Source organism: Paradesulfitobacterium aromaticivorans (assembly GCF_054657415.1).
On record NZ_BAAHYT010000010.1, the window covers coordinates 856,550 to 971,892 of the forward strand.

At 47.6% G+C, this 115,343-nt stretch carries 118 protein-coding genes and 2 pseudogenes; 32 read left to right on the plus strand and 88 right to left on the minus strand.

All coding sequences use genetic code 11. The features are described from left to right. Nucleotides 1-239: 239 nt before the first annotated feature. Nucleotides 240-455, minus strand: coding sequence for a DUF350 domain-containing protein (locus ACYQ2N_RS09810; protein ID WP_460000506.1), 216 nt, complete (start codon nucleotides 453-455; stop codon nucleotides 240-242). A gap of 142 nt (nucleotides 456-597) precedes the next feature. On the opposite strand from ACYQ2N_RS09810, the gene ACYQ2N_RS09815 reads away from it, so the two are divergent. Further along, the gene (locus tag ACYQ2N_RS09815) at nucleotides 598-1,872 is read left to right on the plus strand and encodes a glycoside hydrolase family 18 protein (protein WP_459999064.1); all 1,275 of its coding nucleotides are present in this window, start codon (nucleotides 598-600) and stop codon (nucleotides 1,870-1,872) included. Here ACYQ2N_RS09815 and ACYQ2N_RS09820 read toward each other — a convergent pair. The 4 genes from ACYQ2N_RS09820 to ACYQ2N_RS09835 all read right to left on the minus strand — a co-directional run bounded on the left by ACYQ2N_RS09820 (nucleotide 1,869) and on the right by ACYQ2N_RS09835 (nucleotide 7,028). Then, nucleotides 1,869-3,632 (minus strand): aldehyde ferredoxin oxidoreductase family protein, encoded by a 1,764-nt coding sequence (locus tag ACYQ2N_RS09820; RefSeq protein WP_459999065.1) that lies wholly within the window; start codon nucleotides 3,630-3,632, stop codon nucleotides 1,869-1,871. The genes ACYQ2N_RS09815 and ACYQ2N_RS09820 overlap by 4 nt on opposite strands. A 1-nt stretch (nucleotide 3,633) precedes the next feature. Next, nucleotides 3,634-4,029 (minus strand): 4Fe-4S binding protein, encoded by a 396-nt coding sequence (locus ACYQ2N_RS09825; RefSeq protein ID WP_459999066.1) that lies wholly within the window; start codon nucleotides 4,027-4,029, stop codon nucleotides 3,634-3,636. 153 nt (nucleotides 4,030-4,182) lie between these two features. Further along, on the minus strand, nucleotides 4,183-5,604 hold the full coding sequence (locus ACYQ2N_RS09830) for an APC family permease (protein ID WP_459999067.1): 1,422 nt from the start codon (nucleotides 5,602-5,604) through the stop codon (nucleotides 4,183-4,185). Between the two features lie 68 nt (nucleotides 5,605-5,672). Continuing rightward, the gene (locus ACYQ2N_RS09835; protein WP_459999068.1) at nucleotides 5,673-7,028 is read right to left on the minus strand and encodes a putrescine aminotransferase; all 1,356 of its coding nucleotides are present in this window, start codon (nucleotides 7,026-7,028) and stop codon (nucleotides 5,673-5,675) included. 176 nt (nucleotides 7,029-7,204) lie between these two features. On the opposite strand from ACYQ2N_RS09835, the gene ACYQ2N_RS09840 reads away from it, so the two are divergent. The 6 genes from ACYQ2N_RS09840 to ACYQ2N_RS09865 all read left to right on the plus strand — a co-directional run bounded on the left by ACYQ2N_RS09840 (nucleotide 7,205) and on the right by ACYQ2N_RS09865 (nucleotide 13,970). Continuing rightward, nucleotides 7,205-9,301 (plus strand): sigma-54 interaction domain-containing protein, encoded by a 2,097-nt coding sequence (locus ACYQ2N_RS09840; RefSeq protein WP_459999069.1) that lies wholly within the window; start codon nucleotides 7,205-7,207, stop codon nucleotides 9,299-9,301. A gap of 173 nt (nucleotides 9,302-9,474) precedes the next feature. Beyond that, nucleotides 9,475-9,846: a GntR family transcriptional regulator gene (locus ACYQ2N_RS09845; protein ID WP_459999070.1), complete on the plus strand. Its 372-nt coding sequence runs from the start codon at nucleotides 9,475-9,477 to the stop codon at nucleotides 9,844-9,846. 101 nt (nucleotides 9,847-9,947) lie between these two features. Next, nucleotides 9,948-10,847, plus strand: a complete 900-nt coding sequence (locus tag ACYQ2N_RS09850; protein ID WP_459999071.1) for an ABC transporter ATP-binding protein — start codon at nucleotides 9,948-9,950, stop codon at nucleotides 10,845-10,847. After that, on the plus strand, nucleotides 10,828-11,496 hold the full coding sequence (locus tag ACYQ2N_RS09855) for an ABC-2 transporter permease (RefSeq protein WP_459999072.1): 669 nt from the start codon (nucleotides 10,828-10,830) through the stop codon (nucleotides 11,494-11,496). The genes ACYQ2N_RS09850 and ACYQ2N_RS09855 overlap by 20 nt, the downstream gene beginning before the upstream one ends. A gap of 45 nt (nucleotides 11,497-11,541) precedes the next feature. Beyond that, nucleotides 11,542-12,282 (plus strand): ABC transporter ATP-binding protein, encoded by a 741-nt coding sequence (locus tag ACYQ2N_RS09860; RefSeq protein WP_459999073.1) that lies wholly within the window; start codon nucleotides 11,542-11,544, stop codon nucleotides 12,280-12,282. After that, a complete protein-coding gene (locus tag ACYQ2N_RS09865) occupies nucleotides 12,279-13,970 on the plus strand; it encodes a hypothetical protein (RefSeq protein ID WP_459999074.1) in 1,692 nt (563 codons plus the stop codon). The genes ACYQ2N_RS09860 and ACYQ2N_RS09865 overlap by 4 nt, the downstream gene beginning before the upstream one ends. Nucleotides 13,971-14,639: 669 nt before the next feature. Here ACYQ2N_RS09865 and ACYQ2N_RS09870 read toward each other — a convergent pair. Then, a complete protein-coding gene (locus ACYQ2N_RS09870) occupies nucleotides 14,640-15,935 on the minus strand; it encodes an IS110 family RNA-guided transposase (RefSeq protein WP_459999075.1) in 1,296 nt (431 codons plus the stop codon). A gap of 478 nt (nucleotides 15,936-16,413) precedes the next feature. Between ACYQ2N_RS09870 and ACYQ2N_RS09875 the strand changes: the two genes are divergently transcribed. The 4 genes from ACYQ2N_RS09875 (at nucleotide 16,414) to ACYQ2N_RS09890 (ending at nucleotide 19,209) form a co-directional block, all read left to right on the plus strand. Continuing rightward, on the plus strand, nucleotides 16,414-16,929 hold the full coding sequence (locus ACYQ2N_RS09875) for a hypothetical protein (RefSeq protein WP_459999076.1): 516 nt from the start codon (nucleotides 16,414-16,416) through the stop codon (nucleotides 16,927-16,929). A gap of 261 nt (nucleotides 16,930-17,190) precedes the next feature. Then, nucleotides 17,191-17,676 (plus strand): phage integrase N-terminal SAM-like domain-containing protein, encoded by a 486-nt coding sequence (locus ACYQ2N_RS09880; protein ID WP_459999077.1) that lies wholly within the window; start codon nucleotides 17,191-17,193, stop codon nucleotides 17,674-17,676. Continuing rightward, nucleotides 17,573-18,826 (plus strand): M56 family metallopeptidase, encoded by a 1,254-nt coding sequence (locus ACYQ2N_RS09885; RefSeq protein ID WP_460000507.1) that lies wholly within the window; start codon nucleotides 17,573-17,575, stop codon nucleotides 18,824-18,826. The genes ACYQ2N_RS09880 and ACYQ2N_RS09885 overlap by 104 nt, the downstream gene beginning before the upstream one ends. Before the next feature lie 125 nt (nucleotides 18,827-18,951). Next, complete coding sequence (locus ACYQ2N_RS09890; RefSeq protein WP_459999078.1) at nucleotides 18,952-19,209, plus strand: hypothetical protein; 258 nt, start codon at nucleotides 18,952-18,954, stop codon at nucleotides 19,207-19,209. A gap of 12 nt (nucleotides 19,210-19,221) precedes the next feature. Here ACYQ2N_RS09890 and ACYQ2N_RS09895 read toward each other — a convergent pair whose 3' ends face one another. After that, nucleotides 19,222-19,473 carry a DUF2442 domain-containing protein gene (locus ACYQ2N_RS09895; protein WP_459999079.1) on the minus strand — a complete coding sequence of 84 codons (252 nt, stop codon included), beginning with the start codon at nucleotides 19,471-19,473 and terminating at the stop codon, nucleotides 19,222-19,224. Between the two features lie 410 nt (nucleotides 19,474-19,883). Between ACYQ2N_RS09895 and ACYQ2N_RS09900 the strand changes: the two genes are divergently transcribed. After that, the gene (locus ACYQ2N_RS09900) at nucleotides 19,884-20,363 is read left to right on the plus strand and encodes an Ig-like domain-containing domain (RefSeq protein ID WP_459999080.1); all 480 of its coding nucleotides are present in this window, start codon (nucleotides 19,884-19,886) and stop codon (nucleotides 20,361-20,363) included. Here ACYQ2N_RS09900 and ACYQ2N_RS09905 read toward each other — a convergent pair. Next, nucleotides 20,360-21,121 (minus strand): tRNA threonylcarbamoyladenosine dehydratase, encoded by a 762-nt coding sequence (locus ACYQ2N_RS09905; RefSeq protein ID WP_459999081.1) that lies wholly within the window; start codon nucleotides 21,119-21,121, stop codon nucleotides 20,360-20,362. The two genes, ACYQ2N_RS09900 and ACYQ2N_RS09905, sit on opposite strands and share 4 nt — an antisense overlap. A 343-nt stretch (nucleotides 21,122-21,464) precedes the next feature. Between ACYQ2N_RS09905 and ACYQ2N_RS09910 the strand changes: the two genes are divergently transcribed. Beyond that, entirely contained in the window at nucleotides 21,465-21,770 is a 306-nt protein-coding gene (locus tag ACYQ2N_RS09910; RefSeq protein WP_459999082.1) for a nucleotidyltransferase domain-containing protein, read from the plus strand. Continuing rightward, entirely contained in the window at nucleotides 21,760-22,152 is a 393-nt protein-coding gene (locus ACYQ2N_RS09915; protein WP_459999083.1) for a HEPN domain-containing protein, read from the plus strand. The genes ACYQ2N_RS09910 and ACYQ2N_RS09915 overlap by 11 nt, the downstream gene beginning before the upstream one ends. Nucleotides 22,153-22,309: 157 nt before the next feature. Here the strand turns inward: ACYQ2N_RS09915 and ACYQ2N_RS09920 are convergent, their stop codons facing one another. The 5 genes and pseudogenes from ACYQ2N_RS09920 to ACYQ2N_RS09940 all read right to left on the minus strand — a co-directional run bounded on the left by ACYQ2N_RS09920 (nucleotide 22,310) and on the right by ACYQ2N_RS09940 (nucleotide 25,304). Then, a complete protein-coding gene (locus ACYQ2N_RS09920; protein ID WP_459999084.1) occupies nucleotides 22,310-22,957 on the minus strand; it encodes an ATP-binding cassette domain-containing protein in 648 nt (215 codons plus the stop codon). A 13-nt stretch (nucleotides 22,958-22,970) separates the two neighbouring features. Further along, a complete protein-coding gene (locus ACYQ2N_RS09925) occupies nucleotides 22,971-23,825 on the minus strand; it encodes a hypothetical protein (RefSeq protein WP_459999085.1) in 855 nt (284 codons plus the stop codon). Continuing rightward, nucleotides 23,818-24,273 (minus strand): hypothetical protein, encoded by a 456-nt coding sequence (locus ACYQ2N_RS09930; RefSeq protein WP_459999086.1) that lies wholly within the window; start codon nucleotides 24,271-24,273, stop codon nucleotides 23,818-23,820. The genes ACYQ2N_RS09925 and ACYQ2N_RS09930 overlap by 8 nt, the downstream gene beginning before the upstream one ends. Nucleotides 24,274-24,925: 652 nt before the next feature. After that, nucleotides 24,926-25,142: pseudogene (locus ACYQ2N_RS09935) on the minus strand (Tn3 family transposase); the annotation flags it as partial. A gap of 12 nt (nucleotides 25,143-25,154) precedes the next feature. After that, the gene (locus ACYQ2N_RS09940; RefSeq protein WP_459999087.1) at nucleotides 25,155-25,304 is read right to left on the minus strand and encodes a hypothetical protein; all 150 of its coding nucleotides are present in this window, start codon (nucleotides 25,302-25,304) and stop codon (nucleotides 25,155-25,157) included. 216 nt (nucleotides 25,305-25,520) lie between these two features. Between ACYQ2N_RS09940 and ACYQ2N_RS09945 the strand changes: the two genes are divergently transcribed. From ACYQ2N_RS09945 to ACYQ2N_RS09965, 5 genes are all read left to right on the plus strand, one after another. Next, entirely contained in the window at nucleotides 25,521-25,829 is a 309-nt protein-coding gene (locus ACYQ2N_RS09945; RefSeq protein ID WP_459999088.1) for a hypothetical protein, read from the plus strand. A 926-nt stretch (nucleotides 25,830-26,755) separates the two neighbouring features. Next, nucleotides 26,756-27,661, plus strand: coding sequence for a tyrosine-type recombinase/integrase (locus ACYQ2N_RS09950; protein ID WP_459999089.1), 906 nt, complete (start codon nucleotides 26,756-26,758; stop codon nucleotides 27,659-27,661). A 15-nt stretch (nucleotides 27,662-27,676) separates the two neighbouring features. Next, nucleotides 27,677-28,345, plus strand: coding sequence for a DUF4158 domain-containing protein (locus ACYQ2N_RS09955; protein WP_459999090.1), 669 nt, complete (start codon nucleotides 27,677-27,679; stop codon nucleotides 28,343-28,345). Nucleotides 28,346-28,528: 183 nt separating this feature from the next. Continuing rightward, nucleotides 28,529-29,224 carry a hypothetical protein gene (locus tag ACYQ2N_RS09960; RefSeq protein WP_459999091.1) on the plus strand — a complete coding sequence of 232 codons (696 nt, stop codon included), beginning with the start codon at nucleotides 28,529-28,531 and terminating at the stop codon, nucleotides 29,222-29,224. A gap of 4 nt (nucleotides 29,225-29,228) precedes the next feature. Next, nucleotides 29,229-30,626, plus strand: coding sequence for a Tn3 family transposase (locus tag ACYQ2N_RS09965; protein ID WP_459999092.1), 1,398 nt, complete (start codon nucleotides 29,229-29,231; stop codon nucleotides 30,624-30,626). Between the two features lie 53 nt (nucleotides 30,627-30,679). Here the strand turns inward: ACYQ2N_RS09965 and ACYQ2N_RS09970 are convergent, their stop codons facing one another. The 15 genes and pseudogenes from ACYQ2N_RS09970 to ACYQ2N_RS10040 all read right to left on the minus strand — a co-directional run bounded on the left by ACYQ2N_RS09970 (nucleotide 30,680) and on the right by ACYQ2N_RS10040 (nucleotide 40,650). Then, entirely contained in the window at nucleotides 30,680-30,976 is a 297-nt protein-coding gene (locus tag ACYQ2N_RS09970; protein WP_459999093.1) for a hypothetical protein, read from the minus strand. A gap of 139 nt (nucleotides 30,977-31,115) precedes the next feature. Further along, complete coding sequence (locus tag ACYQ2N_RS09975; protein WP_460000508.1) at nucleotides 31,116-32,006, minus strand: phosphodiester glycosidase family protein; 891 nt, start codon at nucleotides 32,004-32,006, stop codon at nucleotides 31,116-31,118. Further along, entirely contained in the window at nucleotides 32,006-32,215 is a 210-nt protein-coding gene (locus ACYQ2N_RS09980) for a M56 family metallopeptidase (protein WP_459999094.1), read from the minus strand. Before ACYQ2N_RS09980 ends, ACYQ2N_RS09975 begins: the two co-directional genes overlap by 1 nt. Then, a complete protein-coding gene (locus ACYQ2N_RS09985) occupies nucleotides 32,212-32,595 on the minus strand; it encodes a BlaI/MecI/CopY family transcriptional regulator (protein WP_459999095.1) in 384 nt (127 codons plus the stop codon). Before ACYQ2N_RS09985 ends, ACYQ2N_RS09980 begins: the two co-directional genes overlap by 4 nt. Before the next feature lie 189 nt (nucleotides 32,596-32,784). Beyond that, nucleotides 32,785-32,958, minus strand: a complete 174-nt coding sequence (locus ACYQ2N_RS09990) for a hypothetical protein (RefSeq protein WP_459999096.1) — start codon at nucleotides 32,956-32,958, stop codon at nucleotides 32,785-32,787. 115 nt (nucleotides 32,959-33,073) lie between these two features. Beyond that, the gene (locus ACYQ2N_RS09995; protein WP_459999097.1) at nucleotides 33,074-33,436 is read right to left on the minus strand and encodes a type II toxin-antitoxin system PemK/MazF family toxin; all 363 of its coding nucleotides are present in this window, start codon (nucleotides 33,434-33,436) and stop codon (nucleotides 33,074-33,076) included. Continuing rightward, nucleotides 33,433-33,678, minus strand: coding sequence for a hypothetical protein (locus tag ACYQ2N_RS10000; RefSeq protein WP_459999098.1), 246 nt, complete (start codon nucleotides 33,676-33,678; stop codon nucleotides 33,433-33,435). The genes ACYQ2N_RS09995 and ACYQ2N_RS10000 overlap by 4 nt, the downstream gene beginning before the upstream one ends. A 290-nt stretch (nucleotides 33,679-33,968) precedes the next feature. Further along, nucleotides 33,969-34,232: pseudogene (locus tag ACYQ2N_RS10005) on the minus strand (hypothetical protein); the annotation flags it as partial. 160 nt (nucleotides 34,233-34,392) lie between these two features. Then, a complete protein-coding gene (locus ACYQ2N_RS10010; protein WP_459999099.1) occupies nucleotides 34,393-35,274 on the minus strand; it encodes a metallophosphoesterase in 882 nt (293 codons plus the stop codon). 93 nt (nucleotides 35,275-35,367) lie between these two features. Next, nucleotides 35,368-36,066: a response regulator transcription factor gene (locus tag ACYQ2N_RS10015; RefSeq protein ID WP_459999100.1), complete on the minus strand. Its 699-nt coding sequence runs from the start codon at nucleotides 36,064-36,066 to the stop codon at nucleotides 35,368-35,370. 18 nt (nucleotides 36,067-36,084) lie between these two features. After that, the gene (locus tag ACYQ2N_RS10020) at nucleotides 36,085-37,518 is read right to left on the minus strand and encodes a sensor histidine kinase (RefSeq protein WP_459999101.1); all 1,434 of its coding nucleotides are present in this window, start codon (nucleotides 37,516-37,518) and stop codon (nucleotides 36,085-36,087) included. Nucleotides 37,519-37,527: 9 nt separating this feature from the next. Beyond that, nucleotides 37,528-38,280 (minus strand): DUF2705 family protein, encoded by a 753-nt coding sequence (locus ACYQ2N_RS10025; RefSeq protein ID WP_459999102.1) that lies wholly within the window; start codon nucleotides 38,278-38,280, stop codon nucleotides 37,528-37,530. After that, on the minus strand, nucleotides 38,252-38,992 hold the full coding sequence (locus ACYQ2N_RS10030) for an ABC transporter ATP-binding protein (RefSeq protein WP_459999103.1): 741 nt from the start codon (nucleotides 38,990-38,992) through the stop codon (nucleotides 38,252-38,254). The genes ACYQ2N_RS10025 and ACYQ2N_RS10030 overlap by 29 nt, the downstream gene beginning before the upstream one ends. 126 nt (nucleotides 38,993-39,118) lie before the next feature. Further along, a complete protein-coding gene (locus ACYQ2N_RS10035) occupies nucleotides 39,119-40,369 on the minus strand; it encodes a hypothetical protein (RefSeq protein WP_459999104.1) in 1,251 nt (416 codons plus the stop codon). Nucleotides 40,370-40,464: 95 nt separating this feature from the next. Beyond that, the gene (locus ACYQ2N_RS10040) at nucleotides 40,465-40,650 is read right to left on the minus strand and encodes a hypothetical protein (protein WP_459999105.1); all 186 of its coding nucleotides are present in this window, start codon (nucleotides 40,648-40,650) and stop codon (nucleotides 40,465-40,467) included. A 154-nt stretch (nucleotides 40,651-40,804) separates the two neighbouring features. On the opposite strand from ACYQ2N_RS10040, the gene trhA reads away from it, so the two are divergent. After that, nucleotides 40,805-41,455, plus strand: coding sequence for a PAQR family membrane homeostasis protein TrhA (gene trhA, locus ACYQ2N_RS10045; RefSeq protein WP_459999106.1), 651 nt, complete (start codon nucleotides 40,805-40,807; stop codon nucleotides 41,453-41,455). Between the two features lie 121 nt (nucleotides 41,456-41,576). On the opposite strand, the gene rbr is transcribed toward trhA, so the two are convergent. From rbr to pth, 37 genes are all read right to left on the minus strand, one after another. After that, on the minus strand, nucleotides 41,577-42,113 hold the full coding sequence (gene rbr, locus ACYQ2N_RS10050; protein WP_459999107.1) for a rubrerythrin: 537 nt from the start codon (nucleotides 42,111-42,113) through the stop codon (nucleotides 41,577-41,579). 26 nt (nucleotides 42,114-42,139) lie between these two features. Beyond that, a complete protein-coding gene (gene rd / locus ACYQ2N_RS10055; RefSeq protein WP_459999108.1) occupies nucleotides 42,140-42,301 on the minus strand; it encodes a rubredoxin in 162 nt (53 codons plus the stop codon). Between the two features lie 63 nt (nucleotides 42,302-42,364). Further along, nucleotides 42,365-43,840 carry a lysine--tRNA ligase gene (gene lysS, locus ACYQ2N_RS10060; RefSeq protein ID WP_459999109.1) on the minus strand — a complete coding sequence of 492 codons (1,476 nt, stop codon included), beginning with the start codon at nucleotides 43,838-43,840 and terminating at the stop codon, nucleotides 42,365-42,367. Between the two features lie 160 nt (nucleotides 43,841-44,000). Continuing rightward, nucleotides 44,001-44,471: a transcription elongation factor GreA gene (gene greA, locus ACYQ2N_RS10065; protein ID WP_459999110.1), complete on the minus strand. Its 471-nt coding sequence runs from the start codon at nucleotides 44,469-44,471 to the stop codon at nucleotides 44,001-44,003. Nucleotides 44,472-44,689: 218 nt separating this feature from the next. Then, a complete protein-coding gene (gene dusB, locus ACYQ2N_RS10070) occupies nucleotides 44,690-45,679 on the minus strand; it encodes a tRNA dihydrouridine synthase DusB (RefSeq protein ID WP_459999111.1) in 990 nt (329 codons plus the stop codon). 14 nt (nucleotides 45,680-45,693) lie between these two features. Continuing rightward, nucleotides 45,694-46,467: a type III pantothenate kinase gene (locus ACYQ2N_RS10075; protein ID WP_459999112.1), complete on the minus strand. Its 774-nt coding sequence runs from the start codon at nucleotides 46,465-46,467 to the stop codon at nucleotides 45,694-45,696. 113 nt (nucleotides 46,468-46,580) lie between these two features. Continuing rightward, nucleotides 46,581-47,558, minus strand: a complete 978-nt coding sequence (locus tag ACYQ2N_RS10080; protein ID WP_460000509.1) for a biotin--[acetyl-CoA-carboxylase] ligase — start codon at nucleotides 47,556-47,558, stop codon at nucleotides 46,581-46,583. 41 nt (nucleotides 47,559-47,599) lie between these two features. Next, the gene (gene panD / locus ACYQ2N_RS10085) at nucleotides 47,600-47,980 is read right to left on the minus strand and encodes an aspartate 1-decarboxylase (protein WP_459999113.1); all 381 of its coding nucleotides are present in this window, start codon (nucleotides 47,978-47,980) and stop codon (nucleotides 47,600-47,602) included. Beyond that, complete coding sequence (panC, locus tag ACYQ2N_RS10090) at nucleotides 47,973-48,830, minus strand: pantoate--beta-alanine ligase (RefSeq protein ID WP_459999114.1); 858 nt, start codon at nucleotides 48,828-48,830, stop codon at nucleotides 47,973-47,975. Before panC ends, panD begins: the two co-directional genes overlap by 8 nt. Before the next feature lie 22 nt (nucleotides 48,831-48,852). Further along, on the minus strand, nucleotides 48,853-49,722 hold the full coding sequence (locus ACYQ2N_RS10095; RefSeq protein WP_459999115.1) for a Rossmann-like and DUF2520 domain-containing protein: 870 nt from the start codon (nucleotides 49,720-49,722) through the stop codon (nucleotides 48,853-48,855). A 251-nt stretch (nucleotides 49,723-49,973) separates the two neighbouring features. Continuing rightward, nucleotides 49,974-50,504, minus strand: a complete 531-nt coding sequence (gene folK / locus ACYQ2N_RS10100; protein WP_459999116.1) for a 2-amino-4-hydroxy-6-hydroxymethyldihydropteridine diphosphokinase — start codon at nucleotides 50,502-50,504, stop codon at nucleotides 49,974-49,976. A gap of 43 nt (nucleotides 50,505-50,547) precedes the next feature. Then, nucleotides 50,548-50,925, minus strand: a complete 378-nt coding sequence (folB, locus tag ACYQ2N_RS10105; protein WP_459999117.1) for a dihydroneopterin aldolase — start codon at nucleotides 50,923-50,925, stop codon at nucleotides 50,548-50,550. Continuing rightward, nucleotides 50,912-52,126 carry a dihydropteroate synthase gene (gene folP / locus ACYQ2N_RS10110; RefSeq protein ID WP_459999118.1) on the minus strand — a complete coding sequence of 405 codons (1,215 nt, stop codon included), beginning with the start codon at nucleotides 52,124-52,126 and terminating at the stop codon, nucleotides 50,912-50,914. Before folP ends, folB begins: the two co-directional genes overlap by 14 nt. 11 nt (nucleotides 52,127-52,137) lie before the next feature. Further along, entirely contained in the window at nucleotides 52,138-52,620 is a 483-nt protein-coding gene (locus tag ACYQ2N_RS10115; protein ID WP_460000510.1) for an HD domain-containing protein, read from the minus strand. Between the two features lie 157 nt (nucleotides 52,621-52,777). After that, nucleotides 52,778-54,448 carry a formate--tetrahydrofolate ligase gene (locus ACYQ2N_RS10120; protein ID WP_459999119.1) on the minus strand — a complete coding sequence of 557 codons (1,671 nt, stop codon included), beginning with the start codon at nucleotides 54,446-54,448 and terminating at the stop codon, nucleotides 52,778-52,780. A 108-nt stretch (nucleotides 54,449-54,556) separates the two neighbouring features. Next, nucleotides 54,557-55,249, minus strand: coding sequence for a DUF881 domain-containing protein (locus ACYQ2N_RS10125; protein ID WP_459999120.1), 693 nt, complete (start codon nucleotides 55,247-55,249; stop codon nucleotides 54,557-54,559). Between the two features lies 1 nt (nucleotide 55,250). Continuing rightward, on the minus strand, nucleotides 55,251-55,961 hold the full coding sequence (locus ACYQ2N_RS10130; protein ID WP_459999121.1) for a DUF881 domain-containing protein: 711 nt from the start codon (nucleotides 55,959-55,961) through the stop codon (nucleotides 55,251-55,253). Nucleotides 55,962-56,027: 66 nt separating this feature from the next. After that, on the minus strand, nucleotides 56,028-56,477 hold the full coding sequence (ndk, locus tag ACYQ2N_RS10135; RefSeq protein ID WP_459999122.1) for a nucleoside-diphosphate kinase: 450 nt from the start codon (nucleotides 56,475-56,477) through the stop codon (nucleotides 56,028-56,030). A gap of 15 nt (nucleotides 56,478-56,492) precedes the next feature. Beyond that, on the minus strand, nucleotides 56,493-58,421 hold the full coding sequence (gene ftsH, locus ACYQ2N_RS10140; RefSeq protein ID WP_459999123.1) for an ATP-dependent zinc metalloprotease FtsH: 1,929 nt from the start codon (nucleotides 58,419-58,421) through the stop codon (nucleotides 56,493-56,495). Between the two features lie 294 nt (nucleotides 58,422-58,715). Continuing rightward, a complete protein-coding gene (gene tilS / locus ACYQ2N_RS10145) occupies nucleotides 58,716-60,269 on the minus strand; it encodes a tRNA lysidine(34) synthetase TilS (RefSeq protein WP_459999124.1) in 1,554 nt (517 codons plus the stop codon). A 171-nt stretch (nucleotides 60,270-60,440) separates the two neighbouring features. After that, nucleotides 60,441-60,740: an aldehyde ferredoxin oxidoreductase N-terminal domain-containing protein gene (locus ACYQ2N_RS10150; protein WP_459999125.1), complete on the minus strand. Its 300-nt coding sequence runs from the start codon at nucleotides 60,738-60,740 to the stop codon at nucleotides 60,441-60,443. After that, complete coding sequence (locus tag ACYQ2N_RS10155; protein ID WP_459999126.1) at nucleotides 60,741-61,136, minus strand: 4Fe-4S binding protein; 396 nt, start codon at nucleotides 61,134-61,136, stop codon at nucleotides 60,741-60,743. Nucleotides 61,137-61,213: 77 nt separating this feature from the next. After that, nucleotides 61,214-62,659, minus strand: a complete 1,446-nt coding sequence (locus ACYQ2N_RS10160) for an APC family permease (RefSeq protein ID WP_460000511.1) — start codon at nucleotides 62,657-62,659, stop codon at nucleotides 61,214-61,216. Between the two features lie 94 nt (nucleotides 62,660-62,753). Then, on the minus strand, nucleotides 62,754-64,841 hold the full coding sequence (locus ACYQ2N_RS10165; protein ID WP_459999127.1) for a SpoIIE family protein phosphatase: 2,088 nt from the start codon (nucleotides 64,839-64,841) through the stop codon (nucleotides 62,754-62,756). 223 nt (nucleotides 64,842-65,064) lie between these two features. Beyond that, a complete protein-coding gene (locus ACYQ2N_RS10170) occupies nucleotides 65,065-65,448 on the minus strand; it encodes a S1 RNA-binding domain-containing protein (RefSeq protein WP_459999128.1) in 384 nt (127 codons plus the stop codon). Nucleotides 65,449-65,551: 103 nt separating this feature from the next. Beyond that, nucleotides 65,552-65,860, minus strand: a complete 309-nt coding sequence (locus tag ACYQ2N_RS10175; protein WP_459999129.1) for an FtsB family cell division protein — start codon at nucleotides 65,858-65,860, stop codon at nucleotides 65,552-65,554. Then, a complete protein-coding gene (locus ACYQ2N_RS10180) occupies nucleotides 65,841-66,077 on the minus strand; it encodes a sigma factor-like helix-turn-helix DNA-binding protein (RefSeq protein ID WP_459999130.1) in 237 nt (78 codons plus the stop codon). The genes ACYQ2N_RS10175 and ACYQ2N_RS10180 overlap by 20 nt, the downstream gene beginning before the upstream one ends. 142 nt (nucleotides 66,078-66,219) lie before the next feature. Then, on the minus strand, nucleotides 66,220-66,726 hold the full coding sequence (gene yabQ, locus ACYQ2N_RS10185) for a spore cortex biosynthesis protein YabQ (RefSeq protein WP_460000512.1): 507 nt from the start codon (nucleotides 66,724-66,726) through the stop codon (nucleotides 66,220-66,222). A 21-nt stretch (nucleotides 66,727-66,747) separates the two neighbouring features. Continuing rightward, nucleotides 66,748-67,035 carry a sporulation protein YabP gene (gene yabP, locus ACYQ2N_RS10190; protein ID WP_459999131.1) on the minus strand — a complete coding sequence of 96 codons (288 nt, stop codon included), beginning with the start codon at nucleotides 67,033-67,035 and terminating at the stop codon, nucleotides 66,748-66,750. A gap of 481 nt (nucleotides 67,036-67,516) precedes the next feature. Beyond that, nucleotides 67,517-67,777 carry an RNA-binding S4 domain-containing protein gene (locus ACYQ2N_RS10195; RefSeq protein ID WP_459999132.1) on the minus strand — a complete coding sequence of 87 codons (261 nt, stop codon included), beginning with the start codon at nucleotides 67,775-67,777 and terminating at the stop codon, nucleotides 67,517-67,519. Nucleotides 67,778-67,880: 103 nt separating this feature from the next. After that, nucleotides 67,881-68,156 (minus strand): HU family DNA-binding protein, encoded by a 276-nt coding sequence (locus tag ACYQ2N_RS10200; RefSeq protein ID WP_459999133.1) that lies wholly within the window; start codon nucleotides 68,154-68,156, stop codon nucleotides 67,881-67,883. Between the two features lie 76 nt (nucleotides 68,157-68,232). Beyond that, nucleotides 68,233-69,699, minus strand: a complete 1,467-nt coding sequence (gene yabN, locus ACYQ2N_RS10205) for a bifunctional methyltransferase/pyrophosphohydrolase YabN (protein WP_459999134.1) — start codon at nucleotides 69,697-69,699, stop codon at nucleotides 68,233-68,235. 86 nt (nucleotides 69,700-69,785) lie between these two features. Continuing rightward, the gene (gene spoVT / locus ACYQ2N_RS10210) at nucleotides 69,786-70,346 is read right to left on the minus strand and encodes a stage V sporulation protein T (protein WP_459999135.1); all 561 of its coding nucleotides are present in this window, start codon (nucleotides 70,344-70,346) and stop codon (nucleotides 69,786-69,788) included. Between the two features lie 160 nt (nucleotides 70,347-70,506). Beyond that, the gene (locus ACYQ2N_RS10215; protein WP_459999136.1) at nucleotides 70,507-71,475 is read right to left on the minus strand and encodes a peptidylprolyl isomerase; all 969 of its coding nucleotides are present in this window, start codon (nucleotides 71,473-71,475) and stop codon (nucleotides 70,507-70,509) included. Between the two features lie 38 nt (nucleotides 71,476-71,513). Beyond that, the gene (gene mfd / locus ACYQ2N_RS10220; RefSeq protein ID WP_459999137.1) at nucleotides 71,514-75,050 is read right to left on the minus strand and encodes a transcription-repair coupling factor; all 3,537 of its coding nucleotides are present in this window, start codon (nucleotides 75,048-75,050) and stop codon (nucleotides 71,514-71,516) included. Nucleotides 75,051-75,179: 129 nt separating this feature from the next. Beyond that, complete coding sequence (locus tag ACYQ2N_RS10225) at nucleotides 75,180-75,356, minus strand: hypothetical protein (protein ID WP_459999138.1); 177 nt, start codon at nucleotides 75,354-75,356, stop codon at nucleotides 75,180-75,182. 60 nt (nucleotides 75,357-75,416) lie between these two features. Next, on the minus strand, nucleotides 75,417-75,971 hold the full coding sequence (pth, locus tag ACYQ2N_RS10230) for an aminoacyl-tRNA hydrolase (RefSeq protein ID WP_459999139.1): 555 nt from the start codon (nucleotides 75,969-75,971) through the stop codon (nucleotides 75,417-75,419). Between the two features lie 98 nt (nucleotides 75,972-76,069). Here pth and ACYQ2N_RS10235 point away from each other — a divergent pair, with 98 nt between their 5' ends. Beyond that, a complete protein-coding gene (locus tag ACYQ2N_RS10235) occupies nucleotides 76,070-76,843 on the plus strand; it encodes a PRC-barrel domain-containing protein (protein ID WP_459999140.1) in 774 nt (257 codons plus the stop codon). Here ACYQ2N_RS10235 and ACYQ2N_RS10240 read toward each other — a convergent pair whose 3' ends face one another. From ACYQ2N_RS10240 to ACYQ2N_RS10275, 8 genes are all read right to left on the minus strand, one after another. After that, a complete protein-coding gene (locus ACYQ2N_RS10240; protein WP_459999141.1) occupies nucleotides 76,844-77,785 on the minus strand; it encodes a ribose-phosphate diphosphokinase in 942 nt (313 codons plus the stop codon). A gap of 15 nt (nucleotides 77,786-77,800) precedes the next feature. After that, on the minus strand, nucleotides 77,801-79,162 hold the full coding sequence (gene glmU / locus ACYQ2N_RS10245; RefSeq protein WP_459999142.1) for a bifunctional UDP-N-acetylglucosamine diphosphorylase/glucosamine-1-phosphate N-acetyltransferase GlmU: 1,362 nt from the start codon (nucleotides 79,160-79,162) through the stop codon (nucleotides 77,801-77,803). 217 nt (nucleotides 79,163-79,379) lie between these two features. After that, the gene (gene spoVG / locus ACYQ2N_RS10250) at nucleotides 79,380-79,634 is read right to left on the minus strand and encodes a septation regulator SpoVG (RefSeq protein ID WP_206811425.1); all 255 of its coding nucleotides are present in this window, start codon (nucleotides 79,632-79,634) and stop codon (nucleotides 79,380-79,382) included. 175 nt (nucleotides 79,635-79,809) lie between these two features. Further along, on the minus strand, nucleotides 79,810-80,646 hold the full coding sequence (purR, locus tag ACYQ2N_RS10255; protein WP_459999143.1) for a pur operon repressor: 837 nt from the start codon (nucleotides 80,644-80,646) through the stop codon (nucleotides 79,810-79,812). Between the two features lie 22 nt (nucleotides 80,647-80,668). Further along, nucleotides 80,669-81,355, minus strand: coding sequence for a GntR family transcriptional regulator (locus tag ACYQ2N_RS10260; RefSeq protein ID WP_459999144.1), 687 nt, complete (start codon nucleotides 81,353-81,355; stop codon nucleotides 80,669-80,671). 15 nt (nucleotides 81,356-81,370) lie between these two features. Beyond that, nucleotides 81,371-82,231, minus strand: a complete 861-nt coding sequence (gene ispE / locus ACYQ2N_RS10265; protein ID WP_459999145.1) for a 4-(cytidine 5'-diphospho)-2-C-methyl-D-erythritol kinase — start codon at nucleotides 82,229-82,231, stop codon at nucleotides 81,371-81,373. A 140-nt stretch (nucleotides 82,232-82,371) separates the two neighbouring features. Beyond that, a complete protein-coding gene (gene cphA, locus ACYQ2N_RS10270; RefSeq protein WP_459999146.1) occupies nucleotides 82,372-85,035 on the minus strand; it encodes a cyanophycin synthetase in 2,664 nt (887 codons plus the stop codon). Nucleotides 85,036-85,130: 95 nt separating this feature from the next. Next, nucleotides 85,131-85,937, minus strand: a complete 807-nt coding sequence (locus ACYQ2N_RS10275; RefSeq protein WP_459999147.1) for a cyanophycinase — start codon at nucleotides 85,935-85,937, stop codon at nucleotides 85,131-85,133. 127 nt (nucleotides 85,938-86,064) lie between these two features. Between ACYQ2N_RS10275 and ACYQ2N_RS10280 the strand changes: the two genes are divergently transcribed. Further along, nucleotides 86,065-86,403, plus strand: coding sequence for a L,D-transpeptidase (locus ACYQ2N_RS10280; RefSeq protein ID WP_459999148.1), 339 nt, complete (start codon nucleotides 86,065-86,067; stop codon nucleotides 86,401-86,403). Between the two features lie 145 nt (nucleotides 86,404-86,548). Here ACYQ2N_RS10280 and yabG read toward each other — a convergent pair whose 3' ends face one another. Beyond that, on the minus strand, nucleotides 86,549-87,385 hold the full coding sequence (yabG, locus tag ACYQ2N_RS10285) for a sporulation peptidase YabG (RefSeq protein WP_459999149.1): 837 nt from the start codon (nucleotides 87,383-87,385) through the stop codon (nucleotides 86,549-86,551). Nucleotides 87,386-87,495: 110 nt separating this feature from the next. On the opposite strand from yabG, the gene ACYQ2N_RS10290 reads away from it, so the two are divergent. Together ACYQ2N_RS10290 and ACYQ2N_RS10295 are read left to right on the plus strand one after the other, a co-directional pair. Then, entirely contained in the window at nucleotides 87,496-88,359 is an 864-nt protein-coding gene (locus ACYQ2N_RS10290) for a glycosyltransferase family 2 protein (protein ID WP_459999150.1), read from the plus strand. Between the two features lie 233 nt (nucleotides 88,360-88,592). Then, nucleotides 88,593-90,140, plus strand: a complete 1,548-nt coding sequence (locus tag ACYQ2N_RS10295) for a methylenetetrahydrofolate reductase C-terminal domain-containing protein (RefSeq protein WP_459999151.1) — start codon at nucleotides 88,593-88,595, stop codon at nucleotides 90,138-90,140. Between the two features lie 109 nt (nucleotides 90,141-90,249). On the opposite strand, the gene ACYQ2N_RS10300 is transcribed toward ACYQ2N_RS10295, so the two are convergent. The 10 genes from ACYQ2N_RS10300 to ACYQ2N_RS10345 form a co-directional block, all read right to left on the minus strand. Beyond that, nucleotides 90,250-91,545 carry a phenylacetate--CoA ligase family protein gene (locus ACYQ2N_RS10300; RefSeq protein WP_459999152.1) on the minus strand — a complete coding sequence of 432 codons (1,296 nt, stop codon included), beginning with the start codon at nucleotides 91,543-91,545 and terminating at the stop codon, nucleotides 90,250-90,252. Beyond that, nucleotides 91,532-93,067 carry a sodium:solute symporter family protein gene (locus ACYQ2N_RS10305; protein ID WP_459999153.1) on the minus strand — a complete coding sequence of 512 codons (1,536 nt, stop codon included), beginning with the start codon at nucleotides 93,065-93,067 and terminating at the stop codon, nucleotides 91,532-91,534. The genes ACYQ2N_RS10300 and ACYQ2N_RS10305 overlap by 14 nt, the downstream gene beginning before the upstream one ends. Nucleotides 93,068-93,190: 123 nt before the next feature. Then, nucleotides 93,191-93,910, minus strand: coding sequence for an ABC transporter ATP-binding protein (locus tag ACYQ2N_RS10310; RefSeq protein ID WP_459999154.1), 720 nt, complete (start codon nucleotides 93,908-93,910; stop codon nucleotides 93,191-93,193). Nucleotide 93,911: 1 nt separating this feature from the next. Continuing rightward, nucleotides 93,912-94,610, minus strand: coding sequence for an ABC transporter permease (locus ACYQ2N_RS10315; protein ID WP_459999155.1), 699 nt, complete (start codon nucleotides 94,608-94,610; stop codon nucleotides 93,912-93,914). A 29-nt stretch (nucleotides 94,611-94,639) separates the two neighbouring features. Further along, a complete protein-coding gene (locus ACYQ2N_RS10320; protein WP_459999156.1) occupies nucleotides 94,640-95,566 on the minus strand; it encodes an ABC transporter substrate-binding protein in 927 nt (308 codons plus the stop codon). A gap of 28 nt (nucleotides 95,567-95,594) precedes the next feature. Further along, nucleotides 95,595-96,545 (minus strand): substrate-binding domain-containing protein, encoded by a 951-nt coding sequence (locus ACYQ2N_RS10325; protein WP_459999157.1) that lies wholly within the window; start codon nucleotides 96,543-96,545, stop codon nucleotides 95,595-95,597. Between the two features lie 123 nt (nucleotides 96,546-96,668). Continuing rightward, nucleotides 96,669-97,526 carry a 16S rRNA (adenine(1518)-N(6)/adenine(1519)-N(6))-dimethyltransferase RsmA gene (gene rsmA / locus ACYQ2N_RS10330; protein ID WP_460000513.1) on the minus strand — a complete coding sequence of 286 codons (858 nt, stop codon included), beginning with the start codon at nucleotides 97,524-97,526 and terminating at the stop codon, nucleotides 96,669-96,671. A 94-nt stretch (nucleotides 97,527-97,620) separates the two neighbouring features. Next, entirely contained in the window at nucleotides 97,621-98,190 is a 570-nt protein-coding gene (gene rnmV / locus ACYQ2N_RS10335) for a ribonuclease M5 (protein WP_459999158.1), read from the minus strand. 114 nt (nucleotides 98,191-98,304) lie between these two features. Further along, a complete protein-coding gene (locus ACYQ2N_RS10340) occupies nucleotides 98,305-99,459 on the minus strand; it encodes a glycosyl hydrolase family 18 protein (protein ID WP_459999159.1) in 1,155 nt (384 codons plus the stop codon). 189 nt (nucleotides 99,460-99,648) lie between these two features. Next, nucleotides 99,649-100,365: an N-acetylmuramoyl-L-alanine amidase family protein gene (locus ACYQ2N_RS10345; protein ID WP_459999160.1), complete on the minus strand. Its 717-nt coding sequence runs from the start codon at nucleotides 100,363-100,365 to the stop codon at nucleotides 99,649-99,651. Nucleotides 100,366-100,598: 233 nt separating this feature from the next. Between ACYQ2N_RS10345 and ACYQ2N_RS10350 the strand changes: the two genes are divergently transcribed. The 8 genes from ACYQ2N_RS10350 to ftcD all read left to right on the plus strand — a co-directional run bounded on the left by ACYQ2N_RS10350 (nucleotide 100,599) and on the right by ftcD (nucleotide 110,072). Then, nucleotides 100,599-102,659: a transporter substrate-binding domain-containing protein gene (locus ACYQ2N_RS10350; RefSeq protein ID WP_459999161.1), complete on the plus strand. Its 2,061-nt coding sequence runs from the start codon at nucleotides 100,599-100,601 to the stop codon at nucleotides 102,657-102,659. A gap of 45 nt (nucleotides 102,660-102,704) precedes the next feature. Continuing rightward, nucleotides 102,705-104,069, plus strand: coding sequence for a sigma-54-dependent transcriptional regulator (locus tag ACYQ2N_RS10355; protein ID WP_459999162.1), 1,365 nt, complete (start codon nucleotides 102,705-102,707; stop codon nucleotides 104,067-104,069). Between the two features lie 228 nt (nucleotides 104,070-104,297). After that, nucleotides 104,298-105,446 (plus strand): ABC transporter substrate-binding protein, encoded by a 1,149-nt coding sequence (locus ACYQ2N_RS10360; RefSeq protein ID WP_459999163.1) that lies wholly within the window; start codon nucleotides 104,298-104,300, stop codon nucleotides 105,444-105,446. 169 nt (nucleotides 105,447-105,615) lie between these two features. Beyond that, on the plus strand, nucleotides 105,616-106,488 hold the full coding sequence (locus ACYQ2N_RS10365) for a branched-chain amino acid ABC transporter permease (protein WP_459999164.1): 873 nt from the start codon (nucleotides 105,616-105,618) through the stop codon (nucleotides 106,486-106,488). 15 nt (nucleotides 106,489-106,503) lie between these two features. Beyond that, complete coding sequence (locus ACYQ2N_RS10370; RefSeq protein ID WP_459999165.1) at nucleotides 106,504-107,610, plus strand: branched-chain amino acid ABC transporter permease; 1,107 nt, start codon at nucleotides 106,504-106,506, stop codon at nucleotides 107,608-107,610. Continuing rightward, on the plus strand, nucleotides 107,597-108,376 hold the full coding sequence (locus tag ACYQ2N_RS10375; protein ID WP_459999166.1) for an ABC transporter ATP-binding protein: 780 nt from the start codon (nucleotides 107,597-107,599) through the stop codon (nucleotides 108,374-108,376). The genes ACYQ2N_RS10370 and ACYQ2N_RS10375 overlap by 14 nt, the downstream gene beginning before the upstream one ends. Next, nucleotides 108,363-109,067 carry an ABC transporter ATP-binding protein gene (locus ACYQ2N_RS10380; RefSeq protein WP_459999167.1) on the plus strand — a complete coding sequence of 235 codons (705 nt, stop codon included), beginning with the start codon at nucleotides 108,363-108,365 and terminating at the stop codon, nucleotides 109,065-109,067. The genes ACYQ2N_RS10375 and ACYQ2N_RS10380 overlap by 14 nt, the downstream gene beginning before the upstream one ends. Before the next feature lie 90 nt (nucleotides 109,068-109,157). Continuing rightward, nucleotides 109,158-110,072, plus strand: a complete 915-nt coding sequence (gene ftcD / locus ACYQ2N_RS10385; protein ID WP_459999168.1) for a glutamate formimidoyltransferase — start codon at nucleotides 109,158-109,160, stop codon at nucleotides 110,070-110,072. A gap of 214 nt (nucleotides 110,073-110,286) precedes the next feature. Here ftcD and ACYQ2N_RS10390 read toward each other — a convergent pair whose 3' ends face one another. The 4 genes from ACYQ2N_RS10390 to metG all read right to left on the minus strand — a co-directional run bounded on the left by ACYQ2N_RS10390 (nucleotide 110,287) and on the right by metG (nucleotide 115,230). After that, nucleotides 110,287-111,459, minus strand: coding sequence for a ubiquitin-like domain-containing protein (locus tag ACYQ2N_RS10390; protein ID WP_459999169.1), 1,173 nt, complete (start codon nucleotides 111,457-111,459; stop codon nucleotides 110,287-110,289). Nucleotides 111,460-111,647: 188 nt separating this feature from the next. Beyond that, on the minus strand, nucleotides 111,648-112,439 hold the full coding sequence (locus ACYQ2N_RS10395) for a G5 and 3D domain-containing protein (protein WP_459999170.1): 792 nt from the start codon (nucleotides 112,437-112,439) through the stop codon (nucleotides 111,648-111,650). A gap of 71 nt (nucleotides 112,440-112,510) precedes the next feature. Further along, a complete protein-coding gene (locus tag ACYQ2N_RS10400; RefSeq protein WP_459999171.1) occupies nucleotides 112,511-113,275 on the minus strand; it encodes a TatD family hydrolase in 765 nt (254 codons plus the stop codon). Further along, complete coding sequence (gene metG, locus ACYQ2N_RS10405; protein ID WP_459999172.1) at nucleotides 113,272-115,230, minus strand: methionine--tRNA ligase; 1,959 nt, start codon at nucleotides 115,228-115,230, stop codon at nucleotides 113,272-113,274. The genes ACYQ2N_RS10400 and metG overlap by 4 nt, the downstream gene beginning before the upstream one ends. Between the last annotated feature and the right edge of the window lie 113 nt (nucleotides 115,231-115,343).

The following is a 115,343-nucleotide window of genomic DNA, read 5'->3' on the forward strand; positions in this document are numbered from 1 at the left end:
GTTCGTGCATTGTGCGTTTTGTAACCAGAAATTCCGTTTTCAGTATGACGCGCTCCGACACGAAAAAGAAAAACATGCAGATCAACTTTAAGCCTGCATGTTACTAACTGCTAAACCCTATTAAAACATTACTGTTTACCACCAAACTCCACAACGTACACTCATTCATAGAACTTATACTTTTGCCTCATTCCTTACGGCTTAGCCTATTTAGCTTAAGCCGTTTCTTTTTATCCGCCTTAGGCAGCCACTACGCGCGACACGATAATTGCAATTCCAATTAAGAGCCCTGCGATCACGATGGCAACGGCGCTATTGTTCTTCTCCAATTCCTTGTTAAAATCCAAAGGAATTAGTTTGTCAAAAAGTACATAGCCGACAGCCAAAATGATAATCCCCACAATTCCGAATAAAATGCTCAGGCCTAGGTTTCCTAAGACAGCAACAAAAGACATATCCAATACAACTCCCTCCACCTGCCATTGATTTCCTTCACCATTTAATTATTCCATAAACGGACACTTTATTCAAGCACTGTAACACTTCTTTCGCTGCCGAATAGCAATAATAGAGAAAGCTGCAAAGGGGTCGTTTAAAGTGCAAATACATGTGGTGCAAAAAGGGGATACCCTCTGGGCCGTGGCCGAGCGTTACGGTATCTCCGTCTCCCAAATAACGGAGGTTAACCAACTTCCCAACCCGGATGTGCTTGTAATAGGTCAGGCTCTGGTCATTCCCTCCCCCTATAGGCAACACACAGTGGCCCAGGGAGAAAGCCTGTGGGTAATCGCCCGTAATTACGGTACGAGCGTACAGGCGATTGTGCAAGCAAACAGAATTTCTAACCCTGACCGTATTTATCCCGGGCAAAAACTAATCATCCCGTCCGCTAAAAAAATGCGCAAAGAAGTAAATGCCTATACCACCCGGTTTGACGCCGCCGGGAACCGGGCTGTGCAAGCAGTTGGGGAACACCTTACTTACTTAAGCCCTTTTAACTATGGCATACGTAACAATGGCACGCTCTCAGACCTCGATGATGCTCTCATCCTAAATACCGCCCGGACGGAGAGAATCACACCCCTGATGGTGGTCACCAACTTTGACGGTCGTAAATTCAACTCCGAATTGGCGCATGCAATCTTCGAAAACCCCTCAATTCAAGAGACTCTGATTGACAACATCGTGAGCACTGCGGGCACCAAAGGGTACCAGGGTGTTAACATCGACTTCGAATATCTTTACCCCTCAGACCGTGAAGCCTATAACCGCTTTTTACACCTGCTTGCAAGCCGCGCACGCCAGGGCGGTTTATTCGTGTCTTCCGCCTTGGCTCCCAAAGAAAAGGCCGACCAGGTAGGATTTCTCTATGAAGCGCATGATTACCCTGTTCATGGAGAAGTGCTCGATTTCACCGTACTTATGACCTATGAATGGGGCTGGGCCGGTGGCCCCCCTATGGCTATTGCACCGATTGACGCTGTTAAGCGGGTTCTTAACTATGCAATAACCGTTATTCCTCGCTCTAAAATCATGATGGGAATGCCGACATATGGCAGAGATTGGGTTCTACCATATATTAAGGGTGGCCCCTATGCCAAAACAGTAAGTCCCCCAGAGGCCTTACGCTTAGCCACAAAATATAACGCAGCGATTGAGTATGATCAAAAAGCCCAGGCCCCGTTCTTTCATTATCGCGACGAACAGGGCCATGAGCACGAGGTCTGGTTTGAGGACGCCCGCAGTGTTCAGGCGAAGTTTAACCTGATCAAAGAATATAACTTGCGCGGGGTGAGCTACTGGGTTCTAACCACCCCGTTCCCGCAGCTGTGGCCGGTGCAGGACGGAAATATCGAGGTCGTCAAATTCTAGTCAGCTACCCCGAGCCTGACCAGGGTTTGCGCAGACGGACGACCGTTTTTATCCCACCCGCGCAAAGCATAATACTCCTTAAGCATATGCTCAAATTCCTCCCGGGGCAGCAGTTTACCGGCTGTGGCTCCGGTTTTAAGTGTTTCTTTGAAGATCCGCTCCGGCAGGATATCCTCGCCCTTGCTAAATCCTTCCCTCACATTAAACTGCCTGGCCAGGTTCACAACCCTTTCCCCTGCCTGGCGCAAATCCTCTTCATTAATACTGCGCCCGAGCGCTGCCGATAGCATTTGTGCCATAGTCTCAAGTGACAGGGCCCAGAAATCACACAGAATCAGAGAAAACTTGACCGCATTATAGTGCTGCATATCCATGACTAGTTGCGCTTTCCCTTCAATTGTAAAGGGATCTCTCTCCCCATAAGCTTCCTCAGCCACCGGCCACGCCCGTAAATGACAGGCACCCCTGTCAGAGGTGGCATATGCAAGCCCCATACCCCAAGAGCCGCGGGGTTCATACCCGGGGAATTCCAACCCTTTGACATGCATAGCAAACTCACCGCCGCCATACTTCTGCGCAAGCTTCTTAACTCCGAGCGCTAAATCCGCGCCGATTCCTGCCCTGCGGGCGATCAACTCCGGCACCTGTAAATACCCTGCTGTATCCCCAAATCTAAGGCCGAAATCCTTAACTCCTTTTTCAGTTAATTCCATGGCAAAAGCGGTGACATTCCCGGCGGAAATCGTATCAATCCCTAAGTTATCACACAGGTCATTAAACTTAATGATCCCCTCCAAATCCTCAATGCCGCAGTTGGAGCCGCCAATTGCTAGGGTCTCGTATTCAGGTCCTTCGACCGAAGCCCTGCCTGTTTTGGAATAATTGCCACAGCCCAGGGCGCAGCTTAAACACCCTTTCTTCCCGGCCCGTACTTTCTTTAACGAATCAGAGTTAAGGTTTTCAAATGCAGTGAACGTCCCTTCCTGGAAATTGCGCGTGGGTAAAATGCCTGTGTTCTGTGAGAGATCCACCAGCATGGGAGTTCCGTCTGTGAACGCCCAAAGGTTGGTGTCGGTCAGGGTGTCTGTGCGCATGATCTCTTTCACGGTTGCCATAAAATTGCCCATGTCCGGCACGGATACACTGCCGCTCCCGCGTACAGCCACGGCTTTGAGGTTTTTGCTGCCCATGACAGCTCCGACTCCGCCGCGCGCGGCCTGCCTGTATAACTCCGAAGTGATACAGGACATGGTAACCAGGTTTTCCCCGGCGGGACCGATCGCCAAGACTTTGATCTCCGGACTGAGTTTTGCCCGCAAAGCCACTTCCGTGTCCTGGGCCCCACGCCCCCACAGGTCAGCAGCAGATCGCACTTCAACCAACCCGTCTTCAATATACAAGTAAGACGGGGAGGTTGCTTTTCCTTCCAATATAACAGCATCATAGCCCGCAAATTTCAGTTCCCCGGCAAAATGCCCCCCGATCGAGCAGTCAAGCACGGTGCCGGTCGCCGGGGACTTGGTGATGATTCCCAGTTTCCCGGAAACGGGAACCGTTGTCCCCGTGAACGGCCCGGTCATGAGTATCATCTTATTGTCCGGAGACAGCGGGTCAACCCCAGGTGCAAGTTCTTCATACAGATACTTAATCCCCAAGCCCTTGCCCCCGAAATAATCGTGGGCCCACTTCTCATTCAGCTTCTCAACCCGGTTGTCGCCGGTCGTAAGATTAACCCTGAGAACCTTGCCCGCATAGCTCATCTCAGCCCACCTCCCCGTTCGTTAAAGCATTGTGCGGACACCACTCAACACACTCGGGAGTACCCCCGCACAGATCGCAGAGCGCCACCCCGTGGGTCCGCGCTTTGATAATCCCCTCCGGGCAGGCCCCAAGACAGAGCCCGCAATCCGTACAGGCTGATTCTCTAAACAAAAGTCTTTCGTTCTCATACGCAATGGCCCCGGCCGGACAGGCAGATACACACGCCAAGCAGAGAGTACAGATAGAGCTGTTGATATTTAGTCCGGACTCATCATACACTGATACTATTTTTAAGCGCGCCAACTCCGGATTAAACACCCCTTCTTTAGTTGCTGAACAGGCCAGCTGGCATAAGCGACAGCCTATACAGTTGGCAGGGTCAAGCTTCAAAGCCATAAACGGGCCTCCCTCCATTAGTGAGAGACGGAGAAGGATCTAACATTCTTCTCCGCCCTCAAAACTCTTATGAGCATTTAACTAATTTCTTCAATTCATCCTGAAAATAGCCATATTTTCATTCATTGATGGTGCCGTTAGCGGCATGTGGGTCTATTTAGCTGAAACAGTCCCGGCAGCAGTGCCTTGACACCCATGGCATTCAGAATCACCTTTATAAAACTCGCTTTTGTACTTAGCTTTATAATAAAGCATGGGAATTAAGCCAATAAGCAATGCGCCTATTCCGATTAAGTCCGTGGTCAACCCTAGCTGCGGGATATCGTAAATCGCTACGGCCCACAAAAAGACTGCGGCCAAACCGGGCCAGATCCCACGCATAAAAAGAGCCTTCTTGTCCGTGCTGAACATCTTGCGATGATACCAGACGCTGGCAAACCCGGTCAATCCGTAATAAAAAGCAATTTGCAAGCCAATCGCGGTGATAGCTCCCGTCATCAGGGTATTTACGCTCGAACTGAAACTTGAGACTACAAAGCTGAATAAAGCCACAATACCGATGATAACGCTGGCTAGCCAAGGGGTCTGAAATTTCGGGTGAATTTCCGCAAACTTGGTACTGATTACCCTATCCCGGCCCATCGAAAAGAGAGTGCGGCTCGCCTGCAGCAACGAGGTCTCCAAAGTGGCAACCGTACTGATAATCACCGCTAAAATAGCAATGGTGCCCCAGGGGCGGGGGAAAATCATATCCCCTACGACCGGCAAAAGATTAGCACTCGCTTCTTCGATCTGTCCTGTTGTTAACCCCATTTGGAAAGCAATCTGCAGCAGCTCAAAGAGGAAAAAGATACCGATCATCCCGAAAACCCCACCATAACCCGGAGCACGATGACGGTCAACCGTCTCTTCCGTCAGATTGGCAGTGACGTCCCAGCCCCAATAATAGAAGATCGCGACCAGCGACCCCGCCATGAACGTATCGAGTCCCCCAGGGGCAAACCAAGACCAGGAAAAATGATTCACAGGGTTGGCCCCGAACTTAACATAGGCACCAATAGCAACAATTATGAGAGCCACAACTTCAATCGTTGTCATAATCTTCTGGAAACTCCTGGTAATTTCGATCCCCATAATGATTAATATGTCCATAGCCAAAAACCAAATTGCCCCTACGACCGTGACCGCGACTACATTGTTAGTAAGTTCGGGAGCAATCAAATCTAAAGTTGCCGCACCCACGGGCAGAGAACCCGCAACCATGAACAATGTCGCTGACACAATTAAGGCCCACCCGCTCATAAACCCAACCATAGGATTAATAGACCGCCCAACCCAGGCATAGCTGGCACCTGAATCCGGACGCCAGCGGTTCAAATACATAAATGCAAAGGAAATTCCGAACATCACGATGGCCGCATAAAAGATAGAACCCGGGCCGCTCATACCGACAGCGCCGATTAAGGCCGCCGTACTCGCGGACAGCGAGTACGCGGGAGCAGTCCCTGCAATTCCCATGATTACGGAATCAGCTTTGGTGAGTACATCATGCTGAAGTTCTTTTACTTTGGACATACCATATATCACCTTCCTTTTTTTACCTTGGGATCGTATCCCATATTCTTAACTTCTTTAGTGCCTCTTCACTTTCCCGCTTGGACCCGCTCAAGTGCTAGGGCTAAAGTTCCAAATACCTTATTCGCTTCTTCTTTCGTAATGGTAAGCGGTGGCTCGACCCTGATCACTTGCGCATTGATCAAAGTCCCGGACACCAAAACTCCATTATCAAACATATGCTTCGATACTTGAAAACCAATATTATCATCCACAAATTCAAGAGCCATGAGCAGACCTTTACCGCGCACGTCCACGATCTTGTCTTCATGTCCCTTAGCCGCTGCCCTTAAGCCTTTGAGCATGTACTCTCCCATTTCGGCGGCACGATCCGGAAGTTTTTCTTCAATGAGAACATTGATGTTGGCAATCGCGGCCGCACAAGCCAGGGGATTTCCGCCAAAGGTGGTGGTGTGCAGGAATGGGTTTTCAAATAAGACAGAAAATACCTTTTCCGTTGCCACTGTGGCCCCGGCGGGCATAATGCCACCCCCGAAGGATTTAGCCAGGCAGAGAATGTCCGGAGCAACATCATAATGTTCAGCACAGAACATTTTCCCGGTACGGCCCATCCCGGTCTGTACCTCATCAAATATCAGCAAAGCGCCGAATTCATCGCACAACTGACGGACGCCAGGCAAATAGTTGTCATCCGGGATATTTACCCCTCCTTCTCCCTGGATCGGCTCAAGCAAAACCGCGCCCACGTCCTCGCCGACCATTTTACAGGCTTCCATGGTTTTGCGCAGCATATCCAAATCATTGAAAGCTACATGGCGAACCCCGGGAAGCATCGGCATAAATGGCCGCCGGAATACTCCCTTGGCAGTTCCAGCCAGGGAACCGTAGCTCTTGCCGTGAAAAGCCTTGGTCGCGGCGAGAATAGAGGGTTTCTTGGGATTATACGCCCGGGCAAGTTTCAGGGCCGCTTCAACTGATTCCGTACCGCTGTTGACTAAAAAGGAATATTTCAGTTCTCCCGGAGTTATGTCGGCTAAGATCTTCATCAGCATTGCTCGCAGCGGGTCAAGCAGGTCCTGGCTGTGCAAGGCCTGGCGGTTAAGCTGATCGGTTACTGCCTTCATTACCTTGGGGTGACGGTGTCCGACATTATAAATCCCGAACCCGCCCAGACAGTCAATATACTCTTTGCCGTTGATGTCGCGGAAACCGTTAGGCCCGGAGTCAGACCATTCTACTGCTGCATCAAGTGCCCCCAGAGTCACTGATTTGCGGTATTCCAGAAAGCCTGGGTTAACATACTCGCGAAAACCTGTTAAAGTTTCTTGCTTGACCCAATCAACCTCCTCCTGGTTGATCTCCGGTTTTTCAATCAGATCCAATACTTTTTGCGAATACCGGTAGATCTCATCATACTTTTTCATGGTACCCCTCCCTAAACTTATGCTAAACTTATGCTTAACTAAACTTACGCAATTTTTATGCCAATGCTAGAAAGCTCTTAATTGTTGAAACTATCCGAATCTTATGCTATATTAACTGCATCAGGTTATACGCTCATGCATTACTTATTCACCCGTGCATAAAAGGGGAGTTCCACATGGATTTAAGAACTTTTTTACGCGATCCTATATTTGTCGAGGCAAGCTCGTCCTGGACAGTGATTTCTGAGCAGATCAAAGCTGAAGAACATCCCTATGTGTTTACACGCCGCGAGGATAAAGTCTACGCTCTCAAGAACTTCGACTTTCTGCTAAGCCAAGAACAGAGCTTACCGCAGCTCATCACGGGCGCTGCCGGCGAGCCTCCGCTTACCCTAATTAAGTTTGAGGAATTGACTTCGCGCGTTCTTGACGTGCTGGCAGAGCTGGTAACTCTTGTCCAGTACGAGGATCAATTAAAGTACATCGTTAGGGAAGATTTCCTCCTTACCATGGTTTCTACGGGCACGAGCAGCGAGTTGGCCTGGCTGCGCAGCCTGTTTGCTTCCATTCCCCGGGGTCTAATGATAGTGGATCTAGGTTATGCAGTGGTGAATAGCAACGCCGAAGCATTACGGATGTTGCGCATCAGCGGCTCCGATCTGCCTCAGCTTAGAATGCATGAAATCCTTGGCTTAAACAACTTCCAGTATGTCTATCGCACGCAGAACTCACTCTTAAATCAGGTTATTACTACCCCTTTAAGCCAGGCGGCCATCCTGATTGATTTCGTGCCGCTGGTTATGTACCAAGTTGTAACAGGCTTTGCCCTCGTGCTCCAGGATCTGCCCTCTATCGAAGCGATGGCAATGGAGCTCGACTCCGTGAAACAGCTTAATCAAGACCTGGAAGCGATCTTCTCCACCATTTACGATGAGATTATTGTCGTGGATGCCAGGGGAAAACTCCTGCGCGCCAGCGATCATTATATCTCATCCCAGTGGAAACGCCCCCCTCATTCCCTGATCGGGCAGCAAATTTTACGATTAAAGAAAGTCAATGACCTAATTCCTAAAGTAATCCGCGAAGTCCAAAAGAAAAAACAAAAAGTCTCCTTCATGCAAAACGAAGGGGACTCCCCACTGCTTGCCGTAGGCAACCCGATCTTTGATGCAGGCGGGGACTTGGAACGCATTGTCATCGCTTCCCGCGACCTTACTGAAATGGCGCGCCTTAAACGGGAATTGGAGCAAACCCGCAAGCAAAGTGAAAGCTATAAACAAGAATTAGAACAACTGCGCGAACGCGTCAGTCAGGCTCATGGGACACTCCCGTTATATGCCAGCCCCCTGATGCACGAAGTGATGCGCGAAGTGGAACGGGTGGCTCAGTTCTCAGCCACCGTGCTCCTGCACGGGGAATCAGGGGTTGGCAAAGAAATAATCGCCAACGCCATCCATTCTTTAAGCGATCGCCGCGAGCAACCCTTTATCAAAATTAACTGTGCAGCGATTCCGGAGTCCCTGATGGAAAGCGAGCTTTTCGGCTACGAACGCGGCGCTTTCTCCGGAGCGAATCAGCAAGGCAAGACCGGCTTAATTGTCAAAGCCCACCGGGGCTGCCTCTTCCTGGATGAAATCTCTGAACTCCCCCTCGTTATTCAGGGCAAGCTCCTACGCGCTATTCAAGAGCGCGAGGTATATCCGGTCGGCTCCACGGCACCGGTTAAGTTTGACATTCAAATTATTGCGGCCACGAACCGGAACCTGACTAAATTGGTATCTTATGGAAAATTCCGGGAGGATCTGTACTACCGTATCAATGTCTTTCCGATTGAGGTTCCGCCCCTACGTGACCGCAAAGAGGATATTGCGCTTTTGGCCAACCTCTTTTTAACCCAATTTAATCAAACGTATCAACGCAATTTGCGTTTATCAAACTCAGCCCTTGACCTGCTTGAAGCCTATCCCTTCCCAGGCAATGTACGGGAACTGCAGAATCTGATTCAACGCGTCGCCATCAAAAACGATGGTGAGGTCATTGATGCCAGCGCCATCGAAAAAATTCTGATGCGCGGGGACGTTGCCCTCAACAAGCCGGGAGGGAAACACGCCCAAGTCATCCCGCTGCACCAGGCTTTTGCACAAGTCGAGGAAGAATTAGTCTCCTTAGCGATGAAACAATACCAGTCAACGACTAAAGCTGCCAAGGCCTTGGGGGTAAGCCAGGCTACAGTCAGCCGCAAATACCGCCAGATCCTAGGTAATCAAAAGTGAAAAAGAGTTAGATTTTAGTTACAAAATAATTTTGCCGAACTACACCGATTGAACAAGGTACGTAAACATGCGACATATAAAAACTTTGAAGGGCTGTTGACATCTAAGTCCATACTGTATATATTGTATATATACAGTATGGACTTTATATTAGGGAGGATTGACATGCACAGATGAACATTGTCATCTCCAATGCTTCGCAGGAGCCAATTTATCAACAGATTATCACCCAGCTCAAAAACTCGATTATCCGGGGGGAAATCGCCCAAGGCGAAGCCTTGCCCTCGATCCGAACCTTGGCCAAAAATTTGCAAATCAGCGTGATCACCACCAAACGGGCCTATGAAGAGCTTGAACGAAACGGTTATATTCACACCGTCCCCGGCAAGGGTTCGTTTGTGGCAGCGCAAAACCAGGAACTATTAAAAGAAACCCGCCTGCGGATTGTGGAAGAAAAGCTGGCCGAGGCTGTGGCGTCTGCCAGAACAATTGGAATTAGCCGCACGGAACTCCGGGAAATGTTAGACCTCATGTATGAGGGTTAAACTCTGGTGCTTAGTTCTGATGTTATTTCTGGGTTTATTTCTGGCGTTTAATCTCGAGTTACTGACTTTTATTTCTAATGCTTTATGAAGGAGGACTAGACATGCGCAACACGCACACCCCAACCCGCAATGTCCTGGAAATTACTAGCCTATCGAAAAACTTTAAAGCTTTTTCCCTAAAACAAATAACCTTCAATGTTCCTCAAGGCTATATTATGGGCTTTATCGGACCTAACGGGGCAGGCAAGAGCACCACAATCAAGCTGGTCATGAATCTGCTTAGAAAGGATGCCGGACAAATCAAGGTCTTTGGCCTTGACCATATTGAATCAGAAAAGGAAATTAAAGATCGAATCGGATTTGTTTTTGACGAAAACTATTATTATGACGAACTGTCCATCGCGCAAGTGGTAAAAATTATCGCACCCTTTTACAGCCGCTGGGATCAGACCGCCTTTGACAAACACCTCAAGAATTTTGGCATGTTCCCCAAGATTAAAATTAAAGAACTGTCCAAGGGCATGAAGATGAAGTTCTCCCTGGCTGTCGCCCTTTCCCACCACGCCGATCTCCTGATCATGGATGAACCCACAGGCGGCCTCGACCCGATAGTGCGCAGCGAACTGCTTGAGATCCTGACTGACCTTATTCAGGATGAAGGGAAATCCGTTTTTTTCTCCACCCATATCACAACCGATTTAGACAAAATCGCGGATTATATTACCTTTATTCATGACGGAGAGCTTGTGTTTAGCGCAACCAAAGATGACATCCTGGATCAATACGGGATTGTGAAAGGAGACAAACAACTGTTGGACAGGGAGGTTGAGAAATTGTTCGTGGGCTTAAGAACGAATCAGTTTGGCTTTGAGGGGCTGGTCAGAGACAAGGCTCTGGCCCGCAGAACTTTCAAAGACCGAGCGCTGCTAGAAAAGCCAACCCTGGAAGACATCATGCTCTATACTGTGAGGGGGGAAAAAAATGTCTACGCTCATTCTTAAAGATTTTTTGAACTTAAGGAAGATTCTCCCTTTCGTCCTGGTATATGGTTTAATTATGATTGTTGGCTTTCAAAGTATCCCGGATGCAGCCTTAACCGCTTCAACCGTAGCTATTACTTATTTGCTCATGCTTCAGGCCTGTGCGCGTGATGATAAAAACAAATCGGAAATTATGCTGAACAGCCTCCCTCTAAAAAGAAAAACCATCGTTGCGGCGAAATACCTCACCGTATTTCTCTATGCAGCCCTCGGGCTTGTATCCTATCTTATCGCTTATGTTATAGTAGTAAACACCGGTATTCCGGTTCACGTTTTCCCTCTTTCCCTGAGCGCTACTGTGGGAGTCGTTATCGCTGCCATTCTGATGAGCTCCCTATATTATCCGGTGTATTTTAAGTTTGGTCTTTTAAAGTCAAATATTTACGGAATGGTAATTTTTTTCGCATTTTTCTTCAGCCGAGGGCTGGTCCTCGGCATCGTCAAACGCCTCGCCAATTCCCCTTTGCCGCCAAGCATCGAGCTTGTGCTTCAGTGGCTATCCCGGCAATCAGAATATGGCCTAGCTTTCATCATACTAATCATCGGCCTGGCTCTCATGGGACTGTCCTACCTTTTATCTGTGCGTTTTTACTCCGGTAGAGAGTTTTAGGGCATTCGGTTAGCCATCGGATAAAATTATGAGGTGTTGTGAGAAATGTCTTTATTAACGGTGGAAAAATTAACTAAAAAGTATGACCAACACTTCGGAGTGCAGAACTTAACCTTCACCTTAAATCCAGGAGAGATTTTAGGGCTCGTTGGCCCCAACGGCGCAGGGAAAAGCACTTCCATTAAGGCACTTCTGGGTTTAATTCAACCCGAACAAGGCCAGGTGCGCGTTGGGCCTGAGCAGTTGTCCATCTCCGGTGTCGCTGCCAAGCAGATGATCGGGTATATCCCGGAATTCCCGGTGCTTTATTCGGATCTGACTGTAAGCGAGCACGCGCATTTCCTCGGGATGGCTTACGGAATACCTGAAGCAGAGTTACAGGCTTACTACGGCGAATTAGTGGAGCGGTTTCATCTTGAGGGGAAAGAAGACAAGGCCGCGGTTCATCTGTCAAAAGGCATGGAGCAAAAGCTGTCCATGTTATGCGCGCTGATTCACCGTCCCCAGATTCTCATTGCCGATGAACCGTTTAATGGGCTCGACCCTCACGGGCAGCGGGAGTTTAAGGATCTTTTGCGGGAACTCGTCAACAATGGCGGTGGGGTGCTGCTGTGCACCCATCAGTTGGACACGGCGGAAAAAATCTGCGACCGTTTCCTCATTCTTAATGATGGGCAGCAAGCCGCCGTGGGGTCGTTGGCAGAATTACAAGCAGCGGCAGGCTTGCCCGGTTCTTCTCTGGAAGACGTATTTCTGGCTCTTACCGGAGGAGGGAAGCGCGTATGAAAGCCCTTCTCTTGTTACACTGGCGTGTGACACGCAATCATCTTAAACGCCGCCTGCATTATTTAAGTGTCTATTTTGATTGGGCCGGGACGGTGACCTATATTTACCTTCTGGCCTTCGTTCTCATTGTACTGGGCTATTACTTATATGATCCGTTTACCCGTATTCCCTTCCCCGTCCTAATCAGTATCGAGCGCTTGGCCCAGGGGATTCTGTGGGCAGTACCTCTGTTGTGGCTGCTAGCAGCGTTTGTTTTTTCCGGGAGAACGGCAATCCTTTTAAGTCCGGCAGACGTCCATCATCTGCCGCAATTCCCGTTCCCCAAGCCAACCGTTTTTCTGGAACAATGGCTTTGGCCCGCCGCCAAAAGAATTGTCCTCGCTCTCCTTGGGCCGCTCTTTATCTGGCCTTTCTTAACTCTCCTTCAGGTAAAGTTCCCTTTCGGCAACGTATTACTTACCCAGGCTGTGTGGGGCTTATCAGGCCTTTTCGGGCTGACCCTGCAGTGGCTCTTGGCTTTTGTTCGAAGTTATGTACGCGGATTGATCCTGTGGCTCAAGCGGGGAATCACCATCGGCACCTTAGCCCTTTTGGGCATCAGGCTGCTTGACATCAGACTACGGGACAGCAGCCTACTTGGCAGCAGTCAGCTTATCCCCACTCCGAATTCCGGGGCAGGCATAGCCAATTACGGGCAAGCCGGCTCGGCATCATTTCCGAACCTAGATACCCTCGATGCCCACCTTCTCACTACAGTCTCCCTGCCTTGGTCTAGCTGGCCCTTCTGGGCCTGGATCATCCTGGCTGCCGCCCTAATCGTCCTAGTCAGGTTAACCATTGCCCTCTATGCCCGCAGAGCGTGGGAACCGACATTAAGCCAGAGCCAGGAGGTTCATACCCTGCGCACCCTCATCCGTGCTCGCGACCAACGGGAACTCAAGCGCTACCAGCAGGCAAGGAGAGGGCCTGGGTTCATCGGTCGCTTGTTAGGGCGTAGATATGTCTCCCAGGCTTGGGCTTTATCCTGGAAAGGACTGCTCACCTGGCGCAGCGCCAACTGGACCCAGGTCTTCATCTCATTTCTGCTACCGCTCTTCGTCATCCGCCTGTTCTTTCCCGGCTTTTTAACGCTTCTGCACAGCGGAACCATGGACAGGATGGTTGACGTTCTGATCCGATTCGAGCTGCCTCTAACCCTCTTAATCCTTCAGGGCTATACCCAATTCCTCTTCTCCTGGCAGGATGACCTCCAGCACATGGAACTGTTCCGCCTGCTCCCGATCACCCCCAAGCAGGCGATCCTAAGCACGCTTGCTCCTCCCGTCTTAACCATCGGGCTGATGATGGTACTCATCAGCTTGATCTTTGCCTCGCCGTTTTTAGCCGGACGTGAACTCATTCTCTTGGCCGCCTTAGCCTTGGCGGAGGGGATTCTGGGAGCCCTCTTGGTTGCCCGGGAAATGCTTAAAGACCCCAGTACCGCAACCTCGGCCCTCGGCCCGGAACGCTGGATCTCTGCTTTTTCCCTGCTGGCTGGACCGGCTGTTGTGCAGTTGAGCAGATTCTGGGGATGGTCCACGGTCGACGGCCTCAGCGGCGGTCTCATGGTGGCCGGGGGACTAACGGTCGTGTTCTTTATCCTGATGGTCAATGAATTCGTACTCTTGCGGTCGAGGTATGGGGTTTAGAACCCAAACCCCACGAATAAGTTTTCGTGGGGTTTCGTGTTGTTTCTAGAAATTTTGCGGAACCCCTGAAAGTGTTTAGGCTAGTCAGTATTGTAGTTTAAGGCAACATACTTACTTGGGTAAACTTAAGATTGTAGTAATTTGTCGTAAAATTCTTGTTAAATTTTTGTCACGTTTTAGGGGAGTAAATGTCTCTATATTATAGAATCAGTAAATCAGGCCTTGACTGAAAGGAGTGATTACAGTGAGGGGGTCATTATGCTACACTTCTGCATGTCCATAGTATCACTTAAATAGCATTCAGCAAGGGAAAGTAAGTATGATATTAAAGACCAGCTAATAAAAGTCAAGAGTTTTTTTGATTAATCTTTAATTGCTGGTTCAGAAAAGGAGGGTAAAACAAACCAAGCCATTGAAAAATCCGAACAATGACTAAACCAACGTTTGAATAGGGGACACGAAACGCTCGGCGCTTGCCAAGCAAAATCTCTTTTAATCTGGGGTAGCTCTTTGGGGTAAAAGAGACTTTGCCGTCTTCAAGCGTTTGGGTATGGTGCACGTGTCAATGGAATGATAATCGATCATATCCTCGGCCTTACGGCCTCCGGTAATCCCTCGCATCACCCTTGACACGATACCAGCGGTCTATCGCATCGAAATATTCTAGTCTTAAGCCGCTGCTTGTTGAAGCTTTGTTTTTCTCCAAGATTGATGATCTTCAGGTTTTCTGATTTCAAAGGGCTTTTGGTCACGAAGAACCGCAAAGATGTAGTGGAGAAGTTTGTGCATTACGGCCACGAGAGCTACCTTTTTCTTCTTGTTGACACATTTTGAGGTGTAGTAATCCCGAAGAACAGGGTTAATCTCCTGGCCACTGCGGGTGGTTCGAATAGAGGCCATAGCGATTGTAAAAAGTATTCTTCTCCCTATGCGTGTGCCTCGCTTAGAGATTTTGTTTCGATCCCCATTGAATTTACCGGACTGATTGACTGAGGGATCAATACCAAAGAAAGCGGTGAAGGCTTTAGGGGATTTGAAAAGACTGAAGTCTCCGATCTCAGCAATGAGCGTAGCGGCTGTCAGAAAGCCAATGCCGGGTATTTTATCCAGAAGCTCAATATTTCCTCTTGCATTCGCAGGGAATTGATCGGACTCAATCATTGCGTGGATTTGTTTCTCAATACCATTCAAACTGGTTTGCATATTTTCTATGCCATCAATATGAACCTTGATTTTAGCGTCAAGTAATGCAAATTCATGGGGCATAGAAGAAGCCAACTGAGCACATTCTCGAAGCTGATTCACCTTGTTAGAAGCCCATTCAGAGCTCTTACGACTGGTTTTAGAGATTAGCAAAGTGAGCGTCTCTAGGTCAGCATCCTGAACTGCTCTTGGAGAGGGATAACTCCTTAGAATGGCTAAAGCCGTTTTTCCAAGGGTCCCGGAGAACACGTCAAGAAATCCAGGAAAGAGTAAGTAGAGATCTGTACAGAGCCTGTTCTTCATTTCCGTCAGCATATCTGAAAGAGCGTAATACTCCCTCGTCATCATGCGAAGAGCAAGAATTTGGGGCTCAGGCACCATGGAAACCTTAACATCTTGGTATTTAGCCAGCCTGGCGATCGCTTCAGCATCTTTATTATCATTTTTCACTTTTCTTAAGTCGAAATTTTTGATAGAATGAACACTCAAAGGGTTTAGCATAAAACCTTTGAGGTCATTCGACCTCAAGAAGAAGAGTGGTAAATGAAAGATACCCGTAGATTCTACGAAGTAGATGGGCTTTCGATTTAACCGCTCTTCTTCTTTTTTAAGAATATCGAGCAGTTTGTGAAAGCCACTAGGATTGTGATCAATCCTAAACGGTTTGCGGATAAGTTCTCCGGTGGGAGCGAGCATTGCAATAATGGAAAACTCGGAAGAAACATCGATTCCAACAACGAAATCGTTTAGGAACTGAGACAAAATAACACAACCTTTCAAACAGATGAATCAGAGCATCCACTAAAGAAGAATGTCAAACAACCTTGCATTTGAAACGGGTAGCACTAGATAGTGACCCAACCAGCTAAACATCGAATCATTCTTGTGGAGTGACACGCTATTTCACGGATAAGACCTCAGAAGAGGGATCCAGGAGGAACGCACATCTATCTCTCTGACAAAAATGATTATAGCATGATATTTAGCGATAGATCTGTAGAGTGTCAACTAATTCATCTGAACAATAAGGATTAGGTTATCAAAGAACGTTCGGGTTGGTTTTAAGACCTGAACCCTATATTTATCTTACAAGGAGGAAGAAAAATGCATAGGAAAGTTATCCCAATTATCACCTCGATTATCTTAACTTTAGGTATCTTTTCTGGAACTGCTTCAGGAGATGCAATATCCCAATAGAAAGTGTCGTACAATTATTCAAAACAAATAGGGAATGAAAAAAATGAATAAATTGATTATTTTAATAATATTAGTTATAGCGGTTGCTACTGTTTCAGGTTGTAATATAAGTCAAAATCAAGATACTTTACTTTCTCAAAATTCCTCAAAATCGACCGCGGCAACGATTACAGAAACCAACTCAGATGCTGCGAATATTCCAATAAAGTTCTATGAAATGTTAAATAATAAGCAATATGACGAAGCTGTTAAACTTCTTGGCCCACAGCTTGCTTTTATGGGCTCTCCAGAATATAGAAAATATCTTATTAACCTTGATAATACAGTTATTAAGAATTTCCACGATATAACGAATGATCCACAAGTTAATATAACCCCAACGGAACAAAGTTATTATGCAGTAAAAACTTATTACGCAGACCTTGATATTACAGTAAAGGATAAAAACCTTGTTCCTGCCCTCACCCTTCCACAACATCGTATATTTATTGTAGTAAAGGTTACTAAAGACGGGCCTTGGCTCTTGGATAGTGATGAAGCATGTCCTGCTCATAGTTAAAAATAGTACAAGCAAAGTGCCAATATTCACCAAATTACTTAATAACAAAGGGGCTGTTGCACAACGAGCTAAAATAATTCGTCGGTAACGGCCCCTTTTTCATAGCTAAAAACAAACTACGGGTCCCGAAGAACCCGCAGTTGGCGTATAATTTAGTTGTACTAAACCGCTGCGCGGTGGCTATTTATAGCAAACTAATTTAATTTGAGTCATGATATCATCTTTTCTGACACCCCTATTAATCTCGAAAGGATGGTTATCATGACTCAAAACTCTTTAACGCTGCCTGTCCATCTTCAACAAATGAAGTTCGAAATGGAACTTCGCGGTCTTTCCCCTCAAACCCTGCAACATTATCTCACCCATTTAAGGCTCCTGGAAAAATATTTTAATAAACCAGCCTCCCAGGTCTCCCCAAATGAAATCAAAGAGTATCTTTATTTCCGGATTAAATCCGGGCTCAGCTACAGTAACATTAATATTTCCTGCAATGCTTTCAAACTCTTCTTCAACAAGGTGCTTAAGTACAACTGGTCAGATAACGTTATCGTCCGGCCCAAAAGGCCGAAAAAGCTTCCCTGTGTTTTATCTAAAGACGAAATTCTATCCATTATTGATCAGGTCGATAATCTTGACAGTGGTAGTGATTCGTGCGCTGTTTCTGCACAAATTACCGAAAAAGGTCTTTATGATTTTATGGGGTGTTGTTCTCTGTCGGCTGTTTTTACCATTTTCATTTACGTCTGAATATAGTGTTTATACGCTGATAAACCATGTTAACGCATATATGGGACAAACAAGTGCAATAGCGGAACGATCAATAACTGCACCGTCAAGTTCTTTTACCGAATTGTATATCAATTCCGTTATTTCAAAATTTCCAGTTTCATCAGTGGAGTCTTTTAACTGGATTGTGGTTATTTGGTCTGTGGGTGCTATGATAACTGCTTTTGCATTTCTAATTCCACATATACGCTTTTGCCATGTCAATAAAACGGCAATACCCGTAGAGGATGACAAACTAAACGCATGGATTGCAGAACACCATATCAAGCGGCGGGTACAGGTAAAGCAGAGCGAAAACATCATGATTCCTGTCACATATGGAATATTAACGCCGATCATTTTGCTCCCTAAGTCGTTAAAACAATTAGATGAAGAACAACTGCGATTTGTGCTTGTTCATGATCTGACTCATATTAGGAATTTTGATGTTTTGTTGAAATGGCTCTTGTTTGCAGCAGTAACTATACATTGGTTTAATCCGTTTGTATGGATCATGTATGTGTTGGCGAACCGTGATATTGAGCTAGCCTGTGATGAAACAGTACTTCGGACAACGGGTGGACAATTTTCAAAAACCTCGTACGCTATGGCTCTCATCAGCCTTGAAGAACATAAACTCAAAGCCAATCCAATTGGAAACTATTTTAGCAGAAATGCTATTGAAGAAAGGATAACATCTATTATGAAAACCAAAAAAATTACTGTTTTGAGTGTGTTAATGGCATTTATTATTGTAGCCGGAACCATAACCGTATTTTCCACAGCTTCTGCTGTGGCAGAAGATTCTTTAACGAATAATCCAACTGCGGCTGCAGAAATAGTCCCTGATTATCCTGTCAATGAGCAAGGACAAACGTATGGATCTTTGCCTTACTTTGAAAACAAACCAGTAAAAGAACCGGACTTGATTAGCGCGGAAGGAGAAAATGGGATTATTGGATATGTAAAAGCCACCGATATGGTCCCATCGGTTTCTTCACCGGAAGAGGCCATAGCCTACCAAGAAACTATCGAGGCTGTCGGATACGAATCAGTCCCCCTGTATGAATCAGATGGCAAAACTGTAATCGGCGAATTTAGAATGTATTTGAATTATTCAATCCCGGATTAACGCAATCAAATATTATCCAAAATTCAATGCTGTTTTCGCTAAATAGCATTGCTTTTGCGGCAGAATCCCAAGGTGAACCGGGTGCAGCTATTGTAACGGATTCGAATGTGGATAGTAATGTCCCTGTGTCGGATATGTTGAATGGAGCTTTGCGTTCCACGTCAAAGCCGACAGAGTTTTGGGATCTTGAAGAAGATGGAATATATCATGCTACGCTGTCAACAGTGGGAGTATCATGGTTATATGCCAACTTTTACTTTTCACCTAATGACGACGGGAGAATATATGTTGATTTTGATGATTTAGACCCAAAAACAAAGGAGCGTGCCGAAGCGGGGCACGCTGTATCGGAATTGACTTCGATTGTTGTAATTGTCAAGTGATTTGGCATTCTGTCAAACCCCAATCTTCATTAAAGGAATGCTATCTTCGGACATCTCATCTGGACATAGATCCTGGCCACCTTGCCATTCAACTGTTCCGTTCGCTGGCTTCACTGCTCGAAAGAAATCCATATTAGTTAACTCCTTAAAAAATGGATAATCCAGATACGGTTTGACATCAAATACACGAACCTCACCGTTATCAAAAGTTAAGATTAATGTATAATCGTCCTGAGGCTTAACACCAATAACCTCCGGATTCATGAGTTACCCCTCCTATCTTAAAGGTTCTATCGAGAGTACTCTTTCTCCCTTCATTGCCAATTCCCAGTTTTCCAACAAGTCTTCTTGATGAATAAATAATTCGTGCTGCTGCGTTCGAGGTATGGGGTGGTGCACATTCATACACCTGGACTCCTGTATGCAGACGCCGCAAAAGGACAGAAAGTTTATGAACGGGTCTCATCCGTAATTCGAAACTCACACATAGAATATAACCGCTTGATTTTAACTGTCCCCACGAAAAATTTTTTCGAAGAAATTTGCAATTCATACTTGGTTTACCGACATATTACTACTGCCAAGGCTATGAAAGAAGGGTTTCTATAGTGGTATTTTTTTGTAGAACTGGAACCACTAAGCTCACATTTCTTCTGATAGTTATGTGTTTCATTGTGATTTTTTTTGTAGTATCTTGTACTCCAAAAAAGATAACACCAACAGACCAATCGAACTATCCTGAACCGTCAATTCAAATGGATCAAGCTCCTAAGACGGAAACAGCGAATAACTCCCAAGTATATGAAACTAATGAAAATAGCTGGATTCTTACAACTGAACCTTTTAACGGAGAGAGGAATGCCTCTCAAAAGACAGATATTTCTATTACCTTTAATCAAAATATGGATATATCCACCCTGAATCCTGAAAATATAACGGTTATGGAGGGTATGCACAGTCGTTTTATAATTAATATGTTTAATTACCAATATGATTCAAAAACCCGTACTCTCCATTTAAAATTTAAAAACCCTGAGTCAGATTACGGTCCTGAAAATGGCATCTTGGTAACTGTTACAGGGAATGTTGCCAATGCTGAACACAAAAAGATGGGGAAGAATTTTGAGTTCGGTTTTAGCGTAGCACCGGATTAAGGTCTATGTGCCTCCAGCAAATCGCGTACAACTTCTCCTGCTATGAGTAGACCTACCACCGAGGGCACGAAAGAAATGCTTCCCGGAATCTGTCTTTTCTTGGCACAGTGGGCATCCCCTCCCGGGCAGATGCAATTGGTGCTGCAGTCGGGCATATTTTGCCTGGGCTCTTGCGGCAGATCGGGTGAATATACGACCCTGATTCCTCGCGTAATACCCTCTTTGCGGAGCAGCTTGCGCATGGCTTTAGCTAAGGGGCAACCGCTGGTTTCGGAAATGTCCGCGACCACATAATTCGCCGCAGTAAGCCGATTGCCAGCCCCCATGCTGGAGATAAAAGGAATGCCTCTGGCAAGGCATTCCTTAGCAAGGCTGATTTTGCCGGAGACGGTATCAATCGCATCAACTACATAATCAAGCTTCTGTCCAAGCAAACTTTCCGCGTCCTCTTCAGTATAAAATTCTTTTATCGCTTCGACATGGGCTTGAGGATTGATATCTTGAATACGTTTTTTCATGACGTCCACTTTGGCTTGACCGACTGTTGAATGCAAAGCATGCAACTGCCTGTTAATATTCGTCAAACAGATCTCATCAAAGTCTACTAATATTAAATGGCCTACCCCGGCACGAGCCAAAGCTTCGGCGGTAAAAGAGCCTACCCCTCCGATGCCGAAAATAATCACTGTACTTTGACTTAAGCGAGTGGTACCTTCAGACCCGATTAAAAGTTCGGTACGGGAAAATTTGTGTTGCATAATTTCCTCCTGAGTTAAAAATGAGCTGACTTTTTCACGGCAAAGCACAAGGTTACTTCACCCTCGGAAAAAAGAATAATCCTTTGTAACTAAGTCATTTTAGCATAACTTTTTCTAGTGACAAAATTTCTTAAGAAATATTAACAACTGCATGTATGCAGCAACAGCTTAGAACAACTATTCACGAAAACATGTTCGGAGTCCAAAAATATTCGTTGAGTTGATCCCGTGATTCATGGTATAATTTTACAAAGAACTATAACGTTGTGCCTCGTATGTTACTTCCGGCTACTAGGCACGTCTGCAATTAGGTTCTATCCTAAGCAAAAAGGGGGGTACCCTCGTGGAGAGTGTCTTACTCAGACTGATTGACAAAATTGTGAAGATAGTTGATCCCGATAAAATAATTCTTTTTGGTTCTAGGGGAAAGGGTATCGAAACAATTGACAGCGACTATGACCTGTTAGTCCTAAAACATGGCATAAAAAGCAGACGGGCAGTCGCTCATGAAATTTACCGAAATCTAACTGATATACCTGCCGCAGTAGATATCCTCGTTGAAACACCGGAACGATTGGAGAAGCACATTCATACACCTGGGTTCGTGTATGCGGACGCTGCAAAGGGACAGGTAATCTATGAACGATGATATATGGCTTCTTTGGCTATCACGGGCCAATAGTAATCTTAAAAGAGCTGAACTTGACAGACAATTACCCGATATTCTTTACGAAGACCTATGTTTTGATACCCAGCAGGCTGTCGAAAAAAGTCTCAAAGGCTTAATGTCATATTTGGGCATCAATATCCCGAAAACCCATTCGATAAGCTACTTGTTACAGTTAATTGAGAAAAACGGAACGATTCGGATTCCCAGGGACCTAAACGAGGCTTCCATCCTTACTGACTACGCCGTAACCACCCGCTACCCAGGTGACTGGGAACCCGTTAGCGCAGAAGAATACACTCAGGCAGTTTATTTAGCACAAAAAGTTTATCAATGGGTTTCGTCTATAGTTCTAAAACCATAACCACAAAAAGATTGCAAGAATGTCGATTTCAGTTTTAACGTTGTTAAATATTCCATTGGACATAAACTAACCTCCAAGAAAAATTTTTCTTGGAGGTTGTTCAATTTAAATATATCGTTAACAATCCAGATTTTCAGTTAATTCTATTGCATTTTTTTCACCGGATCTTCGTTAATATCCCGGCATCCATTTCGCATACCGTATCGCACAATCGATCAATATCCTCGGAACTGTGTGAAGCAATTAAAATGGTTTTCCCTTCCTCTTTAAGCTTGAGCAAAAGCTGCCTCACTTCTTCAACACCATGCTTATCCAGACCGTTCATTGGTTCATCCAATATGAGAAGAGAAGGGTCTTCCATAATCGCCTGGGCGATGCCAAGGCGTTGCCGCATTCCGAGAGAATATTTGCCAACCCACTTTTTGCTCTCCGGGTCTAATCCGACCCGCTTCAGAGTATCCTTAATTCTCCTGTCATTAATTTTCTTGCGGATGAGTGATAGGAGCTTGAGATTCCTGTAGCCGCTATAATGGGGTAGAAACCCCGGAGCCTCAATAATAATGCCAATGTCAACCGGCACGTCTACCTCTCTCCCGATTTGTTTGCCGTCGACGAATATTTGGCCTGAGGAAAGTGGCATAAAACCGCAGATGCATTTAAATAAAACCGTCTTGCCCGACCCGTTGCGCCCGACGATACCGTGAATCCTGCCCGCTTCAAAGGAAGCTGAAACCTTATCAAGCGCGGTAGCGTTCTTGAATTTTTTCGTTGCTTCTTGAATCACTATGGCATTTTTCTCAGCCATTTTATCTCCCCCTTTACACTGGCGGCAAAACATCGATGTTCGTTTTACGCATAAAGAAACCAGCCAGTAAGATTAGTGTGAGGTTAAGTCCGCTTAAAACACTGACTGCATAAGTGAGTGACGGCAAGGCTGAAGTATGGGTAATATCGAGAGTACCAAGACTTGCCCAGGATACCGGTGATAAACTAAACAGAAGAAAGCCGTTAGCCTCAAAGGCGAAATACTCTAAAAAAACGAAGGCGGTAACCACAACGGCTCCGATTTCCCTCGCAAAACGCATATTGAGCACGAACATGAGCAACCCCAAAAATGTGCCGACCAGCCAATTCATCATGAAACTAAAGGCCATCGCCCCAACGGGCGTGTACGCAAGCTGCAGCCGGTAACTGATGGGCAATCCAATGTTAAATTGATTTCCTGCATCCGTTAGGGCCAAGGTTCCGAAAATCTTCCCCCACTCCCTGGAAAAGGTCAAATTGGGCAGCAGCATTAGGGCGGAAATGATCGCAATAAAGAGGAAGTAGAGGGCGGAAGCCAGCATAATATAGACAATCTGACCCCACAGCCAATCCTTTTTACCGGATCGGATAATGACATAGGGCTGGTGGGCGTCGATAAACGGCGCATCACAAAACAGCAGGACAATCCCGAGCATAAGCAATAAAAGTACTCTTTGACTGAGTGCGAGATAAGGAAACACCCACGGGGTTGCCGCCACCTGCACGGCAGAAGAAAAATCGGCAATCGGTCGAATCACTTCGCTTAACAATCCTAAAAGGAGCAGTACGAGCACATAGATCCGGGGGTTGGCGGACCATTTGCGCAAATTTTGAGTGCTGCAGGACAAAATTCTAAAGATCTTAGCCATGCTCCAGCCTCCTTTGGATTTGGTGCACGATCAGAATTCCCATCAGGATACATAATAAGGTTACAAAGAAAGCAGAGTAAAGCAGAGAAAATAACGGCTTGCCTGAAGAGATTGTTCCAAACAAAATACTCTTTAAGTTGAACCAATCCGGCAATCCGATTATACTGGTAAGTTTGATAAAAAAATAATAAGAAAGGATAGGGGAGGCAAATGTTACAAAGATATTGGTAAGATAAGTTGAAATCCCCAGAGCCAGGACGGCAAAGAAGGCCGCTGCAAAAAAATTAATCAAAATCTTGGCAGCAAAATAGGTTGTAAAATTCCCCCCTGACAGCAGACTTCCATACACCGAATCTGAGACAGCATTCTCAAACATGGGGCTTTGACTGTTCACAAGCGGGAGGTACAAGCGCAGCAATAGGATAAAAAGAATTTCTCCCAAGGCCACAGCGCTTCCGCCCGCCAAAGCGCTGGTAAAAACTTTAGAAATCCCATAGCTTTTTTTGTTTGTGCGAATGACCGTTGAGCGGATAAAGGGGTCCCGCCAACATTTTAACGAAAATATACGCTAAGACATATTCTGGAAGCAAAAAGCCGGTTTTCCTTACTCTAAGGATTACCGGCTTTTGATTATTTGGGGTAATAACAGCGTAGCTATAACCACCCGCAAAGTAGATGGTACTATATGGGAAACTTATTAATAACATCGTTATATTCAGCAATTCCTTAAATGACTGGGTGAACGGGACAATGCGATCCTTGTTCCCTTCCCTTTATTTATCCGCATTTGGCAGTAATGAAAATCAACGTCTGTAAGCTTGATGTTATCAACTCACTCGCCCTTACGCCCGTATAGAGCAGCGTTTTAACTATCATCATATCCTTAAAGTTTTAGCTTTCCAAACCCCCATTATAGTATCGCTTTAATTCTTCTCCGTTGGAACATAAGGAAGATTTTTAGCCGTTTTAGGTATTTCTATTCCCAACTCAGCTTTCAGGTTGTTGAATTATGCTTTTAAGATAGGCATAGTCAGGTCGTTCACCCCGAAGATACTTGGCCAACTCCTTAGCTTTCTTTTTAGCCGAAGTTCTCTTTTCCGTCATGCGATCACACCTTCCTCCAGCGGAAGGCGTTCATGCATATCAAGTTTGAACGTTACATAAGGGTTGATATGAGTGTAAACAAGAGGTGTTAAAGCTCGAAAGTCTTCCGGAGTCATTAGATTAAACCATTTCGGATTTGACAAGATGTTATGAAGCATGAGGCGTATTGATATTCACCAAACAATTTTGTAAAAGGTTCAACGACAGAACAGCTTAAATTATACGTTAATCGTTTTTTAACCTTTCAAGAATGTCACGAACAGTCTCATTAATGCTATTTAATTTCCTCACATGCCATACAACAAAAATGATAAATGCAACTATCATAGCCAAAGGAATTAAGAGAACACCAAGAGTAGCTTGTGTGGCGTCCATAGTCCTGTTTACTCCTTTCAATTTCTCTAATTTGTTAAAAAGCCCTTACGATTTCGCCATTTTCATTAGTACACACATGGAATTTTTCGACATCCAGGAATAATATACCTTTATTCTTACTAAACAAATCGGCAACTTATTATGACAATTTTCTCGGGTATTAAGTATTATAATTTAAATGGTCGGATAAATTAATATGGAAAGGAAGGAAATTCAATGATAAAAAGGAAATTTTTAACTACAATCGTACTTTGTTTGGTAATGCTTCTGTCTGTAATTCCTGTGTATGGTGCTCCAGCAAATACAACTAAGTTAACTGACGAGGCAATTGGCAATTTAAAGGTGAAATTTAATTCTGAGGGAGTACCAAAGGATAAACAAGAATTACTTATACAGAAAATTATGAATGGGGAATTAATTGATTCAATAAACCCGGAAAAACTAAACGCTATACCTCAAGATTTTTTTCTTTATCAAACATTGATTCAGAAAAAAAATATGTTTTCCCTGACGGTTCATATGTAAAAGCATCAGTAATAGAAATTATTCCTGAAAATGAACAAAAGCTGTTAGATACTATTGGGGATAGAAAAGTAGTTGATGAATTACTCTACAACAGAGATAAAAACCAGGAACAAGTTGTTCAGACAAGTGATTTAAACACTTTAGCCATAACAAGTGGTTTTATCACTCATTCTGAATGGATACAATATGACTTCACTTTAACTGGCGGAGGATATGATTGTACGTATACGACTTCGCCGGATATTTGGACTGGTATGAGTACGATTAATTCCTATAGTAACCCAATGACATGGTCAGTAGGTGGAGAAACAAACTCTGAAACTTTTAATTTGATTAGACAAACACAAATTGGAGAAACTCCTGCTCAACTTCAACTACGATGGAGATACGTCGCTATAGGTGGTGCAGGTTCATTTTGGTATGGATTTACTTTTAACATCAAATATGAACAAACATGGATATCATAATAGTATGTAACTAATATTCTAAATCCGACCAAGTTAAAGCTCCTTATAGGTAGTGTCACTTACTGTCATCTACTTATAGGGAGCATTTTTTTACATTTTCAAATTTCAATTTGAGTATTTAGCTCTTTCTTTCCCGGATCTCCAAAACTTACTCTTGTTTTTATTGAGCCAGTTCACGTCGACCGTCAGAACTGTGGACTGACTCCATAATTAGTGGCTATCTCATTATGTCTTTTGATCGTTCTTTTACCACCACTGTCTGTTAAGGCGCTCAACCAAGTTATGAATATCTTCTTTCCGAATAACCATGAGGCTCAACTACCTAAAATTTAATGACCGCTAATAAACATTAGCGGCTATTTCTATGCCTAAAATTAAGGCTTGATGTCCGCTAACGTTTCAGCTAAGATAAAATTACCATGTCCACTAATGTAAATCAAGCGTAGGAGGAGCTCTGTAATGGATCTATCTACTCAGGGAGAACTCATTATTGCTAAATTTATTGATACTTTAACTAACCAAGAAGATTTGAATCCAAAGACGCTTAAAGAATATGCCAGTGATCTAAAACAATTTGTTGGTTGGTTCGAGTCTCCTGAACACCAGGAAGAAAATATTATTTTCCGCATAGAAGATGTATCTACACCGACATTAACCCGGTATCGGGACGTAATGCAAAGAATTAGTGAACTAAAACCGGCAACGATTAACCGGCGGCTTATAACACTTAAACGTTTTTTTGAGTGGGCTATTGCTGAAGAATTTATTCGCCGTGATCCATCCAAGCCAGTAAAGTTAGTTCCGGAAGAAAAGGTTAGCCCACGACAAATGACTGATAAAGAAGAAGCTGCCCTTGTTGCAGCTGCAGAACATAACGGAACGCTTAGGGATCAGGCTATCTTAATTGTTATGTTACATACCGGATTACGTACCATGGAAGTATGCGACTTAAGCCCAAGAGATATAAGCATTGGGAAGCGTAGTGGTCAACTTATTGTTAGGGCAGGAAAGCGCAATAAACAGAGAGAGGTTCCTCTAAACTCAACATGTCGTGCTATACTGGAAAAATACATGGCTGAATTATCACCAGGTAGTGTCTATTTATTCCCTTCAGAAAAGACAGGTAAACGGCTCAGTGAACGGGCCTTGCGACACGTGATTCAAAAGTACATGAAACTAGCACGGCTTGAAGGACTAAGTGCTCATGATCTAAGGCATCGCTTTGGATACGTTATGGCCGAAAACACTCCTTTACATCGATTAGCCCAAATTATGGGGCATGACAGCCTGGATACGACCATGATTTATGTTAAAGCAACCCGCGCTGATCTGCAATCCGAAGTTGAAAAAATCTCATGGGATTAAGAGGTAAAGCATTGTATGTATGCAAGGGTAAAAGAACTGCTCACTCCGGAAGAAAGATTGCGGTATACTCAAATACCGTCCAATCTAGGTGAGTGGGAACTGGGTACCTACTTTACATTAACCCAGCATGATATTGAAGTGATCCAACGGCGGCGCAGAGATTACAACCGGCTTGGATTTGCTGTCCAGCTTTGTGTTCTCCGTTTCCTTGGCTGGCCTTTATCTGATGTAAATAATATTCCGGAGAAAATATTACGATATATCGCTAAACAAATTAGTGTTGACTTTAAAGAGTTTAGCTCATATTCCCAACGTGAGGCAACCAAATATGAACATCTTGAAGAAATTAGAGAAAAATACGGGTATTCATCCTTTACGATTCATGAATACCGGGAACTTTCTAAGTTTCTCTATCCCCAGGCTATGGCTAATGGCAACCCACTTCATTTAATTCAAGTCGCTTTGGATGAGCTGCGTAAACGCAAGATCCTTCTTCCCGCCATGGCTACGATTGAGAGAGCCGTTTGGGAATCACGTAAGAGAACCGAAGGTAAAATATTTAAGATTTTGGGCGCATCCCTTACTGCTGAACAAATGGAAAAGCTTGATAAAATTGTATCTCCTATGCCCGAGAGCAACAAGACCTACCTGGCATGGTTAAGGGAAATCCCCGGTACATTTTGACCTGATGCGTTTTTAAAGGTTATTGAAAAGCTTGAATACATACGTGATTTAAAACTTCAGGTGGATACAAGTGGAATCCATCCAAACCGGCTACGGCAACTGTCCAAAATAGGCGCTCGTTATGAACCTCACTCTTTCCGAAGATTCAATGACCCCAAAAAGTATGCTGTTTTGGTAGCTTATTTGCTCGACTTGATACAGGATTTGACCGATCTAGCTTTCGATATCCATGATAGACAGATCATGTCCTTACTTTCTAAAGGGAGAAAAGCCCAGGAGGAAATTCAAAAGCAGAACGGTAAAACGATTAACGAGAAAGTAGTTCTCCTAGCCGATTTAGGAGCTGCCCTAATTAAGGCTCGTAAGGAAGGAATTGATCCCTATGTAGCACTTGAAGCAGTTTTACCGTGGGATCGTCTGGTTGCCTCTGTCGAAGAAGCAAAGCAGTTAGCTAGACCGGTTGACTACGATTACCTTGATCTGCTTGAAAAGAAATTCTATGTACTTCGTAAATATACACCAACCCTGTTAACCTCATTAGAATTCCACTCAACCAAGTCTGCTGAACCCTTGTTAAAGGCCATTGAAACAATCAAGAATATGAACGAAAACGGCAAACGGAGAGTTCCGGAAGACGCTCCACTTGAGTTTATTTCTAATCGCTGGCAAAAACATATTTATGATGATGACGGCAATATAAACCGCCATTATTATGAGATGGCCGTTTTAACAGAACTCCGCAATTCTATTCGGTCGGGGGATGTTTCGATTGTCGGCAGCCGCGAGCATAAAAACTTTGAGGAATATCTGTTTTCTAAAGAAGAATGGAGCCAAATAACCCAAGCCAAAACTAGAAGAATACCTGGAAGAACGTACTGAATCCTTGTTAAAGCGTCTGAAATGGGTATCCTCTAACGTAGATGACTTGGAAGGTGTAAATCTTGAAAACGGAAAGCTTCATATAGACCGTTTAGAAAAAGACGTTCCGGATGAGGCCAGAAATTTTAGTTTATCACTTTACGAATTGCTGCCACGTATTAAGGTAACAGATTTACTTATGGAAGTTGCTTATTGGACTGGCTTCCATGAACAGTTCATACATGCATCCACCAATCGTCTTCCCAGTGAGGAAGAAACAATCATTCTGATGGCTACCCTGATGGCCATGGGTACTAATATTGGGCTCACCAAAATGGCAGAATCTACACCGGGTATCTCATATCGGCAGATGGCCAATGCTGCACAATGGCGGCTATACGAGGACGCTATGAACAAGGCACAAGCAGTCCTGGTCAATTTTCATCATAAATTAGCCTTATCGTCATATTGGGGAAACGGTACCACCTCTTCATCAGACGGTATGCGTGTTCAAATTGGTGTTGATGCTCTTTATGCGGATGCTAATCCTCATTATGGGACTGGAAAAGGGGCAACGATTTACCGTTTTGTTAGCGACCAATTCTCTAGTTTCTATGCCAAAGTAATCAATACAAATGCCAGGGATGCAGTACACGTCATTGATGGCCTTCTACATCATGAAACGGATCTAGTGATAGAGGAACACTATACGGATACTGCTGGTTATACCGATCAGGTTTTTGGATTAACCCACCTCTTAGGCTTTCGCTTTGCTCCCCGATTAAGGGATTTAGCTGATTCAAAGCTATATTGCATCGGAAAAGCCAGCGAATATCCTAAACTGGAGAAATTGTTGCGTGGGCAAATTAATACTAAAGTTATTAAAGAAAATTATGACGATGTACTAAGACTTGCTCACTCGGTACGGGAAGGCACAGTGTCTGCCTCGTTAATTATGGGGAAAATAGGCTCCTATTCCCGGCAGAATAGTTTAGCTACGGCACTACGTGAAATGGGACGCATTGAAAAGACTATTTTTAGTTTAGATTATATTTCAAGCGAAGCTATGCGAAGACGTATCCATCGAGGATTAAATAAAGGAGAAGCTATGAACGCATTAGCTAGAGCAATCTTCTTCGGAAAGTTCGGTGAGCTGCGCGAACGGGCACTTCAGGACCAACTTCAGAGAGCCAGTGCGCTTAATATTATAATTAATGCTATTAGCGTTTGGAATACTGTTTATTTAACTAAAGCAACGGAACTTAGGAGAAATAAAGGAGATTTCCAAGAGGAACTACTGAATCATATCTCTCCTCTTGGATGGGAACATATAAACTTTTTGGGTGAGTATAAGTTTGATATAAAACAAACAACCACATTAAAATCCTTGCGACCTCTTAAATACAACGATAAAAATAATTAAGACGGTTTCTCCTTAGAGTAAGGGAAACCGTCTTTTCACTTCCATAATATGTCTTAGCGTATATTTTCGTTAAAATGTTGGCGGGACCCCATAAACTGATTGTTCCAATCCGCACAAAAACTGGTCGCATACGGCAGGGTGGCAAAGATCATTGACAGCATCGAAAAACCCTGGACATGGGCAACCCGATATAGATATAACACGTCCCCATAGCTTTCCTCTAACATTCTACCCTCAGTGCCGGCGCTAAAAAACAGTGCCACGCTCATACCGGTCACAGCCAGGAGAAAGCCAAAGGAAAAGAAGGCCCGACGGAAATCTATCCTGGCATTGCCCAAAAGCTGCTTCACAGGATTTCACCCCCGGTGCTCGCATCGACGATAATTCTGCTATGAACAGCAACCTGCTCACCTTTGTCGTTTGTCCTTACCTGTTCCAGCTCAAAAGCCCAGGCCGGAACCATCCTGAATTCATCTCTTGACCTGTTGATCAGCGTCGGCACATAATAGAACTTAATACCGGGTTAATTATTTTGCCATCATACACCATTTCCGTTGAAGACCCTCCGTCTAGGTTTACGGCATTAATCGCGTCATACTCCAAAAAAACATTCATGAGGTCACGCAAAGTAGCTCCCAGGCTCCAAGTTGGCAGATGACCGTCAATAACTACAAAAATTAGTGTGCTATCAGCTGTCTGGCCGATGCCGGTGCGGGGAGCAATACCCCAACCGCCGTCCCCTATGACCACCGGTTTGCCCTTATCTATTAGCTTGGGGCCAAAAGTCACAGCTTCTTGGATGCGGTTTTTAGCTACTTCAGCCACTGACATATCGCTAATGATTAACTCGCCTTTATCATTCAAGCCGATAATACCGGCCCTTTGCTCGCCGGCATTATTATGCACCACTGTTCCTTCATGCACAGTAATGCCGGCGGGAAAACTGCCATTCCCTTTGCCATCCGGATCATAAAAACCGCCGGCGTTAATGCCGCCAACTGCCCCGGCGTCTTTAACCATATTGCTTAACCATTCCCCTTGAACACCAATATCTTTAGTCACTGCCACTTTCACTCGCTGAGGATTCTTCACCAGCATAACTTTACCTTTGAAACCGTTCCCCTGAATATCTTCAATCATTACTCCTGCAGCCGGGTCGTCTGTTTGAACCTGCTGACGTTTGACGGGAGTGATACCCGTGTCACCCGAATCATAGGAACTCAATATGGTGTTAATCTCCTCTTCTGACAGGAACGCCTTCACCACTTGGGGATGACGTGAGGTGTAAACTGAACCAACGGCCGCTATTTTAAGGGCTTGAAAAGGCCCCCAGAACAAAACCAAGGGAGCCAGTAAAATGCTAAAGGCAATATGGAAAATTACAAAATATGCTCAATGCAACTTGCGGGTGTAAACGGGAATACCAACCGTATCAGCAAGAGAAACCAAATGATGTAATGTAAGGAAGGAGGCAGCTTGTCCTTAAACGCGAACTTTACTAAAAGAATAATCGGAACCATCAGAGATGCTACTAAGGAAGAAAACACGACCCAATCAAAAACAGCATACAGGAAGCCCAACCATCTCACCCCCCCTTGGTATTACTGCTATCCAAAATGCGTTTGAGTTCGGCAACCTCCTCATCTGATAGTCCTTCTTCTTCTAGAATGTTGGTCAACAAGAGGTTTAGTGAACCATCATAAACTTTTTTGAGGAAAGAATTGCGGGCTTCGCTGCGGCACTCTTTTTGGGATAAAAGAGGTCTACATACATACGGAGATGAACCTTTCTCAATCGCCACAACCTTTTTCTTAACCAGCCTGTTAATTAACGTGTAAATGGTGGTCGGACTCCAACCGGTCTTTAAGCGCAAACTTTCGACTATTTCACTGGATGTGACAGGCGCTTTTTCCCACAATATTTTCATAACTTGCCATTCAGCATCCGATATCTTAGGAATCTTATTCATTTTTACCATCCTCTACACTTGTAGAATTTACGTTCATTCTACAAGTGTAGAGAGAAGTTGTCAAGCTATTCTTTACATTTAAGCGGATGGGATTGCCCTCTGTCGAGCACTGTTTCGAAGTTCTCATTAAAAAAGCGCGCCTAAGCTGGCACGCTTTTTTAAATAAGCCCTTGATATATATACTTCTCTTTATAAGCCCAATTCCTTTTCCACTTCCTCCACGGTATAAATACGCCCTGCCTTTATATCCTCTTCAGCCTCAGCGACCGCTTGTTCATCTTCATCAGTCCACGGTTCATCATTATAAATAGGGTCGGCTAAATGCTCTTCTAATGTTTGCCCATGTTGCTGCTGTCGAATCAACTATCAATCATCTCCTCATGTCCTATATAGAAACATAGATAATTATGAATCAATTTTTGGTACCTGTAAATTGTGAAAATCTTGGGTATTCTGTCAAACCCCAAATGATATACTCTTATGCCGTGATCAATTCGACTAAACTATGTCTTATGTTTTGAAGTAGCTGCTGTTCCAATGCTCCCAGGTAGGTAGTTATCCTTTTCATATCAACCGCTCGAACCTGGTCAATTAAAGCTACTGATGGCCTTGGCAGCCCACCTGTGCCGCGGGGTATCTGATGGTAGAGAATTGGATTTTGGTTAGCCCAATTTCCGCCTTGCGAAGTCACCGGAACAACTAAAACAATCGGGAAACGGAGATACCCGCTGGGAACAGCTACTATAATTGCTGGCCGAAGGCCTTCCTGTTCATGTCCCTTTGGTTCATGAGTAGGAAGGTTGACCAGAACTACGTCTCCTGGTTGGATGCCGGTACTCAATTTTTCTGGCCCCCTTCGATTTCCAGCCCTTTGCCTTCTACAAAGCGCACGGGCTTACCTTTGGGTACCCCTTCGGGCCCCCAATCATATGGAGGCCAATCGGCCAGTTCAGCATTTAACCAGTTGATGTCCTCTAATCGTGATTCTAGTATTATGGACTCCATGAACCTTTTCGCAATCGAGATTGCTTTTTCGGGCAATAGATCTACCAGACGGTGGAGATCTTCCTTAGGTATACTCATCAGTATCACCGTTCCTTTAAACGTTCCCGACTTTCATTATATCATACAGTATTAGGTTGCAAACAGAAATCGCCGCCTTAACACCAGCATGATAGGTAAAACAATCATACTTGTTACACATGATGAGGATATTAAAAAACACAGAGATAGGGTGGTGAATTTATGATGTAGGTTAATTTGAAATCTCTTTTATATAGTCCCGAATGACCCCCAGGCACCATTGAAAAACATCTCTTCCTCCTCGCATCCCCAGAAATTGCCAAATGGTCCTTCTGCTGTCGGAGTACTGGCTACCATGAGTTTAGAAAACCCGAGTTGTCCCAAGCCCAGTTATACTGGTAATAATCATAATAACTCGTAGATTGTACGGCACACCATACGTTAAAAGCGGAAGAACCAGCCCTTGACGTGGGTACGGCGGGTCGTGCTGTTTTGTCAGTACCGTTTCCACCTAAACCTGCCCAAACACACTGAGAAGCAAAATTCTGACAATCATCGCTTGAGTTATATCCAAAAACTGAGTTGCTTGTATCACTGTAATGGGCTGCTGCATATGCAACAGCATAACTGGTCTATTCCGATATCCGGCATGATCAGCAGTCTGATCTTCTCGGCCTTCTCTTCATAACAGACCAAAGTGAAAAAACATCTCTACTTGTTCCATGTTGCCGACGCGTGTTTGGACATAGACCTTGCTGTCACATTCATGAACTCTTACGGACTGGAATTTGCTTCGTTCGATAAAGTAATGACTGATATCTCCGGTCTATTAAACACCCGTATCCCGACATTTCCATTCCCTAAGCCCCAGTTTACAATCATCTCTTTGTTTTCAATTAAGTAACTACCCGCATAATATTCAGGGAAAATCACTCTCTCAGGAGAGAGCAACCCACCTTTGAACGGTATGTTTATTACCCTTCCGTGCACATGGCCTGATAAAGTTAAATCAGCTCCCCACTGGGCATAGGTAGGAAAATACATTGGGTTGTGTGTCAGGAGGACATTATACTCACTCGCATGGCTTCGGCCCAATGCCTTCTGCATCGTCTCCAAGTCATATTCAATGTCTTTGGTATAAGGATTGTTCTTGTCCTTATAATATTTGAGACTGAACGACATTCCGTACAGATTAATAAAACTTTTGCCTCTCTCGAGTTTGACTCTTTCATTATCGAGCACTGTCACCCCATAATTTTTGAGACTCTCGCTCAGACGATAGTTATTGATAATTTGCTCATGATTTCCCACAATGAAATAGACTTTATACTTTTGGGCTAGATTTTGAGCCAGTTTTAAGAAAGTGTCAAAGTTGTCATCCGATGTGTTAATCATATCACCGGTCATCACAATGATATCCGGTTTTTCATCATCGATCTTCTGAAGCAATCTTCGATTACCCTGACCAAATTGTTTACTGTGCAAATCAGACAACTGCAGAATTTTGTAGTAATTAATGTCGGTCGGCAGTTTCATGGAATCTACGGTATATTTGGAAATTTGTAATGTGTTGTTGCTAAAATAAATAAAACCAAAAAGGCCCAAAATAGTTGCCAATAATATAATGGTTGGTCTCTTTATTCTACTTGTTTTCATAAAAACCCTCCACTATGTCCAATACCCCCTATCGAATCTAATTTTTCGCCTAGACAACTGTTTTCCACCAAGGCTAATTAACAGACAAGCCTCCTACACCCTAAACCGATACCCCGCTCCCCAAACGGTCTCGATGTACTGCGGATTGGACGGGTCGCCTTCGATTTTCTCACGTACCCTGGCGATGTGTACGGTGACTGTGGCCGAGTCACCCAAGGCTTCAAGGCCCCAGACCCGTTCAAACAACTCATCGCGTCCGAAGACCCGGTTCGGGTTTTGCGCCAGGTAGGAGAGCAAATCGAATTCTTTCTGGGCCAGATTCACTTCCTGACCGTTAACAAAGACTCGGCGGGAGCCTTTCTCTATTTTAAGGCCGCGAATTATCAAGGTACTGCTCCGGTTAAGCCCGTCTCTAAATCTGTGTTTCAATCGTTCGTAGTTCTCCAAATGGGCTTTGACTCGGGCCACCAGTTCGCCGGGACTGAAGGGTTTGGTGATATAATCGTCCGCGCCCAGGCTCAAGCCTTTGATCTTGTCGATTTCATCTTTTTTGGCGGACACCAAGAGCACTGGAATGTCCTTCTCATCCTTCATGCTGCGCAGGATTTCCAAACCATCCATCCCCGGAAGCATAATATCTAATATTAAAAGGTCATACTCTTTGTCTTTGAGCATCCTTATACCGTCCAAGCCGTTCGGGCAGATGTCGACCTCAAAGTCTGCCAGTTCAAGATAGTCTTTCTGCAATTCCGCGATGCTGACGTCATCTTCAATAATCAAAATCTTTTTCATCTTCGAGCCTCCCTCAACCTACATTCTACTTAGCGAGATCATAATGCTCGTCCCCGCGCCCCCATGGCTTACAACCCAGATCCTGCCACTGTGCCCCTCGATGATCTGTTTGGCGATGGCCAACCCCAGACCGCTCCCTTTAATCTCTGTGCGGGCGGTATCTGAGCGATAAAAACGATCGAAGATGTGCGGCAGATCCTGCTCCCTGATCCCGGAGCCGTTGTCACGCACTTCAATAATGATACTGGTAAGGGTCTCGCGCACAATCATCTTGATTTCTCCCTGCTCCTTGTTCATATATTTGCGCGAGTTATCAAGGATGTTGATGATAACCCTCTTCATCCTGTCCCGGTCTAAGAGGACCGTGCGTTCACTGTCGATTTCTTTTTGAAAAACTGTCTTAATATGATTCCTTTCTAACTCCGGCTCACTCTCCAGCAAACACCCTTGAAGAAACTCCACGATTTCTATCCTTTCAAAATTAAAAGGAATTTGGTTCAGGTCCAGCTTGGAATAGAGGAGTAAATCATCGATCATGATATCCACTTGCTCTGCTTTAGCATAAATAGTACGCAAATACCGGTCCATTTTCTCCGGGGTATTGGCCACCCCGTCAAAAATCCCTTCCACATACCCTTTGATCGAAGTCACCGGAGTCTTCAAGTCGTGAGAGATGCTTGACACCAGCACTTTGCGGTTATCTTCATACTTTAGCTGCGCGCGGATTGAGTCTTTAAGCTTAATCCGCATAAGTTCCAGATCACGGCAGAGCGCTCGAATCTCTTTATCCCCCTCCTCGACAATCTCACACTCGAGATTCCCCCGGCTGATCTCTGCCGCCGCCTGCTGCAAATTATTGAGGGGCTTTAAGATGGCCCGCGACAACTGGTAGGAAACCAGAATATTGGCCGCCGCGAACGCCAGAACAAATACCACCCCGACTAAAATCAATAAACCCGTGAAGCTGCTAAGCGAGCGGTCAACGGGTGCCAGGAGCAAGACATTCCCTTGGCCTCCGTCTTGAAATTTAAGATTAATCGCCTCGACGGTATAGGCCAGGCTGCCGACAACTACCGCTTCTTTCCCCCACTTTTTATTTCCTTCAAGCGCAAACTTGGCCAGGTCGATCTTACTAAAATTACGCGAGGAAAATAAGACCTCTTCATCCTTGATAATGACAAGCTCTCCGTTAATGGCAGCCAACTGCTCCTGCAAATGCTGCTGAAAGCTCACCTCTTCAACCGCTTCCGGTTTTTGCTTGAGAATGCTGTTCCCGCTCTCTATCAGTTCCAGCTTAATCTCAGACAATCTCTGGTAATTTGCTAATGAAATATTGGTATCAGATACGGTTCCGAAGACAAAAACAAAAGCCAAGGCAACAACAACAGTAATCATTGCGGGAATGATTACTGTCGCCGCATTGGCTAAAACTAAACGCCGTTTGAGGTTCATGTCCTCACCCTAAAACTCTTTTTTATCAAAAAGATAAAACCCGGCTGTGAACAACATTATACCATATCCAGTCATAATCAATAACTGGCGTAAGATCTTCCAAAAGGGGAAGGAATGGGCCAGCCACAGATTATACCAATCAAGCTGGGTCGTGATGAATAAACTTGCATACTGAGAAAAAAACACTCCCAGCACTTTCAGCACCAGAAAGGCCAAGATGGACAGGAAAAAAACAGTTATGCCGCTCTTAAAAATATTTGCCAAGAGCACAATCGCCAAAGCCAAAACTAACATTGGCAGGAAGCTTACAATATAAGCCACAACCGTCCTGGCAAAAGCCCCCAAGCTCGCTGAGTTTGTATTAAACAGAAAACCCGCGAGCTCAGAAAAAACCAGCAGCAACAGGAGATTAGCCAGGGAAAACAGGGAGATGGCCGTGATTTTGGCCGTAAAAATCTTGAATCTGCTCACAGGCCTGGTGAGCGTGATGCGCATGATATTATGAGAAAACTCCCCTGAGAAACTGTCGATCGTGACCAAAGCCGTAAATAGAGGGAGAATGGTGTTCACCACGACCGAGAGCACCAGAATCGGAAACTCCGCACTCCCTACTCCTCTTACCCCAAATCCGCTTCTCACGCCGACAATAATGAGTTGTCCGACCACAATCATAGTCAGGGACAGTAATACGGCGACGAAAGCTTTTTTCTTTTTATAGAGTTTCTCGACTTCATTAAGAAACGCGGCTTGGAACACGGCCATTTCTTTCTACCTCACTCACAAAATAATTCTCCAGGGTCGCGTAATTTTTGAGGATGCTGTCCATGCTCTCGACATTAAGCATTTCCCCGTTGTATACGACCCCGATGCGGGTACACGTGAGCTCAACGTCATGAATCAGGTGACTGGAAATAAAAAAGGTCGTCTGTTCATTCTCCGCTAAATGCTTAATCAGCTTGCGCATATCGATCATCCCCTCGACATCAAGCCCATTCAGTGGTTCATCGAGAATCACGATCTTGGGCCGGGAGAGAATGGCCGCCGCGATCCCCAGGCGTTGCTTCATCCCCAAAGAAAACTTCCTCGGTTTTTCGTTCTTATATTTAAGTATCCCTGTCAGTTCGAGCACCTCATCAATCCGTTTGTGATCCACATCCGGATAGTAGCGGGCCATCTGTCTCAGGTTATCAAAGGCACTGAGGTAAGGGTAAGACTCCGCTGTCTCGATAATGCAGCCGACTTTAGCCATCGCCTTTTCATAGTCTTCGGTCACACTGTAGCCGGAAATTTTGACATCCCCACGATCAGGCCGGATGAGGCCAACCATTGCTTTCATCGCTGTAGTCTTGCCAGCCCCGTTCGGACCCAGAAAGCCAAAAATGTCCCCTTGATAGATATTAAGGTTAATATCGTTAATTCCCCGCCCATTGGAATATAATTTGCTCAAGTTGTGGATCTCGATCGCTTTGTCCATGCATTCTCCTCCAAAAAAGTTCGTCAGGAAGCTCTCCGCTTTGCGGCTGGCTATGTAAGCCGCGCGCAAGGAGACTGCCGGGGCTTTAACCCGACAGCCAATCCCTTTTCATTTTCAGATGCTTATTTACTCCACAGCCGGATTGAAGACCGAATCATAGCCTTGATTACTCAAAAGGTAGTTTACATTGAAAAATATTTTCCCCATGCGGTCATCAAAGTAAATGTCTCCCTTATACTTGCTGCCTGAGTCCGCAGTGTACTCAAAGCTGGCATTCCGTGTGTTCTTATCATTTACAAAGCGGGCATCAAACTTGAAATCTTTCTTAGCCGCAGTTGACAGTTCAAATCCCGGTTTGTACTCTTCGTGATACCTGCCGGCAACGGTTTGACCGTCTATGTGTGCTATCTCTAAGATCCTCTCGCCCGCTTTCACGAATTTGCCGTCTTTTTCAGTCACGATATCGTTCTTGAACGTACCCACGAACTTTTGCGGGTTAGAGAATTCCGGGCCGAACTCGGTTGCCTTAGCTGTCTCTTTAACAACTTTTTTACCGGTAAGGTCAGGTTTGGTAACCGTCGTGGAGTTGATGTCTGTCATCTTGCCCAGAATTTCGACGCTTATTTCATGAACCTGCCCTTGTTCATCCTTCCCGGACAACACGGCTGTGCCCAGAATATTCTCCATGACCCCATCCTTGTTGATCGAAGCCGTACCCTTTACTTCTTTAACATAGATATCCTTCGTTAAATTCAGCCCTTGCTGCTCGTATGGACGATTAAACTGTTGTTTGAGCATTAAGGAAGAAACCGCATTGACCAAAGGCGGAATCTGGACCTCACTCAGAGAACCGGAAAGTTTTTTGGTGCCATCGGGATTTTCGTTGACTACCACATAGTCTTTAAGGCTGCCGACGACTGCATCCGCGATTTTCTCAACATCTTCAGCCTGCCCTTGCTTGAAGGGGTTGTCAAAGGAATTGAACTTTCGCTCATCCGTAAACTCCGTCACGTGGTAAGTATTATCCCCATTGCCAAAGCTAATCATTGTCTTTTTGTCAGAATAATTATAGCCATTGTATTTTTCCCCGAATACGCTTTCACGCGCGGATGTGCTTTCTCTCGCGCTATTCTTTCGGTCATACTTCTCTAATTCGTTCTGTGACGTTATGATTTTCCCGTTGTCCTTGACCACGAAGGAGATATCCAGAGTAAAACTGTTAAACTCTTCCGTAGCCTTGGCGGCAGTCACTTTCAGCGAATCCTTCAATTGTTCATACCCACTCTTGTTGGCGATATCGGCCAAGGCCGTGGTCGCAAACAGCAGCGTGCCCAGCGTGAAACTCATAAGCATCGCTGTTTTCTTTTTTATTTTCATGCATTCAACTCCTTTAATTTTTTAGGAAGCCTCCTAAATTTATTATAAGTCAAGCGTCTTGCTTTTCTCTTAAGGGTTTATAAATTAATTATAAACTATGAACCTGATAACATATACCCCTTCTTAACTTTCACTACCCAGCGGTCCTCTTTGGTGGCGTAATACCCTGTAACCTCGCCAAATTTGCCCTCCGATTCCCGGACATAGGGCAGGATTTCTCGCCAATTCATGAACCGGGCAATCTCAGTCTGAATACGGACCAAACGGCCTGCGTCTTCCAATTTTTACAGTCATGCCTGTAAGTCCTGATTCCCTAATGTATTGTTACTTTTTTTATAGAGTTAATCTTTTACTCTCGAGTGCCGTTAAAGTTGCTTTTACCTACTCATTGCTCTACACTTAAGACAATACCGAACGGAACGGAGGTTATTAAGCATGCACCGAGTCATAGGAATGAGAGAGCCCGTAAATACCTGGACACACTTTGTTCCGTTTCTGGCAGCTATCGGCGGCTTGGTATTTATCATCGTCAACACCTGGGAAAACCCTGCGAAGCTCATCACGATGGTCATTTATGCAATAAGCGTGATTTTGCTGTTCGGAGCCAGCTCTTTTTACCATTGGTTAAAAGTCAGCCCCCGCAAGCAGCTGCTCTTGCGCAAAATTGATCATATGGCAATCTATTTACTCATTGCCGGATCATATACCCCTGTGCTCTTTTACGGTCTGCACGGGGTCTGGCGTTGGGTAATGCTTGGCTCTGTCTGGGGCCTAGCCCTCGCAGGCATCCTGCTAAAGCTCTGGTTTATTAATGCCCCGCGTATTCTTTCCACCACCCTTTATGTATTCTTAGGCTGGATTGCTGTAGTGCCTTTTGTTCAGTTAGTTAAAAGCTTACCACGGGGAGCGATTGCTCTGATGGTGGCAGGGGGAATTTCCTACACCGTCGGAGCCTTGATATATGCGAGAAAACGTGTAAACTTCCTGCCCCGGCGTTTGGGCTTTCACGAAACGTTTCATATCTTTGTGGCTTTGGGCGGGGTTTTGCACTTCATTATGATGGTCGTTTACATCTTACCGATGTAGTATATAAAGAAGAGCACTTATCCTGTTAGATAAATGCTCTTCTTGCATTTTAAAAACTCCAGCAAAGTCCGCCAGTTCCTGGAGGAAACTTGGGAAAGATCTTAGCCAGCAAGAATTATGATTAATAATCCCTGCTGACCGTTTCGAAATATGCTTTTGGATGAGCGCAAACGGGACACATCTCAGGCGCATCCTGTCCTTCATGAATGTGGCCGCAGTTTCTGCATTTCCAAAAGACTTTTCCATCCTTTTTAAAGACCTTGTCTTCTTCAATGTTTTGCAGAAGCCGCTTATAGCGTTCCTCATGCTCTTTTTCAATTTGGGCAACTCCCGCAAAAAGTTGGGCTAGCTCGTCGAACCCTTCTTCGCGTGCTTCTGCCGCCATTTTAGGATACATCCCGGTCCATTCACTGTTTTCCCCGGAAGCTGCTGCTTTTAAATTATCAATGGTATTTCCAATTCCGCTAAGTTTTTTGAGCCAGATCTTGGCATGTTCCTTTTCATTCTCCGCCGTTTCCAGGAAAAAGGCCGCAATCTGTTCGTATCCTTCTTTCTTGGCCACTGACGCAAAATAGCTGTATTTATTGCGGGCTTGTGATTCCCCCGCAAAAGCTTCCATCAAATTCTTCTCTGTTTTGGTTCCTTTGAGTTCTTTCATTGGTAGCCTCCTAAATTTATTGGAATCTACTCTACTGCTTCGAATTGATCTTTAGATACGCCGCATACCGGGCAGACCCAATCATCCGGAATGTCCTCGAAAGCAGTTCCCGGGGCGATGCCGGAATCCGGATCACCTTGAGCAGGATCATACACATATCCACATGCTATGCACTCATATTTTTTCACTTTATAATCCTCCATTTTTTCTTTTAATTTTACCATATGGCATTAATAATATAACCCACAATCCTATTCCTTCCCTCCTTCTTCCTTAGGACGCATGGTCGGAAACAGGATGACATCGCGGATAGAAGCGGAATCCGTAAGCAGCATAACCAAGCGATCAATGCCTATCCCTAACCCTCCGGTTGGCGGCAAACCGTACTCGAGCGCCTGGAGGAAGTCCTCATCCATCATATGGGCTTCATCATCCCCTTTAGCCCGTTCTGCCATCTGGGCTTCAAAACGCTCTCGCTGGTCAATAGGATCATTAAGCTCAGAAAACGCATTCCCTAACTCTCGGCCAAAAGCAAAAACTTCAAAACGGTCGGTGTATTCCGGATGCTCGCTGTTGCGCTTAGCCAGAGGAGAAATCTCAACAGGGTGGCCTGTAACAAAAGTAGGCTGGATAAGTTTAGGCTCCACATATTCTTCAAAGAAATCATTGATGATTTTACCCCTGGACGCGTGCGGTTCCACATTCAGCCCCTTGTCTTTCGCCACCTTGCGCGCTTCCTCATCTGTTAAAATCGTGCGAAAATCTACCCCGGCAAACTCTAAAATCCCTTCCAGCATCGGCAGCCTGCGCCAAGGAGTGGTAAAATCCAGTACCTGTTCCTGGTGAGTCACTTTAAGAGTGCCATGAACCTTCTCCACAATATAAGCAATCATTTTTTCCGTAAGTTCCATAATATCTTCAAAGTTCGCATAGGCTTGGTAGAGTTCCATCATCGTAAATTCCGGGTTGTGTTTAATAGAAATTCCCTCATTGCGGAAGTTGCGCCCAATCTCAAAAACTCTATCAAACCCACCGACAATTAGCCGTTTTAAGTGCAGTTCAAGGGCTATCCGTAAATACAGATCAAGATCGAGGGCGTTATGATGCGTAATAAATGGCCTTGCGGCCGCGCCTCCGGCTATGGTATGAAGGGTCGGAGTCTCTACTTCAAGAAAGCCCTTGCTTTCTAAGAACTCGCGCATTGCCCTAATTATTTTGCTCCGGATCACAAACACATTGCGCACATCAGGGTTCATGATCAAGTCAAGATAACGATGGCGGTAACGCAAATCTACATTCGTAAGTCCGTGGAATTTCTCAGGCAAGGGCCGCATGGCCTTGCTGAGAATTTGCACCTTCTCCGCGTGAATGGAAATCTCTCCCCGTTTAGTTCGGAAAACAACCCCCTCAACCCCGATAATATCCCCTATGTCAAACTTGGAGATCAAATCGAAAACTTCTTCACCTACGTCATCTTTACGAATATAAATCTGAATCCGCCCGCTAAAATCCTGAATATGCGTGAAAATGACTTTCCCCTGATCCCGTTTAGCCATCATGCGACCGGCTACTTTTACTTTGTTTCCTTCAAGCTCCTGAAATTGTTCTAGAATTTCCACGGCCTGATGGGTTCTCTGATAGCGATCTGCATATGGCTCTATACCATGCTGGCGCAGTAGACTCAGCTTGTCCAGGCGAACACGCCAAAGATCATTTTCATTATCCATTCAACATTCCTCCGCCCATATCTTATCTTATCAATTTTACCAAACTTCGCTGTTAATAAACAAGGTGTAACACAGAAAGGGAGGCGAAAACCTCCCTTAACAATCCCAACTTTTAAGTCAAATGCAACGCAAATTAGGCACAGAGAAAGTGCCACTAGCCTTACATAATATCCATGATCTGATAATGCAGCACTCCTGCGGGAACAGTAACTTCGACCACTGTTCCTTTGACTTGACCTAACACTGCTTTCCCAACCGGAGACTCGTTGGAAATTTTATTGGTTCCGGGATCAGCTTCAGCCGAACCGACGATCGTATATTCTTCCTCATCGCCGTAATCGATGTCTTTGAGCAGAATCGTAGCACCTAAAACTACTAGATCCGTTCCTTCATATTCATCGATCACTTTGGCATTTCTCAGCATTTTCTCGAGAGTAATAATTCTCCCTTCGATAAAAGCCTGTTCGTTCTTGGCATCTTCATACTCAGAGTTTTCGCTTATATCCCCGAATTCAATGGCTTGCTTGATCCGCTCCGCAATTTCCCTGCGTTTCTGCGTCTTAAAATATTCCAACTCATCTTCCAGCTTCTTTAATCCTTCCAGGGTCAAAATCACTTCTTTTTCGGGCATTCCTTCTCGCTCCCTTTTCTCGTCCTATGCCTTATAAGGCGTCGGTATCTGAACACGCCATATATAAAGCCCTTTGACTTATCTGTCACTGATTTAGTGTTTTAGGCTTTAACTCAATTACTCGTTATTATAAGAAAGGTGCAAATTATTGTCAAGGATACCGTTTCCCTCCTCGTAAATTTTACCGGCTAATTACGTATTTCGGACGCGCTTCTATTCTACCTATTTCCACTAAAACTATGCGTATTTTGCTCTAAGATTCCCTTAAGGATAGCCCTCATTGCGTCCGGAGTCTGTGTCTGCATAATCAGATCACGTATATGAGCCGCTTTTTTAATTCCTTTAATATACCACACGGCATGCTTGCGCATTTCGTTCAGCCCTATTTTTTCTCCTTTATAGCTAAGAAGCCGCTCAAAATGTTCTAAAGCCACCCCGATTTTTTCCGAGAGTCCGGGCTCAGGCTCTAATGTTCCGGTTAAGAGAAACTGCTGGGTACGCGCGATGAGCCAAGGATTGCCGAGAGCAGCGCGACCGATCATTACCCCGTCACACCCGGTAAGGTCAAGCATGAGGCGCGCATCCTCCGGGGTGCAGACATCTCCGTTCCCGATCACAGGAATGGTGACAGTCTCTTTAACCTTCTTAATCAACTCCCAGTCAGCCTTGCCTGCGTAATACTGTTCCCGGGTGCGGCCATGCACCGTAATCATTTTGACCCCTACCTCTTGCACGCGCTGCGCCAGTTCGGGCGCGACAAACTCATCCGCTGTCCAGCCCAGACGCATTTTAACGCTCACAGGAACATCTAGTGCTGCCGCAACGACGTAAGCCGCAATTTCCTGAGCCCTGGGCAAATCGCGCAGGAGAGCAGAACCTTCTCCGTTTTTAACGATCTTGGGGGTAGGACAACCCATATTAATATCTATAATATCGGCACCCCTGGTGATGGCTAAGCTGGCAGCTCTAGCCATTGTGTCAGGATTAGATCCGAATAACTGGACAACCCGCGGCTCAGGCTCCCCACTCACATCTATCATATTCAACGTGCGCGGGTTTTGGTAATTTAAAGCTTTATCACTAATCATTTCTGTCCAGGTATAGAGCCCGCCCACAGCATAGACAGTTTCCCGCAAAGCCTTGTCAGTCACGCCGGCCATCGGAGCTAAAAATACAGGGGTGTTAAGTTCGTATTGTCCCAGTTTCATAGATATGTTCTTTCTTACGCCTTGCGCAAATTTCGTTCATAAATAATCAGCAGTCCATCCAGCGTGAGAAATGGATCAACAACCTCAATCGTACGTGATTCTTCCGCAATCAACTCCGCCAGTCCTCCGGTGGCAACCACTTTTGTCTCAGGTCCGAGTTCCGCTTTCATGCGTTCCACAATCCCATCCACCTGACCGGTAAACCCGAAGTAAATCCCGGACTGCATCCCGGCTATCGTATTCTTAGCGATAACTGATTTAGGCTTTACCAGTTCAATCCGCGGCAGCTTGGATGCCCTCTGAAACAAAGCTTCAGTCGAAATCCCAACGCCAGGGGCAATTGCTCCTCCTAAATATTCTCCCTGCGCGGAAATGGCGCAGAACGTAGTGGCTGTGCCAAAATCAACGATAATGAGTGGCCCGCTGTATTTAGAATAAGCGGCTACCGCATTCACGATCCTGTCCGCTCCTACTTCGCGCGGATTATCATAAATAATCGGCATCCCGGTCTTAACCCCAGGCCCTATCACCAGCGGCTCCACCCCAAAATATTTGCGTGCCAGAGCTTCTAAAGTTGGCATCACCGGCGGAACAACCGAGGAAATCACTACCGCCTTAATCGCTTCAAACTTAAGACCGCTAAAATCAAACAGATTTTTGATCACAACCGCATGCTCATCAACAGTGCGCGACTTTTCAGTTGAAACACGCCAGTGGTGGATTAACAGGCCTCCCTCGTACACGCCTAAGACAATGTTGGTATTGCCGACATCGAATACTAAAATCATGGCAGTTCTCCTCGCTCGTCTTAAATATAATCTTATCTACACTTATTAGTAATCCATTCATCTGTTGAACTCGTTCGAATAAATGCCCTAAAAAAATTGTCATTGCTCGCTTATCAAAAATATTCCCCGTTCACTGCGCGCAGACGCACTTCCCCGGCCGCAAACTTATGGTCCTGACCGTCTACTTCCACCACCAGTTCCCCGTCAGCCGCAATCCCACGCATGATGCCTCGATAAACCTGGCCGCCCTTTTCAATAGCACACTCCCTGCCGATACCCAGAGCGCGCTCGAGCCAGAGTTCACGCAGAGGGGCAAACCCATCCCGCTCAAAAATATTAAGCCCCTCTTCTAGCTTTTCCAAGATGCCTGCTGCCAGCTTATTCAGATCCAACGGACAACCAAGAAGTTCTTGCAGGGAACCTGCCGAAAGCTCAGGGCTTAAATCCTTGCGTTCCAGATTGGCATTAACTCCGATGCCAAGTACCATGGTCTGAATGGTAGTCCACTCTCCGACCACTTCAGCCAGAATCCCCGCCAGTTTCTTACCCTCGAAAATAACATCGTTGGGCCATTTGATTCCGGGCTTTAGTTCGCCCATCTCCCGCAGAGCGCCGACAACAGCCACACTTGTAACCAGCGTGAGTTTAGAGGCGTCTGCCAGGGAAAGGTTGGGCCTAAGCACTACTGACATCCACAGCCCTCCGGGCGGTGATTCCCACAGCCGCTGCATGCGCCCATGCCCGGCAGTCTGCCGTCTTCCGATTACCACCGCCCCATGCGCTGCCCCCTGGCGCGCCAGCTCTTTCGCTTTCTCATTGGTCGAAGATATTTCTTCATACAGATAAAGTTCCCGACCCAGCCTCTCTGTCTTTAGTTCTTGCGCAACAGCCCAGGCATCAAGAGCCAGTGGGGTTGCCAGCAAGCGGTACCCGTTTTTCGTCTGAGCCTCAATTTCATAGCCCGCTTCCTTCAACCCTTTTATCTGTTTCCAGATAGCTGCACGCGTTAAATTTAGCTCTTGGCTGATCTGTTCCCCCGACACGAATTCCCTGGGCCGTGCCACCAAAAGGTCCAAAATTTTATGGCGAATCATACCATCCCGCACTTTCTATTTCTACACTTGATCCTTTTTTAAGACTCCCCGTGAATTTCTTCCTGTGCTATTTTTAGCGGCCTGTTGCTAGTGTCCACGAACACAACTTTGGGCTGGTAAGTTCGGGAAGCGTCATCCGTAAAGATCCCGTAGGAGATAATGATAACTTCATCCCCTACTTGTACCAAGCGGGCTGCAGCTCCATTGAGGCAGATCACTCCGGAATGCGCCTCCCCGGGGATCACATAAGTTTCCAGACGCGCACCGTTGTTATTATTCACTACCTGGACCCGCTCATTAGGAAGTAAATCAGCAGCCTCCATCAAAGCCGAATCAATCGTAATACTCCCAACATATTTTAAGTTCGCTTCAGTAACTGTAGCCCGGTGAATCTTAGATTTCATCATGTGCCTAAACATCCGTCCCCACCTCTATCACTTTATTATCGATAAGGCGTGTCGCGCCAAAACGCACGGCCACAGCGATAACCACCGGCCCTTCAATCTCTGTGACATCCTTTAAGTCAGTTGCGCCCCGTACCTCGACATAATCGATCTCCCCGCTGCTTTCAGCGTTAATTCTTCTTCTGATTAACTCTTCGAGCGTGCGTGCATCCCGCTCTCCCCCGCGAATCGCAGCCGCACCCTCCTCCAAACTTCGATTAAGCACCACCGCTTCCGCCCTCTGCTGCGGACTTAAAAAGACATTACGGGAACTAAGAGCCAGTCCGTCTTCTGCGCGCGCGATCGCAACCGTTCTCACATCCAGCGGCATATTCAAGTCCCTCACCATGCGCTTAATAATTTGCACCTGCTGGTAATCCTTCTGCCCAAAATAGGCCAAATCCGGCTGCACAATGTTAAAAAGTTTGGTAACTACCGTTGCCACTCCTCTGAAATGGCCCGGCCTAGATCTCCCGCACAACACGGAATCAAGCTCTTTTACCTCCACCAAAGTCAGCATCGGTTCAGGATACATTTCCTCAAGCGGAGGATTGAACAAAAGCTCTACACCCGCCTCCGCAGCCAGCGCGCTATCCCGCTCCAAGTCGCGCGGATAACGGCCAAAGTCCTCCTGTGGCCCGAATTGAAGGGGATTTACAAAAATGCTCATGACCACAAAAGCATGATCCCGTTTCGCTTCCTCTACCAGGCTGAGATGCCCGCGGTGGAGGTAGCCCATGGTCGGAACAATTGCAATTTTCTTGCCCCTTTGTCTCTCCTCCCCAACTACCGCTCTCACTTCTGCAATTAATCCTGTCCTAATCATCCCCCGCTCAATCCTTTCTTGCTTATTTCCTTTGTGTTCCAAAAATCTCCGTTAATTCCTGCCATACTCCCGGAAGGTACTCCTTACCTGACATCTCCAATTTTTCTCTGCCTAGTTCCAGGGCATGCCTGCCTAAGTCCAGGTAAGTCGGGACAATATCTGGGGATAGCTGGGCCAGATGACCTTTTATTACCTCCGTGTCACCGCGGGCAATAGGCCCTGTTAAAGCCTGCGGCACTTTTACTTTGCTTAAGTTATGTAAGGTTCCTTTCATTAATGGCAGAAGGGATTCCAAAGCCTCTTCCGGCTCTATGCCCGCCTCCCTGAATAACCTTTCAGCGAGCGCCGCTAAGACCACCGTGTAGTTAGAAGCCAACACAGCCCCCGCATGGTAGAGAGCTTTGTACTCCGAGTTAAGCCGGTGCGGGATTCCGCCGAGCGCGCGCACAATCTCCTCACCCTCTTCTTCCCCTTCCCCCTCGACCCCAAAATGCGTACCCTCTAAAATCGCCAAAGCTTCATCGACATTGGCAAATGCCTGAAGAGGGTGAAGAGAAAGGTATTTTAGGGGCAGGTCGGGCCTAGTCTTAAGGACTTGCGCACGCAGCGAGCCGGAACAATGGATCCACAGTTGCCCAGGCCGAAAAAGGCCGCGCTTAGCCAAGTTTGCCGCTACCGTGGAAATCATACCGTCCTGTGTGGTAATGAAGAGTATGTCCACTTGAGGCACTAATTCCTCTAAGGATAAGAAATCCCTGTCTAGATATTTTCTGAATCTGGCATATGAACTTTCACTTCTGGTAGTGGCTCCGACACATTCGTACCCTACCTGTTCAAGTCTAACGGCGAGAGCGGTGCCAACCACCCCGGTTCCGATAATCCCAAATCTCATCTTCTTCCTCCATATCTTCGCAGGCTAAAATCCCATCCATACTCCCATGCAGGAAAACACACTTTTTCTTGACCTTACAAGAAAAACACCTCCACTTGACGTGAAGGTGCCTTGGTTACCTAATCCTTCACCGTCTCGGTCCTGCCGATCCAAGCGGTTACACTTTAAAATAAATGAGCGCTGAGTGAGCCTACCTTCTCTTGAGCGTATGTCTCCTCTTGGATGACACCGCCTTAGAACCAGGTCTTCCTCTATCCATGGCTTGCTGGGTTGCGGCAGAGGGGAATATTGTCTGCATACCCGCTCTGTTGCCCTAAGTCCAGCCGTTTTACTTCCCCTTCCCCGCTTACCTCCCGGATCGAACGTCCGGAAGGGAGCACAAGCTCCGGGGCGATTTCCCGCAGTGGGGCGAGCACAAACTCTCTCTCCTCCATCCGCGGGTGGGGCAAGGTAATTTCCTCCAAGTTGCTAACTCTATTATCATAGAGAAGAATGTCAATGTCAATCGTGCGCGGCCCCCAACGCATAATCCTTTTTCGCTCCAGGCTGTTCTCCACATCCTGGCAGGTTTTAAGAAGCTCCAACGGCTCTAAGCCCGTCTCGATTTCGACTGCCAGGTTCCAGAAATCAGCCTGATCCGTAAGCCCCCAGGGCTTGGTCTCATACACATGGGACTTGGCAATTATCTTAATACCTTTGTTCTCTTCTATAAGTTTAAGGGCTTCGCTTAAATAATACCCTCTATCCCCCATATTGCTCCCCAGACTAAGATATACTCGCATGTATTTGCTCCCGTTCATTATCTCTCTGCTTGTGCTTAAGAGCTTAACTGTCTGTGCGCTCCCTCCAAATCTCCACTGCTAGATCGGCAAATATCCCCGGTACCGGTGCTTGGGGCTTGTGCACTTCGATGCGCACCCCTTGGCAGGGAAACCCGGCTAAAATCTTAGTTGCAACGCTTGCGGCCAAGCTCTCCAAAAGTTTATGCCGTTCCTTGCTGACGCAGCCACGGACGACCTCATATACTTCCGCATAGCTGACAGTATCTTCAACTTTGTCACTCTTACCCGGGCCGGCTAAATCCAGAAAGAGGTCAACATCAATGATAAACCTCTGCCCCAGCACATTTTCCTCAGGCATTGCGCCATGATACGCGAAAAACTCCAGTCCGCGCAAATGGATGGCATCCTTATGCTCCTCCAAAATTAACCCCCCTCTGAGCCCGCATGATCGCATCTGCCATCTGTACTGCCCGCAGGTTCTCTTTGACATCATGCACCCTTACAATCTCTACTCCAGCCACAACCCCGAGCACACTGGTGGCCACAGTACCTTCCAGACGCTCGTCGACCGGAAGCTTTAAGGTATTCCCGATCATCGACTTGCGCGATGTGCCCAAGAGGACGGGGTGTCCTAAAGCCCTAAACTCCTCCAGTCGCGCCATTACTTCCAAGTTCTGCTCGGTAGTCTTGCCAAACCCAATCCCTGGGTCAAGTATGATTTGATCTCCACTGAGCCCGTTTTCCTCCGCCAAATTAATACTGTGACGCAGGAAAGAGAAAATCTCTCCCATCAAATTCCGATACTCCGTACCATTCTGATTGTGCATAACAATGACCGGTACCTGGTACTCCCCCACGGTCTTGGGCATATCCGGGTCCCGTTGCAGTCCCCAGATATCGTTAATCATATGGGCACCTGCTTCAACCGCCTTGGCGGCAACTTCTGCTTTATAAGTGTCAACCGAGATCGGAACCGCCACGTTCCCTACGAGTTCTTGCAACACCGGCTTCAGGCGGCTCCATTCTTCCTCAGTGCTCACTTCCCGATGTCCCGGCCGCGTTGATTCAGCCCCGATATCGAGGATATCCGCGCCGTCAGCAATCAGCTTTTCTGCCTGCTTAAGGGCATCTTTAATATCAAAAAACTTCCCGCCGTCAGAGAAAGAGTCCGGGGTAACATTGAGAATACCCATAATGAGCGTGCGTTCCCCCAATTTCAGCTCTTTGCCGCGGCACTTGAGAATCCGCGGTTGTGCGGGTTCAAGCTTGCCCAAGAGTACTTTGAGAGCTTTCCCCATATCCTTTAAGCCGAACGGCTGAGCCAGGAGTTTATTCCCCACCTTCTCCAACTGGCGCACTGTACCCACGAGCATTACATCTGTGGCCTCAATTCCGTTCGTAATCACATCGCGATGGACAGCGGCATCTCCGTCGGCAGCCAGCATCTCTTGCTTCAGAATATGGGCGATGCGCAGGGGAACTCCTTCGAGCTTGACCGCCCGCCCGACGGCCTTACCAGCCATCAGAGCGACCCCACGCGGATCAGCGCCTATGTGGGCTAAAGCCCGCTTCCCCTCTTCCACACTGTCCAGTTTAACCCATCTCATACCGTAGTCCTTCATCTGTTAGCCCCCTAATATGTAATGCGCAACATCGAATCCCCGAACTTATAACAATCCGTACGCGCCGCACAGTTGCGGCAGTCTCTGGCCCAGTCATCAGCCAAAGCCAAGGCCTGCCCTAACGGGCTAAGCCCCTCTTGTCGGTGGAGCCGGTGCTCGCGAATTCCTTGCGCAATCATTTCAATCTCCGTTCCCGCAAACCCGCAGGCTGCCAAAATCGGGGCAGCTAATTCCGCACTGGCCTCAGCATGATCTTTCCCGGTTTCATACTCAACCCAGCGCCCGATATCGTGTAACAGCGCTGCCGCATACACGACTTCCCGACCCAGCTTGTTTGCTCCCTCTTCCAATAAATAAGCATTGGCAATGCGGGCTACCGCAAGCCCGTGTTCAAACCCGTGTTTGCAGAACTTCCTTTCCCGCTCTAACTCCTCGATTTTCTCTAAATGTTGTTGGAATTCAGGGTGATCAATAAGGTTATTCACCCGGTTCATTGAACTCAAGGAGCTCTACCTCCTAGTCTTAACCAAGGATCGAAGAATATCCTTAGTCCGGAATTTTTATCCCAATAGTTCTAACCACGGTGGATGCCTCTAGCTCTCGAAGCAGAAAGAGACCCCAGGTTTGACCCAGGGTCTCTTTACTCCCTTTTTAGAACAATCCTGTAATTTTTCCTTCAGCATCGATGTCCATATTCATAGCCGCCGGACGTTTGGGCAGCCCAGGCATGGTCATGATCGCACCGGTAATGGCGACCAAGAAGCCTGCTCCTGCAGACAGACGAACTTCGCGCACCGTGATCTTAAATCCGCTCGGTCGACCAAGGAGTGCAGGGTCATCTGAGAGGGAATACTGAGTTTTTGCCATCACAACCGGCAAATTCGCATAACCCAAGTCAGTGTATTTTTGGATAGCGGTTTCAGCTTCTTTAGCAAAGTTAACCCCGTCAGCGCCGTAAATTTCGGTACAGACCTTCTCGATCTTATCTTTAATCGGCAGTTCGGCTTCATACAGAACTTTGAAGTTGGACTTCTTCTCTTCCATAACCTTGAGCACTGTTTCCGCCAGCTCAATTCCACCTTCTCCACCTTTAGTGAAGACTTCGGACAGAGCAACGATCGACCCCAGTTCCTGGCAGCGCTTACGTATAAACGCAAGCTCAGCCTCGGTGTCAGACGGGAAGCGGTTAATCGCAACGACCGCCGGGACTCCGAACTTACCCATATTCTCAATATGTTTCTCAAGGTTGACAATCCCTTTGGCCAGAGCGTCAAGATTCTCGGCGTTCAAGTCAGCTTTGGCAACCCCGCCGTTCATCTTGAGCGCGCGGACAGTGGCCACAATGACGGTCGCATCAGGTTTGAGCCCGCCAAAACGGCACTTGATATCATAGAATTTCTCAGCCCCTAAATCAGCTCCAAACCCGGCTTCCGTTATCATATAGTCAGCCAGTTTTAGGCCAAGCTGAGTGGCGATAATACTGTTGCAGCCGTGAGCTATGTTCGCAAACGGTCCGCCATGAATAAAGACTGGAGTATTCTCAAGTGTTTGTACCATGTTCGGTTTAATTGCATCTTTCATCAATAAGGCCATTGCACCTTCTGCCTCTAAGTCATGTGCAGTAACAGGCTTGCCGTCATAGGTATAAGCTACCACAATCTTGCCGAAACGCTCTTTCAAATCCATAAGATCGCTCGCTAAGCACAGAATAGCCATAATTTCGGAGGCAACCGTGATATCAAAGCCGTTTTCGCGAGGTACGCCTTCAGTGCGTCCGCCTAAGCCAATTACAATTTTGCGCAGAGCGCGGTCATTCATGTCCATAACCCGGCGGAACACCACTTGACGGGGGTCAATATTTAGCAGGTTGCCTTGTTGCATGTGGTTATCCAACATTGCAGACAGCAAGTTGTGGGCCGAGGTAATAGCGTGGAAGTCCCCTGTGAAGTGAAGGTTAATGTCTTCCATGGGCACGACCTGAGCATAACCGCCACCGGCCGCTCCCCCTTTAACCCCGAAGCATGGTCCGAGGGAGGGTTCACGCAAAGCGATCATCGCTTTTTTACCCATTTTAACCATAGCTTGTCCCAGGCCAACAGTCGTTGTGGTTTTGCCTTCTCCAGCCGGGGTTGGGTTAATCGCTGTAACCAGGATCAGCTTGCCATTAGGCTTGTCTTTAACCCTTTTCAAGACGTCTAAGGATACTTTTGCTTTGTACTTCCCGTAAAGCTCGATGTCATCTTCAGACAGGCCGATTATCTTCGCAACCTCCGTAATCGGCTTCATCTGCGCTTCTTGTGCAATCTCGATATCCGTTTTCACTTGGTTCACTCCTCCAACTTGTAATTTGACCAGACTATAAAGTGAATTCGCCGCAGATCCTAATTTCCCTGCTAGCATGCCCGATATTTTCTACGAAAATTTAATTTTTTAGGGCTTAGCCTGCTTAAAAGCGTATGCGCCTTTAAAAGAAGGTATTTGCACAGCCTTGCGCGTAATACTTACCGTTACCCCTTTGGCCTTGAGCATTTCTGCCTCCAGGTTAGAGAAATAATCAACTAAAGTCGCCTGATCCCCGATAGCGTTTAGCTCATACGGTACGCCGGAAGCTTTGCTGACCGGTACCCGGTTCACCAATATCATGGAATTACCGCTTAAGACAATGTCCGTAGTGGCTACAATGCGCTGATTATTAATACTGATCGCTTCTGCTCCGGCGAACTTCAACGTATTGATAATACGAGCAAGATCCTCCGTCGCCAGGGGCAACACTTCCTTATGATCCTGCTGGCGGTCATCAATTAGGATCTGAACTCCCGGCCCCTGCACAGCCATAGTGCCGTCCATTATTTTAAGCTGGTCCAGTTCAGCCAGGACTTTCGGGTTAATACCACCCTCCTTGCGTGCCTTGTCCAGCTGGATTGCCAGAGCCTTATTATCTTCCTGCAGGCGGGTATTCTCTTTTTTGGCATTGGTCAGAATAGTCTTCATCGAAGCCATTCTCTGCTGATTTATCATCTCTGCATCTGAAACATTCTTGTGCGTTTCAATTTGCAGCGAAAATAGGAACCCCAAAGCAATTGCGACCAAGGTTACAGGCAGGGCTAAGCTTCTCTTCCACATTTTAAGTCCCCTCCTTCAAGGGTTCAGCAAAACGGAACTGTTTAAGACTGCCCGCGGGGAGCTTCAAATTATTGACTACTTCTAAATTGCGCGTGATCCCATATTGCCGCTGGAAGTTACCTAACATTTCCCACATGTAGAAATCGAGCGCGGACTCCAGCTTACGGCTGTCTCCGATCGCTTCAATTTTATACGGCGGCATCTGGCGCGTACCATTTATTTGAATAAACGCCCCGCTGCAAAAAACTTCCGTGGTACTGGTAAGGCGCTGACCATTAACCGCAATCGCTTCCGCGCCGCCATTCCATAAGTAATTAACTAAATAACGGATATATTCCTCGTGAATTACATAGTTCTGAGGGTCTTCCACATCGGGACTCCGCATGTTTGAATCATCAAGCGTGATGCGGATGCCAGGGCCGCTCACAGGGACAAGTGCAGCGTTTATGCGGGCCTCTGCTAATTGCTGCTCTGCCAGAGCGGAAGCATTCAACCCTTCTGTATATTTGATCAGCTCTTGCCTCAGCTTTTCATTCTCATTAGCCAGTTGCTGATTATCCTGCTCAGTTTGCACGAGATTGGAAATTGCCACCTCGGGTTGAGCTGCCTGGTCGCCCAATACCCCCTGGGTCTTTAGAAGCACCACAAACAAGAACCCAATCAAGATGGACGCTACTGTAACCAGGTGCTTGACATCGGTACGCCAGCGCATAAAATCCCTCCTGTTAACTTTACAAGCACTGTCTGCAAAAAGGACACCCGTCAGGGTGCCCTTCTCTTATTCACTTAACCACTCTTCGCCTGCTTTTTGGTATGCCACAAGCTCTTCCCCTTTGAAGTAGAGAGAGATTTCTCTGTTCGCACTCCCTACGGAATCAGAACCGTGGATAATATTACGGCTGATGTCCACCCCGAAAGCTCCCCTGATCGAGCCGGGGCTGGCGTTCGCCGGATTGGTCGCTCCCATCATCTCCCGGGCTGAAGCAACCACATTCTTTCCCTCCCAGACCATCGCTACCACAGGAGAGGACGTGATGTAATTTACTGTAGGCTCAAAGAAAGGTTTACCCCGGTGTTCTGCGTAATGCTCTTCAGCCAAGGCCCGGTCAACTTGCATCAGCTTCATACCTACGAGCTTAAATCCTTTGCTCTCAAAACGGGCGATTACCTGTCCAACCAACCCACGCTGAACTGCGTCAGGCTTAAGCATTAAAAATGTTCTTTCCATTCACGTGTTCACTCCTCAGTCTATTCTGTCCTTTTCCACTTCTAAATCCCGACCGAGACCTTCGTCCAGACTGCCGTCCGATAATTCGGCCTCTCTTTGCTGGCCACCGTCGTCTGGCTGTAGTTTCTCTTCGAGCTCACCCTTATCAAATTTCGCCATGATAGCGGCAAATTCCTTCGCCTCAAGTGTTTCTTTTTGCATCAAAGCCTCGGCAACGGCATGAAGCTTATGCATGTTTTGCTTAATCAGATTCTGAGCTTTTTGGTAGCACTCGTCAATAATGCGCCTAGCCTCTTTGTCAATAGCGTAGGCAACAGCCTCACTGTAATTGCGGTCGCGCGCGATGTCCCGTCCTAAGAAGACCTGTTCCTCTTTATGGCCAAAAGTCAAAGGCCCTAACTCGTCAGACATCCCAAGCTCCGTGATCATCTTGCGCACGAGTCCGGTAGCCCGCTCCAAATCGTTGGAAGCACCGGTGCTGATTTCATGCAGGACTAAAGCTTCCGCAACCCTGCCTCCCAAAAGCATTGTCACTTGATCAAGCAGTTGGGATTTGGTCATATAATTGCGGTCTTCCTTGGGCAGAAGCAGGGTATACCCGCCAGCCCGACCGCGCGGAATAATCGAAACCTTATGCAGGGGGTCTGTATGAGTCAAGAGTTCTCCCACAAGCGCGTGCCCGGCTTCATGGTATGAAACCAGCTTCTTTTCGAACGGACTGATAACCCTGCTCTTTTTCTCGGGGCCGGCAATCACGCGCTCGATCGAATCTTCGAGAGCATGCATTCTGATCTCTTTTTCACCACGCCGGGCGGAGAGCAAGGCCGCCTCATTCACAAGGTTAGCCAAATCCGCTCCGGTAAACCCGGGAGTCCTGCGGGCCAACACCTTTAAGTCCACATCAGCGCTGACCGGCTTGTCATGCACATGAACTTGGAGAATTTCTTCCCGTCCCCTCACATCGGGCACATCCACCGTCACCTGGCGGTCAAAACGTCCCGGCCGCAACAACGCAGGGTCCAAAATATCCGGACGGTTGGTCGCTGCAATAATAATAATTCCTTCATTACCATTAAAACCATCCATTTCAACCAAGAGCTGATTCAGAGTTTGCTCTCTCTCGTCATGACCACCGCCAAGACCTGCTCCCCGTTGGCGCCCAACGGCATCAATCTCGTCAATAAACACGATACAAGGGGCACTTTTCTTGGCCTGCTCGAACAAATCCCGCACCCTGGACGCTCCCACACCGACAAACATCTCGACAAAGTCAGACCCGCTGATGCTGAAAAAAGGCACTCCTGCCTCTCCGGCAACTGCGCGCGCCAACAGGGTTTTCCCGGTTCCGGGTGGGCCAAACAGGAGAACTCCTTTCGGAATTTTGGCCCCAAGTTCATTGAACTTTTTCGGGTATTTAAGAAATTCCACGACCTCTTCCAGCTCTTCCTTAACCTCATCAAGGCCGGCCACATCACTGAATGTTATTTTTTTCTTATCATCCCCGACCAGGCGGGCCTTGCTTTTCCCGAACTGCATGACCCTGTTGCCCCCGCCTTGAGTCTGCTGCATCATAAAAAAGAAAATGCCGACGATGATCAGGGGCAGAAGCAAAGTAGTAAGAAGTCCTGTCCACCACGGAGCTTCCGTCGGAGGAGCATAATCAATAGGACCTACATGAGCCTTTAAGTCCGTAAGCAGTTGAGGGTCATCGGAAGGCCCAAGCACATCAAACTGCTTGCCGTCCTTCATCGTGACCGTATACATATTCCCGCTTTTATCCTGGACAACTTTGACTTTATCAACCTTATTTTCGACAACGGCTTTGCTGAAAGCATTATAATCTAACCCCTGGTCCTGTTTGACCGGGGTATTTGTCCATCTTATCAACATTATCGCTAAGAGGATAATGAGTAGATAAACAGCCGCATTCTTAAAAAACTTCAACGATGGGTCCTCCCCTCTGATGGAAAACCGCCTTGTATTTCCGGCGCAATATTACATATTATACCACGGTCAAACGCCTTTTACAACGAGACTTAGCTCTAACTCAAAGCCTCAGTTAAAGCCTTGCGCTACCTCCGAAAATAGAATGCCGGTCTACAACTCATCCATTTTATCCGATGGCTAAGTGCCACTAAGACTTCCACTTCTTAAGTGGGAGATAAGTGGCACTAAGCCCCTGGATAAGTTCAACTAAACTTCAGATGGAGTTAAAACTCCACCTGAAGTAAGTTTCCTTTATGCTTCTGCTGGTGACGCACTTCTTAATACGCAATAAAGTTGCCCCCTGTTCTGCCTGGATGGGGCCGCATCGCTTCTTTTAACCCCGGGTATCCACAGAACCTCACTCCCAGATGCAATCAAGGGCAGACTTTTCCGCATATCCATCCCAATTCCTTCTTCCTGAAACACCTTTTTTAAGCTTTTATGCCCCACTCCCTTAAGATAAATCTTGTCTCCCGGCCTGCGCGTGCGACAAACCAAAGGCTCGGGAAAGCTAAGAACCGTTTCCCCATCGAAGACAGCAACCTCGTCCACAACTTCCTGACTATAATTTGTAAAGATCCCCACTTTAATACCTAATTCAGGTATATTCGCCCAAGTCCCCTCAGTAAGCTGAACTTCAACCTTCATACCGGCGGGCTTTCCCTCATATTCTCCTCTCAGTTCGGGTCTCCCTCCGTGATCGTGCGCATGTTTCTCTCTCTGCTCATGGGTGCTTCTCCTGAACAAAATTCCCTCAGAATTAATTTCTACTTGAAACCCCGGAAAGTCCTGCCTCCAGTCAAAATTTTCTTGGGCGCGGGTGGAAATCCCCTGCTCCATAATCCTTACTATGTAATCATAACCCAAGCCGCGCGGCTCCCCACTCACCTGGGCCGCGGCCCGGCGCAAGATGCGGCTCACCAGAGCGGGGGGCTGGTCAAGCACCCTTATATTTAAGCATACTTCTTTAGCTGACACTTTGTCTGAACCCATGGCTGAATCTGTGGCAGCCGTTTTGGAATACCTCCATGAAATTGGGTTATCCGCAGGAATTATGTCATGCGAGTGAATTATGTTATCCCGCCAAATCTCTTCCGCCTTTTCCTGCACATACTCCTCATCCCAGCGCATTAAGATGGCCGTACGCCCGAGAGCCTGTACAATCTGCGGGTTATATTCCTTGGCTAATTCCGGCAGCAAATTCAGGCGAATCTTGTTGCGCACATAAATAGGTTCCTCATTAGACCGGTCAAGAGCATATGGTAGTCCTTCCCCTGCACAATAAGCAAGGATCTCCTCTTTCGTAACGCTTAACAAAGGCCGGAGCACCCGATTGTGACTGGGTAGGATTCCTGCCAGTCCAGCCGTCCCGCTCCCTCGAAGAAGGCGGTAAAGAACAGTCTCCGCCTGGTCCCCAAGGTGGTGGGCGGTGGCCAAGTGTGTGCATCCAAGTTCCTGCATATCCTGCTCCCAGCGTTCATAGCGCCAGGCGCGCGCTCCTTCCTGAAAAGAACTCCCGCTTGACTTGGCATACTCCTTGGCATCGAAACGATGAATTAAACAAGGAATGCCCCATCTCTCGGCCAACCCCTGGACCAGCATCTCTTCCTGAGCAGACTCCGGGCGCACGCCATGATTAATATGACTGATTACAAGTTCAAGCTCCCGCTCCTTTTCATCCCGGGCATAGCGCCACAGAACATGCGCTAAGGCCACGGAGTCCGGTCCACCGGACACTGCCACCAATATTTTCGCCTGCGGAGGAATGAGCCCAGACAGCACCTGAGCCCGTAATTTTTCATACATCCAGGTCTCTCTCCTATAAAATCCTTATTCTGCAAGTTGGATTGAATTTTAACCCAACACTAATTAATACTACCAGAAAGTACACTCCTGAGGATAGTGCAAACCTATAAAGAATTTTCTTTTCTTTCTATATCATACCCATTAAAGTGCCGGGGATAGCCTTGCTTCCCACTAAGGGAAGAATGTTTTTGAATTCATCATCCGTGGGTCAGAATTAATTAAGGGGAACAGATAGTATCCGTTCCCCTTCCTCTGGTTTGGTATGATGGTTCCCGTAAAAGGCCCAGTCATTAAGATTAACTTATTGGCAGGAGACAGCGGATTGATTCCAGGAGAAAGTTCTTCATATAGATACTTAATTCCGAGACCTTTTCCCCCAATATATTCGTCAGCCCATTCTGTCTTAAGATTCTCAGTTTGACTGTTGCCCGTGGTTAGGTTAACCCGGAGCACTTTTCCCGTGTAAGACACCTAGATCGCCTCCTCATTCGTTAACGCGTGATGAGGACACCATTCTACACACGCTGGTGAACCTTGACAGAGGTCGCAAACAGCTACACCGTCAGGTCTGATACCAATTACATGTTCAGGACATTCCTGCACACAAGACTCGCAATCGGTACACATGCTTTGATCATACATAAGGTGCCCGTCTTGGTAAGTAATGGCCTCCGTGGGGCATACACTAACGCAGGCCAAACACAAATTACAAATTGAATTTCTAATTATTAAACCAGTTTTAGTATAAGCAGAAATTATTTTCAGCCTGGCCAGTTCAGGATTGAAAACCCCCTCTTTTTCCCCTGAACAAGCCAGTTGGCATAAGCGGCAACCGATACAATTATCGGCTTTGAATTTTAAAGACACAACTTATTCCTCCACTCGTATATTATTTCTGATTCCGCTCTATCCAACACACCGGCAAACGAGGATGTTTCAGACAACTATACTGTTTTGTTTTTCCCATTATCGGCTATACCAGCCTCAATTTTTTCCTGGGGACGAACTGCAATGATATAATAGGCAGCGCCAATAGCTATAGCTGCCAACGCCAATAATGGTACCGAATAATTTACATACCATACAGCGTCCGGGGTACGGGGCCAGGATAGATTAATGATTACAAATATACCCCAAGCGGCAGCGACAAAATTTACAGGTAACCCCCATTTTCCCAGATTCCATGGTGCTTTCGTATTATCCCAACCCTTAGAACGGGCAATTAAGGCACCTACAGATACACTGAGATAGGCTATATATATTCCCACGACACAAATATTCACAATATATGATTCAGCCGAAGCAGAGATTGTCAGTATCAAAGCAACTATCCCTGAAAAAATTATCGCGGGAACGGGAGTTTCATATCTTTTAGATACCTTGACCCATAACTTTGAACCTGGTAATTTGTTATCCCGGCCAAAAGAAAACAGCAGACGGGAAACTGTCGCCTGAATCGCTGTTCCGCAAACGAACATGGCAATTACTGCAATAACTACAAATCCGTTTGTCATCCAAGTGCCCAGGTTGCTTTCTAATATATACGTCAATGGAACCGGGGAATTCATAGTCTCTGTCAAATCAGGAATTGCCAGTATAAAGGCCACTAAAGCAAGTCCACCAATGATAAACGTCAATACCAGCGAAGAAATAAGCGCTTTGGGCACCGCACGACGAGGATCCCTTACCTCTTCAGCAAGACTGCCTGCCGAATCAAACCCATATAACACCCACGTGGAGGTTAGCATTGCTGCAAGAAAAACCGGTAAATAAGCGCCTCCAACAGCTGTTCCTCCGGTATCCATCATAAACTTGACAGGATGATGGATACCAACGGCAAAAAGAGCTACGGCTAAAACGATCATGGCTATTATTTCCGCGACCATTCCGATGTTATTAATAAACGCTGTCACTTTTATCCCAAGTATATTGATAATCGATTGTAGAAAAACCAATAATACCGTAAAAAGAAATAGCACTGCATGATTGGATGCATCCATTCCAAATAGTTGAGCTAAATACGGAGCCGCTCCAAAATCAACGGCTGCAATTGTGGCGATAGTCGCAATTAAATACATCCATCCGGCCAACCAAGCGTAAGGAAGGTTAACCAAGTGCTTTCCCCATTGATAAATCGAACCGGCAATCGGAAAATGCGACACAACCTCTGCCATTGTTAAAGCCACCAAAAGTTGACCTATAAACACAAGCGGCCAACTCCACACGAACGCAGGGCCACCTGTGACCAACCCATATCCAAATAAGCCGAAAATCCCTGTCGTTGCCGAGATAAACGAAAAGGAAATAGCAAAATTCGAAAATGTCCCTAAGTTCCGCCGTAATTGTTCCCTGAATATTCCTCCTTGTAAGAAACGCCATTTAATAATTATATGGAAAAGACAGAAGTTACAAAGAGTGCCTTTTTCGACTACGGTGGTTTACATAGACTTCTCTCAGCTACAGAAAAGGGGCCTTCCAGCCCCTTTAATCATCCCAAAAATCCTTCTTGATCACCAGCACGACCCCGTCATCGTACATCTGTTCATTGCTTAAGCGCCGCGCCTCTTGGGCGATCTCATTAGCCAGCTCTTGCGAATCTTTGAAGGTCAACTCCTCCAAGAAGTATTTCAGCCATTCCGTGCCATCCTTAAGTGCATCATCAATCCCGTCTGTTACCATAATCAGAACATCTCCCACGCCCATTTCAACTTCCAGCACCTGCAGTTCGATCTGGTTTAGAATTCCCACTGGAAGGCCGGAAGAACTCAGCACTTCGAGCTTCTCCTTTTGCTTAAGATAAGATGGAGATGCCCCTGCCTTAATCAGCTTCACCACGTCCGATTCCAGATCCAGGACAGCCATGTCCACTGTCACAAAACTTTCTTCCGGTGAGCGCAAGACCAAGATTGAATTAAGAGCCTGAATCGCACCTTCCGGCTCAAATCCTGTACTAAGGAGTTGTTCCAGATGGGTGAGCGCAGTTGCGCTTATTTTAGCCGCACCTTCGCCCACACCCATACCATCGCAGAGAATAAAAGAGTGACTGGTAGGAGCGTGCGCCAACGAAGCATAATTATCACCGCTGATACCGTTGCCAATTTTCGAGAAGCTCGCAACCCCCACATCCAGGAAATTGCGGCGTCTGCGGGCTAGCCCGGATGACTTGTCATCCTCCCAATTATGGCGCACATGAAGTTCCTTGGCAAACTGCCCGATAACTTGAGCTACATTCTTGAATTGTTTGGATAAGGCCTCTTGGTTGAGCGCCAGGCGTTTGCGCCAAGCCTCATGATTTTGCTCTTTCTCAATAATAAATTGCACACCTAAAAGCATCTCTTTAGTGCGACCGCAATGACGGCGCAACTCTACCGGAAGATCGGCAGCCTTAAGACTCCTGCGCCGCTCGACTTGTTCAAACAGATCGAAAAAGTAGCGGTAAGTTTTATAAAACTCGCGTTCCCAACAAACATTGATCGTCGGACACGAGTGGCACACTCTCTCCACCAATACATTCATCAGTTCCGGAATCTCCGGGCGACCATCTGTGGCTTCCGCTTCCGCCGCCTGGTAGCTCAGTGCGATTTGATCCATAATCTCAGCCAAAGCTTTTACTTTAGAAACAGTAGCCTCAACCTCCGGTATCGGCTTTTCCTTGAGGAAATCCGGCTTAACCCCAGCAGACGGCCATAGCAAAAATAACACCAGCCCTAAGGCGGAAGAGACAAGTTGGGAATACAACTCCTCCTGATGCATAAAATAGCTGAACATGAGCGTGACCGCCAAAAAGGCTCCGCCTAATCCCAGCTTGCCAAAACGCCGGAAGGCCCCGGTCAGAAATCCGGTCAGTCCATACATACCCGCATTAATAAAGTTTTGTCCATCTAAACTCAGGGAAGGAAGAAATCCGAGCACAGCTCCCACCCCTGCCGCCGTCCCGGCCCCATAGCGTTCGGCCACAAACAGGATAAAAAAGCTTAAGACCACCACCGGAAAATTAAACTCCGCGATTTGCAGCCCATTAAGGCCGCTTAAAGCCCCGATCAGAATCAGCAGCCAGGCTACTCCCTGCTCGCCCTTGAACTCCCCCCGCCACACCGCTTCCTGATGGGTTAGTGCAAACCAAAAGACCACTGCAATCCCCCCGGAGAGAACGCTGTAAAGACCCACGGCCAGCAGTGCCAGCGGGTCAGGATCAGAGAAGCTTAAAGCAACAGCAGCGACCAGGGCGGCAGCCAACGCTGTGAGAGCAGCCAAATAGAAGCCTTCACGCTTGTTCTCCCTTATCTTCGGAAAAACCACCGTCAAGGCCCCAAAAATCAGCAGTACCTGTAAAGCAGCCACTGGATCTCCAAGAGAAAGCTCGCCTGCGACTACCCCTAAGAGGCCTAACTGAAAACCCTTCCTGCCCCTAAGAATAAGCGCAGCGCCAAAAGCCACCCCAAATGGATGAACCCCGAGCACGCTCCCGCGGGCTAATATCGCACCCAAAATCAAAGGAACTAAAGCATTGCTAAAAAAATTCCTCTCCTGCCGCAAAGAATGTCCGGCTTTAAGAGTTGCCCATTCAGCCATAACGTCACCTCTTACCACTTTATGGAAACATTATAACTTAAAGGCAATGGCAAAGTTTGTCTATAGAAGTCACACCGCGTAAACAAGTTTCGACAAGAAAGGCGCGCATCGGTTCCCTCTGCGCGCGCGTGCCAAAATTGGCACGGATATATTACTTTCCAAGTACAAAATCTAGAACCGCCTACAACAGGCGGTTCTAGATGCAAAATCAATTTACTCACTATTAATAACGGCCTGAGCCTCTGCCGCCGCGTTTGGACTCTGTAGCCCGGCGGTATTCAAGCTGGCGCTCGTCACTGTCTTTAATAAACTTGGCCAATTTATCCTCAAAAGATACGGTTGGCTGACGTCTGTCACGACCGGCGCGGGCATTGGGATTGGCCTGCTTAATTGATAAACCGATTTTACCCTTGTCATCAACATGAATCACTTTAACTTTGACGCGGTCTTGTTCCTTAAGATAATCCCTGACATCTTTAACGTAGGCATCTGCCACTTCCGAAATATGGACAAGTCCGGTAACCTTATCCGGTAATTCTACAAAAGCGCCGAAGTTTGTGATCCCGGTTATCACTCCTTCAACTATGCTGCCAACCGCGATGGCCATACGAAGAAAACTCCTCCTTGTTAATAAAAAATAGATATAATTAATGTCATTATATTCCTAGGACGCAAGAGCTGTCAAGAAAAGCGCTCCTGGGAAAAAGTGTCTATTGATTTCGCGGCGCGATTAATATTTCTCCTTTTTTAACCAAACCCAACTGTTCCCTCGCTAACTGTTCGATATACGCCGGAGTCTTCAAGAGAACGATCTCTTCCCCTAAATCTTTCTGCTCTTGAATAAGCTTGGCCTTTTCAGCATTAAGTTGTGCCAGTTTCTGTTCCGTATTTATATGAAGATTCCACAGGTTCCAGGCCGAGCTGCCTGTTAAAGCGAGGAAAAAAGCCCAGGCCATTAAATATACAGGACGAAAACGTTTGACGGAAGTTCTGCGTTTCTTAGTCTGGCTCTTCGTCAATAATGTCCTCTCCTTCCAGCCCAAGCTCTCCTCCTGGGATGATACACACAATCTCATATCCTTTGTTTTTCGCCCTAGCTAACAGAGTGGCTACAGAACTGGCACTTAAGCGCAGCCTTTTTCCTATCTGCTCGAGCGATTGCCCGGATTCCTTCAGAATAACGGCCTGACGCTCACGAAAACTCAACTTCTCCAGCCCTCGGATTTCGAGGTGCACATCAGCTCATCCTAACTATCCCTTAAATTATGCACAACCTGTGAATAAAATGTGTACAAACCAACTACATACTGTGGACAAGTAATGGACATTCTTATTATACAAGGCTCACCGGCAAGAATCAATCCATCTTCAGGAAAAATTACCCATTAGTCCTAGGAGGAAAGTGCCTATCCCACCAGTCTAAGGCCCCACGCTTAATTTGCCCTGCCCGGGGCACTAGCATAACCTCACCCATGCGGTAGAAGAGCAGACTGAGCCAACGCAAAATTGCGTACGGCGGCTTCATCAATAGGACCAAAGCCCGGTACGGAAACCTCAGGAGGCTTCTAAGCCATAGCAGGGTCTTTAAGATAAAGTCAAGTGTAGTTAAGAGGGTATGGGTGACAAACCTGCTCAAGAGCCTAAGATAAAGGAACAGCCCTAGCAAACTGACCCAAAAGATATAGAAACGGAAAGCTAAACCATTAGCCTTTTCCAGAAACAAGAGAAAGATAATCAGGGCACCGAAGGAAAAAAGAATATCTCCCCCAAATGTCAGAATCGGACCCCACCTCAGCCAGCGCCTCAGGGAACGGTAAACGTCAAAGCACAGTCCAATGGCAAAGCCGCCTGCAGCCAACCAAAAAAAAGTTTCGAACTCTGAGATCGAAAGTCACCCCTTTCACCATTAACGGAAGATTCGTCCCCACAGACTTTGCCTTCCACTCTGGCTGGAACGGCGGGGGTAATTAAGAGCATCAACATGCCCCTCAACTTCCACCACTCCGTCCTCAAGGTCTAATTGCTTAATCCCCAGCCCTTCCCCTTTAATACTTAAAATCCCGTATTCCGTTTCGAGCACAATTTCTTTGGGATCAAAAGACTGAACTTTCTTCACCCCGTTTAACGAAAGTTTGAGCCTGTCTTCCATCAGCAAGCGGTGGCCTTTGCCGGTAACTTTCTCCACTGCGCCCATCCCCCTATAGCTTTTCTTCTTAAACGATATTCTCTTAAGCTAAGCTTTAGACGCGTAAAATAAAAAGCTGCTGCCCCTTAAGAGCAACAGCGTATATAAATCTAGCTACAAAATTTATCCGTGTGAATTTGCGGTCACTAAGCGAACACTTTTAAGTGGGCAGATGCCAAACAATACGAAGGCGAACACCCTAACTTCAGAGGGGCTGAGCGCCGGAGGCGTGAAGCCGCCAATTGAGGCATGGATGCCACGTTAGTCTCCAGTGGAGACTAACGCCGTGAGGCGACAACCCTATGAGATTGACTTCCGACGAGCGGATGTTTGGCGGGAAACATCCTCAGCCGTGCAGAAATTCTTTGAGGCGGACGGCTTCGGCGAGAGTCTCCACCGGAGACTCTCGTGCTCCAAACCGAGCCTGAGTGAAGATTTGGCCTGCGAACGCCTAGTGGGAGTGGGTGCCGCAAATTCACAGGGACACCTTCTATTCCACTTTTCTTTCTTCCCGCAAAACTTCGTACAGAAGATGGGCCTCATCTGCCCGTGCCGTATTAGGAGTAGAGACAACCTTAACTTCCAGGGTACGTTTCCCCAGGCTAATCGTCAGAACGTCCCCGGCTTTAACTTCACTCGAGGGTTTGGCAATCTTGCCGTTAAGACTGATCTTTTCCCCTTCGCAAATCTCTTTGGCCACAGTCCGCCTTTTGATTAAACGCGACACTTTGAGATATTTATCAATGCGCATCCGCACACATTCCTCCATATGCACTAAGTTCGTCATAACCCGGTAACCCAAGGCATCTACAGAAAAATCAGGTTCGTACGAACCTGATTTTTCAAGGCTGATTTTATTTTTGGACAGCGTCTTTAAGTGCCTTGCCCGCCTTAAACCCGGGAACTCTGGAAGCTGGGATCGTAATTTTCTCTTTAGTTTGGGGGTTTCTACCGGTCCTTTCCGCCCGTTCTTTCACTTCGAAGGTACCAAAACCAACTAATTGCACTTTGTCTTTTCCGGCCAGAGCATCCTCAATGGCGGACAAGACAGCGTTCACGGCCTTTTCGGAATCCTTTTTTGACATATCAGCTTTCTCGGCAACAGCAGCGACCAACTCAGCTTTATTCAAAGTGCTCCCTCCTAAATATGTAGATTTGACATCTTTTATAGTTCGCGATAAAATACCAAACTCCTGCATAAAAAGCTTAAAGTGAAGCAAGTTTACCGTTTTTTTCTTGGAATTTTGCTCTTTCCCAGAAAACATCCATTTGTTCCAAGGACATCTCTTCCAATCTGTGCCCTTCTTGAGCTGCAAACTCGGCCATTTTGTCGAAACGCCTGTGAAATTTACGTACAGCTTCTCTTAAAACCTCCTCTGCATCAAAATGCATTAAGCGCGCCAGATTAACAACTGCAAAGAGGAGATCCCCTAATTCTTCCCTAACTCCAGTGCCTTCACTTATCGCAGTCTCCAACTCACGGCACTCCTCTTGCACTTTTGCCCACGGCCCGTGCCAATCCGGCCAGTCGAATCCTACTTTGGCTGCCTTACGCTGTGTCCACTGAGCCCACATAAGCGCTGGGAGACTCTTGGAACCCTCGAAGAACCGCTCCGTCCCGCTTTTATCCTGTGCTTTCTCCTCGGCTTTTATTTGTTCCCAGGTGCGGATCACCTCACGGGCAGTTGCAGCCTTCCCCTCACCGAATACATGAGGGTGACGCCGGACAAGCTTGCTTATGATCCCGCGCAAGACGTCTGCCAAGTCAAATTCCCCCGCCTCAGCCGCAACTTGGGCATGAAAAATAACTTGCAATAGTAAGTCTCCCAACTCTTCACACAAATTATACATATCTTGGTTTTCTATGGCTTCAATCACTTCGTAAGTTTCTTCGATCACATAAGGTTTAAGGGATTCATGCGTCTGTTCCCGATCCCAAGGGCAACCGCCGGGCGAGCGCAGAATTTCCATGATTTCAACCAAGCGCCTATAAGTATAGCTTTCAGCGCAGGGAGGAACGACTACCGTTGTTAAATGGTCGAAATCCTGATGGTCAAGTTCGTATAAGGACAGCCTTAAAACCTTAGTTCCCTCTGTCCCCAAAGCCTGTACCACGATGACCTCAGCTTCGTCCGGATACACGCGCATCAGATCAAGCTTTACCTCTGACGCCACCAGCTTATTATACACTTGGGGAATAATAAGCCATTGCCTGCTGTCGATCCCGGCTTCCTTTAAGCTTTCCTGGCCTAGAACAGATACTCCTTCAATCGGATCAAACGGCACCGCGCGAAAAATCTCGTCCAAAAAACTAAGCCCAGGATGGATCACCACCTCACACTCAGGCACAAGCTTGTCCCCAATTAAACGAACGGTTTTCTCAGCCACATAAGGATGCCCGGGAACAGCATATATCGTTTCCCCGCTCCGCTCAAGCTCCTTCCGCAATTGAAAAATTATCTCGTCATAAACTTCTTCAAAAGACTTCCCTGTCTCATACACCTTGTCAAAAGACTGTACCTTCACTCCTTCTGCCAGCAGTTCCGGCACACACGGATGCTGCGCTGTGCGCACAAAAACCTTCTCAGCCTTAAGAAGCAGGCGATAGTTTCCCAAAGTTATACGGTCCAGGCCAGCCGGTCCCAGACCGAGAATATGCAGCCGCTTTCCCAAAATCGCCACCTCCAGGGCTATTGTAACAGAGGCACGCGCCCTAAGCAAAAAAATAGGCTGTCTCTACAGACAGCCCCCCGTATGCACTACTGCTCCATTTGCTTCGCCAAGAAACCAGCCGCAGTCTCGACCAACTTCACCTCGAGATCTCCCATTTTAACATTCGGATCTTTCGAACTCATCACCACAACCCCGATTGGATCCCCTTCAGAGATAATCGGAGCCACAACTTCGTTAGTAAGCTTACACTGATCCTCTTCGTTCTCCGGGCAAGTCTTGCAGGCCGTATGTTCTCCGGGTTTAGCGATCTGAAGTGTTTTGCGTTCTGTCATAGCCTGTTCGGCAGCGGGGCCGATCGGTTTATTCAGGTACTCTTTTTTGGAGGCACCAGAGACAGCGATAATCGTATCCCGATCCGCAATATAAGCGATATGTCCGGTTGCTTCATATAAAGAATCAGCATACTCCTTGGCGAAATCACCCAATTCGCCTATCGGAGAGTATTTCTTAAGTATAACTTCTCCTTCCCGGTCGACAAAAATCTCTAGCGGATCTCCCTCTCGTATGCGAAGTGTCCGACGAATTTCTTTGGGAATAACGACACGGCCAAGGTCATCAATTCTTCTCACGATTCCTGTTGCTTTCATTGGACGCTCATCCCTCCTTTTTGTCATTCTGCGTCATTCTGTTTCTGCGATCATCAATTCAATGATAGTATATATCCCGGCATCCCGGATTATTCATTATTTTCCCAAGGATAATAAAAGAAGGCAACTTTTCTAAAAGCTGCCCTCCCAGAGAATACGATTAGGATTTCGGTATAAGGCTATTGTTGTCCTGTGGCTTATACTCAGAGTTATAATCAATCTTGGCTTTGCCATAAAGATCATCATAGTGAGTTTGCAGTTTTTTCCCTTTGGCATCAGCCAAGGCATCCTTCTTGACTTGGTCCTGATACTTGTTAAAGTCGCCGGGTACGGCATTTTTGTGGTCTTCGACCCATATCACATGGTATCCATATTTAGTCTTAACCGGCACCTCGGAAATTGTCCCGACTTTCTGGGCAAAAGCAGCTTGTTCAAACTCGGCTACCATATCGCCCTTACCGAAGTAACCCAAATCCCCGCCGCTCTCTTTCGCTGCCGGCTCGATTGACTTTTCTTTCGCCAGTTGCGCAAAATCTGCCTCGCCCTTTCCCTTTAATTGCGTAATGATCTGTTTCGCTTCGTCCTCAGTATTCACCAGAATATGCCTGGCCTTAACCTGTTCCGGCTTCCCTCCGTATTTATCCGGATTGGCATCGAAATACCCCTTTACTTCAGCGTCACTCACCTGAACGTCACCTGTAAGCTTTTGCGCCAGAGCCACCTGGTTCTGGTAATCTTCAACCGTGGCCAGGTACTGCATAGCAAGAAGCTGCTTGAACTTGTCTTCCCCGCCGGCCTCTTTCTTATCGTTGTCAATCTGTTCTGTCACCTTGGCGTTATTAACATCTACGCCAAGGTTTTTCACTTCCTGGGCGATTAATTTGCTGCCAATAAGAGACTGGAGTACCGCATCCTTTAGCTGCTTCTGCTGGTCAGCAGTCAGCTTTTTCCCTGAGTTATCTTCAACCATCTTTTGCATTGATTGTACGCGGGAATCATAATCAGCCTGGGAAATCTGCTCCCCGTTTACCTTAGCGACCCATTTCCCTCCGCCAAGAGGAGAACATCCTGTTAAGATAAGGCTGAAAGCCAAAAGTCCGCTCAATATACCCACCAGGGGTTTTCTCATCTTTTCACGACCTTTCCTACTCCAATGAGGGTATTATATCAAGGAGTTGTCCGCGAAGCAATGTCGGAAAAAGTCGAAAGTACTTTGCGCACTGCTTTTAGAATTTCCTCCTGTCCGACCGTACGCAGCCGGACTTTACACTCCAAATTCCCGCTGCCTGACGTCCCAAAAGCTAACGGATACGGACTTGCAGCCGCAATCTCCATCAGCTTTTCTCCGGTAAGTCCGGGATCGCGCGCGAACCGGAGATGTACATATTGTTTAAGCTGTTGAATTTGTTCTATTTTGAGCGCAGCAGCCAGCCATTTAATGCGAATAATCTGCAAAAGGTTGTCGACTGCACGCGGCGGAGCACCAAAACGATCAACTAATTCATCCAGCATCTCGCTTAAGCTTTCTTCATTTTTAATCACAACCATCCGCTGGTAAAGAGAAGCTTTTACCTGGCGGTCCGTTATATAGTCATCCGGTAGATAAGCGTCAACCTGCAGCTCGATTAAAGGTTCAATTTCCTCTTCCACCTGTTCTCCCCGCAGTTCCTGCACCGCTTCTTTCAGCATCTGCACATAGAGGTCAAAGCCCACAGCAGCTAAGTGTCCATGCTGTTGCGCTCCGATCAAATTGCCGGCCCCCCGGATTTCGAGATCGCGCATCGCGATTTTGAAGCCTGAGCCAAATTCCGTAAACTCCCGGATAGCCCCCAGGCGCTTTTCTGCCACCTCGGTCAGGATCTTTTGCGGTTTATATAATAAATACGCAAAAGCCTTGCGGTTCGAGCGCCCTACCCGCCCCCGCAACTGATACAGCTGAGCCAAACCGAGGCGGTCTGCCTCGTCAATGATTAAAGTGTTAACATTGGGCATGTCAAGCCCGGTCTCAATGATCGTCGTACAGACCAAGACATCCCGCTCCTGTTCCAGGAAAGCGAGCATCTCCCGTTCCAGCTCTGTTTCACTCATCTGGCCATGAGCAATACCATAGCGCGCCTCCGGAACCAATTGACCCAGAAAATGCGCAACCTGCTCAATGTCCTCGACCCGATTATGAACGTAAAAAACCTGGCCGCCCCGCTGAATTTCCCGCCTGATGGCATCCCGCACCAGATCCGGCCTGTATTCAGCAACATACGTCTGGACAGGATAACGATCCTCCGGCGGAGTTTCAATCACGCTCATGTCCCGTACTCCCACCATCGCCATGTGCAAAGTGCGCGGAATCGGAGTAGCAGTGAGAGTGAGCACATCGACATTCGCTTTAAGGGTTTTTAATTTTTCCTTGTGCGCCACCCCGAACCGTTGTTCCTCATCAATAATCAGCAGGCCCAGATCTTTGAATTTAATCGCATCTGCCAGCAGGCGGTGTGTCCCCACTACCAGGTCAATGCTCCCGTCTTTAAGCCCGGCCAGAATTCTTTTCTGTTCCTTGGGGGAACGAAAACGGCTCAGCATCTCGATTACGACAGGATAACCCGCAAACCGCTCGCGGAAAGTATTAAAATGCTGCTGGGCTAAAATAGTTGTCGGTACCAGAACCGCTACCTGCTTGCTGTCGAGAACAGCCTTGAAAGCTGCCCTTAGTGCCACCTCTGTCTTCCCATAACCCACATCCCCGCACAAGAGCCTGTCCATCGGGCGCGAACGCATCATGTCTTCCTTGACTTCAATAATGCACTGGAGCTGGTCTGCTGTCTCTTCGTACGGAAACTTCTCTTCAAATTCCTTTTGCCAGACATTTTCCGGGGAGAAAGAAAATCCGCTGCTGGCTTCCCTTTGCGCATAGAGCTTAACTAGGTCAATCGCCATCTCTTTGACCGCGCTTCTGGCCTTGTTCTTTACTTTGTGCCATTCATTGCCGCCAAGTTTATATAGCTTGGGGACGTTATCCCCATCAGCGCCAAGGTATTTTTGCAAAAGGTAGAGCTGGTCAAGCGGCACATAAAGACGATCCTGCCCGGCGTAACGCACGCTAAAGTAGTCTTTTTCCACGCCGCCGACTTGTAGCCTTTCAATGCCCACAAACTGTCCGATCCCATGCTGAACGTGCACGACAAAATCCCCTGGCTTAAGATCGGAAAACTGCAGCCGTTCCCCGGTTTTGGCCCGTGTCGGCAGAGGCTTGACCGGAGTCTTGCGCTCCCTGCGGTAGATCTCCGTTTCCGATAGAATAACGAGTTTGCCCAAGGGCAGCTCAAAGCCCTGGTCAAGAGAATAGGGGTAAACATAAACCCCACCTTCCTCGACCAGGTCTTCCATGCTGCGCCGTCGGGAAGTCAGACCCCGGTCTTTCAGCCCTTGGATCAGGCGGTCAGCGTGTTCCTTGTCTCCGGCAAAGAGGGCAACTACATTCCCGGTTTTTTGCCAGTGCTCGATTTCTTCGGCCAGCACACCCGTTTTGCCCATAAATCCGGTCAGAGAACGGGAATTAGGGTTAACAATCCGCCGCGGCACAAACCCGGGTACTTCCCGCGGTAAAGTGGACAACCCTAACAAGCTGGATTTTTGCCCGAAAGCCAGGACGTCTTCGTAGGAGATAAACTGCGGTTCAGGGCTGACGAAAGCTTCTCCCTGCTCAAGCTGCTGGGTGAATTCCTCAAGCCGTTCCCTGGTCTGAAAATCCAGTTGTTCTTTAAGCCGGGAAGGTTCATCGAGAATGAGCAAGCGGTCTTCGGAAAGATATGAAAAAAAGTTCACTAATCTTTCCGGCACTAAACTCAAATACGGATAGACATTCTCATCGAGAATTCCCTGACCCAACCGTTCTTTCAGACTTTCAAGCTTGTGGGCCAAATTAGCGGCAGCCTCTTCCCGTCCCGCCCGTTCCAGCCTGCCCAAAGCTTTGCGCGCTTGACCTGCGATCTCCCAACTCAGGTTTTTCAGCTCCTCGGCGGTGAGTATATATTCCAGTACCGGCGGGATAATCGCTTCTTTAATCGCAGAGACCGACTTTTGGCTTTCCAGGTCAAACGTCCTGATTGAATCTACTTCATCATCAAAAAATTCGATTCTAACAGGCTCCCCCTCTAAGGGAGCAATATCCAGAATCCCGCCCCGCAAAGCAAACTGCCCTTTGCCCTCGACCACCTCCAGGCGCTCAAAGCCTGCCGTAATCAGCCGGCTTAAGACTTCAGGGAGGTCATACCTAGCCCCCGTCTTAAACTCCAGCATGAATTTTAACCATCTTTCTTTAGGAAATAAGCGCCTTTCTACTGCCAGCACAGGGCTTACGACCGTGCAGTTGTTGTCATAAGCTAAATGCCTGAGCACAGCAATACGCTTAGCCGTCGTTTCACGGCTCCGTCCTAAAAGCTCGAACGGAAGCCACTCGGTAGCCGGAAACAGGAGCACATCCTCATGCGGAAGCCAGGTCTTAAGGTCACTGACCCATTTTTGGGCCTGCTCGTCTGAGAAAGTAAGAATAAGCCCCGGTTTGCGACCGCGCACAAGCTGAGCCACATAGGCAGCCTTCTGGCTTCCGGTCAGATTGTATACCATTTGCGGCCACTCTGTGAAAAACTCCTGAAATTCTTCATCCCCGAACTCCAAGCCCTGCCGCAGGTGGTCATAGATTGTTTTCAAAAGCTGGTCCATCCTTTCCAAGGCAACACAAAAAAGTGAACGTCCGCAGGGACCCCCATGTTCGATATTCGATATTCGAGGTTCGATATTCGAAATTTGAGGTTTATCCTTTGTTTTAGGATGCTGCGCTTAGTGCAGCACCCGATCAGGCTCTAGGTCAAGTTGCCTCATGCAGTCAGGACAGAGAGCATACGCGACATTCCCAACGATATCCATTATAGAATCTGGGACTTCCCCGGTCAAGTCATCCAGCTCGATCTCTCCTAAAATACTGTCACAGGCATGGCACACTTTAAGCATGAGCACTGGCAAACACCTCCCTAACCGTAGGTTTTCCGCAGGTTATGAAGGCTATACTCACGCCTATTAATTATATAAGTTCATTGCCTTGACCCCGTCCCCTTTAAGCCAGAGAAGAAGCGCTTGGTGAGCGCGCTTCAGGGTTTCCGTGAGCACGGGGATTTCTTCTTTGCTAAAAGGGGAAAGCACATAGCGCGCAGGGTCCCACTGCTCAGGCGGCCGACCCACTCCGATTTTCAGGCGCCAAAAATCTTCTGTCCCTAATTCCCCGATCACAGAACGCACCCCGTTATGCCCCCCGGCACCTCCTTGGGAGCGCAGACGTATCTTGCCCAGAGACAAGTCCATGTCATCATGGACGAGCAGGACATCCTGGGCGGCCACCTTATAAAACCCTGCAGCTTCCCTAAGCGCCCGCCCGCTTAAATTCATAAAGGTTTGAGGTTTCAGCAGGATAAAACGCTCCCCCTCAATATTCCCTTCGGTCGCCAACCCCTGGAATCTAGGCCTAAAACTTAAGTTCGCCTCCTCAGCCAGAAAGTCAGCCAGCATAAAGCCCACATTATGACGGGTTCCAGCATATTCCCCGCCCGGATTACCCAGACCTGCAATAATTTTCATCTTATTAATCCTCCAACCAAGCGTGCCGGGCATAAGTTGCCAAGGACAGAGTATATATGGTTATAAGATACCAATCAAGTCTAAAGGGGGCGAAAATCGTGAAGCCTAGCCGCAAATTCCTTTCCCTTCCGATCATTACTCTACACGAGGGACAACACATAGGATATGTCAAGAGCCTTATCCTTGATCCCCGGACCAAATCCCTGGCAGCCCTGGTCATAGACCCCAAAGGCTTTTTCAAGGACCAGCGCATCATCCCTTACAGCAAAGTCGTAAGTGTCGGGGATGACGCGATCACCATTGACAAGAGCAGCCAGGTGGAAAAACCGGCCAATCTCCCGGAAATTCTTAATCTGCTTAAAGAAAAACTAAGCATCATTGGCACCAGAGTAGTCACGGAGAGCGGCAAAGTCTTGGGCACCGCCGACGAATACTTCATTGAGTCTGAAACCGGCAAAGTCAAAGAAATCGAAATTTCCGGTGGCAAAATTGAAGGCTTCCTTACCGGTAAAGCCCGGCTGCAAGCCGATCAGCTCGTGACCATCGGCCACGATGTCATCGTTGCTCACAAAGGGAGCGAAACCGTCCTGATGGTTTCAGACAAGGGGCTGAGTGATACGTTCAAAAACATCATTCACACCACTTCCCATTTTGCCTCCGAGACCACACAAAACGTAAGCCAATACTTCAAGAAAGACAAGCAAGAAAAAGTGGCCAGTCTCGTGGACACTACCGAGCCGGCCACCGACACTACGATAAATGCTGAGGACATCTCTGCCGCGGCTATAACTTCCTCAGATTCCCCTGTCAGTGAGGCAGACCCCGACCTGGCATCGGAAGCTCCAGAGCAGAAGGACGTGAAAGAAGCCTGATTAGCTAAAGAGCTTGCTCACAGACAAATCCTCATGAATCCTCACCATTGCCTCTCCGAGCAGAGGAGCCACTGACAGAACCTTAATCCGCGCTATTTTCTTTTCCGGGGTCAGGGGAATGGTATTCGTGACCACGACCTCTTTCAGCACAGATTTTTCCAAGCGCTCAATCGCCGGTACAGACAAGACAGGGTGGGTGCAGCACGCATACACTTCTTTAGCACCGCGCTCTAATAGAGCCTGTGCCCCTTGCGTGATCGTGCCGGCAGTGTCGATAATGTCGTCAATCATGACTACCGTTTTCCCTTCCAGGTCGCCAATCACATGCATGATTTCGGAAACGTTGGGTTCAGGGCGTCTCTTGTCAATGATAGCAATGGACGCTCCGATCCGCTCCGCAAAATTACGCGCCCGGGTAACTCCCCCTAAGTCAGGGGACACCACACAAATATCAGACAACTCTTTTTGCCGGAAATACTCAGCCAAAATCGGCACTCCCAAAAGATGATCCACCGGTATGTCGAAGAAGCCCTGAATTGCCGGGGCATGAAGGTCCATCGTCACAACCCGGTCTGCACCTGCTGTGGTAATCAGGTTAGCCATTAGCTTCGCCGTGATCGGGTCGCGCGCCCTCGCTTTGCGCTCCTGGCGGGCATACCCGTAATAAGGCATGACAGCGGTAATCCGGCGGGCTGAAGCTCTTCTTAAGCCGTCAATTAAAATTAATAATTCCATAATATTATCATTGGCCGGATTGCACGTGGGCTGGATGACAAAAACATCTGCCCCGCGTACACTTTCATTAATCTGGATCGCTATTTCCCCGTCGCGGAAGTGGCTGACTCTGGCTTCCCCTAGCGGGATGCCCAGATACTCCCCTATTTCCTCGGTCAGTTCACGGTTGGCATTCCCACAGAATATCTTCAACTCTTTCGCTGCCATTTGTTCTTTATCCCCCTACTTTTTCCTTCGGTCCTGCCTGTTTTCCTTCACAACCTGCTGACTGCGTTCTACAACCAAGGCATCATCAGGGACATCTTTCGTAACGGTTGACCCTGCCCCGGTCATGGCCCTTGCTCCAATTTCTAGAGGAGCGACTAAGCTAGTATTGCTGCCAATAAAGGCATTATCCCCAATCCGCGTCGAGTGCTTTTTAACTCCGTCATAATTACAGGTTATGGTTCCCGCGCCAATATTGACTGCTTTGCCAACACTGGCATCTCCGATATAACTTAAGTGCGGGATTTTCGAACCTGTCCCGACAAAGCTATTCTTTATCTCTACAAAATCCCCGATTTTTACATTATCTTCCAAATGCGTTCCCGGACGCAGATAGGCAAACGGACCTACCGTTGAGCGGGCTCCGATCACAGCATTTCTGGCTACTGTATGGCTTATTTCGCACCCTTCCTGACACTGACACGAATCCAGCAGAACGTGCGGCCCAATCACGGTGTCTTCCTCAATGCGGGTATTTCCCTGAAGGAAGGTAAAAGGCAGAATCGTAACATCTCGCGCTAGCGCAACCCCGGCTTCGATAAAAGTAGAAGCAGGATCAGTAATCGTGACCCCTTCATCCATCCAATAGTGCAAAATCCGCTCTCTCACAATCTTTTCTGCTTCCGCCAGTTGCCTGCGGGAATTAATCCCTAAAGCCTCTGTCGGATCTTCTGTGACATAGGCCAATACTTTTTGGCCCCTAGCCAAGAAAAAGGCGAAAACATCTGTAAGATAGTACTCTCCTTGTGCGTTTTGCGGTTTTATCTGGGCCAGAGCCTCCTTCAAGGCTCTGACATTAAAACAGTATGTCCCGGTGTTAATTTCCCGGATCAGACGTTCTTCTGCTGTCGCATCTTTTTCTTCCACAATCTTAAGCAGTTGGTTCCCGTCTTTAACAACGCGGCCATAGCCATAGGGATCGCTGAGCACAGCGGTTAGGACAGTTGCCCTACAATCCTCCACCTCATGAAGCTGCCGCAGTGCACGCAAAGTCTCTTCATTAAGGAGGGGCTGGTCCCCGCTTAAAACTAGCACATCGTCCACGCCTTCAAGGTACTGAAGGGCTTGCATCAAGGCATGCCCGGTTCCAAGCTGTTCAGCTTGCACAACAACTTGTACCTGCCCGCCTAGCTCCGCTTCCACCAATTCTCGGCCATGACCCAGGATGACCAAAGGGCGCTCAATGCCCAAAGCCTTGACCGCATCCAAAACATGTTCAATTAGAGGTTTCCCGGCTAACTTATGCATGACCTTAGGCAGTTTAGACTTCATGCGCGTCCCTTTGCCCGCAGCCATTACCACTGGTGCCCAAACAGGCATAATCTTCTTTCCCCTCCACTTTTAGTTTATCCTCAATGCAATCTTTATACCCGAAATTTATTTATTCGTCAATTTATATAAATTTCCTCTTTTTAAGCCCCGACTCCTTGACTTTAAACAATAGCTTTTTAATTTTCATTAACAGCTACTTAATCTAAACATCGGAAAAAAGGAGACCCCCATAGGGTCTCCTTTTAATACTAAGTATTGCATGGCATTAGATAGCTTCCTGATAGGCTTTGAGTACTGCCGTTTGGATAACCTCACGGGCAGCGGCGGAAATCGGGTGGGCTATATCGCGAAACTCCCCTTCCGGTGTTTTGCGGCTTGGCATAGCAACAAAAAGACCGTTGGTGCCTTCGACAACTTTCACATCGTGCACGACAAACGCATTGTCAAAAGTCACCGACACCACTGCTTTCATCTTGCCTTCCACATTGACTTTCCTGACCCGTACGTCGGTAATATTCATCATTAATGCTCACCACCCTTCCCCTTGCCTCAGGGCTAAACGCCGGTCTTGTGTACGGTATTGATAATATATTCTCTGCTTGGTAAAAAAATCCTGCCTGTTTCGAGAAAAAATTTATGTAAAAACTGAATATGTTCAATTTCCGGCTCAGAGTGCTTAATTCTCAAACATTTGCCTATTGACCTTCAACTTGTGAGGGCACGGGTCTAACTACAGTGATCCCGCTCACAGGATCGAATTCTTCGAGTCTAAGGAGAGCTAAATAGTCTTCCACTAATTTAGGTTCGCGCGTAAGAGCGGTTTCCATTAAGACACCGATTCCGACAACGGTGGCTTCAAACTCGGCCATAAGATTAATCAGAGCGCGGGCAGTGCTGCCCGCTTTCATGAAATCATCAATCAGCAGGACTTTTGTACCAGGGTCAAGAGCCCGCCGCGAAAGGGACATTGTCTGAATCCTGCCCGAAGAGCCTGACAGATAATTGATACTGACAGAAGACCCTTCTGTAACCTTATTGCCATGGCGCACCACCACCATCGGCAGTCCCAAGGCTTCGGCCGTGATCAGAGCCAGGGGGATTCCTTTTGTTTCCACTGTCACGATCGCATCCGGTTTATGCTGCCGGAAAGCCCCCGCAAAAATAAGCCCCAACGGCCTAAGAACTGCCGGGTCAAACAGCAAATCAGTCATGTACAAGAAAGCCCCGGCCACTATCCGCTCCGGGCTGCTGAGCTTAAGTGCCAGCTCGTGCAGAACCAGGTCTGCCTCCCTCTCTGATATTTCCGGAACATACCTAACTCCCCCGGCTGCTCCCGGTAGAGTCTCCAGCCTGCCCTGGTAAGACAGGCGCAGGCTTTCCCTTACTGAGAGCAAATCCTCGCTGATCGTGGACTTCGCTGTACCAAACCGTTCCGCAAGTGTAGTAAGCGGTATCAGCACATTTGGTTTGGCCATCAGCACTTGGGTAATCGCAACCATGCGTTCCGCCCGTTTTACTTTATCCGCTGCCATACCCTATCCTATTCCTTCTCAGTTATTCTTTAGCTGCCAGAGCCTGAGTGCGCAACGCTTCAAACATGACATTTTCAGCCGTCACAATATGCGAGTTTGCCAGTTCCTGAGCCTTCTCCACATTATGATTAGCCAAGGCCTCAACGATCGCTCGATGCTCTTCGATAGCATCCCTGACCCGGCCCGGTACTGCCAGAGACGTTGCCCGGAAACGCTGGATCTGTTCCCTTAAATTTTCTAAGATTTGTACCAGGCGCTGATTGCGGCTTGCTTTATACACGAGGGCATGAAAATCCGTATCGGATTTTACAATCAGCTCTAAATCACGTTCTTCACCCTCTTTATACAGTAAAACTCTCTCCATTTGTTCGATTTCATCGTCTGTAATCCGTTCGGCCGCCAGCCCGGCAGCCAAACCCTCAAGTGCCGCCCGGATTTCAAACACATCGGCCACGTCTTTATGCGATACCCCTGCCACATATGCTCCTTTGCGCGGAATCATCACCACAAAACCCTCAAGCTCGAGTTTACGGATTGCTTCCCGCACCGGAGTGCGGCTTACTCCCATTTCTTCCGCCAATTGAATTTCCATCAGCCTTTCGCTCGGTTTTAACACCCCGCTGATGATTGCTTCCCGCATAGCCTCAAACACAATCTCCCTTAACGGCTTGTAACTGTCAAGTGTAACTGGAACTAACCTTCTTTCCATTACCTAACTCTCCCTTCATCCTGAAAAGTTTGTTGATGCTGTCCACACTTCACTATGTCCTTGCGCTCTTAACTCCCGGGCTATGGTCAATGCCTGCTCCTGTCCGTAGGCCAGTCCGAAAACCGCCGACCCGCTCCCCGACATTAAAGCACCATAACAGCCGGACTTCAGCATGATCCTTTTAATGTGCCCGATTTCCGGGACCATCCGGATTGAAACCTCTTCGAGGTCATTACTTAGCAGCGCGGCTACTTGTTCAGGCCTGCCCGCTGTCAAAGCCTGTATCCAGTCATCTTGATTAAGACTCCCCGTTTGACCCTCCTCGTCAAAGCGGCGGTACGCTTCTTTGGTATTAACTCCGGCCAGGGGCTTCGCCACTACCAGCTCCAGCCGGGGCGCAGGCGGAAGCTCCGCCAATATTTCCCCTCTCCCTGTAGCCCACATCGTACCTCCATCCAGGCAAAAAGCAACATCAGCCCCAATACTCCCGGCAAGCTCCCTCAGTTCTTCCCCGGAGAGCGGCGAGCCATAAAGCTCGTTTAATACCCGCAAAACTGCGGCGGCGTTACTGCTCCCTCCCGCCAAACCGGCTTCAAGCGGTATTTTCTTCTCAATCTCAATTTCAATTCCGGCTGTTTTACCCAGGCGGAGCACAAACTTCTCCGCCGCCCGGTAAGCCAAATTAAACGGTCCGCTCAGCTCACCGCAGCGGCAGGTAATCCCATCCCCCCTGCGCCAAACCCTTATGACATCATAAAGTGAGATGGACTGCATCACACTTTGCAGTTCATGATATCCGTCAGCACGGCGACCGGTAATCGCCAGGGCCAGATTAATCTTGGCGTAAGCGAACGTTTCTTTAAAAGAATTCGTCATTCCAACGGCCCTTTCCGAACATTAAGGTTATATTTCCTCTTATTATACCCATTAGTACTGTTTAATTCCAGTGGCAATTAAGATAGGCAGAACCCATAAGCTCTGCCTAATTCACGCGCCCTTATGAACCTAACCTAGTCTCAAGTGCCCGCTCCCATGGCTTTTTCAGCGGAGGAAAATTTAGATTCCGCACACTCGCGCTCCAGCCTGAGCTTAATCTCTGCTTCAATCGGATCCAGGTGCTCATAAAACATCACGAAGATATCCCCGGGCAGGCAGGTGTCCAGGCCATAACAGAAGGCTTCCCTTTCGTTGAGCACGACTGTAATCTTCTTCGGATCCATACCCACCGCTACCGCTTCTTCATACAGAATGCGGGCAATCTCCCCTTTTTGGCGACCCCTCAAATCCTTGTCTTCCCGGATAATAAGCCGATTGAAACCCTTAACAGCCACTCTGGCAACTTCTCTCATGGTTTGATCGGGCCTATCTCCGGGTACGGTTATACATCCCACAAGCGAGCGCCCTTTGAATTTATTAAGGGTGTGGGCAATCTCTTCAATTCCTTTGGGGTTGTGCCCGTAATCAACGACAACCTCCACCCCGCCCAGGCGGTAAAAGTTGAGGCGGCCCCTGTTATCTTTTTCATCGGAAGCAAAGCTTAGCAGGGACTCGCGGATAGCGTCAGCACTTAAGCCCAGAGCCCATCCTGCAGCCACTGCCGCCAGCGCATTTTGCACATTGTGCCTGGCTTTCCCTTCCCAAGTGATGGGGATCTGCCTCACAGAACAGATCTTGTACTCCCGTGAGCCCTGACACATAAGGATCAGGCCGCGCCGCACGAAGATAGCAACTCCACCCCGGGCAAGGTGTTTGCGTATATGGATGTTATCCTTCTCGCCGCTGAAATAGATGACTTTACCCTGGGTGCGGCGGGCCATGTGCACGACATACGGATCATCAGCATTGAGCACGACATAGCTGTGAGGTTTGACAACTTCGGCCACTAAACTTTTGACATGGGCCACATCTTCCACTGTCTCCACCCCGTACTGGCCGAGATGGTCGGCGGAGACGTTGGTGATTACGGCCACATCAGCATAATCATACCCCAGTCCGGAACGCAAAATGCCGCCGCGCGCGGTCTCTAAGACCGCGACCTGAACATCCGGGTGCCTGAGAATAATGCGGGTGCTTTCCGGGCCGGTCGTATCTCCATTGAGCAAAAGTTTACCCCTCACAAAAATACCGTCCGTGGTAGTCATCCCTACCGCCAGCTCTTGATCCAATAGCATTTTCCCGATCAGGCGGGTTGTCGTTGTTTTCCCATTGGTTCCGGTAATCGCTACGATCGGAATCCGGCCATTGCCAACCGGCATTACCTGCTCAACGATTAATTTACCTATATCACGCGCCTGTCCAAGCGTAGGGAACTGGTGCATGCGAATCCCAGGAGCAGCATTCACTTCTATTATTTTACATCTTTGCTCCCGATAAGATTTCTCAATATCCTCTAGCACCAGGTCTACCCCTGCGACATCAAGCCCTATAATCTTAGCCGCATACACGACCAAATGTGCATTGTCGGGGTGGACAATCGGAGTCACATCTTGCGCGAAGCCCCCTGTACTCAGATTAGCGCTGTCACGCAAGTATACCACCTCCCCAGTCCGGGGCACAGATGCGAGCGTAAGCTTCTTTTGCGCCAGGGTCAAGTGCACCACCGGATCGAGCTTGATCTTGGTTAGAGCCTTCTCGTGATCGTCCCCGCGCTCCGGGTCCTGGTTGGCCCTCTCTACCAACTCCTCAATCGTGGACATACCATCCCCGGTGACATAGGCAGGTATACGCTCAGCCGCAGCAACCAATTTTTCCCCTATGACCAGCAAGCGGTAATTACGCCCGGATATATATTTTTCCACAATCACTTCTTGCCCGTAATTCTGAGCAAGTTTGAAAGCTGAGCGCACTTCAGCTTCATTCTTAAGGCGAAGGCTGACACCCTTGCCCTGGTTCCCGTTGTACGGTTTGACAACAACTTTCCCTCTGAGTGAGTGGAAAGCCTCAACCGCCTCGTCTTCACTCTCAACCACGCTTCCATACGGCACGGGCACACCACTTTCACTCAGAAGCTTTTTCGTTAAGACCTTGTCACAGGCTATATCCACCCCGATACAACTCGTGTGGTCAGTCATCGCAGCCTGCAAACGCCTCTGGTAGCGCCCATAGCCCAACTGGAGCAGGCTACCGCTGGAAAGGCGCTGAACCGGAATCCCCCGCTCCCGACAGGCTTCAATTATGGATTTAGTAGAAACCCCTAAACTGTTATTCGCAATAACCTTATTTAAGGCTGTCACCATAGCCGTCACACTTGAAGGTCCCACTGCTTTGCCGGCAAGCAGTTCGAGCAGAAGGTCATATGCCCGCTTAAATGCTTCCATCGCACCTTCCTGAGAATCATAGTTGAAAATAATCTCATATAAGCCCTTTTGCTCCGGCAAGGCCATCGTTTTGCCATACGGAATATGCTGTCCCGCCAGGGTTAACAGCTCTATGGTCATATGTTCGAGCGTGTGGCCGAGCAAGGTCCCCTCCCGCAGGCGTTCCAAAAAACCGCCCACTCTTCCGCGCGCGCAGTGATGCTCTGCCAGCGTCGGCAGACAGTCCACCAGACGTCGATTAAAATCACCCAGGGTATCTGTCGTTACATCCGTCCATTCCTGCAGATCTACAATCGCTCGAATCACCGGCCTGTAACTATACACATTAGCCCCCTCGATCGCCTGGACTTGTCTAATCTCCATCGCTCTGTAAGTCCTCCTTTAGAGTATAGGGAAATATGCCGCTTTAGGCATTTTCTAAGTTAAAATACACTTTATTATTTTTAACCTTTTTAGCCTTATGTATTCAGGACGGAAACCCGTCGTTTAAGATCGAAGCTATATCCTTCAGACAGGACATGCATGAAGACCGGGCTTAGAACCAGAGGCTGCCCGGGCGAAGATTCCGATACATTGGTCGCCGCTGACGGGGAGGCGTCTACTACCGTCACGCTCTGGCTCCCCACAACCGTGAACTGTCCATTTTGGGTTACCAGAATCGCCGTATCTTCGTCAATTCCCACCCCGAGCACATAGGGGTTTTGGGCAATTGCTGCCAAGAGCCTGCCGGTACGGCCCCTCTGGGCAAAATGTTGATCTACCACCACTGCCCTAATTAAGCCTAGGCCTGGCGCCATCGTTATCTTATCCTTTTTGGGAGTACCGGTCTCTCCTCCCACGATCATCGTGTCAGACATAACTGAAGCACCGGCACTGGTCCCGGCAATGATCACGCCCTTTTCATACAGACGGTGGAGGGCTCTACCCACTAAAGTGCCCCCCAGCAGGCCGGTAATTCTCAACTGATCTCCCCCGGTAAAAAACACGCCCGTAGCCTTGTTTAACTGTTGGACCAGACCCTCTGAGTTCGCCTGGCTGCGGTCACACACATCAAGGACATCTACCTCCTTCCCCCCCAGCCGCGAAAACAGTTGTTCATATTGCGCCCCGACCTGACGCGGATATTCAGTGGCGGCTGTCAGCACAGTTATTCGGCTCTCCCGTCCCCCTGCTTCAGCCACAAAATGTCTTAAGATGCGGCACTCTCCCTCCTTGTCCTCCGCCCCTCCGATGATCAAAAGTTTGCCTTCGACGTGTTCGCTCAAATAAATCCCTCCAGTTTAATTAGTTTCAGCGCAAAAGGGATTGAATTATGCAACCTATGTACAATTTTCATATTTAACCAAAACGCCATATTATACATGGAAACTAAAAACGGGGAAGTGAATTTAGATGTCTTCCCGCCTGATTAAAATCCATAAAAGCAGCCGTCAGCTTGAACTTTACGAAGGCAACGTACTCTTGCGCCGTTTTCCGGTTGCCATCGGCAAAGCCGGCACTCCGACCCCGGTCGGACGCTTCACCATTGCCGACAAGCGTTTAGATCCAGGAGGGGTATTCGGTAGCCGCTGGCTGGGCCTGTCCAAGCCGGGATATGGCATCCATGGCACCAATGACCCTTCAAGTATCGGGAAAGCCGTTTCCAAAGGGTGCATCCGGATGTACAATTATCACGTTGAAGAACTTTTCCGCAATGTCGAAGTAAGCACCCCTGTGATTATCGAACTCTGAAACACAACTGTAGCTGAGAACATCACCGGCCAGTATGATCCACTCCGCTGGGAGCACAGCATAAAGCCCGGAGGGCGAGTCGGGCTTGGTCCCTTTAGCAAGGCCCAAGCTTTTGCCGCTGACCGGGCTTCTCTTCTTATCTACATTAATATGGGCTGCGCGGATAGCCGCGCCGCAGTTGCCCGCGCGTCTCAATCCCGCCCACACCGTCAGTGCCGGTGATCGTGTGATTAATCACCTCTTTCAACGAAACCATGCTGTCGATCGGAGTAAAAGCAATCCTCTCCACAATAAATACCGGATCAAAAGCATGAATAAGCATCCGTTTCGGAGATGATGCAAAGTTTGCGCCGGCTTCCAAAATGGCCTCATAATTTGACTGGCAAGCCCCGGCAAAAATCACCAAGGCATCTTTATTAGGTTGGAAACGCCGCGCCTCCTGCACAGATTCCACAAAATTGCGGGAGCTACGGTAACTGTCAAGGCTCTTGAAGTCCTTTTTTCCGTTCAAAAGCCCATCATGTCCCGTTAACACCAGAATGTCAGTGGGATTGTCTTTTAAGACCTGAGAAATAACTTTAGCCTGCTCGAGTTCTGATTTGCAAATCCCCTTTGCTTCCAGCCCCAGCTGTTTGTACGTTTTTAGACACTGGCCTAAGTACTCTTCATCCCCGTCCAAATGAACCACTCTCCCTGGGATTTCGAAATACTCCCCCTGCTCTTGCTGGGTCACCTTTCTTTGCTGTATAACCATGTTCAACTTCTGGTAAATCTCGCGCGAATCCCGGCGCTGGTAATGGGCCACATCGAGCTGGCTTTTGCCCACCAGGTCTGTTAAGGGCGCATCCGCCAACAGACGCAGGTTTATCCCCTTAAGCACAGCGTGGCGTTCTCCGCTTAAAGCTGTTTCCACCCGGACAATCCGGAAGTAAATGTCCTGGCGATGCGAGCGACGGGCCACAATATCCCCTGCTTGAAACATACCATTTCCCCCCTTTGCCTCTAATCTATGTCGCCTGAGTCGAAATGGCATATATTATTAGTGAATCGGTATTCAAACCCAACTAAATATCTGCACAAGGGGGTCAACGGATGTTCACAGCAGTCATTCCTGTGCAAAATGAAGAGAAGAGCATCTTGGCCGTCCTTGCTAATGTCCTGCGCCTGCCGGTAGGGTGTATCGTCCCCGTTCTAAATGGATGTACCGACCGAACCCTCGAATTGATCCGCTCCATCCCCGATCCCCGTATTCATATTATTTACTTCGCCCAGTCCCTGGGGATCGACATTCCACGGGCAATCGGGGCACTCTATGCCCGCCATCTGGGAGCGGAAGGAGTAATTTTCGTTGACGGGGATATGTCCGGCAATATTTTCACCAATCTCGAACACCTGCTCAGAGCCTTACAGGACGGGGCGGACATGGCTCTAACGAACTGCTACCCTTATATAACCAACCGCGCCAAGCTGACAAACCTCGTGCTCAAATTCCGCTCACGCCTAAACCACAAGCTCGACCTGTTGAAACCCCTGGGCCTGGCAACTCCCACTCATGGCCCGCATGCACTCTCAGCCAAAGCCCTTCAAGACATTCCCGCACTTGCAATTGCCATCCCCCCCATAAGCTTGGTCTGGGCCAAGCAAAGTGAGCTTAAAATCCAGGTCAGCACCTCCATCCGCCATGAAGAACTGCGCTCTCCGCGCAAGCACAGGCGCCATGCCCGCCTGATCATGGAAACGATTATCGGGGACTGTGTCATGGGCCTGGCCCTGGCTCAGGGCAAACCCGTCATCCGTTCCCTCGGCAAACACGAACTTCTCGGATACCACCCGGAACGGCGCTTTGACATCCTCGAACAGTGGGAAGAAGCAGTGGCCACAGAGAACAGATTCTATGAACAACATCTGATTATCCCGTGTGCGCCCTTACCGCAAGAATGTGTAAAGAAAAGCTGACAGCATAAGACGCTGTCAGTTTTTCTTTTGGCAACCTTAGATTCTTCGAACAAAACAGGAAGTATTGGCTCCTCAAATCCTTAGAAAAAAATAAAACTCTCTAACAAAAATAGTGAAAAATATGATAAAATCGAATTTGATTAGATAGACAGGCAGAGCTTTAATTTAATTTTGTTTTTCATTAATTCTTAATAAATTATTATTTTACCTAGAGAGGACAGGTGGAGAAGGATATGGAAAATCGTTTTAAGGAATCCCTACTGGATCAGAACAACTTATCCGTAACCTGGGAGCTGGTTCCGGGCAGAGGGGCCAGAGAAAAAGCCCAAGAAAGCGCACTGGCTGCTGCGGAGCAGGCTGCTAAAGGCGGGAAAGTACACGCGCTCACCATTACGGACAACCCCGGCGGCAACCCAGCGATGCTGGCAGACTACCTGGGTATGGAAATACTCAAGCTGGGCATTGAGCCTTTGGTTCACTTTACCTGCAAAGACAAAAACCGCAACCAAATGGAAAGCCAGCTCTATGCTTTGGACCGGGCAGGTGTACGCAACCTCTTGGTCATGACCGGAGACTATACGGTGTCCGGTTTCCAAGGACGCCCCAAGCCGGTCTTTGACCTTGACCCCAGTCAAGCTTTAGAACTCATCGGGACCATGAATAAGGGGTTGGAAATTCCGGGACCCAAAGGTTCCACTTTCCACCAACCCAGTGACTTTTTCGCCGGGGCTGCCGTATCACCGTTCAAAGCCACGGAAGCGGAACTGATGGTCCAGTATTTCAAAATGAAGAAAAAAGTTGCAGGCGGAGCCCAGTTCATCGTAACCCAGCTTGGGTATGACGCCCGTAAGTTCCATGAAGTTCTGCAGTTTGCCAAAGCAAATAATATCGATGTTCCAATCGTGGGCAACATTTATATCCTGCCATTTGGGGCAGCCAAGATCATGAACCAAAACCTCCTGCCTGGCTGTGTCGTTACAGATAAACTCCTGGCTAAACTCGAACAGGAGAAGAACGCCCCGGATAAAGGAGTTGGAGCCCGCTTACTCCGTGCCGCCAAGATGTATGCCTTCATGAAAGGCATGGGCTTTGCCGGTGTCCACATCGGCGGCCACAACATCAAATACGAGCAAGTGGAATATGTCATTGAAAAGGGTGAAGAACTGAGCCAAAACTGGATGGATCTGGTGCGTGAGTTCGACTACCCGCAGCCGAACGGCTTCTACTATTTCGAGAAAGACGGGAAAACCGGCCTCAACAGCGACAAACCCACCAACCGTAAAGGCCTCCCGCTTGATGCCCCTGCCGGCGCAGGATTAACACTCAGCCGTTTTATGCACTCTATGATATTTAACCCGGGGAAAAATTTCTTTCCTGTAATGCGCAGTATTTATGCCGGCAAGAAAAATCCGCGTCACCATGGTCTGGAACACCTTATTAAAGTTGCACTCTATGACTGCAAAGACTGCGGCGACTGTGCCCTGCTTGATCTAGGGTACCTCTGTCCGATGTCCCAATGCCCGAAGAACCAGCGTAACGGGGCTTGCGGCGGCAGTTACAACGGTTGGTGCGAAGTCTACCCGAACGAGAAACAATGCGTGTGGGTAAGAGCCTATGCCCGCTTGAAGAAATACGGGGAAGAATCCCAGCTGAATTCCTACCGGCTCCCACCGGCTAACTGGGATCTGTACCAAACTTCATCCTGGTACAACTTCTACACCGGACGCGACCACTCTGCTCCCCTCTTGGGCATCCCAAAGGTGGAAAAGAAAAAGGACTAACCACGAACAGGTAAGATTATTTTCTTATTTAATAGATATACGCAAAAGGAAACCCTTGGTTTGCTATTGACAAGCCAAGGGTCTTTTTGTGTCTACTTTAATAGACTTTTCAGTGTTCATAATTATTTCTTTCTGCCCGCCGGTCGATCACGCGCTTCGCCTTGCCAGGCACCCGTTCAATTGTATTCGGTTCCAGCAAGGTAATCTTAGCCGAGATACCCAATACACCTTGGAGCCTCTTCCTGATAGTTGATCCCATATGATCATTGAGTAGTTCCCGCGGCACCTCCACTTGCACTTCCAAATCATCCAGGAAACCACGTTTATCCACGACCAACTGGTAGTTCGGGCTCACACCCTCAACTTCCAATAAGACGCTCTCAATCTGAGACGGGAAGACATTAACTCCCCTGATAATAAGCATGTCATCCGTGCGGCCGGACACCCGCCTCATCCTGACAGAGGTACGGCCACAGGCACAGGGTTCAGGGTTTAGGACTGTAATATCCCGTGTACGGTAGCGAATAATTGGCATCGCTTCCTTAGTCAGAGTCGTAATAACCAGTTCACCCTCTTGCCCATACTCCAGAGGTTTCCCGCTCTCTGGATCGATAACCTCTAGCAGAAAATGGTCTTCTGCGATATGGAGACCGTCTGCCCGTTCGCATTCCCCAGTCACCCCCGGTCCCATCACTTCACTTAAACCGTAATTATCTGTTGCTTTCATATCCCAGCGCTGTTCAATCGCCTGACGGGTAGCTTCGCTCCATGGCTCTCCGCCAAAGAGGCCGAGCCGGACCGGAAGGGACTTGGGGTCAATTCCCATCTCCTCAGCCACTTCCGCTAACTGCAGGCAATACGAAGGAGTTGAAACTAAGACCGTGGTGCCAAAGTCCTGCATCAGCATCACCTGTTTGCGGCTGTTGCCTACGGACACTGGCAAAACCGTTGCCCCCACCCGCTCCATGCCATAATGCAGACCGAACCCGCCGGTAAAAAGGCCATAGCCAAAAGAAATCTGGGCAATATCCTCATCATTCACACCCGCCAGGGTCACCACTCTGGCCACCAGATTAGACCAAGTGTCCAAATCCTTTTTGCTGTATCCCACCACAATCGGCTTACCGGTTGTACCGGAGGAAGCGTGCAGTCGCACAATTTCCTTACGCGGCAGCGCAAACAGACCGTAAGGATAATTGTCCCGCAGGTCGGTTTTCACGGTAAACGGCAAATGGCGGATATCCTTAAGAGATTTGATCTGGTTGGGATTAATCCCCAAAGCCTCAAACTTATCCCGGTAAAAGGGCACGTTGTCATAAGCATGCTTTACTGACTGCTGCAAACGCTGCAGCTGCACCTCCTCCAGGGTTCTACGGTTACACTTTTCCAGCTCATCCCATATCATACACTTTCTCCTCCTGTGATGCTTGCCACGACTTAGGCTTAAGTTCTTTATTTTGATTGAGGTTGAATACTTTGTCGAGATGCACTGAAGGCAACGGCTGTGTAACCAAGCTAACCAAGGGTACGACGGCCAGAGGAATGATCATACCCAAGACCCCGATCAGCGGAATCAGGCCGGCATCCATATGATAATAAACCGACAAACCCAGAGAAACCGAAAGCCCTGTCAATCCTCCGGCCCAAGCACCGGCCTTGGTGGTGCGCTGCCAGAAGAGTCCGTACAGGTAAGGAGCCAGGAAAAAGCCTGCAACCGTGCCCCAGGACAAGGCCATTAAGGTGAGGATAAAGGCCGGTTTAACCATGGCCACGAGCAAAGATAAAGCGACAAACGCGACCACCAACAGGCGCATCAGCCTTACTCCCGCCCGTTCACTCATGTTTGGCTTCAGCCAGCCCTGAACCATATCCACCGCCAAGGTCGAGCTGGAAACCAAAACTAGGGAAGCCAACGTTGACATTGAAGCCGAAAGCACGAGCAGAAAAATGATCGTGACTCCCAATTCAGGCAAAGCCGTGGATAATATTTGCGGCATCAGCAGATCGGGAGTGGCCACGCCGGTCGTGGGATCGATTGGAAGCTTCTCAAAAAAGAGCCGGGACAGGGAACCGGTAAAATATGCGCCAAAGGTGACGATCAAAGCGAACACCGTGGAAATAATCATCGCCGGTCTAATCGACTTTTCGTCTTTCAAGGCATAATACTTCTGTACCATTTGCGGCAGACCCCAAGGCCCGATACTGGTTAAGGCCACCAAGGAAAAGAGCGGAAGCCATCCGGGCGGTCCTACCGGCGCTGCCAAGCCGGGATTAATCTCAGCTAATTTCTTAACAGCACTTGTCAGCCCTCCTACTTGAGGACTGCCGATAATGTAATAAAGGAGAACCCCCACGCCGACAACCATAACCATCCCTTGGATAAAATCCGTCACCGCGACCGCCCTATAGCCGCCTAAGACCAGATACACCGCCGTCAACACCGCCATAAAAACCAAGGCATAAGTGTAAGGTATCCCAAATACTTGCTCAAACAGATAGCTTAACCCCATATATACAGAGGCGGAATACGGCACCAGGAAAATAAATATTATTATGGCACTAAAGATCTTAAGCCCCTTATCCTGATAGCGCGCCCCTAAAAATTCAGGCATTGTGATCGCATTTAAACGAACAGTCATCTCCCTGGTGCGCCGGGCTAGAATCTTCCAAGCCAGGAGACTTCCCACCAAGGTATTGCCTAAGACAATCCATAAGGCAGAAAGACCAAAACCCCAGCCCACTTTGCCGGCATAGCCAATGAAGATGACTGCTGAAAAATACGTCGTTCCATATGCAAAAGCGGAAAACCAAGGACCGATTCCCCGATCCCCCAGAAAAAAACTCTGAACGGTCGTATTTTTACGCACATTCAATAAACCGCTCATAACCAAAATGGCAATAAAAATCCCCAGTAACGCGAAACGCATGCTTCCATCCTCCCATTCTACTTTTCCTACCATGAGACGCACGCTTTTCCTACCTGCCTACATAAGCTGCCTACGATATAGTGTGACAAAAGCGCTCTGAATTTGATTAATTCGACGTTTCGCTTAAAATTCCTCCCAGATTGTCGAGAAATAATCATGTAAATCCTTGGGATTTCCTTCTGCATAGACGTTTTGTCGCTGTTCAGCCAAAATCATGCCCTCTTTGAGAATTAACGTCCGCTGTGTTAACCGGGCAAGTTCCCTAAAATCGTGGCTCACCATCAACGCAGTGACCTGGCTGTCCTCAGACGCCTTAGCTAAATCCTGCAGGAGGTACGACTTGGTCGGTGCATCCAAAGCGGAAAACGGCTCATCCAGAAACAGCACATCCGGCTCCAAGGCAAAGGCCCGCGCCAGGCTGACCCGCTGGGCCTCCCCGCCGGATAGAGAGCGGGCTTGCTGCTTTGCAAGATGGGCGACCCCAAAGCGCTCAAGCCAAGTTGCCACCCGCTCTTTGATAGTAGCCTTGGGCAGAGCGCGAATCTTTAACCCTACGGCCACATTTTCAAACACTGTGGTATTGAGCAAGAGAGCATTCTGAAACACTACCGCAAGGCGGCGGCGAAGATCTAGCGGAATTTTTCCTTCAATTGCTTTTCCTTGAAAAAACACCTGCCCGTTCGTCGGCTCTTCCAAAAAAGCCAGGATTTTGAGCAGGCTGCTTTTCCCGGCACCGTTCGGCCCGGCAAGCCCTACCCACTCTCCATGTTTGAGGTGGAGAGTAACATCTGTGAGGATGGTTTTTCCTCCTTGTTCCCAGGTAATGTTTTCTGCCCTCAGCATCTTAACCTCCGTGTCGTCTCTGTTGGAGAAGTGTAAGCCACAGTGTAACCGCATAGGCGACTAAAGACAGGATAATCGTCAGGGCGATCGCCACATCGAAGTTTCCTTTGGAAACTTCAAGCACAGTCGCGGTCGTAAGAACCCGAGTCGATCCCTTAATATTGCCGCCAACCATCATTGACGCTCCCACTTCGGACACCACCGCGCCAAACCCGGCAATAATCGCCGCCAGCAAGGAAAAGCGCACCTCGCTTAAAAGCAGCCACAAAAACTGCATCCTGGTGGTGCCTAAAGCTTTGATCTGCAGGCGCAGTTTCGGATCAGTCTGCTGGATGGCTGCACTCGTAAGCCCGATCACGACCGGACATGCTATAACTGCTTGTGCCACCACTAGCGCAGTTGGGGTGTAAATTATGTTAAGAAAGCCAAAAGGCCCGGAACGCCACAAGAATATCGAGACCCATAGCCCCACCACCACCGGGGGCAGGCCCATGGCCGTGTTCAATAAACTCAGGAGAAACCTGCGACCTCGAAACTCTGACAAAGCCAAAAGGGTTCCAAGCGGAACCCCCAATATCAGGCTAATTAAAGTGGCACTCCCCGAAACTTGCAACGTGCGCAGGGTGATGTCAAGGATTTCCCGATCCCCGGTGAATATTAGACGTAAAGCTTCGAGAATTCCCTGCCAGATCAGATCCAAACCTGAACTACTCCCCTCTTCATCATTAACTAAGCTGCCTTACCCAAATCAGAATCTTTCTTGCCGGCATCCGGGAAGAACAACGCTTGACCGAACTTATCCTTGCCAAACTCTCCAATCATCTTTTGCGTATCCGCGTTTACCATGAACTCGACAAAAGCTTGCGCCCCGTCTTTGTTCACTTTCGGGAATTTCTCGGGGTTAACCTGCATGACGTGATAGATGTTAAGCAGCGACGCTTCTCCTTCCAGCACAATCTCGAGTTTCAGGTTTTTCTTATTTGCTAAGTAAGTGGCCCGGTCTGTTAAAGTGTACCCGTTCTTTTCGGAGGCGATATTCAAAGTTTGACCCATCCCGCTTCCGCTCTCCTGGTACCACTTTCCTGACGGAGTTAGCTTGGCCGCTTTCCAAAGGTCTTTTTCTTTTTTATCCGTCCCGGAATCATCCCCCCGGGAGATGAAAACAGCCTGCTTGGCCGCGATGGCTTTGAAAGCTTCAGCCGAAGTTTTAGTGGCTTTGACTCCTGCCGGGTCTTCTGCCGGTCCGACAATAATAAAGTCATTATGCATCACAAGCTGATAATTAACGGCGGTTTTTTCGTCCACAAGTTTCTTTTCCGATGCCGGAGCATGAACTAAGAGGACATCGGCATTTCCTTGCTCACCCATTTTCAGGGCTGCTCCTGTACCGTTAGGAATAGTCTTTACCTTATATCCGGTCTTCTTTTCGAACTCCGGAACAAGAACATCCAAAAGTCCACTATCCACGGTACTGGTTGTCGTAGCGAGAATTAAGTCCGGATTAGCCGGTTTCGGGGGCTGCCCGCTGTCCGCGTTCTGGCTTCCCGCCCGGCTCCCTCCTTGGTTCCCCGCAGCGCCGCACCCACTGAGCACAAGTGCAGCGATAAGTACAATAAGAACTGTCCAAATTCCCCGCTTACTGAAAGTTCTAGACATCTTAATCTCCTCTCTTGGTAACTCTCCCCTAATCTCGGGAACTCATTATCTTCCCGGTGAGGGAAGTGTCATACCCGACCAGTCTTTGCACCGCCTTATGAAATACCGGAGTGCTTAGAATGCTTAGCAGACGGTGCCATTCTTCGCCTGAGGTAAAAGGAAGTCGGCCTACCAAATCATATCTTTCATGAAATAAAGGCACAAAGTCCAGCCCGACCCTGTCAGCTGCTGCTTGAACCCCGATCCCGGCATCGGCTTCCCCGGATGCAACTCGGTAAGCAACCCCGTAGTGTGTGCTTTCTTCCGTACTGTACCCGGAAATACCGGCAGGGCTTAACTTGGCTTTGCGCAGAAAGGAGTCAATCCTTAGCCTTGTCCCGGAACCTTTTTGCCTGTTGACAAAGCGCAGACCTTTGCGCCCTAGGTCTTCCCACGCTTTAAGCCCAAGTGGATTTCCGGCAGTAACGATCCAGCCCTGAACCCTTTGCACTAAGTTCACAAGCTCAACTTGCTCTCCCGGCAAAATATACTCGACATACGGGAGGTTATACTCCTCAGTCTTATCGTCCCAAAGGTGAACGCCAGCCAGATCAGCCTCTTTCCGGTAAAGCGCTATTAACCCTTCCATACTTCCGACAAAGGATGTCTCCATTTTGAGAGAAGCATGGCTGCCAAATTCCAGGAGCAATTCAACCACCGGATCATGGCTCCCGGCAAATCGAATTCGCTCGAACACTTCACCCGACTGGATAATTCCCTGGCTTTGAGCATGGCTCTGCCCTCGGCTGCGGCTTGTGGCTTCTGGCAACGGCCCTGCGCCTCGGAGAAAATTTTCAAGTACATCCCGATCAAGCCGAAGCTGGCGACCAATGCGCTGAGCGGGAATCTCACCCTTCTTAATTAACTCATAAAGAGTGTATTTAGAGATTTTCAATAACTGGGCGGCTTCTTCGACTGTGAGGGAAAAATTAGCGCTCATTTTTACCTCCTCGTTAACGAGACAGCTTTATTCTAACTCTGCTTAGTTGATAAGTCAATGGTTTTAGTTCGTTTAGGTTCGGTTTAGTTGTATATAGTGTTGTTTAGTTTCTTTGAGTTAACTTCAGTCAAGCTCAGCCGACTCTCCAGTTGGTAAGTCTATCCAGATCCGGGTAATTTCCTGGAACTCTTCAATGCTCAAAGTTTCGGCCCGCCTTCCTTCATCGATGCTGACTGACTCCAAGAGTTCCCGCACTTTACTTTTATCCGCTCCTAAGCCTGCGCTCAGGGAGTTACCCAGGGTCTTGCGCCGCTGGCTGAAAGCAGCTTTGACTACACGTAGCAATTGGTGCTTTTCAACAGCTAAGTTGGGATACGGCCTTAACTTAAGACGCACAACCGCTGACGTTACCTTAGGCTGAGGCCGGAAGGCGTGAGGTGGCACATCAAAGAGCTTTTCCACTTCGGCAGCTAACTGAACTGCCACTGACAAGACCCCGTACGCTTTGCCCCCAGGGACAGCGCCAAGACGGTCTGCCACTTCTTTTTGCACCATCACTGTCATTTGTCTTAGGTTCTCACTTTGCTCGAGAAAATGCATGAGCAAAGGGCTTGTTATGTAGTAAGGCAAGTTCCCGATTAATACTCCCTGTTCCTCTCCCCAAAGTGTGTGAAGGTCCAGTTCAAGCGCATCTCCCTTAATTATGGTCACGGGCAGGTCAGCCAACTCGCGCTCTAAGATTTTAACTTTAGCTTCTTCCAGTTCCACCGCCCATAAACGATCAACCTGCCTTGCCAACACCCGGGTCAGCACACCGAGCCCTGCGCCGATCTCGACCACAGGCGCACTTGGTCCAAGGTCGCTCATGTTAACAATATTCTGAATAACACCATCATCAATTAGAAAGTTTTGCCCGAGGCTTTTGCGGGCCCGTGCGCCCTGATTCAGAAGCCGTTTTGTATACGCTGCCGCGCTCTCCATTAAATCACTTTCCTCCACTCGCCCAATTTCCTTTGCTTCCTAGTGATTGATTCACCTGCTTAATTCCATACCTGGAAATCGTCATAGCTGCTTGTTACTTTGGCCCTGGTGTAATTCCTTCAGCCGCTTGCCAGAACTCCTCCCGGCTGACGCCGAAGCGGTTCAAACGGTGCAAAAACTGCTTGGCATTGGCTTCTCCGATACCCAAAATACGGCCTAAGGCGGCTCTTTTGGCTTGAGAATCAGGCTGCCCTACCAGACCGGCTTGGTGCAAGTCATCATAACTAAACAGTTCTTCCCTAGCTACTTGTTCATTCTGGTGTTCAGTTCTAATCTCTCTAACATTGGCGAACACCCGCCTGATCTCTTCCGGGTCAGCGTTTTCCACCCCAATGTCCCCGTTTTTGAGGGCTTTAGTCTTAGCGAGATAGACATGCTTTGCCCTGGGAACTCTGCGCCTGATCTTGTCCCGAATTTGTTCCCCGACTGTATCTGGGTCAGTAAAAACAATAACTCCCTGGCGTTCTGCTATGGCAGCAATATAGGAGAGCTTGTCTGCTGTTAGCCCAAAGCCCTCCGTCCAGATCAAATCGACATCCCCCAAGGCCTGCCGCACGGCATGAGCATCGTTTTTCCCCTCAACTACAATAAGCTCTCTAATCATTACCCTACCTCTACACCTAAAAATTTTTAATTCCCTTCTATCTTAACCAAATCCTCTGCAATATACAAAGAAAACAGGTCTGCAAGTGCAAACCTGTTTTCTTCATTCTACCCACTACTGTTTATTTTTGTTGGTGCCGTAAGTTTTAATCAAGCTGTCCCAAATGCTTTGGTCTTCCATCCCCAAACGCCAAATGGCTACACCATGAAGCTTATGCTGCCGAGCATATTCCATTTTCGGCTGAAGGCTCTTGGCATTCTCAAGATAGACCTCGTGCCGGACTCCATTGGCCGTATAAGCATAGTGCGGCACTTTATTTTCTTCGTCAAATTGTATTTCTACCCCATGTTTCTTTGCCTGTTCTACACTTTGTGCATACGAGAGATATGCAGGGAGATTCGGTTTATTAGAACCCCAGTCGAAAGAGTAGACCGGGAGGCCCATCACAATTTTCTCACGCGGGATTTTTCCGATAGCAAAAGTAATTACACGGTTAACCCAAGCATGTGAGGCAATCGGGCCTTGGCTGGTACCCATTCCGTGTTCATCATAGGTCATGAGTATGATCTGGTCAGCCGCTTTCCCGATGGCTGCATAATCATAGGCACCTGACCATAAATCAGAAGGATAGTCAATAAACTTCGCCGGAATCGAAATATTTAAGACTTTATCTTTGGCGCGCAACGCTTTTTGCAGCTCAGCGACGAAAGCGGAGAAGTTATTGCGATCGCCGGGAGGGGCTTTCTCAATGTCTACGGAAATCCCGTCCCATTTTTCATTCATCGTCAGATTAACAAGGTTATTGATAAAAGTTGACCTTGTCCCTGAATTTGCTAGAACCTTATGCGCCAAATTAGCATCAAAAGTTCCACCGCGCATATTATGCACCAAAGCATAAGCCTTGGCCCCGTTCTTCTGCGCAATATCCTTAACGCCCAGATCGCGCTTCCCTGTTGGGATTACCTTGCCGGAATCATCGAATGTGTACCAGAAAAACGCTACTTCATCCATTAGTTTAATATTTTTGACCATGGAATCCTTAGATCCGGGAATCGAGCCCTCAGCGTCCGTGTAAAATCCCATTACCACCCGTTTCTCGGCCCCAAGCACATCCTGACGGGTTTCAGCCTCGGCCTGCGGCGGCTGGCCAGCCTCAGATGTTTGCGATGGCTGCTGCGGCGGTACAGGAGGTTGGACATTGGTACAGCCCGTTAAGGCAAGAGCCAACAAGAGGGTACTTATCAATAAAAAAGTCAGAAACCGCTTCATATAATTGTTCAACTCCTTCTGTCAGAGATTCGGTTGACTGACTCTATTTTCCCCTCTTGAATTTTCCTTATGTATTTTCTAAGTCGATTTTTGAAATTTAAGTGGTGATTACAAATAGTGGTCAAATTCTTCAGGGTTTAAGTCTCTGATTATAAGATATTTGCACTTAAGTGTTTAAGGATATTCAATTCACGGCAGCCCAAAATATTGAGCAATTCCTTTGGCTATTGCTTTCGCCAATTGATCTTGGTACCAGGATTGCTGAAGTTTGCTGCGCTCGGCGGCATTTGACAGATAGCCTAATTCTATGACTACAGCAGGCATAGCCGTATTGCGAATAATATAAAAGTCGGCCGGTTTGGCAACACGACGGTTCATACCGGGTATTTTTATCAGTTCGCTTTGAATAGTTTCAGCCAATCTCTTACCGGAGTCAGAGCTGAAATGATAAAAAGTTTCCGCTCCGGACTTTTGGGAAGTTATCGCTGCATTGACATGAATACTTACGAATATATCGGCCTTGGCCTGCTGAGCGATGGCAATGCGATAATTCAGATCGATTTGTTTTTTGGTAGTCTTACCCGTTCCGCGATCAGGTGCAAAGTCTTCATCTTCATCCCGGCTTTGAATGACTTCGATTCCGCTCGGTTTGAGAAAATCCCTGATTTTGTTGGCCATTTTTAAGTTAATGTCTTTTTCATAGACCCCCTGTTTGGTAATAGCCCCCGGATCGTACCCGCCATGCCCGGGGTCCAGCATAACCACATGCCGGTCTTTCGCGTAGTTTAAGACAACCGCCGACCCTTGCCAAAACACAGAGAGCACCAAAGCACCCATTACTCCCAGGACAAAAATAACTGCCACCGACTTGAGCCTGCTTCCCGGTATCATGACCAGCCTGCGCATGCATGACCCCCCCGTTTCTTGGCATTGAGACTACTCCTTTAGTAAAAATATGTGGAGCCCAAGTCCATAATACCAAGACCCTGGCCGGGAATCTTTGGGGGAATCTACCACAGAACAGACTAACGTAGAACTGGTGTTCGGGTAAAACGGTTTTTCTCCGTACAGGCTAAAATCCAGAGGGTTAAAGCTCTTACCGTCGAACATATTAGAAATAAAAGCGAGTTTTGTAGGAGATGATTATAACGAAAGCCGTGAGAAAATACTTTAAGCACATAAACAAGGTCTTTAGAACTATGCTTACGATTTACCTGCTCTTTTTGACTGCGTTGTTTAGTTGTGGCATTGCTCCTACTCTTACTCCTACCGCCGGAGCCGAAAAATTAAACCTCAACACCAAGAGCGTCCAAAAAACTATCCGCGTTGGCGGTGACAATAATTATCCGCCCTACGAATTTTTGGACGTTAACGGAATTTATAAGGGATTTAATGTGGATGTCATGCGGGCGATTGGTATTGAACTGGGGCTTGATATTGAAATAACCTCCATGTCCTGGAATGATACTCAAGCTGCCCTGCAGCAAGGGAAGATTGATTTAATCCAAGGCATGACGTATAGCAAGACTCGATCTGCTACCTATGATTTTTCCGATCCTCTGGTAACTAACACTCAGGCTATTTTCGTGCGTTCAGACAACCGTTACATCAATGACTTAGGTGACTTAAAAGCTCAAACGGTAGCTGTCCAGCGCGGAGACATCAGTACGGAAATGTTATCCCAGATCCCCGGAGTACATTTAGTCGAAAGAACCAACCAGGAAGAAGGCCTGTCCGATTTATTGGCAGGTAAAGTGGATGCATTTGTTGGGAACCGTTTAACCGGTCTTTATTTCAGCCAGAAAGAACACAAAACCGAGGAATTGAAAATCGTGGGCGAACCGCTTAATCCTACGGACTATGCGGTTGCCGTACTTAAGGGAAATAAACAGTTACTGGATTTGATCAACCAAGGTATCGCTGCGATCAAGAAGGATGGCACCTATAATAAAATCTATCATAAATGGTTTGGGGAAGAAATTATTGATGAGTCCCGTCTTTTACAGCAACGGCTGACGATTGCCCTACTCGTCGTCGGACTAGCCCTTGTAATTATCCTAATTATTTTCTATTGGAACAGGGCTTTACACCAGAAAGTGGCCGAACATACTCTGTCATTGCGAAAGGTAAACCGAGAACTTCTCAGCCAGAAGGAAGAGGTGGAAAAAAGCAACCGCTTAAAGGAAAAAATTCTGGAAAGCTCGTTGAATGGCATCATCGCCTGTGATGCTTACGGAGTGATTCTTTCCTACAATTCGATGACCCAAAAAATCCTAGGCTTGGATAAAGGCTATCTTGGTCAACCGTTACAAGATTCAGACATAGCGAGTTATTTCGATTCTGAACACGTACGCAGGGCTTTAGAGGATAAACAGATTACAAGGGTGAAAGAGGCTGCCTTTCGAACGCCGGAAGGAGAGGAAAGAATTCTTGCTTATAGCCTGTCCCCGATCCTTAATGCCGAATCTGAGGTAGAAGGGATCGTTATTGGTTTTAGTGATATTACGGAAGAAAAACATCTGCAGGAAAAACTGTATTTGCAGGACAGAATCCAATCTCTCGGGCAGATTGTTGCCGGAGTTGCTCATGAACTAAGAAATCCCCTAACCTCGATTCAGGCTTTTGTGGAACTCATTCCCCAAAAGCTGGGCAACCCGGACTTCAGGGAACAAATTGTGCGCTTTGTTCCCCAGGAAATCCGCCGTTTAAGCCAACTAATTGATAATTTACTCAATTATACCCGCCCGCAACAACTACAGCATCAATCCGTGCCGGTAAAGGATATCACCTCATCGATATTGGCGTTAGTCGAGAATGAGGCCCGCGGAAAGCAGGTTCGTGTGGAGGTGGAAGTCCCTCCACTCCTAAATGTGATGGTAAACCCTCAACAATTGCAGCAAGTTTTTATGAACCTTTTCCTAAATAGCCTCCAATCGCTTCCTACCGGGGGTAAAATTGCGGTTAGAGCCTGGGCCGAAGACGAAGACAAAGTGAGTATTGAAGTTTCGGATAACGGCAAAGGAATATCGGAAAAAGATCTCCTCAAAGTTTTTGAGCCTTTCTTTTCCTTACACAAAGGAGGTACCGGGCTGGGCTTGTTTATCGTTTATAAACTTACAAAAGAGAACAACGGGGAAATTACGATCCAAAGTGCCGAGGGCAAAGGGACAACCGTGACCATGCTTTTTTCCAGGGGGTAATCATCAAGGAACATGTACACAGTACGATAAGATAGGGGGAGTATTATGGCAACGATTTTGGTCATTGACGATGAGGAAGCCATCTGTTCGGCTTTGCGCTTCACCCTGGAAGATGAGTACCAAGTGTTTACCGCATGTGATTCAGGTTCCGCCTTCCAAATCATAAATAATCACAGCATCGATGTGGTTCTGTTGGACCAGCGCCTAGGGCCTGAGGACGGGATGGAAGTCCTGCAGGCAATCCGGATGCAGCACCCACAAACCCTGGTTATTGCCATGACGGCTTATGGCAGTATCGAGTCCTCTGTTGAAGCCATGCAGCGAGGAGCCTACTATTATTTGACCAAACCTTTAGTGATGGCTGAACTAAAGGTTAAAATCCAAAAAGCGCTGGATTATCAAAATCTAAACCGTCAAGTTGCCAACTTATCCCGGGAAGTACAGAACAAATACCTGGACCTGGGGATGATTGGAAGGAGCAAGGCCATTTGCAATGTCTTCGACCAGATAGATAAAATAGTAGACATTGACTCCACTGTGCTAATCAGCGGGGAAAGCGGCACCGGGAAAGAACTGGTGGCCCGCGCTGTTCACTATCTGGGTAAAAGGCAGAAAGCCCCGTTTGAAGCGGTGAACTGTGCCGCCATCCCTGAACAGCTCCTGGAAAGCGAACTTTTCGGTTATGAAAAGGGAGCCTTTACCGGGGCTCTACACACTAAAAAAGGCAGATTCGAACTTGCTAACTTTGGAACCCTGTTTTTGGATGAAATCGCGGAAATGAACCCAATGCTTCAGGCCAAACTGTTGCGGGTGCTGCAAACCCGTGAGATTAACCCCCTGGGCTCAGAAGTCACCAAAACCATAACAGCCAGAATAATTGCTGCGACCAATAAAAACCTCAAAGAGGAAGTAGCTAAAGGAAATTTCCGGGAGGATCTGTTTTTCAGGCTCAACGTGATACCGATTTACCTCCCGCCCTTGCGGGAAAGAAAAGATGATCTGCCAGGCCTGGTCAGACATTTCCTAGCCAAGTATACCATGCAGATGCATAGGGAAATTACAGGATTTTCCCGTGGAGCCGCCCTTATTCTTGAGAACTACAATTTCCCCGGCAATGTCAGGGAACTTGAAAACATCATTGAACGACTGGTTGCATTAAGCCCCGGTCCCCGCATCGAAGTACCGGATTTGCCGCCCGAGCTTCTGGGCGGGATACACAAATTTGCAGCACACAACCCCTGGATACCTATCCAATTTGGGGAACCACTTACTGCTGTAGAAAAGAAAGTAATTCTAGCAACGCTTGACGAACTGAAAGGAAATCGCCGTGAAACGGCCCGTGTTCTTGGCATCAGTGAACGTAATTTGCGTTACAAACTAAAAGACTACGCAGCCACCGCTCAAGTATGACCCGATGTCGGCAAAAATATCCCAACCTGCAAAATTTGCAGGCTTTACGGACAAGGTTTAGGCTTTTCTAAAATCCAAGAGGAAATAAACCGATCATCAACTCCTTATGGGAAGAGGCTTTGTACTGAAAGCCTCTTCCTTCTCTTGTTTTTTATATGGATTTTAAATGGCGCGAATTTTGCAATAAGAAAGGAGCGAATCCGAATTTTATTGAGGGAGGTAAAATCTATGAACCAAGGTTGGACCAAAATTATCGCTCTAGGACTTATTTCGTTGCTCCTTGCCGTTTCCCTAGCCGGGTGTGGTGCTGAATCCACAGCTTCCAGCGGTGACATCGTTATTGCCAGTGCTAATCCCATGACTGGTGACTCGGCTCAATTTGGGGATATGAAGGTCAAAGCCATTCAACTGGCAATCGATGAATTTAACAATGCCGGCGGGCTGAACGGGCGTAAGGCAAAACTTGCCGTCGGGGACGATACCGGCAACCCCAAAGAGGCTCCGAATGTCGCCCAAAAATTCGCCTCTGATTCCAGCATTCTTGCTGTCATCGGCCACTGGAACAGTTCCTGTACTTTAGCAGCCCGCGGCATCTACGACTCAGCCAAGATTCCCGTTATCACTGATTCTGTAAATAAGACGATCACCGACGGAACAACTCCTTATATTTATCGCGTTTCCTTGACTGATACAACACAGGCTACTCAATTAGCGAAATATGCTTACGACAAGATGGGCAAACGCAATGCCGCCGTTCTTTATACCGCAAACGATTTCGGCACAGGCATTAAAACAGATTTTATTAAGGCCTTCACTGAGGCCGGTGGTAAAGTTGTGGCAGAGGAGCAATATTTCGAGGGACAATCCAAAGACTTTAGCCCGCAATTAACAAATATCAAAGGGGAAAATCCGGATCTTCTATTCATCGCGGGCTATTATGTAGAAACCGCCTTAATTGCCCAGCAAGCAGCGACTGCAGGCTTAAATGTCCCTATGCTTGGTACTGACGGAATCAGCTCAGACGAACTGATTAAACTGGGAGGAAAAGCAGTTGAAGGCATAAGATTTACAGGCTTTTTTCACCCCGAGGTTAAATATCCGGGTACCGTAGAATTTGTCCAAGCCTTCAAAGCCAAATATCAAAAAGAACCGGATACCTATGCGGCACTTGCTTATGATTCGGCTAAATTAATCCTGGAAGCTGTTAAGAAAAACGGAGCAACCCGGGAAGGGATTAAAACTTATCTCAGTTCGGTCAAAGATTTTCCCGGTGTAGCAGGCCCAATCAGTTTCGACTCTAAGCATGACGTTACCCGTAAAATCATAATCCTTACGGTTAAAGACGGAAAAATTATCCCCGCAGATCAGCAGCTGTAAGGTGGAAAAATTCTGTTTCCGGAACCCGAAAATTGCTGGCTTTAGAAGAAGGAACGGTGGGAGTCCCTACCCCTACCGTTCCCGGAACTATCTTTTAGTAAAACCTGTGTGTCGTGTTTATATCCCTTAGCAGAATCTTCAACAAGTAATACCGAAGAGGGGTAATGTTATGTTCTTAGATCAGTTAAGTAATGGTTTGGCGATTGGCAGTATTTATGCCCTCACTGCAGTTGGGTTTACAATGGTCTATGGGATCGTCCGATTAATTAATTTCGCCCATGGGGATGTATATATGCTGGGATCTTTTCTGGCATTAACAGCGATCACTGTTTTCCACCTGCCACTGATTCCGGCCTTTTTAATAGGAATGATAGGGGCTGGACTTTTTGGAGTAATACTGGCGCGTTTGGCTTACAAACCTTTGTTCGAAGCACCACGCATTAACCTATTTCTTTCCGCAATTGGGGCGTCAATTTTCCTGGAGAACTTCGCTATGCTGGCCTGGGGGCCGCAAACAAACAGTTTTCCGAAGTTGATCAACAATACGGTCTATCGATTCGCCGGTTTCCCCGTCTCAACCCTCCAACTTGCAATCTTTGGTACAACAGTGGTTTTGGTAATTATCCTTAGTTATATTGTGAATAAAACCAGATTGGGCCGCGCTATGCGCTGCACTGCGCAGGACATGGATGCCGCCCGCCTGATGGGTGTTAACACGAATAGAATTGTCTATATGACATTCGCCTTGGGTTCCGGATTGGGAGCTGCAGCCGGAGTTTTAGTGGGGATGTACTATCAGGCTGTTTTCCCAATGATGGGCTTTATGCCCGGACTTAAAGCCTTTATTGCAGCCGTCTTAGGAGGCATCGGCAGTATCCCCGGCGCTATGCTCGGAGGACTTATTATGGGGATTTCTGAGACGTTCGGTGCAGCCTATATTTCTTCCGGCTATAGGGATGGCATCGCTTTTATCATCCTGATCATCATTTTATTATTTAAACCCTCGGGCTTGCTTGGCAAAGCTCAGCAGGAAAAGGTCTAAAGGAGGGAAGAGTGCATGCAGAACCTCTTGCGAATTTTATTAACTTTAGCGGCGGGGGGAATAACTCTATATATTTTAATTCGGTTTGGCTCCTATATTTTCGACTTGATAACTTACAAAATAGTTAACCTTTCCAAAGGACCCCGTTTGGCAGCCGTATTGGGAGGCCTTATCATTTTATTAGCTCTGCCTTTTATGATTGGCAACATGCCCTATCTTTTTCGGACGGTTATTATTATTACTTTGTATATTGTCCTAGCTCTTAGCCTCAACTTAGTCATTGGTTTTGCGGGACAATTATCCATGGGCCATTCTGCTTTTTATGGAATCGGGGCGTATACAACTGCCCTTTTGACGGTTGAGGCCAAGTGGTCCTTTTGGCTGGCTTTATTAGCAAGTGCTGTGGTTGCCTCTCTGTTTGGTTTTTTGTTGGGAATACCTACTTTGCGCTTAAAAGGGGACTATCTAGCCATTGCCACGATAGGCTTTAGCGAACTGGTACGTCTGGTATTAATCAACTGGGTTGGTTTTACCCGGGGTCCCGCGGGCATACCGGGAATACCAATGCCCAGCATACTCGGATATAAGATTCATACAAATATAGGTTATTACTATATTATTTTGGCTTTGATGCTGTTGACGGTAGTCATTTCCAGTCGCTTGCTCAATTCTCGCCTGGGCAGAGGCCTGGTTGCGATTAGAGACGATGAAATTGCGGCCGAGGCTATGGGGATTAACCCAACGACGTTAAAAATAATGGCTTTCGTGCTCGGGGCAGCGATTGCCGGAGCAGCGGGAAGTTTCTTTGCTTCCTATATCCATTATGTTAATCCGGATAATTTTACCTATGTGGAATCGGTAGCAATTCTGTGCATGGTGGTTCTGGGGGGGAGCGGATCAATTCCGGGTGTTATTGCCGGGGCAATCATTCTGGCTTCCTTGCCAGAGTTTTTACGCGACATTTCCACTTACCGTTATGCCATTTATGGTATGCTGCTTATCCTAATGATGATCAACCGCCCTCAGGGTATGATTGGCATGGAATTGTTGAAAGGGAAAATCAAACCAAAATCTATCCGACTGAGTTTAAAGAAGGGGGGCCGCTCCCATGCCAATTCTTGAAGCACGTCAAGCCACTAAAGCGTTTGGCGGACTTGTTGCGGTTGATCATGTGGATATGAGCATGGACAAGGGGAATATCATCGGTCTGATTGGCCCCAATGGTGCGGGTAAGACAACCTTTTTCAATCTCTTGACAGGGGTTTATACGATGACTTCCGGTGAACTTCTGTACAACGGACAACCACTGGGGCAACTTAAACCCTACCAGATTACCGCTCGGGGGATTGCCCGCACTTTTCAAAATATCCGCCTGTTCAAAACCATGACTGTGTTGGAAAACGTGATGGTGGGGCAATTTTCGCGCACCAAAGCCAATTTGTGGGATACCCTGGTTCATACACCTAAATTTAAGAAAGAAGGAAACGAATCTCGGGCCAAAGCAATGGAGCTCTTGGATTTTATCGGTTTAGCCGACCTCCATGACGAGATCGCTGCTAATCTCTCCTATGGCAACCAGCGCAGAGTAGAGATAGCCAGAGCTTTGGCAGCTGAACCGGAAGTATTATTGCTTGATGAACCGGCAGCAGGGATGAACACACAGGAGAAAAAAGAAATCATTCAATTAATCAGCCGCATTCGCGACCAAGGTCTATCAATTCTCCTGATTGAGCACGACATGAAATTAGTGATGGAAATATCTGAGCGGGTAATCGTACTTGACCATGGGATAAAAATTGCCGAGGGATTACCTCAAGAAGTGCAGCAAAATGAAAAGGTAATTACCGCTTATCTGGGGAAAAGGGGGGATAAGAATGCTAACCATTGAAGGATTAAACACTTTTTATGGAAGCATTCACGCCTTGAAAGGCATCTCTCTGCAAATCAACGAGGGGGAAATAGTCACTCTGATTGGTAACAATGGGGCCGGAAAAACAACTACATTGAAAGCTATTTCCGGACTTTTACGACCTACAGAAGGTAAAATTACTTTTAAGGGACAGGATATCACCAAAGAACGAAGTGATAAGATTGTGGGCATGGGTATTATCCATGTGCCCGAAGGCCGGAAGATATTCTCAGATCTCTCTGTGGCAGAAAATCTGATGATGGGAGCCTACTTGCGTCGGGACAAAGATGGCGTAAACAGTGATTTTGAGAGAGTATATAAAGTTTTCCCCCGATTAAAAGAACGGGAAAAACAATTAGGAGGAACATTAAGCGGAGGAGAACAACAGATGCTGGCTATAGGACGGGCGATGATGTCGCGGCCACATTTATTAATGCTTGATGAGCCTTCAATGGGTTTGGCACCCATTGTTGTTGAGGAAATTTTTAATACCGTTGGAGAATTGAATCGGCAGGGAATAACAATCCTGGTTGTCGAGCAAAATGCCAACCTCGCCTTATCTATTGCAGATAAAGCTTTTGTTATGGAAACGGGGGAAATAACTTTAGCCGGGGATGCCGAGATCCTTATGCATGATGACCGGGTACGCAAAGCCTACCTAGGGGAATAAAGATGTCTTAACTTTTCACGCTGCACTAGCTGCATGAATAACTGTTGCAGCGTAAATTAATCAATTAGCTGTACAGAAAGGATGATTATTATGGCACAGTATATCCATGCTGTCCCTAATTTCAGTGACGGGCGGCGCAAAGAAGTTATTGAATCAGTCGTAGGAGTATTCAGAGATACACCGGGCGTAAGGTTGATTGATTATTTTCCGGATGCGGATTTTAACCGGACGGTCGTTGAAGTTATTGGCAAACCTGAACCTTTGAAAGAAACTCTTCTAAAGATGGCCGGCGTATCGATCCGTCTTATCAACATGGAAGAACAATCCGGAAGCCACCCACGCATTGGAGCCCAGGATACAATCCCGATTTTTCCATTGAAAAATATTACTTTAGAGGAATGTACAGCTCTAGCTGAAGAAATTGGACAAGAAGTATATCATCTTTATCAGGTACCTGTTTTCTTTTCCGGAGAAAATGCGCGTACGCCCGAAAGAAAAAGCCTAGACTTTATCAGAGCCGGTCAGTTCGAAGGATTGAAAAAAGTTGTTCATCTACCGGAAAGGGCTCCGGATATTGGCCCGGCAGCCTTACACCCTACAGCCGGTGCGGTGATCGTCAGTGCAGGGGAAAGCGGATTGGTCGCGTTTAACGTGATCCTGGCAACTCCGGATGTAAATATAGCTAAAGCCATAGCCAAGATCGTCCGCGGCCCGAGCGGCGGATTCTCTACGGTACGTGCTGTAGGTCTCAAGTTTGAGGACCGCAACCAGGTGGCCGTGTCCATGAATATGTTTGACTATGTAAAAACCCCGCTCTACCGCACGTATGAACTGGTCAAATTAGAAGCGGCCCGCTACGGGGTGTCCGTGGTCGGGACTGAACTCGTGGGAACCTTGCCTCAAGAGTCTTTGATAAATTCGTTGGAGTATTTCCTTCAGTTGGAACACTTTAAGCGCGAGCAGATTTTGGAAAATAACCTGTTAGGAATCGATATGGAAGCTTAACAAGACAATGGGACTAAGCTTGAAATCCATAGCTGCTGTAACCCTAACACAAATAAGCGATCCCACGGAATATACACCTCCGTGGGATTTTTGTTCGGGCTCGGCTAACGCTCCGTAAAGGGGTTGTACCCCCCAAAAATTCAAGGACTCTTACGAAAAAACGTGAGGCTTGTTCAACCATGAACAGCCTCACGTTTTATATAATCCGTCTTACTTACTGTACATACACAATGACATAGCGCACTCCCCATGACCTAGCTGCTTCTTCCGAATCCATATACAAATCGATCCGGTTTCCTTTGATAGCTCCGCCGACATCAAGCGCCTCAGCCTGACCATATCCGTCAACGTAAACTTTGCTCCCCAGCGGGATCACCCGCGGGTCAACGGCCACAACACCCCAGCGCACCGCAGCACCGGTGGCAGTGCGTCCACCAGGCTCACAATAAGCGGTAGCCTTCACCTTGTAAGCCCGCTTAAAATTCACCACGGTGCCACCCCGGGAAATCGAGGTCTGTGCTCCTCTTGACACCACTTGATTGACCGGAGCCAAGGCTACGCGTTGGGCCATGACTTGCCGGTCAACTTCCTTGCCGTCCTCTAAGACCAGCTTCACAGTCTGCTCCTGCAGCCCGTTAGCGCCCCGTTTAAGCACCTTGTCCGGAAGCCCAACTGGAAAATCCGCAGCTTGAGCCACGGTTTGATAAGGTATTTCTGTTTTAACACTTTCGATTTTCTCAACGACCCTAACTACCTGCACCCGGTCGTTAGGCGCAAGCATATGATCCAGCGGCAGAGAAACCTTATCTAGGGAACCTACCGTAATATTTAATTTGGTCAAAGCTTCCGCTACCAAGCGTGGAGCTAAGTATGTATCATATTCCTTGCCATCGGCCTGCACATGAATAGAAATTGAGCGCTGGACTGCTAGCTCTGTCCCTGCCGGGAGAGTGTCCGAGCGGGGCAGATTTACCTCGTCAACTTCTTTCAGGTCTAAATTATAACGTCCAGATAAATCAGTCAGAGCTTCTCCGACAGTCGCGGCAACCGTGCGGGTTTCATATGTTTTGCCATCTACCGTTAGCTTAACAGGAACACTGCGGGTAACCTGGACAACCATTCCTTTGCTTAGGCGCGTTCCCCGGGAGGGTGCCACCGCATCTTCCGGGTAAATGCCAAGGCGGGAATGTTCCAGTGCCCCTCCGACCGTGTTAAAGATTGTTCTTACATTCTTGGTTTGACCGTCAATTTCTACACTCATGCTCTTCAACTGAACCAAAACCGGGGTAATGAGCAATGCCAACAAGGCTAGACCGGCGAGGGCAAGCTTGACTTTGCCAAAGCGGCGGATCAGGGTCATCACCCTAATCCTGGTCTGTCCCAACATCTAATCGCTTCACTCCTCAAATCTTTTTTTCTAACTTTCTGCCCCTCAATCCAGTGAGTTTACCTCTTGAAAACGTGCATGATATCCTTTTATTTCCATATATATCCTGCAACTTCATTGTAACGGATCAGTGGTCTGTTGTCAAAGCTAAGGTGTAAAAGTAAAAAGGTAACATTTGTCGAAACACTTCAGTTATTTTTGAGGAGAAAGACCTGAACTGGGCGTCTGCCCCATTCTAAGGCCCGGTTGAGCGAGGAAAAAAAGACGTCTACTTTTTGCCCCTTAATTGCTCCCCCGGTATCAGCAGCGATGGCATACCCATATCCCTCAACATAAACTTTGCTGCCCAAAGGGATCACTTTCGGATCCACGGCGATCAGGCCTTCGTGCGGGTAAACGCCGGTTGCAGTGCGATTGCCGGTATATGTATAAGCGGTAGCCTCCATCACAAATGAGCGGCTTATCTCAAGCTTGCTTATATCGACCTGTTCTCCGCTAACGGGCTTGGTGTTTCTGATTACTACCCTTTTCTTGGGCGCGTTGAGGATAAATTCATTAACCACATACTCTTCATTAACTTCTCCATTAACTAAAATACTCTTAACGACCCGGCGCTGCATTCCTTTTTGCCCTTCCTCCAGTATCCTGCTCATCCCCGGCGGAATCTTGTTCGTTTCCCGGAACTCCGTGGGGGCATTCACGGGTACATCTTCCAGGCGTATTTCTGTTGTAATCCTCTCAACCGGATTAAGCGGAGCGTTGGTGCTCTCCTGTTCAAGTGGAGGCAGCACATAGGGCACTGCTAACGTTTCGCTTTTAGGTAGCATGCTTGTCGGAATTGTCAAGGGAATCTGACCCAGGGATGAATTAGCCAACACACTCGTTCCTGCTACCAGCAGTGCTGTTCCTCCCAGATATGAACTCCAAAACTGGGTCTGACGCCAATAATCAGCAAAAGGCGTAATAGGCAACGAATACATTAATTTCCCCCCTTGCTTCAATCTATGAAGACAAGGGGGGAAAAATTACTTTTTGCCAATTATTGTTATGATTAATGCCGTGTAAACAGCGTTTCCGCATTACGCCAGGCTTGGGCGGCAACTTCCTCCAGGGACATGTTTCTAGCCCGGGCCAGCCGTACAACCACTTCCCGCACATATGCCGGTTCGTTGCGTTGGCCGCGATACGGTTCCGGAGTAAGATAAGGGGCGTCTGTCTCAACCAGGAAACGGTCGTGCGGCACTTTTTCAGCTACCTCTACTGTCTGGCGGGCATTCTTGTACGTCAGCGGCCCAGCAAAAGAGAGGTAAAAACCCAAATTCAGGAGGAGCTTGGCCATCTCCCAGGAGCCGGAGTAGGTATGAAACACACCCCCATGCTTGGGCTTGTGTTCCTTAACGATTTTATAGACATCCTCATGTGCGTCCCTGTTATGGATTATGATTGGCAAACCTGCCTGGTCAGCGAGTTCTATTTGATGGATAAACGCCGCCTGCTGCAAAGTGCGGGGAGAAAGATCACGGTAATAGTCAAGTCCGATTTCCCCCCAGGCCACAACCTTAGGATCTTCAGCTAGCTGTAGGAGGGTATCCCAGGCTAAGTCAGAGGCTTCCTTGGCATCATGCGGGTGAATCCCTACCGCCGCATAGATAAAGTCATATACCCGGGCCAGATTGACTGAGCGTTCAGAGGAGGGCAAGTCATAGCCAACATTGAGGATACGGGTAACCTCAGCAGCCTGCGCCCGCTTTAACATTTTAGCAAAATCTTCCCGGAAGCGGGGATCATCCACATGAGCATGAGTATCCCAGATCATTTGACTTGTGCGCCTCCCGGCAAATCCTTATCCAGAGTGAGCACTTCCAGAGCGCCTCCGTGCGAAGCCGCCAAAATCATCCCCTGCGAAGTAATCCCTCTAAGCTTGGCAGGTTTAAGATTAGCAACCACCACAACTTTGCGCCCTACTAAATCCTCCGGAGCGTAATGCTGCGCAATTCCGGAAACCACTGTGCGCACTTCCCCTGCTACCTCCAGTTCCAGCCTGAGAAGTTTATCTGTTTTCTCCACTTTCTCCACACTGACAACTTTAGCCACACGGAAGTCAAGCTTCGCAAAATCCTCAATACTTACTTCTTCCTTGACCGGCTCAAACTCAGGGATAGGCTGAATACTTGTATCCTTTGCTGCACTCTCCGCTAGTGTCGTCTTATTTTCTGCATCCATGTCTTCATTCTCTCCTTCTAGCAACTGTGAAATATCTACACGCGGGAAGAGCGGCTCTCCTTTTTTCACTCTCGTGCCGGGAGCCACAATACCCCACAGGCTCGCTTCCTCCCATTTGCCGACATCGCGGCCGATGAGAGCGCTGACTTTTGGCGCTAGTCCCGGCATAAACGGAGCGCACAGAATGTTAAGGATGCGAATCTCTTCCACAAAATTATACAGCACCGTATCGAGCCGCCCCTCCTGCCCCCCCTGTTTGGCCAAGGACCAGGGAGCAGTCTCATCCACATATTTATTGCAGCGGGCCACGAGGCGCCAGATCTGTTCCAGCGCTCCGGCAGGATCGAACGCGTCCATTCTTGCTTCCACACCGGCTTTGACCTCAAGGCTTAAAGCTTTTAACCCCTGTTCGAGAGGGGTGTCAGGGCCGGGCTCAGGCACAATCCCCCCGCGGTATTTCACAACCATGGCCAGGCTGCGGGAAACAAAATTTCCGAGGTCATTGGCCAAGTCGCTGTTTAAGCGTTCGACCAGGGCATCCTCGGAATACGTTCCGTCAGTGCCCACCTGCATTTCCCTCAGCAGGAAATAACGGATAGCGTCAGATCCGTAGCGCCGGATTAGTTCAAACGAATCCTGCACATTGCCGCGGGACTTGGAGATTTTGCCCCCTTCTTTACTCAAAAACCAACCGTGTCCATACACCACCTTGGGCAATGGCGCGCCTAAAGCCAACAGAATAATAGGCCAGATTACCGCGTGAAAACGCACAATGTCTTTGCCCATCAAATGCACGTCAGCCGGCCAGTAATGTCCATATTTTTCCCCTTCTGAATAGCCCAAGGCTGAGATATAATTGATAAGGGCATCAAGCCAGACATACACTACATGCTTCTGATCGAAGGGCACCTGAATTCCCCACTGGAAAGTAGTGCGGGAAACGCAGAGGTCTTCCAAGCCGCTTTCGATAAAGCGGATCATTTCATTACGACGCGATGCCGGTTGAATAAACTCCGGATTCGCCCTGATATGAGCGAGAAGGCGCTCTTGGTACTTGGAAAGGCGGAAGAAATAGCTTTCCTCTTTGAGCAGCTCTACTTCCCGTCCGCAGTCCGGATTCGGGCATTTCCCGTCAACCACCTTGTTTTCAGTCCAGAAGGTCTCACACGGGGTGCAGTACCAGCCCTCATACTCAGATTTATAAATATCCCCCTGTTCATACAGGCGGGCAAATATCTCCTGCACAACCTTATGATGGCGTTCCTCAGTGGTACGAATAAAATCATCATTGGAGATATCTAAAAGCTGCCACAGCTCTTGGAATCGTTCTACAACCCCGTCCACATATTCTTTGGGGTTCATCTTCTTACCTTCAGCCGTACGCACAATCTTCTGGGCATTTTCGTCCGTACCTGTGAGGAAATAAACATCATCTCCCCGCAGCCTGTGGTACCGGGCCAAAGCATCAGCCGCAATCGTGGTGTAGGCCGTGCCGATATGCGGCGAAGAATTCGGATAAAAAATAGGTGTTGTTATGTAATATTTCACCTTGCAGCATCCCCCTTGTAGATATAGAAATTTTCACCTTGTTCCTTTACCCATGATGACATTTTGTGCTCAAAGCAGCCTATTTTCTGCCTTACACGCCATTTTCGTTTAAT

Bases quoted from the DNA above. Each gene is read 5' to 3' on its own strand.
- ACYQ2N_RS09915 (WP_459999083.1), top strand. From the start codon at position 21,760: ATGAACGATGATATATGGCTTCTTTGGCTATCACGGGCCAATAGTAAT.
- ispE (WP_459999145.1), bottom strand. From the start codon at position 82,231: ATGACGAATTCTTTTAAAGAAACGTTCGCTTACGCCAAGATTAATCTG.
- ACYQ2N_RS10260 (WP_459999144.1), bottom strand. From the start codon at position 81,355: ATGGAAAGAAGGTTAGTTCCAGTTACACTTGACAGTTACAAGCCGTTA.
- ACYQ2N_RS09810 (WP_460000506.1), bottom strand. From the start codon at position 455: ATGTCTTTTGTTGCTGTCTTAGGAAACCTAGGCCTGAGCATTTTATTC.
- dusB (WP_459999111.1), bottom strand. From the start codon at position 45,679: ATGAAACTGGGACAATACGAACTTAACACCCCTGTATTTTTAGCTCCG.
- pth (WP_459999139.1), bottom strand. From the start codon at position 75,971: ATGAAAATTATTGCAGGTCTGGGTAATCCGGGCGGGGAATATGCTGGA.
- ACYQ2N_RS09855 (WP_459999072.1), top strand. From the start codon at position 10,828: ATGTCTACGCTCATTCTTAAAGATTTTTTGAACTTAAGGAAGATTCTC.
- spoVG (WP_206811425.1), bottom strand. From the start codon at position 79,634: ATGAATATTACCGACGTACGGGTCAGGAAAGTCAATGTGGAAGGCAAG.
- ACYQ2N_RS10000 (WP_459999098.1), bottom strand. From the start codon at position 33,678: ATGAGTATACCTAAGGAAGATCTCCACCGTCTGGTAGATCTATTGCCC.
- yabP (WP_459999131.1), bottom strand. From the start codon at position 67,035: ATGGGCGCAGTGGAGAAAGTTACCGGCAAAGGCCACCGCTTGCTGATG.
- ACYQ2N_RS10380 (WP_459999167.1), top strand. From the start codon at position 108,363: ATGCTAACCATTGAAGGATTAAACACTTTTTATGGAAGCATTCACGCC.
- folP (WP_459999118.1), bottom strand. From the start codon at position 52,126: ATGAAGGACTACGGTATGAGATGGGTTAAACTGGACAGTGTGGAAGAG.
- ACYQ2N_RS10215 (WP_459999136.1), bottom strand. From the start codon at position 71,475: ATGAGAAAACCCCTGGTGGGTATATTGAGCGGACTTTTGGCTTTCAGC.
- ACYQ2N_RS10115 (WP_460000510.1), bottom strand. From the start codon at position 52,620: ATGAACCGGGTGAATAACCTTATTGATCACCCTGAATTCCAACAACAT.
- ACYQ2N_RS09840 (WP_459999069.1), top strand. From the start codon at position 7,205: ATGGATTTAAGAACTTTTTTACGCGATCCTATATTTGTCGAGGCAAGC.
- ACYQ2N_RS10170 (WP_459999128.1), bottom strand. From the start codon at position 65,448: ATGGCCATCGCGGTTGGCAGCATAGTTGAAGGAGTGATAACCGGGATC.
- ACYQ2N_RS10020 (WP_459999101.1), bottom strand. From the start codon at position 37,518: ATGAACCTCAAACGGCGTTTAGTTTTAGCCAATGCGGCGACAGTAATC.
- ACYQ2N_RS10195 (WP_459999132.1), bottom strand. From the start codon at position 67,777: ATGCGCATTGATAAATATCTCAAAGTGTCGCGTTTAATCAAAAGGCGG.
- ACYQ2N_RS09865 (WP_459999074.1), top strand. From the start codon at position 12,279: ATGAAAGCCCTTCTCTTGTTACACTGGCGTGTGACACGCAATCATCTT.
- ACYQ2N_RS10240 (WP_459999141.1), bottom strand. From the start codon at position 77,785: ATGGCAGCGAAAGAGTTGAAGATATTCTGTGGGAATGCCAACCGTGAA.
- ACYQ2N_RS10010 (WP_459999099.1), bottom strand. From the start codon at position 35,274: ATGAAAACAAGTAGAATAAAGAGACCAACCATTATATTATTGGCAACT.
- ACYQ2N_RS09985 (WP_459999095.1), bottom strand. From the start codon at position 32,595: ATGAATAAGATTCCTAAGATATCGGATGCTGAATGGCAAGTTATGAAA.
- ACYQ2N_RS10030 (WP_459999103.1), bottom strand. From the start codon at position 38,992: ATGGACAAAGCGATCGAGATCCACAACTTGAGCAAATTATATTCCAAT.
- ACYQ2N_RS09895 (WP_459999079.1), bottom strand. From the start codon at position 19,473: ATGAATCCGGAGGTTATTGGTGTTAAGCCTCAGGACGATTATACATTA.
- ACYQ2N_RS10280 (WP_459999148.1), top strand. From the start codon at position 86,065: ATGTCTTCCCGCCTGATTAAAATCCATAAAAGCAGCCGTCAGCTTGAA.
- ACYQ2N_RS10340 (WP_459999159.1), bottom strand. From the start codon at position 99,459: ATGAAGCGGTTTCTGACTTTTTTATTGATAAGTACCCTCTTGTTGGCT.
- ACYQ2N_RS10035 (WP_459999104.1), bottom strand. From the start codon at position 40,369: ATGAAAATAAAAAAGAAAACAGCGATGCTTATGAGTTTCACGCTGGGC.
- ACYQ2N_RS10400 (WP_459999171.1), bottom strand. From the start codon at position 113,275: ATGATCTGGGATACTCATGCTCATGTGGATGATCCCCGCTTCCGGGAA.
- folK (WP_459999116.1), bottom strand. From the start codon at position 50,504: ATGCGAGTATATCTTAGTCTGGGGAGCAATATGGGGGATAGAGGGTAT.
- ACYQ2N_RS09880 (WP_459999077.1), top strand. From the start codon at position 17,191: ATGACTCAAAACTCTTTAACGCTGCCTGTCCATCTTCAACAAATGAAG.
- ACYQ2N_RS09905 (WP_459999081.1), bottom strand. From the start codon at position 21,121: ATGCAACACAAATTTTCCCGTACCGAACTTTTAATCGGGTCTGAAGGT.
- ftcD (WP_459999168.1), top strand. From the start codon at position 109,158: ATGGCACAGTATATCCATGCTGTCCCTAATTTCAGTGACGGGCGGCGC.
- rbr (WP_459999107.1), bottom strand. From the start codon at position 42,113: ATGAAAGAACTCAAAGGAACCAAAACAGAGAAGAATTTGATGGAAGCT.
- ACYQ2N_RS09940 (WP_459999087.1), bottom strand. From the start codon at position 25,304: ATGGACGCCACACAAGCTACTCTTGGTGTTCTCTTAATTCCTTTGGCT.
- ACYQ2N_RS10350 (WP_459999161.1), top strand. From the start codon at position 100,599: ATGATTATAACGAAAGCCGTGAGAAAATACTTTAAGCACATAAACAAG.
- ACYQ2N_RS10290 (WP_459999150.1), top strand. From the start codon at position 87,496: ATGTTCACAGCAGTCATTCCTGTGCAAAATGAAGAGAAGAGCATCTTG.
- ACYQ2N_RS09920 (WP_459999084.1), bottom strand. From the start codon at position 22,957: ATGGCTGAGAAAAATGCCATAGTGATTCAAGAAGCAACGAAAAAATTC.
- ACYQ2N_RS10015 (WP_459999100.1), bottom strand. From the start codon at position 36,066: ATGAAAAAGATTTTGATTATTGAAGATGACGTCAGCATCGCGGAATTG.
- ACYQ2N_RS10165 (WP_459999127.1), bottom strand. From the start codon at position 64,841: ATGGCTGAATGGGCAACTCTTAAAGCCGGACATTCTTTGCGGCAGGAG.
- ACYQ2N_RS09925 (WP_459999085.1), bottom strand. From the start codon at position 23,825: ATGGCTAAGATCTTTAGAATTTTGTCCTGCAGCACTCAAAATTTGCGC.
- yabG (WP_459999149.1), bottom strand. From the start codon at position 87,385: ATGTTTCAAGCAGGGGATATTGTGGCCCGTCGCTCGCATCGCCAGGAC.
- ndk (WP_459999122.1), bottom strand. From the start codon at position 56,477: ATGGAAAGAACATTTTTAATGCTTAAGCCTGACGCAGTTCAGCGTGGG.
- greA (WP_459999110.1), bottom strand. From the start codon at position 44,471: ATGCCCGAAAAAGAAGTGATTTTGACCCTGGAAGGATTAAAGAAGCTG.
- ACYQ2N_RS10320 (WP_459999156.1), bottom strand. From the start codon at position 95,566: ATGTCTAGAACTTTCAGTAAGCGGGGAATTTGGACAGTTCTTATTGTA.
- ACYQ2N_RS10355 (WP_459999162.1), top strand. From the start codon at position 102,705: ATGGCAACGATTTTGGTCATTGACGATGAGGAAGCCATCTGTTCGGCT.
- glmU (WP_459999142.1), bottom strand. From the start codon at position 79,162: ATGCCTGTTTGGGCACCAGTGGTAATGGCTGCGGGCAAAGGGACGCGC.
- rnmV (WP_459999158.1), bottom strand. From the start codon at position 98,190: ATGATTAGAGAGCTTATTGTAGTTGAGGGGAAAAACGATGCTCATGCC.
- ACYQ2N_RS10075 (WP_459999112.1), bottom strand. From the start codon at position 46,467: ATGATTTTAGTATTCGATGTCGGCAATACCAACATTGTCTTAGGCGTG.
- purR (WP_459999143.1), bottom strand. From the start codon at position 80,646: ATGGCAGCGGATAAAGTAAAACGGGCGGAACGCATGGTTGCGATTACC.
- ACYQ2N_RS10325 (WP_459999157.1), bottom strand. From the start codon at position 96,545: ATGAGCGCTAATTTTTCCCTCACAGTCGAAGAAGCCGCCCAGTTATTG.
- ACYQ2N_RS09955 (WP_459999090.1), top strand. From the start codon at position 27,677: ATGTATGCAAGGGTAAAAGAACTGCTCACTCCGGAAGAAAGATTGCGG.
- ACYQ2N_RS10365 (WP_459999164.1), top strand. From the start codon at position 105,616: ATGTTCTTAGATCAGTTAAGTAATGGTTTGGCGATTGGCAGTATTTAT.
- ACYQ2N_RS10310 (WP_459999154.1), bottom strand. From the start codon at position 93,910: ATGCTGAGGGCAGAAAACATTACCTGGGAACAAGGAGGAAAAACCATC.
- ACYQ2N_RS10375 (WP_459999166.1), top strand. From the start codon at position 107,597: ATGCCAATTCTTGAAGCACGTCAAGCCACTAAAGCGTTTGGCGGACTT.
- ACYQ2N_RS09845 (WP_459999070.1), top strand. From the start codon at position 9,475: ATGAACATTGTCATCTCCAATGCTTCGCAGGAGCCAATTTATCAACAG.
- ACYQ2N_RS10300 (WP_459999152.1), bottom strand. From the start codon at position 91,545: ATGATATGGGATGAGCTGGAAAAGTGTAACCGTAGAACCCTGGAGGAG.
- cphA (WP_459999146.1), bottom strand. From the start codon at position 85,035: ATGGAGATTAGACAAGTCCAGGCGATCGAGGGGGCTAATGTGTATAGT.
- ACYQ2N_RS10305 (WP_459999153.1), bottom strand. From the start codon at position 93,067: ATGCGTTTCGCGTTACTGGGGATTTTTATTGCCATTTTGGTTATGAGC.
- ACYQ2N_RS10125 (WP_459999120.1), bottom strand. From the start codon at position 55,249: ATGTGGAAGAGAAGCTTAGCCCTGCCTGTAACCTTGGTCGCAATTGCT.
- ACYQ2N_RS09875 (WP_459999076.1), top strand. From the start codon at position 16,414: ATGAATAAATTGATTATTTTAATAATATTAGTTATAGCGGTTGCTACT.
- ACYQ2N_RS10360 (WP_459999163.1), top strand. From the start codon at position 104,298: ATGAACCAAGGTTGGACCAAAATTATCGCTCTAGGACTTATTTCGTTG.
- tilS (WP_459999124.1), bottom strand. From the start codon at position 60,269: ATGTATGAAAAATTACGGGCTCAGGTGCTGTCTGGGCTCATTCCTCCG.
- ACYQ2N_RS09860 (WP_459999073.1), top strand. From the start codon at position 11,542: ATGTCTTTATTAACGGTGGAAAAATTAACTAAAAAGTATGACCAACAC.
- ACYQ2N_RS10390 (WP_459999169.1), bottom strand. From the start codon at position 111,459: ATGTTGGGACAGACCAGGATTAGGGTGATGACCCTGATCCGCCGCTTT.
- ACYQ2N_RS09850 (WP_459999071.1), top strand. From the start codon at position 9,948: ATGCGCAACACGCACACCCCAACCCGCAATGTCCTGGAAATTACTAGC.
- ACYQ2N_RS09950 (WP_459999089.1), top strand. From the start codon at position 26,756: ATGGATCTATCTACTCAGGGAGAACTCATTATTGCTAAATTTATTGAT.
- spoVT (WP_459999135.1), bottom strand. From the start codon at position 70,346: ATGAAAGCAACAGGAATCGTGAGAAGAATTGATGACCTTGGCCGTGTC.
- panD (WP_459999113.1), bottom strand. From the start codon at position 47,980: ATGTTTAGGCACATGATGAAATCTAAGATTCACCGGGCTACAGTTACT.
- ACYQ2N_RS10395 (WP_459999170.1), bottom strand. From the start codon at position 112,439: ATGTATTCGTTGCCTATTACGCCTTTTGCTGATTATTGGCGTCAGACC.
- trhA (WP_459999106.1), top strand. From the start codon at position 40,805: ATGCACCGAGTCATAGGAATGAGAGAGCCCGTAAATACCTGGACACAC.
- ACYQ2N_RS09835 (WP_459999068.1), bottom strand. From the start codon at position 7,028: ATGAAAAAGTATGATGAGATCTACCGGTATTCGCAAAAAGTATTGGAT.
- ACYQ2N_RS09820 (WP_459999065.1), bottom strand. From the start codon at position 3,632: ATGAGCTATGCGGGCAAGGTTCTCAGGGTTAATCTTACGACCGGCGAC.
- ACYQ2N_RS10025 (WP_459999102.1), bottom strand. From the start codon at position 38,280: ATGGCCGTGTTCCAAGCCGCGTTTCTTAATGAAGTCGAGAAACTCTAT.
- ACYQ2N_RS09825 (WP_459999066.1), bottom strand. From the start codon at position 4,029: ATGGCTTTGAAGCTTGACCCTGCCAACTGTATAGGCTGTCGCTTATGC.
- ACYQ2N_RS09945 (WP_459999088.1), top strand. From the start codon at position 25,521: ATGATAAAAAGGAAATTTTTAACTACAATCGTACTTTGTTTGGTAATG.
- ACYQ2N_RS09830 (WP_459999067.1), bottom strand. From the start codon at position 5,604: ATGTCCAAAGTAAAAGAACTTCAGCATGATGTACTCACCAAAGCTGAT.
- ACYQ2N_RS10095 (WP_459999115.1), bottom strand. From the start codon at position 49,722: ATGAGATTTGGGATTATCGGAACCGGGGTGGTTGGCACCGCTCTCGCC.
- ACYQ2N_RS10370 (WP_459999165.1), top strand. From the start codon at position 106,504: ATGCAGAACCTCTTGCGAATTTTATTAACTTTAGCGGCGGGGGGAATA.
- lysS (WP_459999109.1), bottom strand. From the start codon at position 43,840: ATGGATAATGAAAATGATCTTTGGCGTGTTCGCCTGGACAAGCTGAGT.
- rsmA (WP_460000513.1), bottom strand. From the start codon at position 97,526: ATGGAGAGCGCGGCAGCGTATACAAAACGGCTTCTGAATCAGGGCGCA.
- ACYQ2N_RS10130 (WP_459999121.1), bottom strand. From the start codon at position 55,961: ATGCGCTGGCGTACCGATGTCAAGCACCTGGTTACAGTAGCGTCCATC.
- ACYQ2N_RS10295 (WP_459999151.1), top strand. From the start codon at position 88,593: ATGGAAAATCGTTTTAAGGAATCCCTACTGGATCAGAACAACTTATCC.
- ACYQ2N_RS10345 (WP_459999160.1), bottom strand. From the start codon at position 100,365: ATGCGCAGGCTGGTCATGATACCGGGAAGCAGGCTCAAGTCGGTGGCA.
- panC (WP_459999114.1), bottom strand. From the start codon at position 48,830: ATGATTAGGACAGGATTAATTGCAGAAGTGAGAGCGGTAGTTGGGGAG.